Annotated in this window: 105 protein-coding genes, 2 pseudogenes and 1 riboswitch (1 of these 108 only partly in view); of the genes and pseudogenes, 64 read left to right on the plus strand and 43 right to left on the minus strand. The window is 68.1% G+C overall.

The window, feature by feature from the left end:
* Positions 1-138: 138 nt before the first annotated feature.
* A complete protein-coding gene (gene ileS / locus ACWF4Z_RS10820; protein ID WP_452242770.1) occupies positions 139-3,291 on the minus strand; it encodes an isoleucine--tRNA ligase in 3,153 nt (1,050 codons plus the stop codon).
* A gap of 684 nt (positions 3,292-3,975) precedes the next feature.
* Between ileS and ACWF4Z_RS10825 the strand changes: the two genes are divergently transcribed.
* The 8 genes from ACWF4Z_RS10825 (at position 3,976) to ACWF4Z_RS10860 (ending at position 14,263) form a co-directional block, all read left to right on the plus strand.
* Positions 3,976-4,431, plus strand: coding sequence for a TraR/DksA family transcriptional regulator (locus ACWF4Z_RS10825; RefSeq protein ID WP_452242771.1), 456 nt, complete (start codon positions 3,976-3,978; stop codon positions 4,429-4,431).
* Positions 4,404-5,219 (plus strand): signal peptidase II, encoded by an 816-nt coding sequence (gene lspA / locus ACWF4Z_RS10830; protein WP_452242772.1) that lies wholly within the window; start codon positions 4,404-4,406, stop codon positions 5,217-5,219. The genes ACWF4Z_RS10825 and lspA overlap by 28 nt, the downstream gene beginning before the upstream one ends.
* 14 nt (positions 5,220-5,233) lie before the next feature.
* The gene (locus ACWF4Z_RS10835) at positions 5,234-6,142 is read left to right on the plus strand and encodes an RluA family pseudouridine synthase (RefSeq protein ID WP_452243009.1); all 909 of its coding nucleotides are present in this window, start codon (positions 5,234-5,236) and stop codon (positions 6,140-6,142) included.
* 123 nt (positions 6,143-6,265) lie between these two features.
* Positions 6,266-7,333 (plus strand): type IV toxin-antitoxin system AbiEi family antitoxin domain-containing protein, encoded by a 1,068-nt coding sequence (locus ACWF4Z_RS10840; protein WP_452242773.1) that lies wholly within the window; start codon positions 6,266-6,268, stop codon positions 7,331-7,333.
* Positions 7,334-7,437: 104 nt separating this feature from the next.
* Positions 7,438-10,983 carry a DNA polymerase III subunit alpha gene (dnaE, locus tag ACWF4Z_RS10845; protein ID WP_452242774.1) on the plus strand — a complete coding sequence of 1,182 codons (3,546 nt, stop codon included), beginning with the start codon at positions 7,438-7,440 and terminating at the stop codon, positions 10,981-10,983.
* 163 nt (positions 10,984-11,146) lie between these two features.
* Complete coding sequence (locus tag ACWF4Z_RS10850; protein WP_452242775.1) at positions 11,147-11,719, plus strand: hypothetical protein; 573 nt, start codon at positions 11,147-11,149, stop codon at positions 11,717-11,719.
* A 48-nt stretch (positions 11,720-11,767) separates the two neighbouring features.
* On the plus strand, positions 11,768-13,723 hold the full coding sequence (locus tag ACWF4Z_RS10855) for a DUF3352 domain-containing protein (protein WP_452242776.1): 1,956 nt from the start codon (positions 11,768-11,770) through the stop codon (positions 13,721-13,723).
* Between the two features lie 168 nt (positions 13,724-13,891).
* The gene (locus tag ACWF4Z_RS10860; protein ID WP_452242777.1) at positions 13,892-14,263 is read left to right on the plus strand and encodes a VOC family protein; all 372 of its coding nucleotides are present in this window, start codon (positions 13,892-13,894) and stop codon (positions 14,261-14,263) included.
* Here the strand turns inward: ACWF4Z_RS10860 and ACWF4Z_RS10865 are convergent.
* Positions 14,254-15,021, minus strand: coding sequence for an SDR family NAD(P)-dependent oxidoreductase (locus ACWF4Z_RS10865; protein ID WP_452242778.1), 768 nt, complete (start codon positions 15,019-15,021; stop codon positions 14,254-14,256). The two genes, ACWF4Z_RS10860 and ACWF4Z_RS10865, sit on opposite strands and share 10 nt — an antisense overlap.
* Positions 15,022-15,045: 24 nt before the next feature.
* The gene (locus tag ACWF4Z_RS10870; RefSeq protein ID WP_452242779.1) at positions 15,046-15,765 is read right to left on the minus strand and encodes an SDR family oxidoreductase; all 720 of its coding nucleotides are present in this window, start codon (positions 15,763-15,765) and stop codon (positions 15,046-15,048) included.
* 98 nt (positions 15,766-15,863) lie between these two features.
* Here ACWF4Z_RS10870 and ACWF4Z_RS10875 point away from each other — a divergent pair, with 98 nt between their 5' ends.
* On the plus strand, positions 15,864-16,739 hold the full coding sequence (locus ACWF4Z_RS10875) for a LysR family transcriptional regulator (protein ID WP_452242780.1): 876 nt from the start codon (positions 15,864-15,866) through the stop codon (positions 16,737-16,739).
* Between the two features lie 17 nt (positions 16,740-16,756).
* Positions 16,757-17,896 carry a serine hydrolase domain-containing protein gene (locus tag ACWF4Z_RS10880; protein ID WP_452242781.1) on the plus strand — a complete coding sequence of 380 codons (1,140 nt, stop codon included), beginning with the start codon at positions 16,757-16,759 and terminating at the stop codon, positions 17,894-17,896.
* On the opposite strand, the gene ACWF4Z_RS10885 is transcribed toward ACWF4Z_RS10880, so the two are convergent.
* From ACWF4Z_RS10885 to ACWF4Z_RS10910, 6 genes are all read right to left on the minus strand, one after another.
* Positions 17,889-18,950, minus strand: coding sequence for a hypothetical protein (locus ACWF4Z_RS10885; RefSeq protein ID WP_452242782.1), 1,062 nt, complete (start codon positions 18,948-18,950; stop codon positions 17,889-17,891). The two genes, ACWF4Z_RS10880 and ACWF4Z_RS10885, sit on opposite strands and share 8 nt — an antisense overlap.
* Positions 18,951-19,007: 57 nt before the next feature.
* Positions 19,008-19,577 (minus strand): dihydrofolate reductase family protein, encoded by a 570-nt coding sequence (locus tag ACWF4Z_RS10890; RefSeq protein ID WP_452242783.1) that lies wholly within the window; start codon positions 19,575-19,577, stop codon positions 19,008-19,010.
* An 81-nt stretch (positions 19,578-19,658) separates the two neighbouring features.
* On the minus strand, positions 19,659-21,500 hold the full coding sequence (gene recQ, locus ACWF4Z_RS10895; protein WP_452242784.1) for a DNA helicase RecQ: 1,842 nt from the start codon (positions 21,498-21,500) through the stop codon (positions 19,659-19,661).
* A gap of 71 nt (positions 21,501-21,571) precedes the next feature.
* Positions 21,572-21,988, minus strand: coding sequence for a VOC family protein (locus ACWF4Z_RS10900; RefSeq protein WP_452242785.1), 417 nt, complete (start codon positions 21,986-21,988; stop codon positions 21,572-21,574).
* Positions 21,985-22,827 (minus strand): helix-turn-helix domain-containing protein, encoded by an 843-nt coding sequence (locus ACWF4Z_RS10905; protein WP_452242786.1) that lies wholly within the window; start codon positions 22,825-22,827, stop codon positions 21,985-21,987. The genes ACWF4Z_RS10900 and ACWF4Z_RS10905 overlap by 4 nt, the downstream gene beginning before the upstream one ends.
* A 29-nt stretch (positions 22,828-22,856) precedes the next feature.
* Positions 22,857-23,879, minus strand: a complete 1,023-nt coding sequence (locus ACWF4Z_RS10910) for an SAM-dependent methyltransferase (RefSeq protein ID WP_452242787.1) — start codon at positions 23,877-23,879, stop codon at positions 22,857-22,859.
* A gap of 118 nt (positions 23,880-23,997) precedes the next feature.
* Here ACWF4Z_RS10910 and ilvD point away from each other — a divergent pair, with 118 nt between their 5' ends.
* The gene (ilvD, locus tag ACWF4Z_RS10915) at positions 23,998-25,848 is read left to right on the plus strand and encodes a dihydroxy-acid dehydratase (RefSeq protein ID WP_452242788.1); all 1,851 of its coding nucleotides are present in this window, start codon (positions 23,998-24,000) and stop codon (positions 25,846-25,848) included.
* 5 nt (positions 25,849-25,853) lie between these two features.
* Here the strand turns inward: ilvD and ACWF4Z_RS10920 are convergent, their stop codons facing one another.
* The 3 genes from ACWF4Z_RS10920 to ACWF4Z_RS10930 are packed head-to-tail and all read right to left on the minus strand — an operon-like array spanning position 25,854 to position 27,111.
* Positions 25,854-26,156 (minus strand): type II toxin-antitoxin system PemK/MazF family toxin, encoded by a 303-nt coding sequence (locus tag ACWF4Z_RS10920; protein WP_452242789.1) that lies wholly within the window; start codon positions 26,154-26,156, stop codon positions 25,854-25,856.
* 4 nt (positions 26,157-26,160) lie between these two features.
* Entirely contained in the window at positions 26,161-26,397 is a 237-nt protein-coding gene (locus tag ACWF4Z_RS10925) for a ribbon-helix-helix domain-containing protein (protein ID WP_452242790.1), read from the minus strand.
* A 42-nt stretch (positions 26,398-26,439) separates the two neighbouring features.
* Positions 26,440-27,111 carry an LON peptidase substrate-binding domain-containing protein gene (locus tag ACWF4Z_RS10930; RefSeq protein ID WP_452242791.1) on the minus strand — a complete coding sequence of 224 codons (672 nt, stop codon included), beginning with the start codon at positions 27,109-27,111 and terminating at the stop codon, positions 26,440-26,442.
* A 102-nt stretch (positions 27,112-27,213) separates the two neighbouring features.
* Between ACWF4Z_RS10930 and hisD the strand changes: the two genes are divergently transcribed.
* Genes hisD through hisH form a run of 4 tightly spaced genes read left to right on the plus strand, consistent with a single transcriptional unit; the run spans position 27,214 to position 30,948 of the window.
* Positions 27,214-28,551: a histidinol dehydrogenase gene (gene hisD, locus ACWF4Z_RS10935; protein ID WP_452242792.1), complete on the plus strand. Its 1,338-nt coding sequence runs from the start codon at positions 27,214-27,216 to the stop codon at positions 28,549-28,551.
* On the plus strand, positions 28,551-29,678 hold the full coding sequence (locus ACWF4Z_RS10940) for a histidinol-phosphate transaminase (RefSeq protein ID WP_452242793.1): 1,128 nt from the start codon (positions 28,551-28,553) through the stop codon (positions 29,676-29,678). Before hisD ends, ACWF4Z_RS10940 begins: the two co-directional genes overlap by 1 nt.
* Position 29,679: 1 nt before the next feature.
* Positions 29,680-30,279: an imidazoleglycerol-phosphate dehydratase HisB gene (gene hisB / locus ACWF4Z_RS10945; protein ID WP_452242794.1), complete on the plus strand. Its 600-nt coding sequence runs from the start codon at positions 29,680-29,682 to the stop codon at positions 30,277-30,279.
* A gap of 24 nt (positions 30,280-30,303) precedes the next feature.
* Positions 30,304-30,948, plus strand: a complete 645-nt coding sequence (gene hisH, locus ACWF4Z_RS10950; RefSeq protein ID WP_452242795.1) for an imidazole glycerol phosphate synthase subunit HisH — start codon at positions 30,304-30,306, stop codon at positions 30,946-30,948.
* On the opposite strand, the gene ACWF4Z_RS10955 is transcribed toward hisH, so the two are convergent.
* Genes ACWF4Z_RS10955 through ACWF4Z_RS10965 form a run of 3 tightly spaced genes read right to left on the minus strand, consistent with a single transcriptional unit; the run spans position 30,940 to position 32,278 of the window.
* The gene (locus ACWF4Z_RS10955) at positions 30,940-31,305 is read right to left on the minus strand and encodes a YchJ family protein (RefSeq protein ID WP_452242796.1); all 366 of its coding nucleotides are present in this window, start codon (positions 31,303-31,305) and stop codon (positions 30,940-30,942) included. The genes hisH and ACWF4Z_RS10955 overlap by 9 nt on opposite strands.
* Positions 31,305-31,715 (minus strand): ferritin-like domain-containing protein, encoded by a 411-nt coding sequence (locus ACWF4Z_RS10960; protein WP_452242797.1) that lies wholly within the window; start codon positions 31,713-31,715, stop codon positions 31,305-31,307. Before ACWF4Z_RS10960 ends, ACWF4Z_RS10955 begins: the two co-directional genes overlap by 1 nt.
* Positions 31,715-32,278, minus strand: a complete 564-nt coding sequence (locus ACWF4Z_RS10965; protein WP_452242798.1) for a cell division protein FtsK — start codon at positions 32,276-32,278, stop codon at positions 31,715-31,717. Before ACWF4Z_RS10965 ends, ACWF4Z_RS10960 begins: the two co-directional genes overlap by 1 nt.
* Before the next feature lie 153 nt (positions 32,279-32,431).
* Here ACWF4Z_RS10965 and rimP point away from each other — a divergent pair, with 153 nt between their 5' ends.
* The 11 genes from rimP (at position 32,432) to ACWF4Z_RS11020 (ending at position 43,205) form a co-directional block, all read left to right on the plus strand.
* Positions 32,432-32,953 (plus strand): ribosome maturation factor RimP, encoded by a 522-nt coding sequence (gene rimP / locus ACWF4Z_RS10970; RefSeq protein WP_452242799.1) that lies wholly within the window; start codon positions 32,432-32,434, stop codon positions 32,951-32,953.
* A 1-nt stretch (position 32,954) separates the two neighbouring features.
* On the plus strand, positions 32,955-33,947 hold the full coding sequence (gene nusA / locus ACWF4Z_RS10975; RefSeq protein WP_452242800.1) for a transcription termination factor NusA: 993 nt from the start codon (positions 32,955-32,957) through the stop codon (positions 33,945-33,947).
* 45 nt (positions 33,948-33,992) lie between these two features.
* Entirely contained in the window at positions 33,993-34,364 is a 372-nt protein-coding gene (locus ACWF4Z_RS10980) for a YlxR family protein (protein ID WP_452242801.1), read from the plus strand.
* An 80-nt stretch (positions 34,365-34,444) separates the two neighbouring features.
* Entirely contained in the window at positions 34,445-37,678 is a 3,234-nt protein-coding gene (gene infB, locus ACWF4Z_RS10985; protein WP_452242802.1) for a translation initiation factor IF-2, read from the plus strand.
* Positions 37,679-37,770: 92 nt separating this feature from the next.
* Positions 37,771-38,208: a 30S ribosome-binding factor RbfA gene (rbfA, locus tag ACWF4Z_RS10990; RefSeq protein WP_452242803.1), complete on the plus strand. Its 438-nt coding sequence runs from the start codon at positions 37,771-37,773 to the stop codon at positions 38,206-38,208.
* On the plus strand, positions 38,209-39,096 hold the full coding sequence (gene truB, locus ACWF4Z_RS10995; protein ID WP_452242804.1) for a tRNA pseudouridine(55) synthase TruB: 888 nt from the start codon (positions 38,209-38,211) through the stop codon (positions 39,094-39,096).
* A gap of 213 nt (positions 39,097-39,309) precedes the next feature.
* Positions 39,310-40,164, plus strand: coding sequence for an LLM class flavin-dependent oxidoreductase (locus ACWF4Z_RS11000; protein ID WP_452242805.1), 855 nt, complete (start codon positions 39,310-39,312; stop codon positions 40,162-40,164).
* Position 40,165: 1 nt separating this feature from the next.
* Positions 40,166-40,528 carry a hypothetical protein gene (locus tag ACWF4Z_RS11005; protein ID WP_452242806.1) on the plus strand — a complete coding sequence of 121 codons (363 nt, stop codon included), beginning with the start codon at positions 40,166-40,168 and terminating at the stop codon, positions 40,526-40,528.
* A 244-nt stretch (positions 40,529-40,772) separates the two neighbouring features.
* Positions 40,773-41,171, plus strand: coding sequence for a helix-turn-helix domain-containing protein (locus tag ACWF4Z_RS11010; RefSeq protein ID WP_452242807.1), 399 nt, complete (start codon positions 40,773-40,775; stop codon positions 41,169-41,171).
* A gap of 263 nt (positions 41,172-41,434) precedes the next feature.
* Positions 41,435-42,217, plus strand: coding sequence for a DUF3039 domain-containing protein (locus ACWF4Z_RS11015; RefSeq protein ID WP_452242808.1), 783 nt, complete (start codon positions 41,435-41,437; stop codon positions 42,215-42,217).
* 109 nt (positions 42,218-42,326) lie between these two features.
* Complete coding sequence (locus ACWF4Z_RS11020) at positions 42,327-43,205, plus strand: NAD-dependent protein deacetylase (RefSeq protein WP_452242809.1); 879 nt, start codon at positions 42,327-42,329, stop codon at positions 43,203-43,205.
* Positions 43,206-43,314: 109 nt separating this feature from the next.
* Here the strand turns inward: ACWF4Z_RS11020 and ACWF4Z_RS11025 are convergent, their stop codons facing one another.
* Entirely contained in the window at positions 43,315-44,331 is a 1,017-nt protein-coding gene (locus ACWF4Z_RS11025; RefSeq protein ID WP_452242810.1) for an SGNH/GDSL hydrolase family protein, read from the minus strand.
* A 118-nt stretch (positions 44,332-44,449) separates the two neighbouring features.
* Between ACWF4Z_RS11025 and ACWF4Z_RS11030 the strand changes: the two genes are divergently transcribed.
* The 5 genes from ACWF4Z_RS11030 to ACWF4Z_RS11050 all read left to right on the plus strand — a co-directional run bounded on the left by ACWF4Z_RS11030 (position 44,450) and on the right by ACWF4Z_RS11050 (position 51,452).
* A complete protein-coding gene (locus ACWF4Z_RS11030; protein WP_452242811.1) occupies positions 44,450-45,403 on the plus strand; it encodes a bifunctional riboflavin kinase/FAD synthetase in 954 nt (317 codons plus the stop codon).
* Between the two features lie 115 nt (positions 45,404-45,518).
* A complete protein-coding gene (rpsO, locus tag ACWF4Z_RS11035; protein ID WP_452242812.1) occupies positions 45,519-45,791 on the plus strand; it encodes a 30S ribosomal protein S15 in 273 nt (90 codons plus the stop codon).
* Between the two features lie 278 nt (positions 45,792-46,069).
* Positions 46,070-48,289, plus strand: coding sequence for a polyribonucleotide nucleotidyltransferase (locus ACWF4Z_RS11040; RefSeq protein WP_452242813.1), 2,220 nt, complete (start codon positions 46,070-46,072; stop codon positions 48,287-48,289).
* Positions 48,286-49,599: a M16 family metallopeptidase gene (locus tag ACWF4Z_RS11045; protein ID WP_452242814.1), complete on the plus strand. Its 1,314-nt coding sequence runs from the start codon at positions 48,286-48,288 to the stop codon at positions 49,597-49,599. The genes ACWF4Z_RS11040 and ACWF4Z_RS11045 overlap by 4 nt, the downstream gene beginning before the upstream one ends.
* Positions 49,600-49,754: 155 nt before the next feature.
* Entirely contained in the window at positions 49,755-51,452 is a 1,698-nt protein-coding gene (locus tag ACWF4Z_RS11050; RefSeq protein WP_452242815.1) for an ATP-binding cassette domain-containing protein, read from the plus strand.
* Here ACWF4Z_RS11050 and ACWF4Z_RS11055 read toward each other — a convergent pair.
* The gene (locus tag ACWF4Z_RS11055; RefSeq protein ID WP_452242816.1) at positions 51,352-52,344 is read right to left on the minus strand and encodes a LysR family transcriptional regulator; all 993 of its coding nucleotides are present in this window, start codon (positions 52,342-52,344) and stop codon (positions 51,352-51,354) included. The genes ACWF4Z_RS11050 and ACWF4Z_RS11055 overlap by 101 nt on opposite strands.
* A gap of 83 nt (positions 52,345-52,427) precedes the next feature.
* Between ACWF4Z_RS11055 and ACWF4Z_RS11060 the strand changes: the two genes are divergently transcribed.
* Positions 52,428-53,258: a TIGR03619 family F420-dependent LLM class oxidoreductase gene (locus ACWF4Z_RS11060; RefSeq protein ID WP_452242817.1), complete on the plus strand. Its 831-nt coding sequence runs from the start codon at positions 52,428-52,430 to the stop codon at positions 53,256-53,258.
* Here ACWF4Z_RS11060 and ACWF4Z_RS11065 read toward each other — a convergent pair.
* On the minus strand, positions 53,226-54,413 hold the full coding sequence (locus tag ACWF4Z_RS11065; RefSeq protein WP_452242818.1) for an MFS transporter: 1,188 nt from the start codon (positions 54,411-54,413) through the stop codon (positions 53,226-53,228). The genes ACWF4Z_RS11060 and ACWF4Z_RS11065 overlap by 33 nt on opposite strands.
* 66 nt (positions 54,414-54,479) lie before the next feature.
* On the opposite strand from ACWF4Z_RS11065, the gene pdxR reads away from it, so the two are divergent.
* The 9 genes from pdxR (at position 54,480) to ACWF4Z_RS11110 (ending at position 65,391) form a co-directional block, all read left to right on the plus strand.
* Positions 54,480-55,820 (plus strand): MocR-like pyridoxine biosynthesis transcription factor PdxR, encoded by a 1,341-nt coding sequence (pdxR, locus tag ACWF4Z_RS11070; protein ID WP_452242819.1) that lies wholly within the window; start codon positions 54,480-54,482, stop codon positions 55,818-55,820.
* 267 nt (positions 55,821-56,087) lie between these two features.
* Positions 56,088-57,671 (plus strand): peptide ABC transporter substrate-binding protein, encoded by a 1,584-nt coding sequence (locus ACWF4Z_RS11075; protein ID WP_452242820.1) that lies wholly within the window; start codon positions 56,088-56,090, stop codon positions 57,669-57,671.
* A gap of 11 nt (positions 57,672-57,682) precedes the next feature.
* Complete coding sequence (locus ACWF4Z_RS11080; protein ID WP_452242821.1) at positions 57,683-58,609, plus strand: ABC transporter permease; 927 nt, start codon at positions 57,683-57,685, stop codon at positions 58,607-58,609.
* Positions 58,602-59,495 carry an ABC transporter permease gene (locus ACWF4Z_RS11085; RefSeq protein WP_452242822.1) on the plus strand — a complete coding sequence of 298 codons (894 nt, stop codon included), beginning with the start codon at positions 58,602-58,604 and terminating at the stop codon, positions 59,493-59,495. The genes ACWF4Z_RS11080 and ACWF4Z_RS11085 overlap by 8 nt, the downstream gene beginning before the upstream one ends.
* Entirely contained in the window at positions 59,492-60,490 is a 999-nt protein-coding gene (locus ACWF4Z_RS11090) for an ABC transporter ATP-binding protein (protein ID WP_452242823.1), read from the plus strand. The genes ACWF4Z_RS11085 and ACWF4Z_RS11090 overlap by 4 nt, the downstream gene beginning before the upstream one ends.
* Positions 60,490-61,485, plus strand: coding sequence for an ABC transporter ATP-binding protein (locus ACWF4Z_RS11095; protein ID WP_452242824.1), 996 nt, complete (start codon positions 60,490-60,492; stop codon positions 61,483-61,485). Before ACWF4Z_RS11090 ends, ACWF4Z_RS11095 begins: the two co-directional genes overlap by 1 nt.
* 60 nt (positions 61,486-61,545) lie before the next feature.
* On the plus strand, positions 61,546-62,292 hold the full coding sequence (dapB, locus tag ACWF4Z_RS11100; RefSeq protein ID WP_452242825.1) for a 4-hydroxy-tetrahydrodipicolinate reductase: 747 nt from the start codon (positions 61,546-61,548) through the stop codon (positions 62,290-62,292).
* A gap of 1 nt (position 62,293) precedes the next feature.
* Positions 62,294-62,737 (plus strand): hypothetical protein, encoded by a 444-nt coding sequence (locus ACWF4Z_RS11105; RefSeq protein WP_452242826.1) that lies wholly within the window; start codon positions 62,294-62,296, stop codon positions 62,735-62,737.
* Positions 62,738-62,883: 146 nt separating this feature from the next.
* Complete coding sequence (locus tag ACWF4Z_RS11110; RefSeq protein WP_452242827.1) at positions 62,884-65,391, plus strand: ATP-binding protein; 2,508 nt, start codon at positions 62,884-62,886, stop codon at positions 65,389-65,391.
* A 547-nt stretch (positions 65,392-65,938) separates the two neighbouring features.
* Here ACWF4Z_RS11110 and ACWF4Z_RS11115 read toward each other — a convergent pair.
* From ACWF4Z_RS11115 to ACWF4Z_RS11130, 4 genes are all read right to left on the minus strand, one after another.
* Positions 65,939-67,639 (minus strand): alpha/beta hydrolase, encoded by a 1,701-nt coding sequence (locus ACWF4Z_RS11115; protein WP_452242828.1) that lies wholly within the window; start codon positions 67,637-67,639, stop codon positions 65,939-65,941.
* Positions 67,640-67,784: 145 nt separating this feature from the next.
* Positions 67,785-68,351: a winged helix-turn-helix domain-containing protein gene (locus ACWF4Z_RS11120; RefSeq protein WP_452242829.1), complete on the minus strand. Its 567-nt coding sequence runs from the start codon at positions 68,349-68,351 to the stop codon at positions 67,785-67,787.
* 13 nt (positions 68,352-68,364) lie between these two features.
* Positions 68,365-68,973, minus strand: a complete 609-nt coding sequence (locus ACWF4Z_RS11125) for a GNAT family N-acetyltransferase (protein WP_452242830.1) — start codon at positions 68,971-68,973, stop codon at positions 68,365-68,367.
* A 65-nt stretch (positions 68,974-69,038) separates the two neighbouring features.
* Positions 69,039-70,226, minus strand: a complete 1,188-nt coding sequence (locus ACWF4Z_RS11130) for a DUF418 domain-containing protein (protein ID WP_452242831.1) — start codon at positions 70,224-70,226, stop codon at positions 69,039-69,041.
* 174 nt (positions 70,227-70,400) lie between these two features.
* Here ACWF4Z_RS11130 and paaA point away from each other — a divergent pair, with 174 nt between their 5' ends.
* The 6 genes from paaA to ACWF4Z_RS11160 are packed head-to-tail and all read left to right on the plus strand — an operon-like array spanning position 70,401 to position 74,612.
* Positions 70,401-71,327: a 1,2-phenylacetyl-CoA epoxidase subunit PaaA gene (gene paaA, locus ACWF4Z_RS11135; protein WP_452242832.1), complete on the plus strand. Its 927-nt coding sequence runs from the start codon at positions 70,401-70,403 to the stop codon at positions 71,325-71,327.
* On the plus strand, positions 71,324-71,602 hold the full coding sequence (paaB, locus tag ACWF4Z_RS11140; RefSeq protein WP_452242833.1) for a 1,2-phenylacetyl-CoA epoxidase subunit PaaB: 279 nt from the start codon (positions 71,324-71,326) through the stop codon (positions 71,600-71,602). Before paaA ends, paaB begins: the two co-directional genes overlap by 4 nt.
* Positions 71,599-72,339: a 1,2-phenylacetyl-CoA epoxidase subunit PaaC gene (gene paaC / locus ACWF4Z_RS11145; protein ID WP_452242834.1), complete on the plus strand. Its 741-nt coding sequence runs from the start codon at positions 71,599-71,601 to the stop codon at positions 72,337-72,339. Before paaB ends, paaC begins: the two co-directional genes overlap by 4 nt.
* A complete protein-coding gene (paaD, locus tag ACWF4Z_RS11150; RefSeq protein ID WP_452242835.1) occupies positions 72,333-72,812 on the plus strand; it encodes a 1,2-phenylacetyl-CoA epoxidase subunit PaaD in 480 nt (159 codons plus the stop codon). The genes paaC and paaD overlap by 7 nt, the downstream gene beginning before the upstream one ends.
* Positions 72,812-73,909: a 1,2-phenylacetyl-CoA epoxidase subunit PaaE gene (gene paaE / locus ACWF4Z_RS11155; protein ID WP_452242836.1), complete on the plus strand. Its 1,098-nt coding sequence runs from the start codon at positions 72,812-72,814 to the stop codon at positions 73,907-73,909. Before paaD ends, paaE begins: the two co-directional genes overlap by 1 nt.
* A gap of 25 nt (positions 73,910-73,934) precedes the next feature.
* Positions 73,935-74,612 (plus strand): alpha/beta fold hydrolase, encoded by a 678-nt coding sequence (locus ACWF4Z_RS11160; RefSeq protein ID WP_452242837.1) that lies wholly within the window; start codon positions 73,935-73,937, stop codon positions 74,610-74,612.
* A gap of 163 nt (positions 74,613-74,775) precedes the next feature.
* Here ACWF4Z_RS11160 and ACWF4Z_RS11165 read toward each other — a convergent pair whose 3' ends face one another.
* Entirely contained in the window at positions 74,776-75,054 is a 279-nt protein-coding gene (locus tag ACWF4Z_RS11165; protein WP_452243010.1) for a hypothetical protein, read from the minus strand.
* On the opposite strand from ACWF4Z_RS11165, the gene ACWF4Z_RS11170 reads away from it, so the two are divergent.
* Complete coding sequence (locus tag ACWF4Z_RS11170; protein WP_452242838.1) at positions 74,992-75,132, plus strand: PaaD-like zinc ribbon domain-containing protein; 141 nt, start codon at positions 74,992-74,994, stop codon at positions 75,130-75,132. The genes ACWF4Z_RS11165 and ACWF4Z_RS11170 overlap by 63 nt on opposite strands.
* 91 nt (positions 75,133-75,223) lie before the next feature.
* Here ACWF4Z_RS11170 and ACWF4Z_RS11175 read toward each other — a convergent pair whose 3' ends face one another.
* Positions 75,224-76,120, minus strand: coding sequence for a zinc-binding dehydrogenase (locus ACWF4Z_RS11175; protein ID WP_452242839.1), 897 nt, complete (start codon positions 76,118-76,120; stop codon positions 75,224-75,226).
* Positions 76,121-76,232: 112 nt separating this feature from the next.
* Positions 76,233-77,681, minus strand: coding sequence for an argininosuccinate synthase (argG, locus tag ACWF4Z_RS11180; RefSeq protein ID WP_452242840.1), 1,449 nt, complete (start codon positions 77,679-77,681; stop codon positions 76,233-76,235).
* Positions 77,682-77,787: 106 nt separating this feature from the next.
* Here argG and ACWF4Z_RS11185 point away from each other — a divergent pair, with 106 nt between their 5' ends.
* From ACWF4Z_RS11185 to ACWF4Z_RS11200, 4 genes are all read left to right on the plus strand, one after another.
* Positions 77,788-78,582 (plus strand): metal-dependent hydrolase, encoded by a 795-nt coding sequence (locus ACWF4Z_RS11185; RefSeq protein WP_452242841.1) that lies wholly within the window; start codon positions 77,788-77,790, stop codon positions 78,580-78,582.
* A 196-nt stretch (positions 78,583-78,778) separates the two neighbouring features.
* Positions 78,779-79,717 carry a 4-hydroxy-tetrahydrodipicolinate synthase gene (gene dapA, locus ACWF4Z_RS11190; protein ID WP_452242842.1) on the plus strand — a complete coding sequence of 313 codons (939 nt, stop codon included), beginning with the start codon at positions 78,779-78,781 and terminating at the stop codon, positions 79,715-79,717.
* Positions 79,714-81,408 carry a ribonuclease J gene (locus ACWF4Z_RS11195; protein WP_452242843.1) on the plus strand — a complete coding sequence of 565 codons (1,695 nt, stop codon included), beginning with the start codon at positions 79,714-79,716 and terminating at the stop codon, positions 81,406-81,408. Before dapA ends, ACWF4Z_RS11195 begins: the two co-directional genes overlap by 4 nt.
* Before the next feature lie 33 nt (positions 81,409-81,441).
* Positions 81,442-82,473, plus strand: a complete 1,032-nt coding sequence (locus ACWF4Z_RS11200) for a LacI family DNA-binding transcriptional regulator (protein ID WP_452242844.1) — start codon at positions 81,442-81,444, stop codon at positions 82,471-82,473.
* 5 nt (positions 82,474-82,478) lie between these two features.
* Here ACWF4Z_RS11200 and ACWF4Z_RS11205 read toward each other — a convergent pair whose 3' ends face one another.
* A complete protein-coding gene (locus tag ACWF4Z_RS11205) occupies positions 82,479-83,543 on the minus strand; it encodes a fatty acid desaturase family protein (RefSeq protein WP_452242845.1) in 1,065 nt (354 codons plus the stop codon).
* An 81-nt stretch (positions 83,544-83,624) separates the two neighbouring features.
* Complete coding sequence (locus ACWF4Z_RS11210; protein WP_452242846.1) at positions 83,625-84,704, minus strand: fatty acid desaturase family protein; 1,080 nt, start codon at positions 84,702-84,704, stop codon at positions 83,625-83,627.
* Between the two features lie 252 nt (positions 84,705-84,956).
* Between ACWF4Z_RS11210 and ACWF4Z_RS11215 the strand changes: the two genes are divergently transcribed.
* Positions 84,957-85,847 carry a GntR family transcriptional regulator gene (locus tag ACWF4Z_RS11215; RefSeq protein WP_452242847.1) on the plus strand — a complete coding sequence of 297 codons (891 nt, stop codon included), beginning with the start codon at positions 84,957-84,959 and terminating at the stop codon, positions 85,845-85,847.
* Here ACWF4Z_RS11215 and ACWF4Z_RS11220 read toward each other — a convergent pair.
* The 11 genes from ACWF4Z_RS11220 to ACWF4Z_RS11270 all read right to left on the minus strand — a co-directional run bounded on the left by ACWF4Z_RS11220 (position 85,808) and on the right by ACWF4Z_RS11270 (position 97,572).
* Positions 85,808-87,235 (minus strand): amidase, encoded by a 1,428-nt coding sequence (locus ACWF4Z_RS11220; protein WP_452242848.1) that lies wholly within the window; start codon positions 87,233-87,235, stop codon positions 85,808-85,810. The genes ACWF4Z_RS11215 and ACWF4Z_RS11220 overlap by 40 nt on opposite strands.
* Complete coding sequence (locus ACWF4Z_RS11225) at positions 87,232-87,414, minus strand: hypothetical protein (RefSeq protein ID WP_452242849.1); 183 nt, start codon at positions 87,412-87,414, stop codon at positions 87,232-87,234. The genes ACWF4Z_RS11220 and ACWF4Z_RS11225 overlap by 4 nt, the downstream gene beginning before the upstream one ends.
* Before the next feature lie 9 nt (positions 87,415-87,423).
* Positions 87,424-88,818 carry an amidase gene (locus tag ACWF4Z_RS11230; protein ID WP_452242850.1) on the minus strand — a complete coding sequence of 465 codons (1,395 nt, stop codon included), beginning with the start codon at positions 88,816-88,818 and terminating at the stop codon, positions 87,424-87,426.
* Positions 88,815-89,021 (minus strand): hypothetical protein, encoded by a 207-nt coding sequence (locus ACWF4Z_RS11235; protein ID WP_452242851.1) that lies wholly within the window; start codon positions 89,019-89,021, stop codon positions 88,815-88,817. Before ACWF4Z_RS11235 ends, ACWF4Z_RS11230 begins: the two co-directional genes overlap by 4 nt.
* A gap of 1 nt (position 89,022) precedes the next feature.
* Positions 89,023-90,012: an ABC transporter ATP-binding protein gene (locus tag ACWF4Z_RS11240; RefSeq protein ID WP_452242852.1), complete on the minus strand. Its 990-nt coding sequence runs from the start codon at positions 90,010-90,012 to the stop codon at positions 89,023-89,025.
* A 36-nt stretch (positions 90,013-90,048) separates the two neighbouring features.
* On the minus strand, positions 90,049-91,011 hold the full coding sequence (locus ACWF4Z_RS11245; protein WP_452242853.1) for an ABC transporter permease: 963 nt from the start codon (positions 91,009-91,011) through the stop codon (positions 90,049-90,051).
* Positions 91,008-91,952, minus strand: a complete 945-nt coding sequence (locus ACWF4Z_RS11250; RefSeq protein ID WP_452242854.1) for an ABC transporter permease — start codon at positions 91,950-91,952, stop codon at positions 91,008-91,010. Before ACWF4Z_RS11250 ends, ACWF4Z_RS11245 begins: the two co-directional genes overlap by 4 nt.
* A gap of 3 nt (positions 91,953-91,955) precedes the next feature.
* Complete coding sequence (locus tag ACWF4Z_RS11255) at positions 91,956-93,578, minus strand: ABC transporter substrate-binding protein (protein ID WP_452242855.1); 1,623 nt, start codon at positions 93,576-93,578, stop codon at positions 91,956-91,958.
* Between the two features lies 1 nt (position 93,579).
* Positions 93,580-94,599, minus strand: a complete 1,020-nt coding sequence (locus ACWF4Z_RS11260; protein ID WP_452242856.1) for an ABC transporter ATP-binding protein — start codon at positions 94,597-94,599, stop codon at positions 93,580-93,582.
* A gap of 130 nt (positions 94,600-94,729) precedes the next feature.
* Positions 94,730-96,013, minus strand: a complete 1,284-nt coding sequence (locus tag ACWF4Z_RS11265; protein WP_452242857.1) for an MFS transporter — start codon at positions 96,011-96,013, stop codon at positions 94,730-94,732.
* The gene (locus ACWF4Z_RS11270) at positions 96,010-97,572 is read right to left on the minus strand and encodes an amidase family protein (RefSeq protein WP_452242858.1); all 1,563 of its coding nucleotides are present in this window, start codon (positions 97,570-97,572) and stop codon (positions 96,010-96,012) included. Before ACWF4Z_RS11270 ends, ACWF4Z_RS11265 begins: the two co-directional genes overlap by 4 nt.
* Before the next feature lie 234 nt (positions 97,573-97,806).
* Here ACWF4Z_RS11270 and ACWF4Z_RS11275 point away from each other — a divergent pair, with 234 nt between their 5' ends.
* Entirely contained in the window at positions 97,807-99,333 is a 1,527-nt protein-coding gene (locus tag ACWF4Z_RS11275; RefSeq protein WP_452242859.1) for an alkaline phosphatase D family protein, read from the plus strand.
* 75 nt (positions 99,334-99,408) lie between these two features.
* Here the strand turns inward: ACWF4Z_RS11275 and ACWF4Z_RS11280 are convergent, their stop codons facing one another.
* Positions 99,409-100,221, minus strand: coding sequence for an alpha/beta fold hydrolase (locus ACWF4Z_RS11280; RefSeq protein ID WP_452242860.1), 813 nt, complete (start codon positions 100,219-100,221; stop codon positions 99,409-99,411).
* A gap of 53 nt (positions 100,222-100,274) precedes the next feature.
* Here ACWF4Z_RS11280 and ACWF4Z_RS11285 point away from each other — a divergent pair, with 53 nt between their 5' ends.
* Together ACWF4Z_RS11285 and ACWF4Z_RS11290 are read left to right on the plus strand one after the other, a co-directional pair.
* The gene (locus tag ACWF4Z_RS11285) at positions 100,275-100,820 is read left to right on the plus strand and encodes a TetR/AcrR family transcriptional regulator (protein WP_452242861.1); all 546 of its coding nucleotides are present in this window, start codon (positions 100,275-100,277) and stop codon (positions 100,818-100,820) included.
* 9 nt (positions 100,821-100,829) lie between these two features.
* The gene (locus ACWF4Z_RS11290; RefSeq protein WP_452242862.1) at positions 100,830-102,887 is read left to right on the plus strand and encodes a prolyl oligopeptidase family serine peptidase; all 2,058 of its coding nucleotides are present in this window, start codon (positions 100,830-100,832) and stop codon (positions 102,885-102,887) included.
* A gap of 18 nt (positions 102,888-102,905) precedes the next feature.
* Here ACWF4Z_RS11290 and ACWF4Z_RS11295 read toward each other — a convergent pair whose 3' ends face one another.
* Positions 102,906-104,270 carry an aminotransferase class V-fold PLP-dependent enzyme gene (locus ACWF4Z_RS11295; protein WP_452242863.1) on the minus strand — a complete coding sequence of 455 codons (1,365 nt, stop codon included), beginning with the start codon at positions 104,268-104,270 and terminating at the stop codon, positions 102,906-102,908.
* A gap of 16 nt (positions 104,271-104,286) precedes the next feature.
* Positions 104,287-104,400: riboswitch (SAM riboswitch) on the minus strand.
* Between the two features lie 116 nt (positions 104,401-104,516).
* Between ACWF4Z_RS11295 and ACWF4Z_RS11300 the strand changes: the two genes are divergently transcribed.
* On the plus strand, positions 104,517-105,236 hold the full coding sequence (locus ACWF4Z_RS11300) for a hypothetical protein (RefSeq protein ID WP_452242864.1): 720 nt from the start codon (positions 104,517-104,519) through the stop codon (positions 105,234-105,236).
* Here the strand turns inward: ACWF4Z_RS11300 and ACWF4Z_RS11305 are convergent.
* The 3 genes from ACWF4Z_RS11305 to ACWF4Z_RS11315 are packed head-to-tail and all read right to left on the minus strand — an operon-like array spanning position 105,169 to position 107,166.
* Entirely contained in the window at positions 105,169-105,996 is an 828-nt protein-coding gene (locus tag ACWF4Z_RS11305) for a DUF4184 family protein (RefSeq protein WP_452242865.1), read from the minus strand. The two genes, ACWF4Z_RS11300 and ACWF4Z_RS11305, sit on opposite strands and share 68 nt — an antisense overlap.
* Positions 105,997-106,045: 49 nt before the next feature.
* Positions 106,046-106,834 (minus strand): hypothetical protein, encoded by a 789-nt coding sequence (locus ACWF4Z_RS11310; RefSeq protein WP_452242866.1) that lies wholly within the window; start codon positions 106,832-106,834, stop codon positions 106,046-106,048.
* A complete protein-coding gene (locus ACWF4Z_RS11315) occupies positions 106,831-107,166 on the minus strand; it encodes a PadR family transcriptional regulator (protein WP_452242867.1) in 336 nt (111 codons plus the stop codon). Before ACWF4Z_RS11315 ends, ACWF4Z_RS11310 begins: the two co-directional genes overlap by 4 nt.
* Before the next feature lie 143 nt (positions 107,167-107,309).
* On the opposite strand from ACWF4Z_RS11315, the gene ACWF4Z_RS11320 reads away from it, so the two are divergent.
* From ACWF4Z_RS11320 to ACWF4Z_RS11350, 7 genes and pseudogenes are all read left to right on the plus strand, one after another.
* On the plus strand, positions 107,310-109,946 hold the full coding sequence (locus ACWF4Z_RS11320) for a DNA translocase FtsK 4TM domain-containing protein (RefSeq protein WP_452242868.1): 2,637 nt from the start codon (positions 107,310-107,312) through the stop codon (positions 109,944-109,946).
* A 3-nt stretch (positions 109,947-109,949) separates the two neighbouring features.
* Positions 109,950-110,516 carry a hypothetical protein gene (locus ACWF4Z_RS11325; protein ID WP_452242869.1) on the plus strand — a complete coding sequence of 189 codons (567 nt, stop codon included), beginning with the start codon at positions 109,950-109,952 and terminating at the stop codon, positions 110,514-110,516.
* A gap of 139 nt (positions 110,517-110,655) precedes the next feature.
* A complete protein-coding gene (locus ACWF4Z_RS11330; RefSeq protein ID WP_452242870.1) occupies positions 110,656-111,414 on the plus strand; it encodes a RodZ domain-containing protein in 759 nt (252 codons plus the stop codon).
* Between the two features lie 491 nt (positions 111,415-111,905).
* Positions 111,906-112,451, plus strand: a pseudogene (locus ACWF4Z_RS11335) (MiaB/RimO family radical SAM methylthiotransferase); the annotation flags it as partial.
* 381 nt (positions 112,452-112,832) lie between these two features.
* Positions 112,833-113,765, plus strand: a pseudogene (locus tag ACWF4Z_RS11340) (radical SAM protein); the annotation flags it as partial.
* Positions 113,762-114,388, plus strand: coding sequence for a CDP-diacylglycerol--glycerol-3-phosphate 3-phosphatidyltransferase (gene pgsA, locus ACWF4Z_RS11345; protein WP_452242871.1), 627 nt, complete (start codon positions 113,762-113,764; stop codon positions 114,386-114,388). The pseudogene ACWF4Z_RS11340 and the gene pgsA, both read left to right, overlap by 4 nt.
* A 13-nt stretch (positions 114,389-114,401) precedes the next feature.
* Positions 114,402-114,542: the start of a CinA family protein gene (locus ACWF4Z_RS11350; RefSeq protein ID WP_452242872.1), read on the plus strand. 363 nt of this gene lie beyond the right edge of the window; the window shows 141 of its 504 coding nt (coding positions 1-141); the start codon lies at positions 114,402-114,404; its stop codon lies off the right edge, out of view.

Below are 114,542 nucleotides of genomic sequence, written 5' to 3' on the forward strand. Positions count from 1 at the left end.
TGCTTTCCGGCAGCACCGCATTTGCGTAATGTCCGCACCATTTTCACACAGGCACCAAATCGGGTTAGGGGGTTACTGGTCCAGACTGAGCGCGGGCGCGCGCCCGGTGTTCCGGGCTCGCGCCGTACAGCCGGCTGGTCAGGCCTTTTCGAGCCAGTAGGTGAGTTGAAGGTCCGCTTCGGTGCCGGTGGCAACAGTCGCCGTGGCTGCCGGGGCCGCCTGGGTCAGCTCGACGGCGAGGACCTCGCGGGCCACCTCGTCGGCATGCTTGCCGAGGGCATCGGTCAGGTCGGCGTCGGTCGAGGTGAGCCAGACCCGGATCCGGTCCGACACCTCGAGGCCGGCGTTCTTCCGGGCCTCCTGCAACGTCCGGACCACCTCGCGGGCCAGGCCGGCCTGCCGCAGCTCCGGCGTGACTTCGAGGTCGAGGGCAACGGTCTCGCCCTGCTCGTTCACCACCGACCAGCCTTCCTTGGGCCGCTCGGACAGCAGCACCTCGGACTCGCTGACCTCGACGTCCGCACCGTCGACCACGACTGTCGCCGTACCCGAGGCTCGCAACGACGACGCCAACGCGGCGGCATCGGCCGCGGCGATCGCGGCGGCGACCACTGGCGTCTGCTTGGCGAACCGCTTACCGAGCTCGCGGAAGTTGCCCTTCGCGGAGAACTCGACCAGGTCCGCACCCGCCGAGGAAAGCGGCGCGACCGAACCCACGTTGAGCTCGTCCGCGATCTCCTGCAGCAACTCGGGGGACAGATCCGCGATCGCGGCCGATCCGACCAGCGCCCGGGACAGCGGCTGGCGCGTGCGCACCTTGGCCTCGGACCGGGCCGACCGGCCCAGCTCGACGACCCGGCGGGCCATCGACACGTGCTGCGCGGCCACATCGTCGATCAGGGCTTCGTCGTACGTCGGGAACTCGGCCAGATGCACCGACTCCGGCAGACCGGGCGTGACCGGCCGGAACACGTCCTGCCAGACCCGCTCGGTCACGAACGGCGTCAGCGGCGCCATCACCCGGGTGAGCACGTCGAGCGTCTCGTGCAGCGTCGCGAGCGCGCTGGCGTCACCGGCCCAGAACCTGCGGCGGGAACGACGGACGTACCAGTTCGACAGCACGTCGACGAACGAGCTGATCAGCATCCCGAGCCGCTGCGTGTCGAACTCGGCGTACGCCGCGTCAGTGTCCCGGACCAGCCGGTGCGTCTCGCTCACGAGCCAGCGGTCCAGCACCGAACGGTCGGCCACGGCCGGCGCGTCGGTGGGTGACCAGTCGGCCAGCCGCGCGTACAGGGCGTGGAAGGCGACCGTGTTCCAGTAGGTGAGCAGCACCTTCCGGACGATCTCGTTCAGCACGTTCGGGCCGATCCCGCGCGCCTTCCACGGCGACCCGGAGGCGGCCATGAACCAGCGCACCGCGTCGGCGCTGTGGTCGTCCATCAGCGGCAGCGGCTCGAGGATGTTGCCCAGGTGCTTGGACATCTTCCGGCCGTCCTCGGCCAGGATGTGCCCGAGGCAGACCACGTTCTGGTACGACGACTCGTCGAAGACCAGCGTGCCGATCGCCATCAACGTGTAGAACCAGCCACGCGTCTGGTCGATCGCCTCGGAGATGAAGTCGGCCGGGTAGGCCTGCTCGAACTTCTCCTTGGACCCCTCGGCCCACGGGTAGCCCCACTGCGCGAACGGCATCGAGCCCGAGTCGTACCAGGCGTCGATCACCTCGGGCACGCGGCGCGACTCGGCACCACAGGTCGGGCAGTCGAACGTGATGTCGTCGACGTACGGGCGGTGCGGGTCGGAGCCGCTCAGGTCACGACCGGCCAGTTCGCCGAGCTCGGCGAGCGAGCCGACGCAGACCTGGTGGTCCTCACCACAGCGCCAGATCGGCAACGGCGTACCCCAGAAGCGGGAGCGGGACACGGCCCAGTCGATGTTGTTGCGCAACCAGTCGCCGTACCGGCCCCACTTGACCGACTCCGGGAACCAGTTGGTCTTCTCGTTCTCCCGGAGCAGGGCATCCTTCACCTGCGTGGTGCGGATGTACCAGGACGGGAGGGCGTAGTACATGACGGGGGTGTGGCAGCGCCAGCAGTGCGGGTACGGGTGCTCGTACGGGACGTGCTTGAAGAGGACGCCGCGGTCCTTCAGGTCCTTGACCAGCGTCTCGTCGGCCTTCTTGAAGAACTGGCCGCCGACCAGCGGGAGGTCCGCGGTGAAGTGTCCGTCCAACTCCACCGGGATCACGACGGGCAGGTTGTACTCCCGGCTAACCGCGAGGTCCTCGGCGCCGAACGCGGGGGACTGGTGGACCAGACCGGTGCCGTCCTCGGTCGTGACGTAGTCGGCTAGCACGACGTAGTGCGCCGGCTCGTCGAACTGGACCAGCTCGAACGGCCGCTGGTACGTCCAGAGCTCCATCTCGCGGCCGACGTACTCGTTGGTGACCGTCCAGCCCTCGCCGAGCGTGCCCAGCAGCGGCTTGGCCACGATCAGTGACTCGGTCCCGTCGGTGGCGACGACGTACTCGACGTCCGGGTGCACTGCGACCGCGGTGTTGGAGACGAGGGTCCAAGGGGTCGTGGTCCAAACGAGCATGGACGCCTTGCCGGCCAGCGGCCCTGAGGTGAGCGGGAAGCGGACGTAGACCGAGGGGTCCACGACCGTCTCGTAGCCCTGGGCGAGCTCGTGGTCGGACAGGCCGGTGCCACAGCGCGGGCAGTACGGCGTGATCCGGTAGTCCTCGACCAGGAGGCCCTTCTCGTGGATCTGCTTGAGCGACCACCAGACCGACTGGACGTACTCCGGGTCCATCGTCTTGTAGGGGTGCTCCAGGTCGACCCAGTAGCCCATCCGGATCGTCAGTTCGTTGAACGCGTCGACGTTGCGCAGGACGGACTCGCGGCACTTGGCGTTGAACTCGGCGATGCCGTAGGCCTCGATGTCGGACTTGCCGCTGAAGCCGAGCTCCTTCTCGACCGCGACCTCCACCGGCAGGCCGTGGCAGTCCCAGCCGGCCTTGCGCTCGACCGAGAAGCCCTTCATCGTCCGGTAGCGCGGGAACACGTCCTTGAAGACGCGCGCCTCGATGTGGTGGGTGCCGGGCATCCCGTTCGCGGTCGGCGGGCCTTCGAAGAACGTCCACGGCGTGCCGCCGGCGGACTGCTCGAGGCTCTTGGCGAACGTGTCGTGCTCGTCCCAGAGGGTCAGCACCTCCCGCTCGAGCGCTGGGAGGTCGACCTGGGCGGGCACCTGCCGCCAGGAAGTATCCGGTGTCTCTGCCGCCATCGTCTGTCGTCCTTCGTCGAGCCTGCTGCCTGCTGGACGAGGGACGAAGCGCCGGGCGTGTCACCCGGGCACCGCGCGGTACCACCCTCCTTGGCGGCCAGAGTGTGGCCACCCACTTCCTTGACGCGTCGCTGCCGGTTCTAATAGGTCGCTACGACTGTTCTTCCGGCGGCTCCGGGGTGATGGCCCCATCACAGCCTTGCGGTGCGCAGTTGTCAGTGTACGGCGTCGTACCAGGCAACTACGAATCGTTAATCGGTGGTCAGTCGCGGGGTCGAGGGCCGAGAATCCTCCGGGGCGCCATGGGATTCGGCGGGGTTCGGCTGAAACGTTTGGTTGACGGAGTGTAGTCGCCGCAATGAGGCTGTGACGCGCGGAACATCGAGTGAGCTTGAAGAACCGACTACCGTATGTCCACGGTCTGCGCGTCGGACTGGCACGTGGTGAACACGTGGCCTAGTGTCTTGCGACCAGTCCGCTTCAGTCTCCGACGAAGGCAGGGGGTAGCTGACCATGGCTACATCGGTGCCCAAGAAGTCCGCCCCCAGACGAACCGCCGCGGCCAAGAAAAGTGCCGCGAAAACGACCGAATCCACGAAGCGCACGACGGCCGAGCCGGCGACCACCGCGGCGAAGACAGCGGCGAAGACCCCTGCCAAGCGAGCTCCGACGAAGAGGGTGGCCATGAAGACGAACGAGAACAGGGCCCCGGCAACGGCGCCGGCGAAGTCCCCCGTACACAAGGCAGAGACCCTCCCGGTGAAGCCCGGCGAGACCCCGTGGACGTCGGCCGAGCTGGCCGAGCTCCGCGGTGAGCTCGAGGGTGACGTGGTGCACCTGCAGGAAGAGATCCGGTCGGCCGAGCAGGAGATCGTCGGGCTGCTGCGCGACGGCGGCGACGGCGCCGGCAACGACCAGGCCGACGTCGGGTCGACCACGCTGGAGCGCGACCACGAGATGTCGCTGGCCAACAACGCCCGCGACATGCTCGACCAGAGCCAGCGCGCCCTCGCCAAGATCGACGACGGCACCTACGGCGTCTGCGAGAGCTGCGGCAACGCCATCGGCAAGGGTCGGCTCCAAGCATTCCCCCGTGCAACACTGTGCGTGTCATGCAAAGAACGCGAAGAACGCCGCTGAACAACACCACCCCGCCCTCCCCGCCAGAGGACGAGATCGTCCCAGAACCGGCCGGCAGTCAGCCGGCCGGTTCTGATCCGTCCCCACCCACCCCAGCCGCTGGAACCCCCACCCCAGCGGAGCTGGGCTCCTCGGCCCCTTCTGCTCTTTCTGCGGCCGAGGTCGCAGAAGGCGGCGAGGCCGGGTCACCGGCCACCGAGCCAGTTGGCGGCGAAGCCGCCACTTCGGCAGAGTCGGGCTCCTCGACTCCTGCAGTTCTTTCTGCGGCCGATGTCGCCGGAGGCGGCGAGGCGGGGCGGTCGTGGAAGTGGACGGTGATTTTTGCTGCCGTTGGGGTGTTGGTGCTTGGGCTGGATCAGGTGACCAAAGCGCTGGCTTTGGCTCACCTGACGCCCGGGGAACCGGTGAATGTGATCGGGAGCTTGCTGAAGTTCAACCTGATTCGGAACTCGGGAGCGGCGTTCAGTCTCGGATCGGGGTATACGCCGTACATCAGCGCCGTACAGATCATCGTGGCGCTCGGCGTGATCTACCTGTCGCGCCGGCTGGGGTCGGCGGGGTGGGCGGTCGCGTTCGGGCTGCTGTTCGGCGGCGCGGTCGGGAACATCATCGACCGCATCGTCCGTGACCCGTCGCCGTTCCACGGGCATGTGGTCGACTTCCTGCAGACCCCACACTGGGCGATCTTCAACGTCGCCGACATGGCGGTGACCTCGGCAGCGATCCTGCTCGTGATTCAGACGCTGCGGGGGATCAGGCTCGACGGCACCCGGGACACCCACCAGTGAGCTCACGGACCGTGATGGTGCCCGACGGCCTCGCGGGCGAACGGCTGGACGCGGCGCTGTCCCGCCTCTTCGGCGTGTCCCGCACCAAGGCCGCCGAGATGATCGAGTCCGGCCTGGTCCAGGTCGACGGCGTCCCGGCCCCCAAATCGTCCCGCGTGTCGCCCGGCGTGATGCTCGACGTCGAGCTCCCACCGCCTCCCGCCGAGGTCACCGTCGTACCGGAGACTGTGGACAACCTCCGGATCGTGTACGACGACGACGAGATCATCGTGGTCGACAAGCCGGTCGGCGTCGCCGCGCACCCGTCACCGGGCTGGACCGGCCCGACCGTGATCGGCCACCTCGCCGGAGCGGGTTTCACCATCTCGACCAGCGGAGCCGCCGAGCGCAAGGGCATCGTGCACCGGCTCGATGTCGGCACCTCCGGACTGATGGTCGTCGCGAAGACCGAGTACGCGTACACCGCGCTCAAACGCGCGTTCAAGGACCGGACGGTCAAGAAGATCTACCACGCGCTGGTCCAGGGTCACCCCGACCCGTTCACCGGCACCGTGGACGCACCGATCGACCGCCATCCGAACCACGACTACAAGTTCGGCATCGTCGCCGGCGGCAAGCCGAGTGTCACGCACTACGAGACCCTCGAGGCCTTCCGGTACGCGACCCTGCTCGAGATCACCCTCGAAACCGGCCGCACCCACCAGATCCGCGTCCACATGTCCGCGATCGGCCACCCCTGCTGCGGTGACCTCACGTACGGCGCCGACCCCGTCCTGGCCGAACGCCTCCACCTCACCCGCCAGTGGCTGCACGCCATGCGCCTGGGCTTCACCCACCCCGGCACCGGCGAGTACGTCGAGTTCACCTCCGAATACCCCGACGACCTCGACCACGCCCTGAACCTCCTCGCTGACGCCCAGTAAATCGGCGGGTTCGGGGAGCAGGACGCACCCGGAACGATCCGTCGAATTCCCCGATTGCGCTGGATGTCCACAGGGGCAGGGAAATGGCCGCGGTGGAGGGGTGGGGACGGGCATGTTGGGGGTATGGGATGGAACGGGTGTGGATCGGGATTTGAGGAACTGCGGCGGCGGCAGGGCGGCGCGTTCAGCCGTGCCCAGGCCAATGCCTACGGGGTGTCCGACCGGACGCTGGCGGTGCGCAGCCGCAACGGGCGGATCCAGCGCCTCTACGTCGGGGCGTACGTCGACTTCAGCGGGCCGGTGCCGTGGGAAACCCGGGTGTGGGCCGCGTGGCTGGCATGTGGGCCGGATGCGGCCGTTGCCGGCGAGACGGCCTTGCGTCGGTACGGACTCGAAGGAATCTCGGACGAGGACGTGATCCGGTTGGAGATTCCGCACGAACGCCGGCTACGTCGACAGCCCGGCATCGCGGTATCCCGACACAGGGACCTCGACAGCCGGGTGCTCGGATCGCGGGAGCCGCCGATGGTACGGCTCGAGGTTGCAGTGTTGACGGTTGCGAGCCGACGGCATAGGTCCGAGGACGCGGTTGCGCTCGTGCTCGATGCGTGCCGCCAGCGGCGTACGACACCGCAGCGACTGCTGTCCGAGTTGGATCGGCTGCGACGGCTTCGGCGGCGAGCCCTTCTCCTCGACGTACTACGAGATGCCGCCGAGGGGACCGAGTCGATCCTGGAGCTGGCCTACCTGCGCAAAGTCGAACGCGCTCACGCTCTCCCGGCTGCGGCGCGGCAGGTTCGTGCCGGCGGTGGCGGCGGATTCGTGTACCGCGACCTGGAGTACGAGCCGTACGGCGTGATCGTCGAGCTCGATGGCCGCGCCGGGCATGAGGCAACTGGTGCTCGCTGGCGGGACATGAGTCGCGACAACGCCGCATTGATGGCGGCGAAGCCGACCCTGCGATTCGGGTACCAGTTGCTCGGCGATCCCTGTACGGCCGCGGCCCAGGTTGCCCAGGTCCTGCGATCCCGCGGCTGGCCCGGCCGCCCCACCCCCTGCACCCCCACCTGCCCCGTCCTCGTCTTCGCTCCTCAGATTTGGGGAGCGCCGCGCACGCAAACTGACCAGTCAGAGTCCCCAGTCGCCGGGGGATGGGAGAGCGGGGAGAAGGGGGTGGGGGTGACCGGATAGCGGGCGATGCGGAGGGCGTCAGCGAGCCGATTCAAAACTGTCCGTGGGCCCTGCATAAGCTGTCGCAGTCTCGCTCATCCACGCCCTGGGAGGTCCGCGCCGATATGGGGTCCAGCGACAGTTTCGTGCATCTTCATGTGCACACCGAGTACTCGATGCTGGACGGCGCCGCGCGGATCGACGAGTTGTTCAAAACCGCCCAGGAGATGGGCCAGCCGGCGATCGCAACGACCGACCACGGCTACGTGTTCGGTGCGTACGAGTTCTGGAAGACGGCGAAGAAGTACGACGTCAAGCCGATCATCGGCGTCGAGGCATACCTGACGCCGCACACCCACCGCAGCGAGCGCAAGCGGGTCAAATGGGGCGATGCGAACTCGGGCCGCGACGACGTCTCGGGTTCGGGTGCGTACACCCACATGACGCTGCTGGCGAAGAACACCTCCGGCATGCACAACCTGTTCAAGATGAGCTCGCTGGCCAGCCTCGAGGGCTACTACTTCAAGCCCCGGATGGACCGCGAGCTGCTGAACACCTACGGCCAGGGCCTGATCGCCACCACCGGCTGCCCGTCCGGCGAGGTCCAGACCCGGCTCCGGCTCGGGCAGTACAAGGAGGCCGTCGAGGCCGCCGCGGAGTTCCGCGACATCTTCGGCAAGGAGAACTTCTACTGCGAGCTGATGGACCACGGCCTCGGCATCGAGCTGGACATCCAGAAGGACCTGCTCAAACTGGCCCACGAGCTCGACCTGCCGCTGGTCGCGACCAACGACCTGCACTACACCAAGCCCGAGGACTCGACGGCGCACGCCGCGCTGCTCTGCGTCCAGTCCGGCTCGACGCTCTCGGATCCGAACCGGTTCAAGTTCGACGCCAACGAGTTCTACGTCAAGACCGCGGCCGAGATGCGCGAGGTGTGGAAGGAACTGCCGGAGGCGTGTGACAACACGCTGCTGATCGCCGAGCAGTGCGACGTCGGCTTCACCGAGGGCGAGGGCCGGTTCATGCCGCGCTTCCCCTGCCCCGAGGGCCACAACGAGGAGTCCTGGTTCATCGCCGAGGTCGAGACCGGCCTGCACCACCGCTACCCGGCCGGTATTCCCGACGACGTCCGCAAGCGCACCGACTACGAGATCGAGATCATCGTCTCGAAGGGGTATGCCGGCTACTTCCTCGTCGTCGCCGACTTCATCAACTGGGCCAAGAAGAACGGCATCCGGGTCGGTCCCGGCCGTGGTTCCGGTGCCGGTTCGATGTGCGCGTACGCGATGAAGATCACCGACCTCGACCCGCTGCTGCACGGTCTGTTCTTCGAGCGCTTCCTGAATCCGGAGCGCATGTCGATGCCCGACTTCGACATCGACTTCGACGACCGTCGCCGCCCCGAGGTGATCCGCTACGTCACCGAGAAGTACGGCGACGACCGCGTCGCGATGATCGTCACGTACGGCACGATCAAGGCCAAGCAGGCGATCAAGGACGCGGGCCGGGTGCTGGACTACCCGTTCGCGATGGGGGACCGGATCACCAAGGCGATGCCGCCCGCGGTGATGGGCAAGGACGTGCCGCTGTCCGGCATCTTCGACTCCTCCCACAAGCGGTACTCCGAGGCCGGCGAGTTCCGCCAGCTGTACGAGTCCGACCAGGACGTCCGCAAGATCGTCGACACCGCCCGCGGCCTGGAGAACCTGAAGCGCCAGTGGGGTGTGCACGCGGCCGGCGTGATCATGTCCAGCGAGCCGCTGATCGAGCTGATCCCGATCATGCGCCGCGACCAGGACGGCCAGATCATCACCCAGTTCGACTACCCGAGCTGCGAGACGCTCGGCCTGGTCAAGATGGACTTCCTCGGCCTGCGCAACCTGACGATCATGGACGACGCGGTCAAGAACATCGAGGCCGCGCACGGCATCGTGGTCGACCTGGACCAGCTCAGCAAGGATCTCGACGACAAACCGACGTACGACCTGCTCGCGCGCGGCGACACGCTCGGCGTCTTCCAGTTCGACGGCGGTCCGATGAGGGCCTTGCTGCGGCTGATGAAACCGGACAACTTCGAGGACATCTCCGCGAGTACGGCGCTGTACCGGCCGGGCCCGATGGGTGCGAACAGCCACACCAACTACGCGCTCCGCAAGAACGGCGCGCAGGAGGTCAGCTACCCGCACGACGAGCTGGCCGTGGCGCTCGAGCCGGTCCTCGGCATCACCTACGGCCTGATCGTGTACCAGGAGCAGGTGATGGAGATCGCCCAGCGCCTGGCCGGCTACACGCTCGGCAAGGCGGACCTGCTCCGCCGGGCGATGGGTAAGAAGAAGCGCGAGGTGCTGGATGCCGAGTACGTCGGCTTCTCCGAGGGGATGAAGTCGAACGGCTTCTCGGACCAGTCGATCAAGGCGCTCTGGGACGTCCTGCTCCCGTTCTCCGACTACGCGTTCAACAAGGCCCACTCCGCCGCGTACGGGCTGGTCTCGTACTGGACGGCGTACCTGAAGGCGAACTACCCGGCCGAGTACATGGCGGCGGTCCTGACGTCCGTGAAGGACGACAAGGACAAGATGGCGATCTACCTGAACGAGTGCCGCCGGATGGGCATCAAGGTGCTCCCGCCGGACGTGAACGAGTCGGACTCGAACTTCACCCCGGTCGGCACCGACATCCGCTTCGGCCTGTCCGCGATCCGCAACGTCGGTGTGAACGTCGTCGCCGAGATCGTCGCGGCCCGTGAGGACAAGGGCCGGTTCACCGACTTCGTCGACTTCATCGACAAGGTCTCGCTGCCGGTCTGCAACAAGCGCGTCATCGAGTCACTGGCCAAGGCCGGCTCGTTCGACTCGATGAACCACGCCCGGCGCGCGGTCGTCGCCGTGCACGAGCAGGCGGTCGACGAAGCGATCGACCTCAAGCGGAACGAGGCGCACGGCCAGTTCGACCTGTTCTCGATGGGCGACGACGCGGAGGAGGGCGAGGGCAACAGCCGCCTGACCGTGACGGTCCCCGAGATCGAGGAGTGGGACAAGGCGACCAAGCTCGCGCACGAGCGGGACATGCTCGGGCTGTATGTCTCCGACCACCCGCTGTTCGGCGTCGAGCACGTGCTCACCAACGGCACCGACTGCACGATCGGCCAGCTGCTCGCCGACGAGGACCGCCCCGACGGCACCCGGGTGACGATCGGTGGTCTGGTCACCGCGGTCCAGCGCAAGGTGAACAAGCGCGGCGACATCTACGCGATCGTCACCATCGAGGACCTCGAGGGTTCGATCGAGGTGATGATGTTCTCCTCGGCGTACCAGCTGCACGCGCACCTGCTCAGCAACGACGCGATCATCTTGATGAAGGGCCGGATCCGCCGCCGCGAGGACCGCGTCGAGCTCAGCGGCGACGAGGTCGTCGTCCCCGACCTGACCGAAGGCCCGAGCGGCCCGGTAGTCCTGACGATGCCGGTCAACCGCTGTACCCCACCGGTCGTCGATCAGCTCCGGGACATCCTGACCTCCCACCCCGGGATGACAGAGGTCCACCTACGACTCCAGGCCCGCCAGAAGACCACCGTGATGCGCATCGGCGACCGCTTCCGAGTAACCCCCACCTCATCCCTGATGGCAGACCTCAAAGCCCTCCTAGGCCCCTCCTGCCTAGCCAGCTGATCCCCGACCGCGGCTCTCGGCGGTTTGTCGGAGGGGTGGTGGGGGTGGGTAACCGGGGGTGCGGGACACTGGCGGGGTGAGTCAGTTTGTGGAGCCTTCGGGGTCTCAGTCGTCGTCTGTGTATTCGCCTCCGGTGGCTGGGGGGAGTTTTGGGGACCCCGTGGTGGCGGAGCCGGGGTTGCCGTGGGCGAAGGCGATTGTGGTGACGGTTGTTGCGTTCCTGGTGGCCGGCGTGGTGGCTGGGTGGGCTTGGCAGCAGTTCTCGCCGTTGGCTCAGTACACGGTGGACGAGAACGGCGGCTCGCTGGGTGAAGAGCAGATGACCCGGATCTTCGGGCCGGATGGGACCTTCACCGCGATCGGGTTCCTGGTCGCGCTTGTGCTCGGTGGTGCGCTGTTCTGGTGGCTGCGGAACTACGGTCCGTGGTCAGTCTCGGTCGTGACGCTCGGCGCGTGCCTCGGGTCCGGTGTGTGCTGGGGTGTCGGCATGTTGCTCGGTCATGACCCGATCCAGCCGCGCTTGCAGGCAGCCAAGCCGGGTGACCTGGTCTCAGCCCCACTCGAGCTGCACACCTGGACGCCCGCGGCCGCGTGGCTGATCGGCGCGGCTTTGGCCTGCGCGATCCTCGCCGCGGCCACCTGGCGTAGTGAGCCGGTGACGCCCGCATCTACGACCGCCGGACCTGCAACCACTTCGCAACCTGCTGCGTCAGAGACGTCGCCCCCGGTGCAGTAGCGTTTGGCAGTCCGGTGGGTGAGGCCACCGGAGCCAGCGAGGGAGCTTATGTCCGACCAGAACACCCCGCCCACCCCGCGCCACCCTGGCGCGCCCGGCGGACCGCAGCAGCCCCAGAACCCCTACGGCCAGAACCCCCAGGGCCAGAGCCCGTACGGCGGACCCCCGCAGGGTCAGCCCCCGCACGGCCAGCCCCAGGCCCAGCCGCCCGCCGGCCGCCCGCAAGGTCAGCCCCCGCAGGGCCAGCCGCCGCAGGGTCAGAACCTCTGGCCGCAGCCCGGACAGCAGCACCCCAACCAGCCCCACCCCGGCCAACCGCATCCCGGCCAGCCGCAGCCTGGTCAGCAGTACGGCGGCCAGCAAGCTGGTCAGCACGGCGGAGCCCAGCCTGGGCAGCAGCAGTACGGCGGGCAGCAGGCTGGTCCGCAGTACGGCGGAGCTCCGCAGTCTGGCCCGTACTACGCGCAGGGCGGGCCGCAGTACGGTCAGCCGGGTCAGTCGGCGTACGGTCCGGCCGGCGGGCAAGCGTCGTACGAGCAGTTGCAGGTCGGTCAGCCGCAGGAGTGGCAGCCGGAGCCGAAGAAGAAGCGTGGCAAGCTGATCCCGCTGGTCGCGGCGCTCGCGATGGTGATCGTCGTCGCCGGCGGCGGAATCTTTGCCTACGGCAAGCTCAAGGGTGGTGACCAGCCGGCCTCGGTGCTGCCCGGCACCGCCGTCGCGTACGCCCGCATCGACCTGAACCCGTCGGCCGGCCAGAAGGTCGCGGCGATCCGGTTCATGCTGAAGTTCCCGTCGGTCAAGGACAATTTCGGCCTGACCGGTGAGAAGGACGATCTGCGGCAGAAGCTGTTCGAGCAGATCAAGAAGTACGCCGGTGACGATCTCGCTGACGTGGACTACGACAAGGACATCAAGCCGTGGCTCGGCGAGCGCGCCGGCATCGCCGCGCTCCCGCCCGCCGAGGGCAAGTCCGAGCCGGACGTCGTGCTCGCGGTCCAGGTGAAGGACCAGGACGCCGCCACCAAGGGCCTGGACAAGCTGCTGGCCAAGGCGGACGAGAAGCCGGGCCGTGCGTTCAGCAACGGGTACGTCCTGCTGAGCGACAAGCAGGCCATCGTCGACGCGGCCGTCGCCGCCGCCAAGGACAACCCGCTGGACAAGAACGCGAAGTTCAGCGCGGACATGGACAAGCTCGGCGAGCAAGGCTTCATGTCCGCCTGGGCCGACATGAAGGGCATCGCGTCGATCTCCGGCAAGGTCGACTCCCAGGCGCTGTCCGGCGTCGGTGACGCGAGTGTCGCGGCCGCGCTGCGGTTCGACTCGTCGTACGTCGAGCTGAAGGGCATCGCCCACGGCGACCAGAGCGTCAAGGTGAACAACGCCGACGCCGGCGACATCGTCACGAAGCTCCCGGACAGCACGGCCGGTGCGCTCGCGGTGTCCGGCGGTGACACGCTGGTCGACACGATGTGGCAGCAACTCCAGAAGTCCGGCAACCTCCAGCCGATGATCGACGAGGTCACCGGCGAGACCGGCCTCACCCTGCCGGACGACCTGAAGAGCCTGCTGGGCAAGAACTTCGCGGTCACGGTCGACAAGGAGATGTCGAACGGCCCGAAGATCGCGGCCCGGATGGAGACCGACCCGGCCAAGGCCGAGCCGGTGGTCGAGAAGCTGACCACGCTGCTGCGCAGCCGCACTCCGGTGAACGTCCCGATCCAGCAGGCCAAGGACAACGACACGCTCGTGATTTCCACCGATCAGAGCTACGCCGAGCAGGTGCTGAAGGGCGGCAACCTCGGCCAGTCCGACACGTTCAAGCAGGCCCTGCCCGACACCAAGGGCGCGGCGATGATCGGGTACGTCGACTTCCAGTCGCTCAGCGCGATCAGTCAACGGTCCAGCTCCGACAAGGACCTGGCCGCCCTCAAGTCGGCCGGCATCGTCGCCCGCTCCACCGGCGACGGCCAGGCCGAGTTCGACCTCCGCGTCGTCGCCAAGTAGTCAAAGCAGTCACAGCAGTCGACGTAGTCACAGCAGTCAAAGCAGTCAAAGCAGTCACAGGGAAACCCCGGACGAGATCGTCCGGGGTTTCTTGTCCGCCGATGTCGAAAACACCGGACCTGTCTCTACCTCCTGAGTGAAAGCGCCAATCACAGAAGGAGAACCACCATGAATCACGTCAGCGAGATCCGGACCGTCGGTGTGCCGGTGACGGATCAGGACCGGGCCGTCACGTTCTACACCGAAACCCTGGGGTTCGAGCTGCTGATGGACGCGCCGCTGCCGCAGTTCGGTGGCCGGTGGATCACGGTCGCGCCGGCTGGCGCCGCGGCGAGTATCGCGCTGGTGCCGGCCAAGGACGACGTACCGGCTGGTGTCGACACCGGCATCCGGATGGCCAGTCCGGATGCCAAAGCGGCGCACCAGCATTTCCTGGACGCGGGCGTGGACACGGGCGACCTCCTCGAGTGGCCGGGCGTCCCGCCGATGTTCAGCCTCCGCGACCCCGACGGGAATCGGCTGTACGTGTCTCAGGCATAACCCGGGAACGCCACCCCGGTGAGCGAGGCGCAGGCGTCGAGGAACGAGGCCTGCAACTCGGGATCCGATGCGGCGGGGTGCGTCCGGTGTGGGCGCAGGTGGTAGTAGTACTCGCCGCTGGGCGTGCTCGGCGCCGTCGCGAGCCAGACCTGCGTCAGGTGCGCCTGGCTCAGGTCGCCCGGCGCGCCCCGGCCGCCCATCTTGGTCGGGACCCAGCCCGGGTCGACGGCGTTCGAGAGTACGTCGGGCCACAGCCGGGCGACCGCGAACGCAAGGACCACGTCGTACAGCTTCGAGTCCGAATACGCCTGCGCACCCCGCCACCGCCGCCGTACCCACTGAAGATCGTCGAGTACGACGTCCGCACCCTCGTGCATGCCTGAGCTCAGATAGATCAGACGGTCGGGCCGGTCGATCAAGGCGGTCAGCAGGTACGGCGCCAGCGTGTTGATGGCGAACACGTGCTCCAGTCCGTCGATCGTCTCGATCCGCGGCTCCTGGTAGCCGACGGCCGCGTTGTGGATGACCACGTCGAACCGCCCCGACTCGTTGGCCTGCCGGGCCAGGTCGCGGGTCTCCGCGATACTCGCGAGCTCACCGGTCAGGACGGCCTCGGCCCTGGGCAGCGCTCGGGCCGCCTCGCCGGCCCGGGCCTCGTTGCGGGCGTGCAGAACGACGCTGTGCCCTTGTTTGATCAGCTCCGCTGCGGCCGCCTGTCCAAGGCCGTCGGCCGATCCGGTGATCAGAATGCGTGCCATGTGTTCACCTTGCCAGCTTCTGGATCAGACGAGGGCGTGGCCGCCGTCGGCGGTGACGATCGTGCCGGTGGCGTAGCCCTGGTTCATGAGGTAGAGGTAGGCCTCGGCGATGTCGGTGACCTCGCCGACGCGGCCGACGGGGAGCAGGCGGGAGGTCTCGTCGTACAGGCTCTGCTGGTCCTCGATCGACAGGTCCGACCAGAGCGGCGAACGGACGACACCCGGCTTGACCGCGTTGACGCGCAGGGGAGCGAGCTCGACCGCGAGTGCCCGGACCAGCGAGTCCATCGCGCCACAGATGCTCGCTGCCACCGACCAGCCGGCGCTCGGTCGGTCACCCGCGGCGCCGGAGGTGAGTACGACGGAGCCGCCGGGCCGGATCTTCGCCGCGGCCGCGCTGACAGCACCGACGGCGCCGAAGTACCGCAGTTGGAACGCCTGCCGGGCGCGAGCCAGGTCCATCGACGCGACCGGGAGCAACGTCAACGACTCGCCGGCGGTGTAGACGAGGTGGTCGAACGGGTCGAGCCGGTCGAAGAACGCCGCGACCGCGGCGGCATCGGTGAGGTCGACGGCCTCGCCGGATGCGTTCGGGGGAAGGGTTTCCAGCGCACGCTTCACCGAATCAGGGTTGCTGGAGGCAACGATCACGGTGGCGCCCTGGCCGGCCGCGAGCTGAGCGGTCGCGAGACCGATCCCCGACGTACCGCCGAGAACGACGACGCGCTGATCCTGCACACTCATGGGACTGCCTTTCGTGGTTGGGTTCGCTTCCACGATGCGGCGTCGCGGCGGGCCGCGTCCAAGACCTGTTCGGTCGGCTGTAATACCCTGAAGGTATTATGGACGTCGATCTCCGCAAGCTCAGATACTTCGTCGCCGTCGCCGAGGAACTGCACTTCGGCCGGGCGGCGGAGCGACTGCACATCGCCCAGCCGGTGCTGTCGCGGCAGATCCGGGCGTTCGAGGACGAGCTCCGGGTCCAGCTCTTCGTCCGAAACAAGCGTGCCACCGAGCTGACCCCGGCCGGTCGTCAACTGCTCGACGACGCCGGCCCGCTGCTGGCCGCGGCCGAGGCCACTCGCCGCCGCGTTGCCCAGGTCGCCCGGGGTTCGAAGGCGTTCACCGTCGGCTTCATGCCGGGGCTCACCGTGACGCCGGCCGTACGGGCGTTCACGGCGACGCATCCCGAGGTCGAAGTGAAGCTGATCCGGACGACCTGGGACGACCAGGTCGATGTCCTGCACGACGGCCGCGTCGACGTCAGCATCGTGCGCCTACCGATCGATCAGGAGGGGCTGGCCGTTCGCCCACTGTTCGAGGAGCCCCGGGTCGCAATGCTCGCGTCGGATCACCGGCTGGCCGGCAAGCCGGTCATCGACATCGCCGATCTCGCCGACGAACACCTCCTGCAGGACCCGGACGCCGTCCCCGAATGGCGTGACATCGCGGTCGAGCTGCGGGCCGGCCACCCGAAGCCGCCGCCCGTGCTCCACAGCGTCGAGGAGAAACTCGAACACGTCGCAGCCGGCAGCGGTGTCTCGATCATTCCGTTGTCGGTGGCCACCTTCTACCACCGACCGGACGTCGTCGCCGTACCGCTGAACGATCTGGCCAGCAACAAGGTCTGCCTCGCCTGGATCGCCTCCCGCCGCTCCCGCCTCATCTACGACTTCGCCGACCTGGCAACCACAATCGAGTGGCTCCCACCACGCTGAAGTGCCACCATCGGAAAATGATCAAGACTGGGATGGCGGCGCTGCTGGTGCTGGCATTGGTCGGATGCTCAGGCGGTAGCCAAGCTCCGAGTACGTCGCCAGCGACCGCGACCTTCCCGGATCCGGCGACATCCCCGCTGGATCCAGCAAAGGCCAAGCCTCTGCAGGACGTACTCGCGAAGATTGTCGCGATGCCGGACATCGAGTCGGGTTCGCGGGGTGCGACCGCCACTGTGATCACCGACCAGTGGACCTGGTCCGGCGCGGCCGGCAAGGACGCCCGGGGTACGGCGTTGACGCCGGATACGAGCATGTCCGTTGCGAGCATCACCAAGACGTTCGTCGCCGCGGAGGTGCTGCTGCTGGCGAAGGCGAACAAGGTCGATCTCGATGCCCCGCTCTCGACGTACGTGCAGAACAAGCTGACCGCGAACAATGCGACCGTCCGGCAGCACCTGTCGATGACGTCCGGCGTACAGAACTACCTGCCCAACGACTACGCGCGGATGGACGTGGCGATCAAGGCCGCACCGGGCAAGCACTGGACCCCGGAGCAGGCGCTGTCCTATGCCACCGCGGCCGTCAGAGCGCCCGGAAGCCCTTACAGCTATAGCAATCCGAGTTATGTGCTCCTCGGCATGCTGATCGAGAAGGTGACCGGCCAGCCGTTCGCGGCCGTCATTCGCCACGACCTGGCGACGCCGGCCGGGCTGACCCACGCCGCGCTCCAGGATGCCGAGAAGCCTCAACCGCCGGTCGTGACCGATGCCAATCCGGGCTGCGGTGCACCCGATGGCTACCTCCCGTGCCGCTCGATCGCCAGTCTCTCGGCGGCGAACGCGGGACTCGCCGCCGATGCTCCGACGGTCGCCCGTTGGGGCTACCAGCTGTACGGCGGACGCGTCTTGCCGTCCGACCTGGTCGACCAGATGACCAAGGGTGACGGAGAGTACGGCCTGGGGACGATGCGCTTCTCGGAGCAGTTCGGCATCGGTACGGCGTTCGGACACCGTGGCGAGATGGCCGACCACATGAGCCTGCTCGTCGTCATTCCGTCCAAGCACCTCTCCGTCGCCCTCTTGCTTGCAGACGGCAACAAAAACGTCGACAGCGCGATGAGTCAACTGCTCACCGCAGTGCGTCCCCTGGTCAGTTGAGGCACTTCGGCGAATTGGTTTGGGCGTCGGCGACGTTCGCTACGCCGATGTATGGCGTGATGTCCTCGGTGGTCGGGCCGGTTCCGCTGACCCAGAGGCAGCCGCCGCTGCTGGTGCTGCCGTGCAGGTACGTCGCGTTCGGTGGGACGTCGACCTTCACGAATTGCTTGCCGTCGAACCGGACGACCAGCGGCGTGTCACCGCTCGGGTCGCCGCCGACCGCGTAGAGCGTGCCGTTGACGTCCGAGATGTCGTGCAACTGGTCGGTGTGGACCGGAGTGGGGACCTCGGTCCATTGCATGCCGTCGTAGTGCAGCGCCATCGGGATCCGCCACAGCTCGTCGTCGTGCTTCATGCCAACTGCCCAAATGTCCTTGGGACTGCGGACCAGCAACTGGGAGACCTCCAGAGCCCCGGCGGGCAGCTTCTCCTGGTGCCACGCCGCGCCGTCGAAGCGCTGCAGTCCACCGATGCCGGCGGCCAGCAGTTCCTTGCCGCCCAACGACTTGACGTCGTCGATCCACAGGCCGTCCTCGGCCGGCGGCAGGCTCTGCCAGGTGTGGCCGTCGTACCGGTGGATCACCGAGTTGTCCTCGGCAACCAGCAGATTGCCCTCACTGTCCTGCGAGAGCGCCGTGAATCCTTGCCAGGTGTCGTCCGTCGCCGGTGTGGACACCTCCTGCCAGGCGCGTCCGGTCCAATGCTGCAGGAACGGCCGCGGCGGTGCGTCGTCGCCCGCGTACTCGGTCGCTCCGGCGGACCAGACGTCGTTCCCGCCACGAATCAGGACGTCGTCGAGTCGCCCGTCAGGGAAGGCCGAGGTCGTCTGCTGCCAGGCCGATCCGGTCCAGCGCACCGCGGCCGGGTGGAAGGCGGTCGCTCCCTCCTTGCCGGTGGTGATCCTGATGCCGACCGCCCACTGCTCACCGGCGGCCTTCTCGGTCGTGTAGAAGACGCCGAGTGGTACACCGGTCGGCGTGTCTTGCCAAGCGATCGAGACCGGCGAGGTGGTCAGCGTTGCCGCCAGCAGACCGGCAGAAATCGTCGTCAGCACTGTGTCTCCGTTCAAGTTGGGGGATCACAGTGCTGACGCAGTCGGAGCGGCGTTCGATCACACGATTCGGTAGCGGATATGGGTCGCGGCCGGGGTGTCGATCACGCGGACGACCTCGAGCTCGATCTGCTGGGGGAGTACGTCGAACAGCCGGAGCCCGCGGCCGAACAGGACCGGGACCTGGTCGAGCTGTAATTGGTCCAGGACACCGGCCTCCAACGCCTTCTGGGCCGTGTAGGCGCCGTGGACCAGTACGTCGCGATCACCCGCGGCGGCCTTCGCCTCGGTGATCGCCGTCTCGATGTCGCTGACGAACTTCACGTTCGGGTACGGCGATTCGGCCGGCGGCTCGTGGGTCAGGACGAAGATCGGCACACCGTGGTGATCACCGCCGTAGAAGTCGACCTGCTCGGCGGTCCGCCGACCGACCACCACCGCGCCGGTCGCCTGGATCTCGTCCCACAGGACGGCCGCGGCACCCTCAGGTCGGCCGAACTCGCCGTCGCTGTTCTCGTACCACTTGTGCAACCGCATGAACCCGTCGCCGCCCGGATTCCCCGGCTGGTCGTTCGGACCCGCGACGAACCCGTCGACGGACATCGACATCAACAACACCGATGAAGACATGATCCTGCTCCTCGAACTCCGGCGAGTGCGGCCGATCCGCGCTCCTGCCAACGCGTCGAAGACACCCGCCCGATCTCGACATCATTCCGCGGCGAGTGCCTCCAGCACGCCCTCGCCGTACTTGGCCAGCTTGTTCTCGCCGATCCCGCTGATCGAGCCGAGCGCGGCCAGCGTGTCCGGCAGGTCGGTGGCGATCTCCCGCAGCGTCGCGTCGTGGAAGATCACGTACGCCGGAACGCCCTGCTCCTTGGCGACACCGGCGCGCCACGCCCGCAGCCGCTCGAAGACCGGCGCGGCCTCGGGGGAGAGGTCGGCGGCCGCCTTCTTCCCGCCGGACGAGCGCGATCCCGACTTCGACCGGGTCCGCTCGGGCTCGCGGCGCATCATCACCTCGCGGCGACGGCCGAGCACCTCGGCGCTCTCCTCGGTGAGCACGAGCGTGCCGTAATCACCTTCCACCGTGAGCAGTCGCAGCGCGAGCAACTGCCGGATCACACCGCGCCACTGTGTGTCGTTCAGCTCGGTCCCGATCCCGAACACGGTCAGCTCCTCGTGCCGGAACTGCTTGACCTTCTCCGTCTCCTTGCCGAGCAGGATGTCGACCAACTGCCCCGCGCCGAACTTCTGGTTCCGCTCGTGCTGCAGCCGGTACACGGTCGAGAGCAGCTTCTGTGCGGCGATCGTGCCGTCCCACGACTCCGGCGGCGTCAGGCAAGTGTCGCAGTTCCCGCAGGTGTCGCCGTGCTGACCGAAGTACGCGAGCAGCTGCGACCGGCGGCATTGCACGGTCTCGCACAACGCGAGCATCGAGTCGAGGTGCGCGCTCAGCCGGCGCCGATGCGCGAGGTCGCCCTCGGACGTGTCGATCATCTTCCGTTGCTGTACGACGTCCTGCAGCCCGTACGCCAGCCACGCCGTCGACGGCAGCCCGTCGCGGCCGGCCCGGCCCGTCTCCTGGTAATAGCCCTCCACCGACTTCGGCAGATCGAGATGGGCGACGAACCGTACGTCCGGCTTGTCGATGCCCATGCCGAACGCGATCGTCGCCACGACCACCAGCCCGTCCTCGCGCAGGAACCTGGACTGGTTCTTCGCGCGGGTCCGGCTGTCCAGGCCGGCGTGGTACGGCACGGCCTCGATCCCGTTCTGGGTCAGGAAGGCGGCGGTCTTCTCGACACTGTTGCGTGACAGGCAGTAGACGATGCCCGCGTCGCCCGCGTGCTCGGTCCGCAGCAGCTCGAGCAACTGCTTCTGCGGGTTGTCCTTCGCGACGATCCGGTACTGGATGTTCGGCCGGTCGAAGCTCGCGACGAAGTGCTTGGCGTCGGTCAGCTTGAGCCGGGTCGCGATCTCCTGGTGTGTCGCCTCGGTCGCCGTGGCGGTCAGCGCGATCCGTGGAACGTCGGGCCACCGCTCATGCAGCTCCGACAGCATCAGGTAGTCCGGCCGGAAGTCGTGGCCCCACTGCGAGACACAGTGCGCCTCGTCGATCGCGAACAGCGAGATCTTGCCCTGGTCGAGCAACCGCGTGGTCGCCTCGACCCGGAGCCGCTCGGGTGCGAGGTAGAGCAGGTCCAGCTCGCCGGACAGGAACGCCTGCTCGACCTCACGCCGCTGCTCGTAGTCCTGGGTGGAGTTGAGGAACCCGGCCCGGACGCCGAGAGCCGTCAGCGCATCGACCTGGTCCTGCATCAACGCGATCAGCGGCGAGATCACCACGCCGACCCCGGATCTGACCAGGGCCGGGATCTGGTAGCACAACGACTTCCCACCACCGGTCGGCATCAGCACCAGCGCGTCACCACCGGCCACGACCGTGTCGATGATCTCAGCCTGCTCGCCGCGGAAGGCGTCGTACCCGAAGACGCGCCGCAAAACCTCGGCAGCCTCAGAATCGGATGTGGAGTCGGTTGTCTCGCTCACCCCGCGAGTCTAGTGAGATCCCACCGACACTGCCGGGCACCAACGCCAACCTGTGGATAAATCGCCCGGACCTACGCGCCGCCGTAGGTGCCGACGCTCCAGATGTTGCCCTCCGGATCCCGGACCGAGAAGTCGCGCGAGCCGTAGTGCGTGTCCTGCAGACCGCGGAACACGACCGCGCCGGCGCCGATCGCGCGGCCGATCAGTGCGTCCGGATCGTTGTGGACCAGGTAGACCGCCTGCGTCCGGTCGGCCAGCGCCGAGAACTCGTCGGGCTGCGCCTTCGCATCCGTCGAGCTCACCATCACGCCACCACCCGCCGGCCACGACAGCTGAGCGTGCGCGATCGAGCCCTCGGCCGCACCGGGGTACGACGCCACGAGCTCGAAGCCGAGCCCTTCGGTCAGGAACTTGAGTGCAGCCTGCCCGTCGCGATAGACCAGCGTCGGCCAGACGCCAGTGACCTGCTTGTCCGTTTGCGTGTTCATACCCCCGACTCTGCGGGCCAGGACCGGCTCGTGTCTTGAAGGTTTGGGAGCTCCTCGGCGATCCATTGCCGGGGTGAGCAACCGGCGATTGCTTGCCACTCACGGGTCAGGTGCGCTTGATCGGCGTACCCGAAGGTGGCGGAGAGGTCGGCCAACCGGATGGTGGGCTGCTGTCGCAACCGCCCGACCGCCTGCTCGAACCGCAGCACGCGCGCTGCCACCTTGGGCGCAAGCCCGAACTCCGTGGTGAATCGATCGGTCAGGTGCCGCCGGCTCCACCCGACCTCGGCCGCAAGCTCTTGTACGGCGATGGCCCCGCCGGTGTCGCGTAGTCGGCGCCACGCCCAGCCCACCTCGGGCCGCACTTCGTGAGCGGAGGTGTCGGCCAGCCGCCGCAGGAACAGCGACTCGAGCAGATCGAACCTCTCGGTCCAGGTCGGGGTCTCACGCAACTGCTCGGTCAGCACCCGAGCGCGCCGACCCAGCAAGTCGTCGAGGCCGATGACCGTGGACGCCAGCTCACCCGGCGGCAGACCGAGCAGGACGCGTGCCGCGGCCGGGGTCAGGGAGACCTGCACACCGGCCCGGCTCGGCGTCTGGCCGACGTGCACCGCGGTCGCGTGCAATCCGCCGACGGCCGCGTCGAACGTCTCCAACGGACAGCCTGGCCATGCGATCCCGAGTGGGTCGTCCAGCGTGATGACGAGCGTCAGGTAGCGCGATGGCAGGCCGCGATGCAGGTCGGGCGCGTCACCGTGATACGCGTACCCGCTGAGGCCACCGACGTACGGCCGCAGTGCTGGATGCACTGGCCGCGTGTGGTGCTCCATCCCGCTCATCTGCCCAGATTAGATCCGGGTCCGGACAGTTAGCTCGGTCGTTGCACGATGACCATGCGAGCCAGGTCGGTCTTCGCCAGCCGGACCAGGGCGAAGCCCGCGGCTTCGGCTTCGGCGGTGAGCGCTTCGGCGGTTCGGCCGAAGGGGATCCCGCGGCCTTGGGCGACCAGTTTGCGCAGGGTGTAGGCGGGTCGGGCGGACTCGGCCGGTTCGGGCTCCATCTCCTGGAGGAAGAGCAGTCCGCCGGGTTTCAGCGACCGCAGAATCATCGCGAGCGTCGCCGCCCGGGTCGGCTCCGGGAAGAACGGCTGGGCCCAGAACGCGCCGCCGAAGGCGTCCGGCTCGTCGAAGTCGCGGGCGTCCATGCACCGGATGTCCACCCGGTCGGCCACGCCGAGCTCCTTCGCCCGGCGAAGCGTCTCGGCGGCCACGGCCGGGACCAACTCGATCGCGACCGTGCGCAGTTCCGGGAACATCGTTGCGAGGGTCAGCGACGCGCCCGCAACCCCGCAGCCGACGTCGAGGAATCGGTCGCGGCGGATCGCGTCCGTCAGCTCGGGCAGGCCCGGCAGGAAGCCGGTCTCGAACAAGGCCCGGGTGACCGGAGTCGCCTTGCCGCCGTTCGAACGGGCGATCACCAGGGCGTCGGGTTCGGTCAACGACAGCGGTCCCGGGTCGTCGGCCGCCGTACGGGCCAGCCCGATCGTCAGCTCGGCCTGGTCGAGCAGATCGTCGAGGCCGATGTACGAGTCGCCGGAGTTCAGCGCCGCGAACTCCGGCGTCAGCTGCGCGAGGCCGTCTTCGGACCGGACGACGCCGTACGCCGAGAGCACGTCGAGGATGTCGGTCACCCGCGTGGCCGGGAGGCCGGAGAATCCGGTCAGCGCGTCGAGGTCGCGGGGTTCGGCCAGGAACGTCGTCCAGCCGCGATCCCGCAGCGTGGTGATCAGGCCCAGGACCTGTGCGCCGGTGATCCAGCCGGACAAGGTCGCGCGGGCCGCGGAGGCCAGGGCGAATCGCTTCAACGGATCGGTGTCGTCAAGAGTGCTCACCGAGCCAGGATGCCTGGGACGAGGTTCTCCCCATCCGTCATCCGGGACCGGCGTTTCGGCATCTGGACCTGGAGTGGCACCATCGGATGCGTCGTTCTACTCGCGAGGAGATGTCGTCGTGCCTGATCTGAGGTCCCGCACTGTCACCCACGGCCGGAACATGGCCGGCGCCCGCGCGCTCATGCAGGCGTCCGGAGTCGCCCGGGAGGACTTCGGCAAACCGATCATCGCGGTGGCGAACAGCTTCACCGAGTTCGTGCCCGGTCACACCCACCTCGCGCCGGTCGGCCGGATCGTCTCCGCGGCGATCCACGCGGCCGGCGGGATCGCCCGCGAGTTCAACACGATCGCGGTCGACGACGGGATCGCGATGGGACACGGCGGCATGCTCTACAGCCTGCCGTCGCGGGACCTGATCGCGGACTCCGTCGAGTACATGGTCGAGGCGCACTGCGCGGACGCGCTGGTCTGCATCTCGAACTGCGACAAGATCACCCCGGGCATGCTGATGGCCGCGCTCCGGCTGAACATCCCGACCGTGTTCGTCTCCGGCGGGCCGATGGAGGCCGGGCGGGCGACGCTGGTCGACGGGACGGTCCGCAAGCTCGACCTGATCGACGCGATGTCCGAGGCGGTCAACGAGAACGTCTCCGACGCCGACATCCTGCGGATCGAGGAGAACGCCTGCCCGACCTGCGGGTCGTGTTCGGGCATGTTCACCGCGAACTCGATGAACTGCCTGACCGAGGCGATCGGGCTGTCGCTGCCGGGCAACGGTTCGGTGCTCGCGACGCACACCGCGCGGAAGGCGCTGTACGAGAAGGCAGGCGAGACCGTCGTACAGATCACCAAGCGGTACTACGACAACGACGACGCGACCGTGTTGCCGCGCAACATCGCGTCGCGGGAGGCGTTCGAGAACGCGATGGCCCTGGACATCGCCATGGGCGGCTCGACGAACACGATCCTGCACCTGCTCGCGGCCGCGCAGGAGGCCGAGGTCGGCTTCGACCTGGACGACATCAACGCGGTCTCGCGGCGGGTGCCGTGCCTGGCCAAGGTCGCGCCGAACGTCGCGCCGGGCGGGACGTACTACATGGAGGACGTGCACCGGGCCGGCGGTATCCCGGCGATCCTCGGCGAGCTGCACCGGGCCGGACTGCTGAACGAGAACATTCACACCGTGCACAGCGACTCGATCGACGAGTGGCTGAAGACCTGGGATCTGCGCGGCGGTTCGCCGTCGCCGGAGGCCGTCGAGCTGTGGCATGCGGCGCCGGGATGCAAGCGGTCGGCGACGGCGTTCTCGCAGTCGGAGCGGTGGGAGACGCTGGACGACGACGCGGCCGGTGGGTGCATCCGCTCGCTCGAGCACGCCTACTCCGTCGACGGCGGGCTCGCGGTGCTGAAGGGCAACCTGGCGGTGGACGGATGCGTTGTGAAGACGGCTGGGGTGGACGAGTCGATCTGGACGTTCCAGGGTCCTGCGGTGGTGTGTGAGTCGCAGGAGGAGGCCGTCGAGAAGATCCTCGCCAAGCAGGTCACGCCGGGCGACGTCGTGGTGATCCGGTACGAAGGCCCGAAGGGCGGACCGGGGATGCAGGAGATGCTCTACCCGACGTCGTTCCTGAAGGGCCGCGGGCTCGGCAAGGTCTGCGCTCTGGTCACCGACGGACGCTTCTCCGGCGGTACGTCGGGATTGTCCATCGGGCACGCCTCACCCGAGGCCGCCTCCGGTGGCACGATCGCGCTCGTCGAGGACGGCGACCAGATTCGCATCGACATCCCCGGCCGCTCGATCGAGCTCCTGGTCGACGACGACGTCCTGGAAGCGCGCCGGGCTGCACTTGGCGGGGTCTACGCCCCGAAGGCCCGCGAGCGCAAGGTCTCCCAGGCGCTCCGCGCGTACGCCGCGATGGCGACCAGCGCCGACAAGGGCGCAGTCCGAGACGTCACCAAACTCGGCTGAGTTGCTCAGATCTCCAGGTCGAACGCGAGGCTGATGGCTTCGGCGAGGGCTGGTTCCTGATCGGGGTGGAGGTAGCCGATCAGGCGGCCCAGCTGGAGCTTGGGGATGGTCTGGATGTTGTCGCACGAGATCGCGCTGGCGTGGTCGAGGCCGTTGTCGAGGCCGACCAGGACCTCGGTGGACAAGCCGCGGATCGTGCTGGTGATCGGCGCAACCGTGACGTTGGTGAGGCGCGGGCGGATGAGCTCTCTGGTCAGGACGACGACCGGGCGCGGCTTGTCCAGCCGGGCGATGTGGAGTGGACGCACCGGCTCAGTCGAGGTCGCTGAGCACGGTGCCGGCGGCCGAGGACGACAGACCCTCGAGGTCGGGGTAGTCGCCGTACTTGGTCAGGATGGCGAGGTCGCGGGCGGCGAATTCGCGCCGTCGTTCGCGCTCCATCGCCCGGGCGACCACGGACGCCCTGCTGGTTGCTTTGTCGGTTGCCACGAGTTGGTCCATGAAATCGACCAGCTCGTCCGGCAACCGCACGGTGATCTGCTTACTCATCCCGATACCATACCGCAGTGGGATTCATTTCGGTAGCGCTTGTCAGTTGGGGGACATGGCGGACCAGGTGATGAGGTCTGTGGCGGGGAGCGAGGGGAGGGCTTGGATGGCGGAGAGCTCGGCGTCGAGGAGGCCCACCAGGTGGGTCAGGCGGGCGGTGGTGTCGGTGGCTTCCAGGAGTTTTTGGCGGTCGGGGGTCAGTAGCGTCATCGCGGCCGACATCAGGTACGACAGCGTGCTCGGGTCGTCGGGGAGTTCGCCGATGTGGAGGCCGGGGCGGCTGATCTCGCTGACCGCGGCGGCGTAGCGGCGGAAGCGTTCGACCGCGATGGTTGCCGATCCCAACGGGTCGTCGCCGAGCTCCTCGTCGAGCCACTCCACGTCCGCGACCAGGTAGTCGCCACCGCCGTCCAGCTCGGCCACCTTGAACCGCCGGTTGCCGGTCAGCGTGATCTCGACCGGCCCGTCGTCGTCCGGATCCAGCGTGATCTCGGAGATGGTGGCCGCGCAGCCTGTCCCGTACAGCGACCGGAACACCCGCTCACCCAGCTCGTACCCGTCCCGTACGGCGAGTGCCCCGCAGACCAGCTCGCCACCGTTCTCGACCAGGTCGCGCACCACCGCACGCCCCTGGACATCGGTCACCGGAATGGGAAGCACCAGCCCAGGAAAGATCACCGTGTCGACAGTGAGCAGCGGCAGGCGGGAGTCCATGCTGTCGAGCGTAGTGGACAACCGCCCCGATCACGCCCGGTGATTGCATCAGCAGGTGGATAGCGCGCGAAGTCCGCGACCCCTCACCACTAGACTGAGCCCATGATTCGCCGCGTCGACCTGCGGGGCCGAGTGGCGGCCGGAGGAGTGGTTGACCTCCAAGCCGAAGTGAACGCCCTGGTCCCCCGAGCCGTGTTCGATGTCGAGAAGGCTCTCGACGTCGTCCGACCGATCTGCCTGGACGTCCGCCATCGCGGGCTCGCGGCGGTCAGGGAGTACGGCGAGAAGTTCGACCATGTGGCCGTCGAGGACATCCGGGTCCCGGCCGAGGCGTTGAAGACCGCGCTGGAGGAGCTCGACCCCGAGGTGCGTACAGCGGTCGAGGAGTCCATCCGGCGCGTCCGTGAGGTCAGCCAGGACGAGCTCACCGCCGACATCGAGTCTGAGCCTGCGCCGGGTGGCCGAGTCACCCAGCGGTTCGTCCCGGTCCAACGCGTGGGCCTCTACGTCCCCGGTGGACGTGCGCCACTCGCGTCCAGCGTCGTGATGAACGTCGTACCCGCACAGGTTGCCGGCGTACCTTCCCTTGCCGTTGCATCCCCGCCGCAGAAGGAGTTTGGTGGATTACCGCACCCGACGATTCTCGCGGTCTGCGCGCTGCTCGGGGTCGACGAGGTCTACGCGATGGGCGGCGCGCAGGCGATCGCCGGGTTCGCGTACGGCTTCGACGGCTGCCGCAAGGTCAACCTGATCACGGGTCCGGGCAATATCTACGTGGTCGCGGCCAAGCGCTTCGTCCAGTCGGAGGTCGGTATCGACTCCGAGGCCGGCCCGACCGAGATCGCGATCCTCGCCGACGACACCGCGAACCCACAGCACGTCGCCGCCGACCTGATCAGCCAGGCCGAGCACGACCCGATGGCAGCCGGCGTTCTGGTGACCCCGAGCGAGACGCTCGCCGCCGCGGTCGAGGCCGAGCTGGAGCTGCAGATCGTCACGACCTGGCACCAGGACCGCGTCACCGAGGCGCTCGGCGGCCGGCAGTCGGCCGTTGTCCTCGTGGACGACCTCGAGCACGGCACCGGCGTCGTCAACGCGTATGCCGCCGAGCACCTCGAGATCCAGACCGTCGACGCCGAGGAGCGAGCAGACCTGATCACCAACGCCGGCGCGATCTTCGTCGGCGGCTGGTCGCCGGTCTCCCTGGGCGATTACTGCGCGGGCTCCAACCACGTGCTCCCGACCGCCGGATGTGCCTGTCACTCGTCCGGCCTGTCCGTCCGCAGCTTCCTCAAGGCGATGCACGTCGTGAACTACTCGCGCGCCGCGCTGCAGGAGGTCGCCGACCACGTGGTCGCGCTCGCGCACGCCGAGGACCTGCCCGCCCACGGTGCCGCGGTGTCGATCCGTTTCTCCGGCCGCTCCCCGGGCGACAACTGATGGCCCGCTTCGACGGGCTGCCGATCCGCGAGGAGCTCAAGAGCTTCGAGCCGTACGGCGCTCCGCAGCTCGTCGTCCCGATCTTGCTCAACGTCAACGAGAACCCGTACCCCCCGAGCGAGGAGACGGTCGCGGACATCGCCGCGTCGGTCACCGAGGCGGCCCGCGGCCTGAACCGCTACCCGGACCGCGACTTCCTTGCCCTTCGCGCCGACCTCGCCGCCTACCTGGGCCGTGAGTCCGGCGCGCAGTTGTCGGCCGAGCAGGTCTGGGCGGCGAACGGCTCCAACGAGGTCATGCTGCATATCCTGCAGGCCTTCGGTGGTCCCGGACGGACGGCGCTCTCGTTCGCTCCGACCTACTCGATGTATCCGGAGTACGCGCGAGACACGAACACCGACTGGGTCACCGGCCGCCGTGCCGAGGACTTCACCCTCGACAAGAGCAAGGCCCTGGCCGCGATCTCCCGGCACCGCCCGACCGTCGTGCTGCTCGCCTCACCGAACAACCCGACCGGCACGGCCCTGCCGATCGACGTGGTCGAGGCGATCGCGGGCCGGACGGCGGCGATGGGTTCGGTCCTGGTCGTCGATGAGGCGTACGCCGAGTTCCGTCGGACCGGGACTCCGAGTGCGGTGACGTTGTTGCCGTCGTACCCGAATCTGGCGGTTGCGCGGACGATGTCGAAGGCGTTCGCGCTGGCCGGTGGGCGGGTCGGATACCTTGCCGCGAGCAAGCAGTTGGTGGACGCCCTGCGGATCGTCCGGCTGCCCTACCATCTGTCCGCGGTGACGCAGGCGGTCGCGCGGGCGGCGCTGCGGCACTCCGACGAGCTGCTCGGCCGGGTCGAGCAGTTGCGGGTCGAGCGCGACGAGACCGTGGACTACCTGCGTTCGTTGGGTTTGCGCGCCGTCGACTCCGATGCGAACTTCGTGCTGTTCGGCACGTTCGCCGATCGGCATGCGGTCTGGCAGTCGTTGCTGGACGACGGCGTACTGATCCGAGAGACCGGGCCGGACGGCTGGCTGCGGGTCTCGATCGGCACCGGCGAGGAGATGGCCGCCTTCCGCGCTTCACTCGAGCGCGTACTCAAGACACACAGCGGACGATTCACAGGGGAAGGCTGACATGACTCGGACAGCGCGGATCGACCGCGAGACGAGCGAGTCCAAGGTCCTGGTCGAGCTCGACCTGGACGGGACCGGTCGCGCCGATATCTCAACCGGCGTCGGGTTCTACGACCACATGCTCAACGCGCTGGCCAAGCACGCGCTGCTCGACCTGCACGTGAACACGGTCGGCGACCTCGAGATCGATGCGCACCACACGGTCGAGGACACGGCGATCGGCATCGGCCAGGCCCTGCGGGAAGCGTTGGGCGACAAGCGCGGCATCCGGCGCTTCGGCGACGCGACCGTGCCGCTCGACGAGGCGCTCGTGCACTGCACGGTCGACCTGTCCGGCCGGCCGTACTGCGTCCACACCGGCGAGCCGGACGGTCAGGTGTACGCGATCATCGGCGGCGACTACGCGGGTTCGCTGACCCAGCACGTCTTCGAGACGCTCGCGTTCAACGCCGCGATCTGCATCCACGTCCGGGTGCTGTCCGGTCGCGACCCGCACCACATCGTCGAGGCACAGTTCAAGGCGTTCGCCCGGGCGCTGCGGGCCGCCGCCGAGCTCGATCCGCGCCAGCCGGGCATCCCGTCGACCAAGGGCGCCCTGTGAGGACCGCACTGTGAGGACTGCACTATGACCGCTAAGAAGGTGGTCCTGCTCGACTATGGCTCGGGCAACATCCGGTCGGGGGAGCGGGCGCTGCAACGCGTCGGCGCCGACGTCACCGTCACGTCCGACTTCGACGAGTCCCTGACCGCGGACGGTCTCCTGGTTCCCGGCGTGGGCGCGTTCGAGGCCGTCATGACCGGCCTTCGCAAGGTCCGAGGCGACGTACTCATCGATCGTCGACTGGCCGGCCACCGCCCGGTGCTCGGTATCTGCGTCGGCATGCAGGTCTTGTTTGCCCGCGGCATCGAACACGGCGTCGAGACCGACGGCTGCGACCAATGGCCGGGCACGGTCGAGCGCCTGCAGCCCCGAGCCGATGAGCCGGTCCCACACATGGGCTGGAACACCGTCGACGTCCCCAGCGGGACCGGCCTGTTCGACGGCATCGAGAAGGAACGTTTCTACTTCGTCCACTCGTACGGCGTTCGCACCTGGCACCTCACCGACACCCGCGACTCGGTGGCCCCGCTCGTCACCTGGACGACGTACGGCGGCGACCGCTTCGTGGCCGCGGTCGAGAACGGACCCCTCACCGCCACCCAGTTCCACCCAGAAAAGTCCAGCGACGCCGGCGCCACCCTGCTGGAGAACTGGGTCCGCTCACTCTGACGGACCGACGTACACCCACTCGCCGTTCTCGCGGGTGAAATGGCTGTTCTCGTGTTGGTTGCCGCCGGCGTAGCTGGCGCGGAACTCGACGGTTCCCTCGGTGTGGAAGGGAGTTCCGTTGCTGGTAGCAAGGATCTCGAGGCCCGTCCAGCGGATGTCGTCGCTCAGGCGGAGTTGCGGTGGGCGGGTCGTCGAGTGCCAGGTGCGGAGCAGGTACGACTCGTCCCGGACCACGAAGGCGGAGTAGCGCGAGCGCATCAGTTGCTCGGCGGTGGCGGCCGTCGTACGGCCCTGATGCAGGCTGCCGCAGCACTCGTCGTACGTCGGGCCCAGACCGCACGGGCAGCGTGCCGCCATCAGACGTCGCCGGGGAACGCGACCGGTGCGCCACCCCAGGAGATCTGGGCGGCTGAGGCAGCCAGCAGCTTTTCGATGCCGACGGCCCGGATCGGTGCGTCCTCGGCCGCCTCGACCAGATCGCCGTACACCGCCGCGATCCGACGCTCGATCACGAGGATGAGTGAGGTGGCCGTGGCGGCGGTCGTGACCGGTTGGGGCAGGTCGTACGCCGGTTCCGCCGCGACCGGGGTCTCACCGGCGGCGACGACGAGGGCGCTCAGCTGGTCCCGGTTGCGGCGGTGCTGGTTGTACGTGTCGGTGGCGGCCTCGAAACGGTCGCCGGTGAGCTTGCCGCCGGCCACGCCCACGCCGTACATGGCTGCGTGTTCGCCGGCGAGCGCGGCCTGCAGGGCCTCGAGCTGAGTCATCAGCGGCTCCCCTTCTTCGGGGCGAGCGTCATCCCGAGCTGCGTCTCGGCGGCCGCGATCATCGCCAGCAGGCGGGCAGGCTCGCCGGACACCTTGCCGGCCGCGGCCGTGTGAGCGATCGCCGCCGCCTTCTCCTGCGCGGCCAGGCCGGCGAGCGCGGCGACCGCCGTGGCCGGGACGGCCGACGCCTTGCCCGCCGCCGCGGTGACGCCTTGGGTCTCCTTGAGCTTGGCCAGATGGGCCGCGTGATACTTTGCGCCGGCCGCGAGCTGAGCGCGCAGCGCGGGGTACCGCCGGCTCACTCCGGCGTACGCGGTGGAGAGCGCGGTCACCTGGGTCGCCGCCGTACTGAGGGCCGCAACGATCGCGGGGTCGACCGTCGGCGTCGCCTCCTTGGCCGGCTGCCCCGACGAGGTCCGATTGACGGCGCCCGGCGTCGTACTGGCCGCCTGATCGTCCTTGCACCCGGCCAGCGCGACCGCGCCGGGAACCAGGGCGGCGGTCACGATGACGGCGCGTCGGGTGATGGCCTGTCGGGTGATGGCGCGGCGTTGGTCAGGCACGGCGGAACGATACCTGGTGACGGGTCGGTGACCGGTCTGGGACGAGCCGGTGACGCGGACACTACGACCGGCCGGATATGGTGGGCTACTGCCCTCGGCCGGACCGCCGTGGGTGGAACGGGTGCACAACTGGAGAGAGAGGCAGGTCTACCTGTGAGCCGAAGGACTGACCACACGGACACCACGAGCCTCGAGAACTTTCTGCGGCCGATCGTCGAGCAGTTCGGCTGCGACCTGGAGGCCGTCGACCTCGCGCCGGCCGGCCGCCGCCGGTTGCTGCGCGTGCTGGTCGACCGCGACGGCGGCATCAGCCTCGACGACGTCGCCGACGTCACCAGGGCCATCTCCAAGGGACTGGACGCGGACGACGTGATGGGCGACGGCGCCTACACGCTGGAGGTCTCCAGCCCGGGCGTCGACCGGCCACTCACCCTGCCCCGGCACTGGCGCCGCAACACCAAGCGCCTGGTCGCGGTCACGCTCAACGACGGTGACAAGGTCACCGGCCGGATCAAGGCGGCCTCCGAGGAGGCAGCCGAACTGGACGTCGACGGTACGACGCGCACGGTCGCGTACGCCGACGTGGCCAAGGCCAAGGTCCAGATCGAATTCAACCGGGCTGCCGGCAACGACGACGAAGAAACACCTGCCGACGGCACGGTGGAGGAGAACTGACATGGACATCGACATGGCCGTCCTGCGGTCACTGGAGCGGGAGAAAGACATCTCCACGGAGGTCGTCGCCGAGGCGATCGAGGCGGCCCTGCTGGTCGCGTACCACCGGACCGAGGGAGCCCAGCAGCACGCCCGCGTCGAGCTGGACCGCAAGACCGGACACGTCACCGTGCTCGCCCGCGAGCTCGGCGAGGACGGCGAGGTGGCCCGCGAGTACGACGACACCCCGGCCGACTTCGGCCGGATCGCGGCAACCACGGCCAAGCAGATCATCCTGCAGCGGCTGCGCGACGCCGAGGACGAGGTCCGGTACGGCGAGTTCTCCGGCAAGGAGGGCGACATCGTCTCCGGCGTGGTCCAGCAGGGCCGCGACCCGCGGTCGGTGATGGTCGACCTCGGCAAGATCGAGGCGGTGCTGCCGGCGCCGGAGCAGGTGCCGGGGGAGAAGTACGAGCACGGCTCCCGCCTGCGGGTGTACGTCGTCGGCGTCCGCAAGGGATTCAAGGGCCCGCAGATCACGGTCAGCCGGACCCACCCGAACCTGGTCAAGAAGCTGTTCGCGCTGGAGGTCCCGGAGATCGCCGACGGAACGGTCGAGATCACCGCGATCGCGCGGGAGGCCGGTCACCGGACCAAGATCGCGGTCCGGACGCTGAACCCGTCGGTGAACGGGAAGGGCGCCTGCATCGGGCCGATGGGCCAGCGGGTGCGCAACATCATGCACGAGCTGCACGGCGAGAAGATCGACATCATCGACCACAGCGACGATCCGGCCACCTTCGTCGGGAATGCGCTGTCCCCGGCGCAGGTTACGTCTGTCGAGGTAGTCGACGCGGCCGCTCGCGCGGCGCGGGTCGTCGTACCCGACTATCAGCTCTCGCTCGCGATCGGTAAGGAAGGGCAAAATGCCCGCCTCGCCGCCCGGCTCACCGGCTGGCGAATCGACATCCGGCCGGATACGGATGTGACGCCTGAGCCGGAGAAGGTAGACTGACCTCTCGGTCGGCCGGCTGAGTCGCAACCACACCCCGAGGAACATGTGACAAAGACTGCAGACGCGCGCCCTGAGAAGGTTCGGGAGCGTACCTGCATCGGGTGTCGGAAGCGGTCCAGTCCGGAAGATCTGCTGCGGATGACGGTGTCCGGAGGACTTGTTGTGCCGGACCCCGATCGTCGGGCGCCCGGCCGCGGGGCGCATCTGCACCCGGTGGCCGAGTGTTTCGATCTCGCCGTGCGGCGCAAGGCGTTCCCGCGGGCCTTCAAGGTCCCGGGTCCGCTCGACGTGACCGGGCTGCAGGAGTACCTCGCGCAGCGTGATAGGCAAAGTAGTGCACCAGGCAGTCACCCGACTGCCCGCGACACCAGTCGCGACGACATGAAGGCGGGTCATCGACTCATGACCACTCGATGAGTGTCTACCGATGAGTGCAATGCGATGAGCATGTACGTCAACTAAAGGTCCTTGCCCAGGCTCGGACCAGAGGGAGAGTAGTGGCAAAGGTCCGGGTCTACGAGCTCGCGAAGGAGCTCGGAGTTACCAGCAAGGTCGTTCTGACCAGATTGAACGACATGGGCGAGTTCGTCCGGTCGGCATCCTCGACCATCGAGGCACCTGTCGTCCGGCGGTTGGCGGAGGAGTTCGAGAAGAACCCGCCGAAGAAGCGTGCGGCCAAGAAGGCCGCCGCGAGTACGTCTGCCGCGCCGCAGGCGACCGCACCGGTCGCGCCTGCCGAGGCGGCTCCGACAGCACCACCGAAGGCTGCTCCTAAGGCTCCGGCCGAGCGGCCCGCTGCGGCATCCCCGGCTCCGGTCGAGGCGCCCGCGGCGAAGGCCGAGGCGCCGGCTGCGGCCGTCCAGGTCGAGGCACCGGTGACCGAGAAGGCGGAGTCCGCTCCGGCTCCGGTCAAGGCAGTCCCCAGCCCCGGCGTGAAGCCGGGTCCGCGACCGGGCCCGAAGCCCGCGCCGCGACAGGAGACCGCTGCGGCTGAGACCGCTTCCACCGAGACCGCTCCGGCGGCCAAGGTCGAGGCTCCGGCCGCTCCGGCGTTCGAGGCACCGGCAGCCAAGGCTGCGCCGGCTGCTCCGGCCCAGAGTGCGGCACCGGCCCAGCCGGCCGCGCGGGCCCCGCAGCGTTCCGGTTCCGAGCCCTCGGCCCGGCCTGGTCCGCGTCCGGGTGGTTCGGGTTCGAGCCCGCGTCCGGGTGGTTCCAGCTCCGCGCCGCGTCCGGGTGGCGCTCCGCGTCCCGGTGGGGCACCCCGTCCGGGTGGCGCGCCGCGTTCGGGTGGTCAAGGTGGCGGCCCGCGTCCGGGTGCGCCGCGTCCGGGCAACAACCCGTTCAGCTCGACCCAAGGCATGCAGACCCGCGGTGGCGCTCGCCCCGGTCCGGGTGGACAGGGCGAGCGCTCCGGCCAGGGCGCGAGCCCGGCCGGGATGTCGCCGCGTCCGCCGCAGTCCCGTGGTGACAGCCGCGACAACCGTGACAACCGCGGTGGCAGCGACCGGCCGCGTCCGGGCGGCGTGCCCGGCGCGCCGCGTCCCAACCCGGCGATGATGCCGAAGTCCTCGGCCGGCACGTTCACCGGTCGTCCGTCCGGTCCCGGTGGTGGCGGTCCTGGTGGCGGCGGCGGTGGCCGTGGTCGCCCCAGCGGCGGTCCCGGCGGCGGCGGTGCGGGTGCCGGCGCTCGCCCGGGTGGCGGCGGTGGCGGTGGCGGCTTCCGCCCAGGCGGCGGTGGCGGCCCGAGCGGCCCTCCCGGTGGCGGCGGTGGTCGTCCGGGTCCGGGCAACCGCGGTCGTGGCGGAACACAGGGTGCCTTCGGGCGTCCGGGTGGTCCGGCGCGTCGTGGTCGCAAGTCGAAGCGGGCCAAGCGCCAGGAATTCGACAACATGCAGGCCCCGGCGGTCGGCGGCGTTCGCGTCAAGCACGGTGACGGCGAGATCGTTCGCCTCGCCCGTGGCGCGTCGCTGACGGACTTCGCCGAGAAGGTCGGCGTCGATCCGGCGTCGCTGGTGCAGGTGCTGTTCCACCTCGGTGAGATGGTGACCGCGACCCAGTCGGTCAACGAGGAGACGCTGCAACTGCTCGCCACCGAGCTGAACTACGACGTGCAGATCGTGTCCCCGGAGGACGAGGACCGCGAGCTGCTGCAGTCGTTCGACATCGACTTCGGTTCCGACGAGGGCGACGAGAGCGATCTGGTCAAGCGGCCGCCGGTGGTGACCGTGATGGGTCACGTCGACCACGGTAAGACCAAGCTGCTGGACGCGATCCGGATGGCGAACGTCGTTGCCAAGGAAGCCGGCGGGATCACCCAGCACATCGGTGCGTACCAGGTCACGACCGAGGTCGACGGCGAGCAGCGGGCCATCACCTTCGTCGACACCCCGGGTCACGAGGCGTTCACCGCCATGCGTGCCCGTGGTGCGCAGGCCACCGACATCGTCATCCTGGTGGTCGCGGCCGACGACGGCGTGATGCCGCAGACGATCGAGGCACTGAACCACGCCCGGGCGGCGAACGTCCCGATCGTGGTCGCGGTGAACAAGATCGACGTACCCAGCGCGGATCCGGCCAAGGTGCGCGGTCAGCTGACCGAGTACGGCCTGGTTCCCGAGGAGTACGGCGGCGACACGATGTTCGTCGACGTGTCGGCGAAGTCCCGGATCAACATCGACGGGCTGCTCGAGGGCGTCGTACTGACCGCGGACGCGGCACTCGACCTGCGGGCCAACCCGAACATGCACGCCGAGGGCATCGCGATCGAGGCCAACCTCGACAAGGGCCGTGGTCCGGTGGCGACCGTGCTGGTTCAGCGCGGCACGCTGCGGGTCGGCGACTCGATGGTGGCGGGACCGGCGTACGGCCGGGTCCGGGCCATGCTCGACGAGCACGGTGACCCGGTCGAGGAGGCGACGCCGTCGCGGCCGGTGCTGGTGCTCGGTCTGACCGCCGTACCAGGTGCCGGTGACAAGTTCCTGGTCGTCGACGACGACCGCAGGGCACGGCAGATCGCCGAGAAGCGGGAAGCCCGCGCTCGTGCGGCCGCCAACGCCAAGCGTCGCGCCCGTCGTACCCTCGAGGACTTCATGGCCTCGATGGAGAAGGGCGAGGCTCAGGAGCTGCTGCTGATCCTCAAGGGCGACGTGTCCGGTTCGGTCGAGGCGTTGGAAGACGCCCTGGTCCGGATCGAGGTCGGCGACGAGGTCAACCTGCGCGTCATCGACCGCGGCGTCGGTGCGATCAACGAGAACGACGTCAACCTGGCCATCGCGTCGAACGCCGTCATCATCGGCTTCAACGTGCGGCCGGCGGGCAAGGCCGGTGACCTGGCCGAGCGCGAGGGCGTGGATGTCCGGTACTACTCGGTCATCTACTCGGCGATCGACGACATCGAGGCGGCCCTGAAGGGCATGCTGAAGCCGATCTACGAGGAGTTCACGCTGGGCCAGGCGGAGATCCGCGAGATCTTCCGCTCCTCGAAGGTGGGCAACATCGCCGGTTGCTGGGTGACCAGCGGCCTGCTGAAGCGCAACGCGAAGGTCCGGCTGATCCGGGACGGTGCGGTCGTCGTCGACAACACCGAGCTGTCGTCGCTGAAGAGGTTCAAGGACGACGCGTCCGAGGTCCGCGAGGGCTTCGAGTGTGGTCTGACCATCAACGGCTACAACGACATCAAGATCGGTGACGTCGTCGAGGCCTTCGAGCTTCGCGAGAAGCCGCGCAACTGATCCGCTGACGGTGACCGTCGGGTCGCCGGAGTAACGTCCGGAGAGGCACTGTCCTCTCCGGACGTTACTTGTGAATGAGGGAGTGAGCCCTGATGGGTGAAGCAAGGGCGAAGCAGTTGGCCGACCGGATCCAGGTGCTCGTCGCCGAGCTGCTCGAGCGCCGGGTCAAGGACCCGCGGCTGGGCTTCGTCACGGTGACGGACGCCAAGCTGACCGGCGATCTGCGCGAGGCCAGCGTGTTCTACACCGTGTACGGCGACGAGCAGGCGCGCGCCTCGACCGCGGCCGCACTCGAATCGGCCCGCGGCCTGATCCGCAGCGAGGTCGGCAAGTCCCTCGGCCTGCGGCACGCGCCGAGCGTCGCGTTCTTCCTGGACGCGGTGCCGGAGACGGCCGGACAGATCGAGGAGCTGCTGGCCAAGGCCCGCGAGGCCGACGCCGAGGTGGCCAAGTCCGCCGCCGGTGCCAAGCCGGCCGGCGAAGCGGATCCGTACAAGCGCAAGGACGACGACGAGGAAGACCAGGACTGAGTGGCTGACTTCACCCCGGCGTCGGACGGGATCGTCGTCGTCGACAAGCCGGGCGGGATGACGTCGCACACTGTCGTCGCCCGCATCCGGCGGCTCGCCGGCACCCGCAAGGTCGGCCACGCCGGGACACTCGACCCGATGGCGACGGGCGTCCTGGTCGTCGGCCTCAATCGGGCCACTCGGTTGCTGGGTCATCTCCAGTTGGCGGACAAGTCGTACGACGCGACCATTCGGCTCGGCTCGACCACGACGACGGACGACGCCGAGGGTTCGGTGCTGACGACGGCCTCCGTCGACGGGGTGAGCGCTGACGCGATCGCTGCTGCGGTCGTCGGGTTCCGCGGGGAGATCTCGCAGGTTCCGTCCAAGGTCTCGGCGATCAAGGTCGACGGGCGACGGGCGTACGAACGCGTCCGGGCCGGGGAAGAGGTCGCGCTCAAGGCTCGTACGGTGACGGTGTCGCGCTACGACATCCTCGACGTACGCCCGTCTGCGTCGTGGATCGATGTGGACATCTCGGTCGACTGCTCGAGTGGCACCTACATCCGCGCCCTGGCCCGCGACCTCGGCGCCGAGCTGGGTGTCGGCGGTCACCTGACCGCACTTCGCCGTACGCGCGTCGGCACCTTCGACCTGGGTGCGGCCCACTCGCTCGAGGCCCTGGCCGAGTCCTTCGATTGGCTCCCCATTGCCGACGTCGCCGCCGACACCTTCCCCCGCTACGACGCCGACCCCGACCAAGCCGCCGCCATCCGCACCGGCCGCCCCCTCCCAGGCCTCAACCTGGATCCCGGCCAAACCGCGATGTTCGACCCCACCGGCACCTTCCTAGCCCTCTACGAACCCCACGGCCCCCTGGCCAAACCCACCGCCGTCTTCGTGAGCTAGCTTCTCTTCCCCTCGCCTCCGGCACGCGGACTGCGGCCACGATCCGTTGGTGTTGGGTGAGCGACCGCCAGGCCATCACAATCTGCCGGGCGGGTGGGGTTCAGGCGGGGAGCATGTGCTCGGTGGCGATTGTGATGGCCTGGGGATCGCCCTGACGTCAGTCACTGGGCAATCGGTGTGCCGTTTGTCGGTCGGGGGTTCTACCTTCGGGGGATGAGATATGGGTTTGTGATGGCGGCTGGGGATGCGCGGGCGGCTAGTGAGTTGGCTGCTTTGGCTGAGGAGTGTGGGTGGGATGGGTTCTTTGTGTGGGAGTCCATTTGGGGGATCGACGCCTGGGTGATGTTGGGGGCGGCGGCGATGACGACCGAGCGGATTCGGCTGGGGACGATGTTGACGCCGTTGCCGCGGCGGAAGCCTTGGGATGTGGCGGGGCAGACGTCGACGGTGGACAACCTGAGCAACGGGCGGGTGATTCTGGCCGTTGGGCTTGGGGTGGCGGGGGAGGACCGGTTCTGGTTGTTCGAGGACGATCCTGGGCGGAAGGTGCGGGCCGAGCTCATGGACGAGTCGCTGGAGATGCTGCAGTACTTGTGGCGGGATGAGTCGTTCGAGTTCGCCGGCAAGCACTACCGGTCCAAGAAGATCGGCGAACTGGCGCCGCCCGCACCGCCGCCACCTGTGCAGCAGCCGCGGATCCCGACGTGGGTGGTCGGTGGGTGGCCGCGGCCCAAGTCGATGCGCCGGGCAGCTCTCCAGGACGGCTGGCTGCCGAACTACGCCCCGGTCGACGGGCAGGCCGGTGAGATCACGCCGGAGCGCCTGGCCGAGGGCGTCGCCTGGATCCGCGCTGAGCGTGAGGCGCACGGCCTGACCATGGACGGGTACGACGTCGTCGCCGAAGGCACCACCAGCGCCGATGACACCAAGGCCGCCGACACCGTCCGCCCGTGGGCCGAAGCCGGCGCGACCTGGTGGATCGACGCCGACTGGTCGGCATCAGACCCAGCCGAAGCCCGAGCCACCGCCGAACGCCGCCTCAAAGCCGGCCCACCTCGTATCAGCTGAGGTGTTCGAACGGGCGGTCCGAGCCGCCGCCATCACCGTCTTTGCCTACGGGACCGTCGTCCATGCCTACGACTTCCTCACCCGGGGCATCGACGCGTACGCCGACTTCCCCGGCTGGTTGGCCGGGTTCTACACCGTGTTGATCGGACTGGACGCGACCAGTGCGCTACTGATCTGGGCTCGTCGGCGGGTGGGGCTCGCGTTGGGGAGCGCGGTCCTGATCGCTGACGCCCTGGCCAACGGGTACGCGATCTACGTGCTGGACTTCGATTCCGGGTTGGCCCGATTCGGCCAGGCCGTGGTGACGGCGTTAGCAGTCGGGCTGGTGCTGGCCAGCCACCGACTGTGGCGCACGTACCGGTAACTGTCAGCACGCACGCATGAAGCCGCGTCGCAAACGCATCACGGCAGCCGCTGCGATCTGCGGGCTACCGCCCGCAGGCCGAGTACTCCGGGGAATCGCGGTTGGCGGTTTAGGTGTGGTGCTGGCCTCCTGAACATGGCTGGTCCACTGAGCCATTCGCCCCGGGTTGATGGTTATGCCGATCCCCGATAAAGTCATCTGTGACATCTGAGTCATCTATGACTATTATGATCAGGTGGCAGCCATGAAGACCTTCGAGACCGCCAAGATTCCCGCTGAGCAGTTGGATGCACTCGAACACTTCGCCGAGTCCGAGGTCGGCCCTGAGCTTCGTGCTGTCCTGCTGAGTCTGAGCCGTTGTGCTCGTGAAGCCGACGAGTTGATCGTCAGCGGTGATTCCGGCGCGCTAACGCCGAATCAGGCCGCCGAGCGTCTCGGAATGAGCCGTACGCACCTCTACAAGCTCCTGGATCGCGGCGAGATCGCATTCCACCGCGTCGGCCGTGACCGTCGTATCCGCCCGCGCGACCTGCTCGCATTCGAGGCGCAGCGCGACCACGATCGCCGCGAACTCGCCGAGCGGTTCGCGCATCAGCGTGAGACAGCTGTCGCGGCGACAGACGAGATCGCCGACCTCTTGTAACGGATTGTGCTGATGCGCGCACCCTTAGGCAGAATTGGTGCGTGCACAGCCGCCGCGCCCGACCTACCCTTCGCGTACTCACCGAAGACCTGACAAGTGACTGGACGTCGCCATATCCCCAACGGAATCTCGCCAGAGGTGCGTACCAGGAGCTCCATCCCCTGAGCGAACTGCCCCACCCGATCATCACCAAGGCAGCCGAGTCGTTCGGCGCTGACCCGCGTGACGACAACTGCGTCGGGCCAATCTCCAGTTCGACTCAGATGCGCCTTCTGGAGATCAAGAACTCGCAGTGGCGGGGCGGCGTCTGGGAGGACGCTGCTCTTGGAGTGTGCTGGCTGTTGGTGGGCGGCCTCGCCAAGGGCGGTCACGAGGATCGCGACGACTTCTATCAGCGAATCAAGCGAGAGAACGACTCGGGGAGTTCGAGCCGCTGGCTGCCGTCGGACGAGGATCGGCGGCTCCTCAAGCATGAAACCGCATCGAGGCTTCGGACAGAATGGGAGCTTCGGGTTCAACGGCAGGTCTTCGATGCCCTACGCGTCGTACACGCAGGTGGGAGCCATCGAATCGAGGTGGTCCATCCAGTTCCTACGAAGGGAACGCTCGCAGTGGCAGACCTCTCCGTCACCCCAGTACGCGACGATGGATACCAGGCTGACGAAATCGACCTCAAGATTATTCCTTTCCCGGGGTATGCGGGAAGCAGCCTCCTGTGGCAGCTCACAGTGAGGGTCCTCATCAGCATCAGTCCACCAGAGCAAAGCTGGGACCGCTTCAAGGACACCTACTCGAACATCGGCGACCCGGGGGCCTGGACCGGACGGATCGCCGAGCTCAAGAACATCGTCGAGACGAATGACCTGGCAGTGTCCAAACCAGGAACAACCAGCCACTACACGCATCGCGCGCACCTCGCCGGCAGCACAATCCACGGCCACGCCGTCCGGGGACTCTGTGGTGTGTACTTCGTGCCCACACAGGATCACGAGGCAATCCCGCAGTGCGAGATCTGCACAACGCGACTCTCGGAGTTGCCCGACTAGCGACTCGCGTACGACGCCGACGCGCTGGGTGGGCGGCGTAGCACGTGACGGAGGAGGGCGCGTGTCGGAGGCGGGGGGATGAATTCCTGTGAGCACGTACGCTTGTGGTGTGCGTTCTCGTCCGACTTTGCAGTGGGCTCCTGGGCCTGAGGTTTTGGCGTTGGGGCCGGGGGCTGCCGATGTTGGGGCGGTTGCCGAGGTGGTGGCTGGTGGGGGTGTTGTCGTACTGAGTGGGGCTGGGATTTCGACCGAGTCGGGGATTCCGGACTACCGGGGTGAGACGGGGACTTTGCGGACGCATACGCCGATGACGTTCGGCGACTTTGCGACGAGTGAGACGGGACGGCAGCGGTACTGGGCGCGTAGTCACCTCGGCTGGCGGACGATTGCTCGGGCCGATCCGAACGACGGGCACCGGGCGGTTGCGGCGCTGCAAGCGCGTGGCTACCTCGACGGGCTGATCACGCAGAACGTCGACGGCCTGCACCAAGCTGCTGGCGCCCGCGACGTCATCGAGCTGCACGGGAATCTCGATCGGATCATCTGCCTCGACTGCGGTACGACGTCCGCCCGCGAAGCTCACGATCGTCGTCTACGCGCGGCCAACCCCGACTTCGAAGGCGAAGCGACGCGGATCAACCCGGACGGCGACGTCGAGCTGCCCGAGGACATCGTCCGCAGCTTCACTGTCGTCGACTGCACCAACTGTGGCGGCCGGCTCAAGCCCGATGTGGTGTTCTTCGGTGAGAACGTGCCGAAGCCGCGCGTCGAGCGCTGCTACAACCTGATCGACCACGCGAACGCCGTGCTCGTCCTGGGCTCATCTCTCACGGTGATGTCCGGCTTCCGCTTCGTCCGTCACGCGGCCAAGTCCGGTACGCCGGTCCTGATCATCAACCAGGGCATCACCCGCGGCGACCCGTACGCCACCTACCGGGTCAACCTCCCGCTCGGCGAAGCGCTCACAACCCTCGCCAACCAGCTGTAAAAGCCGAACCAGCTGTCAAAGCCGAACCACAACCAGCCGTAAAACACCGCCGGGCCGAACCACGCGTGAGGTGGTTCGGCCCGGGGTCCGTCGTACGGACTGGAAAGGGTCAGCGTTGCGCGCTGGTCCGTAGACGGTCCACGGAGGCCTTGACGGCCTGGGGTGACGCGGCGGCTTGCCGCGACAAGGTGCGAGCCTGAGCGGCCCACGAGGATTGTTCGGCCGCGGTGACCACGGCAGGTGCGCCGGCCAGCGTCTTGACGGTCAGGGACGCGACGCCGGCCTGACCTTCGAAGCGTGGGTGATAGCTGAGCGCCCGGAGCAGATTGATGTCCTTGCCCTGGATCCACGCCTGACCGTCCGGTGCGCACGCGTCGTGTCCGGTGGACGGGCCGAAGGTGTCGACGTACGTCGCTCCGTTCGCCGCCGCGGCCGTGGCGACGGCCGAGTTCAGCGCCTGCTCGATCGAGTAGAGGTAGCTGTAGTCGCCGTCCGCGAACGGAAGGATCGACGGGCAGGTGCCGTGCTCCGGCGCGATCTTCGGGTATCCGATCAGCAGGATCGTTGCCTTCGGCGACCGTTGTTTGATGCCTTGGACAACAGTCGCGATCCGCGCCTGCGTCTGGGTGATCCGCGCGGCCAATGTGTCCACACCGCCGACCGTGAAGTGCGCCCGGCACGGTGACCCGGTCGGATCCGAGGCCCGCAGCCCCGGACAGGTGCCGACGATGTCGCCGAACACGCCGAAGTCGTTCCCGCCGATCCCGAGCGTGACCAGATCCGTGTCCGGTGTCAGCGCGTCGAACTGCGGCGCGGCCGTCCCGAGCGGCGTGGTCTGCGGTTGCGTCATGTTCGTGGTGTCGGCGCCGCCGCAGCTGACGTCGGTGAAGCGCCAGATGTGCAGCGCCGCCGCGACCATCTTCGGATAGTTGCTGTACGAGCGCACGCACCCGAGCGACAGCAGATCCGGCAAGGGCACCAGCGGCGCGGACGTGTAGGAGTCCCCGAGCGCCACATAATGCCTGAAACTGTGCTCGATACCAGGCGAAGCCGACGCCTGAGCCACCGGCAGCGAACCGACCAGAACGAACGACGCACAGGTGGCGATCAGCCGACGTACCTTCACAAGACCTCCCCAAGGCTTGGCATGCGGGCCCCACCCTAGGTTGAGTTACCGCTCGATCACAAGGGGTGATCGTGGACCTGGTGCAGGGAAATTCGGACGGACATGGAATCCTGCTGTCATGCGTGTCTGGCACGGTTTGGACCAGGTCAGCCCGGAATTCGGGCCGACGGTCGTCACCATCGGCAACTTCGACGGCGTACACCGGGGGCACCAGGAGGTGCTCGCGCACGCCAAGGCGCTGGCAGCCGAGCTGGGTGGCCTCCCGGTGGTCGCGCTCACCTTCGACCCGCACCCGATGCGGGTGCTGCGGCCGGATCACGCGCCGCAGATGCTCAGTGAGCCCGAGGAGCGGGCCGAGCTGCTGACCAGGTACGGCGCCGACGCCGTGCTGATTCTCCCGTTCACCAAAGAGGTGTCCAGCTGGCCGCCGGACGAGTTCATCGACCGCGTGCTGGTACGAACGTTGCACGCCAAAGCGATCGTGGTCGGCGAGAACTTCCGCTTCGGCCACAAGGCGGCCGGGCACGTGGACACGCTCATCGCGGCCGGGGCCGAGGCCGGGTTCCAGGTCGAGGGGCTGAGCCTGGCGGGAGACGAGCAGCCGTGGTCGTCGACGTACATCCGGGAGCGGATCGCCGAGGGTGACGTCGAGGCCGCCGCCGCGGCGCTCGGCCGGCCGCTGCGGGTCACGGGCGTCGTCGTGGAGGGCGACAAGCGCGGTCGTGAGCTCGGCTATCCGACCGCGAACATCCCCGCCGACCCGACGGCCGCGATCCCGCTCGACGGCGTGTACGCGGGCTGGTTGACGGTCCTCGAGGGTGCGCCGTCGTACGACGAACCGCTCCCGGCAGCGATCAGCGTCGGCAGCAACCCCACCTTCGACGGCATGGACCGGCGGGTGGAGTCGTACGTGCTCGACCGGGACGACCTCGAGCTGTACGGCGCCCGCGTCGCGGTCGATTTCGTCGCCCGCCTGCGCGGTACCCAGATCCGCTTCGACACCATCGACGAGCTCCTCGTCCAGATGAAAGCCGATGTCGACCAAGCCCGCCGAGTCCTTACCCAGAATTAGGGTGACGCGTCCACGGACTGATACTCTGGCTGCTGCCGTCTGAACGGCCGCGGACAGAGAGTGCTCGGGTGAAGAAGCCCCGGTGCGCCGCGCAACGGAAATCGAGAGGATCCCTGTGTCATCTGTTGATGCCGCAACGAAGAAGCAAATCATGGGTGAGTACGCCCTGACCGAGGGCGACACCGGGTCTCCCGAGGTCCAGGTCGCGCTGCTGACGCACCGCATCACGCACCTCACCGAGCACCTGAAGGAGCACAAGCACGACCACCACAGCCGTCGTGGTCTGCTGCTGCTCGTCGGCCAGCGCCGCCGGCTGCTGAACTACCTGGCGAAGAAGGACATCAACCGCTACCGGTCCTTGATCGAGCGGCTCGGCCTTCGCCGATGACGTCGTGAGGAGCGGCCCCCGAGCTCGGGTGGCCGCTCCTCGCGTATCCGCGTCCAATACCAAGCACGGATGCGGATTCACAACTGAATACAGTAAGACGTACGAGGCGACGCGAAGCGCGTGGCGGGAGGACGACCGGTCCTCGGTAGTGGCTTTCGGGTGCAGCAGCACAGACACCCGCGGGCCTCGATCGAAGACCGGCACCCCGGAAGCTCGCGCCTCGCAGTCGTCACACTGTGAGAGAGGGGTATCCCGTGTCGGGATCCACAAACGCGCCCATGGAGGGCGCAGAGTTCGCTGAAGCCGTGATCGACAACGGCAGTTTCGGTACCCGCACCATTCGCTTCGAGTCGGGCCGTCTGGCCCAGCAGGCCGCCGGTTCGGCCGCCGCCTACCTCGACGGCGACACGATGGTGCTCTCGGCCACCACGGCCAGCAAGAAGCCCAAGGACCAGTTCGACTTCTTCCCGTTGACGGTGGACGTCGAGGAGCGGATGTACGCCGCGGGCCGCATCCCGGGCTCGTTCTTCCGCCGGGAGGGCCGTCCTTCCGAGGAGGCCATCCTGACCTGCCGGCTGATCGACCGCCCGCTGCGGCCGTCGTTCGTCTCCGGCCTGCGCAACGAGATCCAGGTCGTCATCACCGTCCTGGCCCTCAACCCGGACACCCTGTACGACGTGCTCGCGATCAACGCGGCGTCGATGTCCACCCAGATCGCCGGGCTGCCGTTCTCGGGCCCGATCGGCGCCACCCGCGTCGCCCTGATCGGCACCCAGTGGGTCGCGTTCCCGACCCACACCGAGCTCGAGGACGCGGTCTTCGACATGGTGGTCGCCGGTCGCGTGACCGAGACCGGTGACGTCGCGATCATGATGGTCGAGGCCGAGTCCACCCCGGGCACGTTCGAGGCCGTTGCCGCCGGCAAGCAGGCGCCGACCGAGGAGATCGTGGCCGAGGGCCTCGAGGCCTCCAAGGCGTTCATCAAGACGCTGGTCGACGCGCAGTCCGAGCTGGCCGCCAAGGTTTCCAAGCCGACCGGCGAGTTCCCGGTCTTCCCGGACTACCAGGACGACGCGTTCGCCGCGGTCGAGGCCGCTGCGACCGACGAGCTCAGCCAGGCGCTGACGATCGCCGGCAAGCACGAGCGCGAGGACGCCACCGACGCCGTCAAGGCGGCCGTGGTGGACAAGCTCGCCGCCGACTTCGAGGGCCGCGAGAAGGAGCTGTCCGCAGCCTTCCGCTCGCTGACCAAGAAGCTCGTCCGCCAGCGCGTGCTCACCGAGAAGGTCCGCATCGACGGCCGCGGGCTGGCCGACATCCGGCCGCTCAAGGCGCAGGTGCGGGTGCTCCCGCGCGTGCACGGTTCGGCGCTGTTCGAGCGCGGCGAGACCCAGATCCTGGGTGTCACCACGCTGAACATGCTCCGGATGGAGCAGCAGCTGGACACGCTCTCCCCGGAGACGCGCAAGCGCTACATGCACAACTACAACTTCCCGCCGTACTCGACCGGTGAGACCGGCCGGGTGGGTTCGCCGAAGCGTCGCGAGATCGGTCACGGCGCGCTGGCCGAGCGAGCCCTGGTGCCCGTGTTGCCGTCCCGCGAGGACTTCCCGTACGCGCTGCGTCAGGTGTCCGAGGCGCTCGGCTCGAACGGTTCGACCTCGATGGGTTCGGTCTGCGCCTCGACGCTGTCGCTGCTGTCGGCCGGTGTGCCGCTGAAGGCGCCGGTCGCCGGGATCGCGATGGGCCTGATCTCCGGTGAGATCGACGGCGAGACGCAGTACGTCGCGCTGACCGACATCCTCGGCGCCGAGGACGCGTTCGGCGACATGGACTTCAAGGTCGCCGGTACGAAGGACTTCGTCACCGCGCTGCAGCTGGACACCAAGCTGGACGGTATCCCCGCCAGCGTCCTCGGCAGTGCGCTGAAGCAGGCCAAGGACGCTCGCCTGACGATCCTGGACGTGATGGCCAAGGCCATCGACGCGCCGGGTGAGATGAGCGAGTTCGCACCGCGGGTCATCTCGGTGAAGGTCCCGGTCGACAAGATCGGCGAGGTCATCGGCCCGAAGGGCAAGATGATCAACCAGATCACCGAGGACACCGGCGCCGACATCTCGATCGAGGACGACGGCACCGTCTACATCGGCGCGACCGACGGTCCGTCGGCCGAGGCGGCGCGGGCCGCGATCAACGCGATCGCGAACCCGACCATGCCGGAGAAGGGTGAGCGCTACCTGGGTACGGTCGTGAAGACGACCAACTTCGGTGCGTTCATCAGCCTGCTGCCGGGCAAGGACGGCCTGCTGCACATCAGCAAGCTGCGTCCGCTGGCCGGTGGCAAGCGGGTCGAGGCCGTCGAGGACGTGCTCTCGGTCGGCCAGAAGCTCCAGGTCGAGATCGCCGAGATCGACGACCGCGGCAAGCTGTCGCTCATCCCGGTGATCGAGGGTGAGGACAACAAGTCCGACGAGAAGGCGGCTGACTCCGCCGAGTGAGCAGAGCAATCACCAGCACTCTCCTGAGCCCGGAGGCGGGCGGTCCAGTCAAACGGACCGTTCTGCCCTCCGGGCTCCGGATTGTGTCCCAGTCCGTGCCGGGCTTCCGCTCGGTCACCTTCGGCGTGTGGGTCGGCGTCGGTTCCCGCGACGAGCCGGAGCAGTTGGCCGGTGCGACGCATTTCCTCGAACACCTGCTGTTCAAGGGCACCGAACGCCGTGACGCGCTGGAGATCTCCGCCGAGATCGACGCCGTCGGTGGCGAGATGAACGCGTTCACCGGCAAGGAGTACACCTGCTACTACGCGCGGGTGCTCGACTCCGACCTGCCGCTCGCGGTCGACGTCATCTGCGACATGATCACCTCGGCCACGCTGACGAGCGCCGACGTCGAGAGTGAGCGCGACGTCATCGACGAAGAGATCGCGATGCACGCCGACGAGACGTCGGACCACATCCACGACCTGTTCGCCGAGCAGTTGTGGGGCAAGTCCCCGCTCGGCCGCTCCATCACCGGTACGCCGGAAACCCTCGCCGGACTGTCCCGCCAGCAGGTCGTGGGGTGGTACCGGCGGCGCTACAAGCCGTCCAACATCGTCGTCTCGGTCGCCGGTAACGTCGACCACGCCGACGTGGTCCGCCTGGTCCGCAAGGCGTTCGAGCGCCACTGGGTGACCGCCGAGGCCGAGCCTGCGCCAGTACGACGGGGAGCCGGCAAGCCGATCCCGACGTACGGCGGAGTGCGCGTCCACCACCGTGATGTCGAGCAGGCGCACCTCGTCCTGGGGTTGCCCGGCCTGATCCGCAGCGACCCGAGGCGGTACGCGGCCGGCGTCCTCAACGGCATCGTCGGCGGCGGCATGTCGTCGCGCCTGTTCCAAGAGGTCCGGGAGAAGCGCGGCCTGGCCTACTCGGTCTTCACCTTCGGTTCCGCGTACGCCGACGCCGGCATGGTCGGCGTGTACGCCGGGTGCCTGCCGAAGAAGGCCACCGAGGTCCTCGGCGTGGTCCGCGCCGAGCTGGAATCAATTGCCTCCGGCACCATCACCCCCGACGAACTCCTCCGCGGCAAGGGCCAGATGCGCGGCTCGCTCGTGATGGGCCTGGAAGACACCGGCACCAAGATGACCCGGATCGCCAAGGCCGAGCTCGTCTACGGCGAGCTGCCCACGGTCGACGACATCCTCCACCACATCGACTCCGTCACCCTCGACGACGTCACCAGCCTGGCCGCCGACCTGTACGCCGGCACCCCCGCGCTGACCGTGATGGGCCCGTACGACGAGGACACGACCGCCTTCAATCTGTAGAATCCCGATCAACGTCACCACGTGATCTGCCCCTGGATCCCTTGCTGAGTGGACAGTGGAGTCCACTCGAGGGATGGCACGCATTTGACGGCCGACGGATACCGCGCTGACTTCGCAGCGCGGCTCCGGCCTGTCTTGTGCGAAAGAGGATCACTGTGTTCGTTCCCCTTCGGGATGCGCTGTCCACTGCCCGCGAATCCTTGACCGATGCGGCTCGGGTCACTCCGGGCCGGCTCACGCTGTGCTCGGTGCTTGTCCTGCTGCAGGCCGTCCTGCCTGGCCTGCAGGTCGTGCTGCTTCAGCAGTTGATCGACAGTTTCGCCTGGGGTCCCTTGCTCGGGCTGACCGTGGTGGTCGGGGCGATGTATCCGCTCACCCAGGTCTCGAATGCCGGCGGCCAGCGGATGATGCTGCGGCTTCGGCTGCACTATCGTGTCGAGCTCGCCGAGGCCGCGGCCCGCCTGAGTCCGAGCCGGCTCGCGGATCCCGAGGTGGTCACCGAACTGGAGGCCAGCCAGGCGGCGACCGATCCGCTCAGCAACGTGGCCTCACGGCCGGTGCAGGTGCTGGGCGCAGGTGTGACCTCGGCCGTCTTGTGCGCTGCGATCTGGTCGATCAACCCGTTCTCCGGAGTATTGGTACTGGCGGCACTCGTGCCAACAGTCGGCGTGTTCACGCTGATCTCCCGGATGGAGGCGACGGGCTGGCCCCAGGTCGCGACGCACGAACGGCGTGCGTCGTACGCGACCGAGCAGTTGATCCAGCAACGCTCGGGCACCGAGCTTGCCGTCCTCGGCTCCGGCGCCAAGGTGGCCACGGTGGTCGCGGATCGCCGCGCGGAAGCGACCCGCGTCCTGGACGGGATGATCGGTACGGCGATGACCCTCGAGCTGGCCGCGGCACTCGCGACCGCCGTGCTCTTGGGCGGTGCCTTGATCGCGCTCGTCACCGGCGGGGCAAGCGGGGGAGCGGCGGCCGCTGCAGTCGCCGGCACGATCTCCGGGCTGAACGCGATCCGGCACTGCGGGTACGCGTTCGGCACCATCGTCATGGCGGCTCCGCAGAGTGCGATCTATCGCCGGTTCATCCGGAGTGTGCCACGGACGGTGCCGCAGACCGTCGTACCGGTGGTCGAGTCTGTTGCCTTGGACAACGTTCGCTTCAGCTATCCGGGAGCGGGCGAGCCGGCGTTGCGGGACGCGTGTCTCACGGCTCGGCGAGGTGAGCTGGTCGCCCTCGTCGGCGTGAACGGCGCCGGGAAGTCGACCGCGGTCAATCTGCTCGTCGGTGGGCTGAGCCCCGATTGCGGCCGCGTGCTCATCGACGGGCGCGATGCGGCCGAGCTGAGTGAGGCCGAGCGGCTCGGCCACTTCGGCCTGCTGGTACAGGAGTTCGGCCGGTTCGAGTTCACTCTCCGCGAGGCCGTCGCACTCGGCTCGCCGGCCGCGATCTCGGATGCCGCGGTCCGGGCGGCGTTGGCGGGCAGCTTTGCCGCGGACCTGCCGCTGGACACCCAGCTCGGTCAGCAGTGGGGCGGTCGCGGCATCTCTGGTGGCCAATGGCAACGACTCGCCCTGGCCAGGATCCGGCTGCGCGACGCCGGCGTCTGGATCCTCGACGAACCCACCTCGGCCATCGACGCCGAGGCGGAACGGGAGATCTTCGCCGAGCTCCGGCGGACGAAAGCCGAACGGATCACCATCGTGGTCTCGCACCGGGCCTGGACCCTGCGCGAGATGGACCGCATCTACGTCATCGACGCCGGCTCGGTCGTCCAGACCGGGACGTACTCGGAGTTGATGGCTCGACCGGACGGGCGGTTCGCCCGGCTTTTCGCCGTACAGCAGGAGTGAGCAGGGTTTTCGCGACCTGGTCGAGGCAGGGCAGGAAGGCTTCGACCGCGGCCGTTCTCGTGCCTCCTCGCCAGGTTGCGGCGTGGACGGTCCGGACTGGAGTGTCGGCGGCGCGGAGTGGTACCAGCGTGATGCCTGCGCGGGTGGCCGTCGCGGTCAGTTGCGGGACGAGCGCGATCCCCAGCCCGGCCGCCACGAACCCGAGCTTGGCGGTCCACTCCCGGACCGCGAAGTCGATCCGCGGCCGGAAGCCGGCTCGTAGTCCCGTCTCTTGCAGCGTCGCGGCGCTGTCCGGGAACCCCTCGACCCAGGTCTCCTCGGCCAGCTCCACCAGCCGCAACGTCCGGCGGTCAGCGAGCCGGTGACCGCTCGGCAGCGCGACGAGCAGGGCGTCGTTCATCAGGTGGTGCAGCTCGAGTTGGCTGGTGTCGAGCGGCTGCTCCGGATAGGCGCTCACCACCGCGACGTCGATCTCGCCGGCCCGCAGCCGGTCGACGTGTGTGCTGCTGTTGCCCTCGACCAGCGACAGCTCCACCTGCGGGTGAGCGGTCCGGAAGGCGGCGACCGCCTGCGGGACGAGAGTCGCGTCCGCGCTCTCGAACGCACCGATCCGGAGCCGCCCGGCGTCGAGCGTCCGCAGCGCATCGAGCGATCGGCGGGCCAGCTCGACCCGCTCCAGCACCGCCTCGGCGTGCACGAGCAGATTCCGACCCGCCTCGGTCGGACGGACCCCACGAGGCAGCCGGTCGAACAACCGCGCACCCATCTCCTTCTCCAACGCGGTGAGCTGTCGCGACAGCGTCGGCTGGGTGTAGCCGAGTGCCTCGGCCGCCGCGGTCAGCGAGCCGCGGAGCGCGACCTCACGGAAGACCCTCAGCCACTCCAGGTGCACTGCGCCTCCTATGCAGATACCGTATGTCAGAGCACCGATCTTTTCATTGGTCGTATGGCGTGGCCACTCCTACGGTTGATCCCGTGCCTCTCACCTTTGGTCTGTACGGTCTGTTCCGCGGCCGCGGCGTCGAGCCGGAAACCCTGGTCCGGCGAGCTCTCCTGGCCGAGGCGGCCGGGTTCGAATCGCTCTGGGTCGGCGACCATCTCGCCCTGCCTGCCGACGAGGGCGGCGATCAGCCGCGCCTCGAGGTCATCGTTGCCCTCAGCCACCTGGCCGCGGTGACGCGACGCATCCGGCTCGGCCTCGGCGTGATCGTCCTGCCGCAACGTCAACCCGTCCTGCTCGCCAAGCAACTGACCACGCTCGATGTCCTGTCCAAGGGCCGTCTCACCGTCGGCCTCGGGGTCGGGTACGTCGAGGGCGAGCTGCGCGCCCTGGGTGCGACGTTGGCCGATCGCGGCGCCCGCACCGATGAGTACCTGGCCGCCCTGCGGACCCTCTGGACCGAACCCGTCGCCTCCTTCAGCGGACGCCAAGTCTCGTTCGACCGCGTCTCCCAACTGCCGCTGCCGGTCCAGCGCCCACACCCGCCGATCGTCATCGGCGGGCACTCCGATGCTGCCCTTCGTCGTACCGTCGCGACCGCACAGGGCTGGTACGGCGTCTACCTCGACGTCCCCGGGACCGCCAAGCTCCTGGCCCGACTCCGCACGCTCGAAGCCGGCCGGCCGGACGGCCTCGGCCCGCTGGAGATCACCATCACCCCGCCGGGCGCGGTCGACGCTCAGACCGCCAAGGAGTACGTCGCTCTCGGCGTCGACCGGCTGGTGCTTCAGCCAACAACCTCGGACGGCTCCGACCTCGAGGAGGTCGTCCGGTCAGCGGCGCGCGAGCTGATCGGCAAGGTCTGACCCTGCCTGGCCCAGCACGGCGGGAATGAGCATGCCGGCCGCAGCGAAGATGATTGCTACTAGCAACCAACCCGCCGGACCCAGGGGGATGGCGACCGTGGTCAGGAGGACGGGGCCGATCAGGTCGCCGATGCCTCGGCCCATGGCGTGCGCGCCTTGGTATTGGCCGACCAGGCCTGGTGGGGCGAGGGCGTAGCTGGCGCCCCAGCCGCTGGCGGACTCCAGGATCTCGCCGCCGACGTGGGCCAGGGCAGCAAGGACCAGCAGGGTGATGGTGACGGCGGTTGAGGTCAGCGACGTAATGGACAGGACGGCGCAGGACAGACAGAGCAGGAGCCCGGCGCGTCGACCGGCTCTCGCAGCGCCGCCGAGGGAGTCGGTGCCGCGGGTGAGCCGGAGCTGGAAGAGGATGACGGCCGACGTGTTCACGATGATCAGCACGGAGACCATCCAGTGCGGTACGTTGGTACGAGTCGCGATCCACACCGGCACGGCGAGGTTCAGCATCATGTTGTGGATGTTCAGGACGCCGTTCAGGCCCATGAACAGCACAAATGGCCGATCCCGCAGGACTGCCCACGACACGGTCTCGCCGGCTTTTACCGCTGGGACCCGGGGCAGCCGGAAGACCAGGGTGCCGGTGATCAGCAGCATGGCCGCGGTCGTCAGCAACGCGACCCGGTAGGCGGTCGGCGAGCCGATGGCCAGCGCGATCCCGCCCAGACCTGCGCCGGCTGCGACGCCGATGTTGGCTGCCACCCGGACCTTCGCTCGCAACTCCAGCCGCTCCTCCGGTGGGACAACGGCGTGAATCAGCGCACCTTGTGAGCTTCGCCCGCCGAGATCCGCGATCGCCAGTCCGAGCACGGCGACGACGTACGTCGGAATGCCGGAGACGAACACCAACCCCACGACCGACAGCGTCTCCAGCAGGAACATCGCGGCGAACATCTCGCGCGCCCCGAGCCGGTCGGCGAGGTGACCGAGCCAGATGCTGCCGGCCACGGCGACCGCCGTCGTCGCAGTCAACGCCAGGCCGACGGACCGCAGGTTCAACCCGACGACCTGGGTGACGAACAGGGCGGAAACGGTGGTGGCCAGTCCGGACCCGATCCGGCTCACGACGGCGATCAGCAGCAAGGTCAGATGTCTCACGTGCTCCGACGCTACGGCGATCTTGTCCCACGATCATGGTCCAAACCGCAGCTAGAATCCTGGTCCATGACGGACCTGCACCTGATCGTCGACCGGTCTCGCGGCGTCCGGGCCGGGCTGGAGCGCGCGCTGCGGGACGCGATCCGCGAGCTGCCGCCGGGCACGCGGCTGCCCTCCTCGCGCGCCCTCGCGACCGACCTCGGCGTCGCTCGCAACACCGTTGCCGAGGCCTACAGCCAGCTGGTCCAGGAGGGCTACCTGACCGGTGACCGCGGCGCGGGCACCCGGACGGCCGAGACCACCCAACTGGCCGTCGGGCGCGCGCACGCGACGCCAGTGGCGCCGATCCGGCACGACCTGCGGCCCGGTCGCCCCGATGTCTCCACCTTCCCGGTCGCCGCCTTGAGCGCCGCCGCGCGGCAGGTCCTGAACACCCGTCCGCACGAGGCGCTTCAGTACGACGACGCCCGCGGCCCGGCGTACGCACGAGAAGTGCTGGCCGGCTACCTCCAACGCGTTCGCGGTGTACAGGCGGAGCCGGATCAAATCATTCTGTGCACCGGCGTCCGGCAGGCCATCGGATTGTTCACCCAGACGATCGCCCGCCTCGGGATGAAGTCCTTCGCGTACGAGCGTCCCGGTCAACCGGCGATCCCCGAGCAGGTGGCGCGCGCCGGTCTCGAGCTGCGCCCGATCCCGGTGGACGCGTACGGCGCCGTGGTCAGCGAGCTCGGGGACGCCGGTGGAGTGCTGCTCTACCCGGCCAGTCAGTTCCCGATGGGCGTTCCGCTGGCGCCGAAGCGCCGTACCGAGGTGCTCGCCTGGGCGCGAGCGCGGGGTGCGGTCGTTCTCGACGACGACTACGACGGCGAGTTCCGGTACGACGGGCAGCCGATCGGCGCGCTGCAGGGTCTCGCGCCGGACGTGGTCGCCTACGCCGGGTCAGCGAGCAAGACGCTCGCGCCGGGTCTGCGTCTCGGGTGGTTGGTGCTCCCGCCGCACCTGGTTGACGCCGTGATCGACGAGAAGACCTGGAGCGACCGGCACAGCGACTCACTCAGCCAGATGACGCTGGCGGCGCTGATCGAGTCCGGTGCGTATGACCGGTATGTGCGGGCGTCGCGGTTGCGGTACCGGCGCCGACGGGACGAGCTGATTCATGCCCTCGGCAACTATCGGGTCCAGGGCACCGCAGCCGGGCTGCAGTTGGTGGTCGACCTGCCCGGCCAGGACGAGAACGTCGTACTCGACCGCCTTGCCGCGCAGGGCGTGACGACGTTCGGCCTGTCCCATTTCGGCGCCGGGCTGCCACCGGCGCTGGTCATCGGCTACGGCGCGCCGCCACAGCACGCATGGGCCCGAACACTCAGCGCATTCATTGAAGCGTTGCAGTCGGCAACCTATTGAGCACTTGTGCGCACAGGCCAAATTGCCATGACATCTGATGACTCTGCCACCTGGACCCTTTACAGCCACCGAGTACCGCGAGTCAACGCGTCGGTCATCTGAGGTCTTGGCAAAGTAACGCTCACGTTACACGCCGCTGCTTTGTGGCTGACAACGTTGACATGCGCAGTTTCGACCAGCCAACATGGCACCCAGATCCGCCCGCCTAGCGGCCCTCCCGCCGAGGAAGTTGGTTCGACCGTGCGACGTCTGTCTGGGGTAGTGGGGGTGGCACTCGGTCTTGCGCTGGTGCTCGCCTCGTGTGGCGACGGGAAGTCCAGTGGTGGCTCCGGAGGTGGTGGTGCGAAGAGCGAGGTCATCGCGATCGCCGCGGACCCGCTGGAGTACATCAACCCGCTGAACGACAACGGGACCGTCGGGATCGGGATCGCGATGGCGGTCTTCGCCCCACTCGTCACCACCGACCCGAACACCGGCAAGCTGCAGAACGTGCTGGCCGACTCGGTCACCCCGGACAAGACCAGCCAGACCTGGACGATCAAGCTCAAGCCCGGCAACACGTTCCAGAACGGCCAGCCGCTGACCGCGAAGGACTACGTGGACAGCTGGAACATGACCGCCGAGGGCTCGAACGCCTGGAAGAACAACGGCTTCTTCTCCAAGGTCAAGGGATACGACGAACTCAACCCGCCGACCGCGGAGGGCGCCACCCCGAAGCCGACCGCGGTGAAGACCCTGAGCGGCCTGAAGCTGATCGACAACCTGACCTTCTCGGTCACCTTGAAGGTCCCGTTCTCGCAGTTCGGTCTGACCCTGCAGTACCTCGGTCTGGCCCCGCTGCCGGAGGAGGTCCGGAAGAACCCGGACGCCTACAAGCGCAAGCCGATCGGCAACGGCCCCTACAAGCTGGCCGCCGACTGGAACGCCGGTGACGACCTCAAGCTGGCCAAGTGGGACGGCTACAAGGCGGGCCCGGCGCCGGAGGCCGACTCGATCACCTACCGGTTCATTCCGAACGCGGACACCGCGTACAACGAGTTCCTGGCCGGCAACGTCGACTTCACCGAGGTCCCGGCGACCAAGGTGAAGAACTTCAAGACCGACGCCCCGGACGGCTGGGTGACCAGCGTCCCGTCCGGCGCCAACTACCTGACCATCCCGGACTGGGACCCGCGCTTCAAGAACCCGAAGCTGCGGCACGCGTTCTCGATGGCGATCGACCGGAAGGCCTTCTCCGCCCTGGTCGGCCTGTCCGAGCCGGAGACGGCGCTCGTCTCGCCGGACATGGACGGCTACCGCGCGGACGCCTGCAAGTACTGCACGTTCGACGCGGACAAGGCCAAGCAGTTGCTGCAGGAGGCAGGCGGCTTCCCCGGCACGCTAAACATCAACTACAACACCACCTCGGCGACCGGGCAGATCTTCGCCGAGGCGATCGGCAACATGCTCCGGCAGAACCTGGGCCTGACCGTCAAGTACACCGGTAAGCAGGGCTCGGAGATCACCGACCTGGCCGACAGCCACAAGCTCGACGGCCTGCGGTTCAGCGGCTGGGGCCACGACTACCCCTCGATCGAGGACTACCTGACGCCGATGTTCAAGTCCAACGGTGACGCGAACTTCTCCGGCTACGCCAACCCCACGCTGGACGCCATCCTGGCCAAGGGTGACGCCGAGCCGGACCCGGAGAAGGCGATCGCGCTCTACCAGCAGGCCGAGGACATCGCGCTCGAGGACATGCCGCTGATCCCGCTGTACACCAAGTCGACCGCCTACCTGCACTCGGCCAAGATCGAGCCGAGGGTGTCCAAGTACGTCGGCGTCTCGGCGCTCTGGGCCACCTTCAAGTAAGGCACCGGCAAGTGATTCGGTTCGTCCTGCGCCGCATCCTGGCGGCCGTCCCGATCGGCCTGATCGTCACGCTGGGGGTCTTCGCGCTCGTCTTCGCGATGCCCGGAGACCCCATCCGTGAGCTGGCCGGTGACAAGCCGATCTCGGCGGCGGTGCTGGCGGCCAAGCGCGCCCAGTTCCACCTCGACGATCCCTTCATCGTCCAGTACCTGCTGAGTATGAAGGACATCATCACGGGCAACTTCGGTACAACGTTCGCCGGTGCCGACATCGCCGACCAGCTCCGCCTGCGGATCCCGGTCACCCTGAAGCTGGCGACGATGAGCCTGGTCTTCCAGTGGATCGCCGGCCTCCTGTTCGGGCTGTACGCCGGGTTCCGCCGCAACGGGGTCGTGGACAGGATGTTGCTGCTGGCAACGTTGGTCGTCCTCGCGGTTCCCGGCCTGGTGCTGTACTTCACCGGTCAGTACCTCTTCGGTGTCGAGCTGAAGTGGCTGCCGGTCTCCGGAGTCCGCGACGGCTGGCCGCTGGCGTATCTGCTGCCTGCGCTCTGCATCGGCATCACCGGGTTCGCCGGCCTGGCCCGGTTGACGCGGACGTCGATCGTCGACACCGCCGGCGCGGACTTCGTCAAGACGGCCCGGGCCAAAGGGCTGGGGGAGCAGCGCATCCTCTGGCGGCACATCCTGCCGAACGCATTGCTGCCGGTGGTGACGTTGATGGGGATCGACTTCGCCGGCATCTTCGCCGGTGCGGTGCTGGCGGAGAGCATCTTCAACCTGCCGGGGCTCGGCCAGTTCATGTTCCAGGCGATCAAGCTGAAGGAGGGTGGCGTCGTGGTGCTGCTGTCCACGCTGGCGTTCCTGATGTTCATCCTGATCAACCTGATCGTCGACGTCGTGTACGGCGCGATCGATCCGAGGGTGCGCAATGTCTGATACCCAGCAGGTCTTCGGGGTCGAGGCACAGGACCTCGAAGGCGGGACGCTCTCCAATCGCGAACTGTTGCGGGCGTTGCTGCGCAAGCCGCAGTTCGACATCTGCCTGCTGCTGGTCCTGGTCTTCTTTTTGATGGCCGCGGTGCCGCGACTGTTCACGTCGACCGATCCACGGTTCTGCGAGCTGGCCAAGAGCCAGCAGGGGAGTGCACCCGGGCATCCGTTCGGCTTCGACATCCAGGGCTGCGACTACCTTGCGAACGTCATCTACGGCGCCCGCCCGTCGGTGCTGGTCAGCCTGGTCGCGGGCTTCGGCGGCTTCCTCGTCGCCGGTCTCCTCGGCCTGCTGGCCGGGTACTTCCCCGGCATGGTCGACACCGTGATCTCGCGCGTCGCCGACGTCCTGTTCGCTTTGCCCGGCCTGATCGCGCTGATCGTGATCCTGAACTCGGTGCCGAACCGGAGCATCTGGATCATCGTCGCGATCATCCTGGTCACCGGATGGCCGCAGGGGATGCGGATCATGCGGTCCACGGTCTTCTCGGTCCGCAACCGCGAGTACGTGCTGGCCGCACGGTCGATCGGCGTACCGCCGCTGCGGATCCTGCGCAAACACGTCTTCCCGAACGCGATGGCGCCGCTGCTCGCGATGACGACGCTGGGCATCGGTGGCCTGATCGGTCTGGAGGCCGCGCTGACGTTCCTCGGGGTCGGTCTGCAACCGCCGTCGATCTCCTGGGGTTCGCAGTTCGGCGTGGCCGCGTCGTTGCGGGACACCCCTCACCTGTTCGTCTGGCCGGCGCTGTTCATCTCGACGATGACGATCTCGTTCATGATCATCGGCGACTCGATCCGCGACGCCCTCGACCCAAAGTTGCTCCGATGAGTAGTGGCGAAGTACTGCTGAAGGTAAACGACCTGACGGTCGAGTTCGACACGCCGCGGGGGTCGGTGCGGGCGGTCGACAGCGTGTCCTGGCAGGTGCATGCGGGCGAGACGCTCGCGATCCTGGGGGAGTCCGGCTCCGGGAAGAGCGTGTCGACGCAGGCGCTGACCGGGATCCTCGAGATGCCGCCGGGCCGGATCGTCTCGGGTACGGCGGAGTACCGCGGCGCGGACCTGATCGGGATGACCGTGAACGAACGCCGCAAGATCGTCGGCGACCGGATCACGATGGTCTTCCAGGACTCGTTGTCCGCGCTCAACCCGGTCCAGTCGGTCGGTACGCAGATCGCCGAGTGCTATCGCGTGCATCGCGGTCTGTCCAAGAAGGACGCGCTCAAGCGAGCCGCCGAGATGCTGGACCAGGTCCGGATTCCGGCTGCGGCGAAGCGGGTCGGCGACTATCCGCACGAGTTCTCCGGCGGCATGCGGCAGCGCGTGATGCTGGCGATGGCGCTCGCGCTCGATCCCGACGTACTGATCGCCGACGAGCCGACCACCGCCCTGGACGTCACTGTGCAGGCGCAGATCCTCGAGCTGATCGCGGACCTGCAGGCCGAGCGGGACATGGGCGTCGTCCTGATCACCCACGACCTCGGCGTGGTCTCGGACGTCGCGGACAACGTCGTCGTGATGTACGCCGGCCACGTGGTCGAGCGCGCGTCCACCGCGGAAGCCCTGGAGCACCCCGTTCACCCTTATACCGAAGGGCTGCTGGGCTCGATGCCGTCGGCGGACCTCAAGGGTCAGGAGCTCCCGACGATCCCCGGTACACCGCCGTCCTTGCGAGCGATCCCGTCGGGGTGCGCGTTCCGGACCCGGTGCCCGATCGCGATCGACGACTGTGCGAGCGAGGTGCCGCCGTTGCTGACCGTCGCGCCAGGGCGGGATGCCGCGTGCATCCGGCGTACGACACTGGCGACAAGAGAGGCGGTGTGATGGCCGACGAGTTGCTGGTGGCAACGAATCTGGTGAAGCACTACGACATCAGTCCGGCGCTGAACTTCGGCTCGAAGACACTCGTCCGCGCGGTCGACGGCGTCGATCTGACGCTGCGCAAGGGCGAATCGCTCGGCATCGTCGGCGAGTCCGGCTGCGGGAAGTCCACACTGGTCCGGCTGCTCGCCGCCCTGGAGAAGCCGACGTCGGGAGAGGTCCGGTACGACGGTGTGGACGTCGCCAAGCTCAAGGGACGTGCGCTCCGGCAATGGCGGCGGAATGTGCAGGTCGTGTTCCAGGACCCGTACTCCAGCCTGAATCCGCGGATGCGCGTCGGCGAGATTGTCGCCGAACCACTCGAGGTCCACCCGGATGTCTCGAAGGGGATGGACATCCGGGCGAGAGTCCGCGAGCTGCTCGAGCTGGTCGGGTTGCGCGCCGAGGACGAGACGAAGTTCCCGCACCAGTTTTCCGGCGGGCAGCGGCAGCGGATCGGGATCGCGCGGGCGATCGCGCTGAACCCCGACGTCCTGCTCTGCGACGAGCCGGTCTCCGCGCTCGACCTCTCGGTCCAGGCGCAGGTCGTGAACCTGCTGATGCGGCTGCAGCGCGAGCTCGGCCTGAGCATCATCTTCGTCGCCCACGACCTGTCCGTGGTCCGGCACGTCTCCGACCGGGTGGCGGTGATGTACCTCGGTCGAGTCGCCGAGCTGGGCGAGCACCAGCATGTGTACGACGTCCCCGCGCACCCGTACACACAGGCTCTCCTGTCCGCCGAGCCCGGTCTGTCCCGGCAGGGCCGGAAGCGGATCGTACTGGCCGGCGACCCGCCATCACCGGTGATGCCGCCCTCCGGCTGCCGATTCCACACCCGGTGCCTCCGGGCGGAATCCCGGTGCAGCAAAGAGGAACCGCAACTGCGGGAGATCCCGTCCGGGCAGACGGTCTCCTGCCACTTCGCCGAGGACGCGCAGACGGCGTACACACCGGCCTGAGGTAGCTCCTCGACCGGATGAGATCCTGGACCCTCGAAGTCCGAACCGGAGAGGGTGCGCATGATCAAGGTCGGTGTGCTGGGGGCCAAAGGCAAGATGGGCGCTCAGACGTGCCTCGCAGTCGAGGAGGCTGACGACCTCGAGCTGGTCGCGCGCCTCGACCAGGGCGACGAGCTGGACCAGCTGACCGATGCCGGTGCCCAGGTGGTCGTGGACTTCACCCGCCCAGAGGTCGTGATGGACAACCTGGCCTGGTGCATCGGGCACGGCATCCACGCGGTGGTCGGCACCACGGGCTTCGACGAGTCGCGCCTCGCCACGCTGCGTTCACAGCTGGATGCCAGCCCGGGGACAGGGGTACTGATCGCGCCGAACTTCTCGATCGGCGCCGTCCTGATGATGCAGTTCGCGGCCAAGGCAGCGCCGTACTACGAGTCCGTCGAGATCGTCGAGCTGCATCACCCGGACAAGGTCGACGCTCCGTCCGGGACAGCACGTCGTACGGCGGAACTGATCGCGGCCGCTCGCCGTGAGGCCAACGCCGGGCCGATCCCGGACGCGACCACCACGGCGCTCGACGGCGCGCGGGGAGCGGATGTGGACGGGATCCGGGTGCACGGGGTCCGGTTGCGCGGACTGGTCGCGCACCAGGAGGTCCTGCTCGGTGACGAGGGCGAGACGCTCACGATCCGGCATGACTCGATGGCGCGGACGTCGTTCATGGCAGGCGTCCTGCTCGGCGTCCGGCGCATCGTCGACACGCCCGGACTGACCGTCGGCCTAGAGCACTTCCTGGACCTCGACTGACATGAGGGCCAAGAGTGCGGCGATCCTGATCGCGGTGGTCTTCGTCGCGTACGCCGTACTCCTCGGCTGGCGCGGGGTCCTGCTGATCGGCACCGGCGATCCGGTCGCGATCGGGCTCGGGATCGCGGTGCTGGTGATCCCCTTCCTCGGCGCGTACCTGGTCTGGCGCGAGCTGCAGTTCGGCCGGCAGACGGAGGTCCTGGCCCGCGAACTGGAGGCTGCGGGCGGCCTGCCGGTCGATGATCTGCCGCGCCGCCCGTCCGGCCGGATCGATCGGGCCGCGGCAGATGCTGCCTTTGTTAAGTATCAGGAGGAGGCCGAAGCTGCTCCGGATGATTGGCGGGTGTGGTTCCGGCTGTCCACGGCGTACGACGCGGCGGGCGACCGCAAGCGCGCGCGTGCGTCGATGCGGACCGCGATCGCACACCACCAGAGGGTGAGCTGATTCGCTGTGAGTTTCCTGGCAGTTGCCTGTGAGTGTGGGGGAACCACACCGCGGTAACTGACAACCTGGTGCGGAAGGGGATAGTTTCTCAGCAAGGCTATGTGGCAGCCGCCACATAGAGGTCGGAGACTGGGTGGAGCCGTCCTGTGCCATCAGACGGGTCTCGCCGCGGCTCGGACGACGTGCAGGGGGTTGGGTTCGGCGGCTTGTTGCGTCAGCACCGGCGAGAAGCCGGGTTGTCGCAAGAGGGGCTCGCGGAACTGGCCGGCTTGAGTGTCGACGCGATCGCGGCGTTGGAGCGGGGACGTCGGCGTGCGCCTCGCGCACACACCGTGCGCTTGCTGGCGGACGCCCTCCGGCTGACCGATCCGGACCGATCGCAGCTCACCGTGGCCGCGCGCCGCGAGTCCGAGAGCAGCCGCCCGCCGATGCGGCAGCCACCCGCCCCGCCGAACCAGCTCATCGGCCGAACGACCGAGCTCACCGCCGCGAAACGCCTGCTTGGGCAACGCATTACCCGGCTGTTGACGCTGACCGGACCGGGTGGTGTCGGTAAGACCCGCCTGACCATGGCTGCGGCCAGTGAACTCGCGGAGAGCTTCCAGGACGGCGTTTGCTGGGTGCCACTGGCGTCGTTGAACGATTCCGCGGCTGTGCTTCCGGCCGTGGCGGCCTCTACCGGCCTGCATTTGCTCGAAAGCACCAGGCTGGTCGAGGAGATCGCCGAACAGATCGGCCGCAGCCACATGCTGCTCGTCGTCGACAACTGCTCGCATCTGGTCACGACCGTCGGGCAGATCTGCACTGCCCTGCTGGAGTATTGCCCGAACCTTTCGATCCTGGCGTCCAGCCGCGAGTTGCTGCGAGTGCCGGGGGAGAGCGTGTACGTCGTACCCGCGTTGGCGCTGCCGCATGACGAGGACCAGCTGGAGTCCTCGGCGGCGGTCCGGTTGTTCGTCGAACGGGCGACCGCGCGCGGCTACGACCCGACCGGGCAGATCGACCAGGTGGCCCGAGTGGTCCGGCGGCTGGAGGGCATGCCGCTGGCGATCGAGCTGGCGGCGGCCCGGACGAACGTGATGACCATCGAGGAGTTGGCGTCCGAGCTGGAGACGTCGTTCGGCATTCTGACCGGTGGCTCGCGGACAGTGTCGCCACGACAGCAATCCATGTACGGCGCTATCGAGTGGAGCCATGACCTGCTCACACCCGCCGAGCGGGATGTGTTCGCGCGGTTGTCGGTGTTCGTGGGTGGCTGGACGCTGAATGCGGCCGCGACGGTCATGTCGGGCCACGCTTCACCCGGACCGATGGATCGGGCCGAGGCACTCGACCTCACTGGGCGACTGGTGGACAAGTCGCTGATCCGGGTGATCCGGCGGCGCGGAGTGGCTCGGTACTACATGCTCGCGGTGATCGGTGAGTTTGCGGCGGACCGTCTGTTGGCTGCGGGCAAGACCGAAGAGGCGGCCAACCGGCACGCGCAGTACTACACCAGCCTGGTGGAGGAGGCCGAACGCGAGCTACGCGGGCCGAATCAGGCCGAGTGGCTCGAGCGGCTGGACGGCGAGCTGGACAACCTGCGGGCCGCGATGGCGTGGGCGCTGCAGACCGGATCGGTCACGGATGCACTGCGGTTGTCCGGCGGGCTGTGGCTGTTCTGCTATCTGCGCGGGCACTACGCCGAGGGCAGCAAGTGGCTGGAGCGCTCATTGGCTCTGGCAGACACCGGACCGGAGCTTTCGGACCTCGAGCCCTACTGCGCAAAGGCGAATCTGGGCGCCGGGATGCTGGCCTTCCTGCAATGCGAGTACGACGCCGCGACTATCCGGCTCGAGCTCGCACTGACGCAGTACAAGGACCTTGGCGACACCGCCGGTACGGCGATGGTCCTGCAGCGACTCGGGGGAGTCGCACGGGAGCGCGGAGATTACGAGGCCGCGGAAGACCTGCACTGCGAGAGCTACGACCTGTACGAGAGCCTGGGCGACCGCGGGGGGATGGCGTGGGCGCACAACCACCTCGGGTTCGTGGCCTGGCTGCGCGGTGATCTGGAGGTGGGTGCGCGGCGGTGCCGGCGTGCCCGGGACAGCTTCCGGATCGTCGGCGACGGCGAAGGGCTGGCCTGGTCGCTGATCAGCCTGGGCGCGATCGCGCAGTACGACGGTGAGCTGGTCGAAGCCGAGGACCTTCTGCAGGAGAGTCTCGCGTTGTCTCAGCGGCTCGGATACCGCGAAGGTGTCGCCTGGTCGCTGAACCAGTTGGGCATCGTCGAACGACGTCGCGGGCTGACGGAACGCGCCGTACACCTGCTGGACGAGAGCCTGGCCGAGCATCGCGATCTGGGCGACCGGTGGCGGTCTGCCAGTGTGCTCGAGGAGTTGGCAGCGGTTGCCCAGCAACGCGAGCGGAGCGAGTACGCCGCGTTCCTGCTCGGTGCCGCGGACGGTGTCCGGGAGGTCATCGGCGCGCCGGTGCCGGTGATCGAGCAGCCGGACTATCAAGCCACGCGGACCGCGGTCGAGGCCTCGCTCGAGCGGCGCGCCTTCCGGACGGCGTGGTCGGCCGGACGGGCCGCACCACTCGCCGCAGTCGCCGACGGCTACCCACCCCCGGCCCGCAACAACTCCAACCACACCCCCGACCGCCTCTGACCCATTTGCCTGGCTGACCCACCAATTTCCCTGGTTGACCCATCAAATCGGGGGTTCCGGACCCAGGTCCCGGGTCACAAACCCCTGACTTGCCGGGTGGACCAGGCAAATTGATGGGTGGACCAGGCAAATGCCGACAGGGATTGGTGCCTCGCGGAGCACCACGACCTGGGGGATCGACGGTACCCCGCGAGGGATCTGAGGGCGCGTGCGCCGGATTGTGGACCCGGCCGGCTGTGTCTCTGTCTGACCCCCCAGGCAGTCCCCCCACCCCACAGCCGGCCGAAGCCACTCGGCGATGGCCACCGTCGTCGAGCCCTCCCAGTCGACGCCCGGTTCCTCCGCGCTGACTCAAGGTTGTCGAAATCACGCTCTGTCGCACAGGGACGCTACCCTGACATCGCCCTGACAAATTTGTCCTGACAACGAAAGCCTCGGCAGAAATTCGCCGTCGGTGACCGGAATCTTCCCGTCGGTAAGGGAAAACCGCTGTAATTCACCCAGAAAACCCGGTCCGGGCACCGCGATTCAAACGTTTGTGCGTAGCTCAGTGCAGATAACCGGAGACGGCTTTGGTGAATCCCGCAATCCGGTGCAGCGGTGCGGCGTCCTCGAGCGCGGGCGCCGACGCGGTCGGGGCGGGGATCCCCTCGCCGACGCAACTGATGTCCTGCGCGGGCGCTACTCCGGTGGTGAGGAAGGTGTTGATGATCTTGTCCGCGCACTTGTTCACGCCGCCGTACACCCCGTGGTCGCCTTCGCGGGTGATGGTGAGGAGGCGGGATCCGGCGTACCGGCTGTGCGCGGACACGGCGAGCGCGTAGTTGGTCGCGGGGTCGTGCACCGACTGCACCATCAGCGTTGTGGGTAAGCCCTTGCCGGTCGGCGTGGGCATCGTGAGGTTCGGGCGGCTCCAGGCGTAGCAGGGGTTTTCGGTCATGCCCCAACCGAGCAGCGGGTACTTCGGGCCGAGCCGGCCGGCCATCATCTCGCCGTACTCGCGCCCTTGTGGCCACGGGGTGTCGTTGCAGGTCACCGCGGTGAAGGTCGCGTCCTCGGCGTCGTCGCCCGATGGTTGCCCGATCGGCCCGAGACCGGGCGTACGGCCGGTCGCGCGCTGGACGAGTTCGCGCTGCCGGGCCGGCGACAATGCATCCACGCGGCGCTGGGCGGCTTGCGGTCCGTCCTTTGTCTGGGTCGCGGAAAGGTCCCGGAGGAATTCCAGGTCGAGCGCCAGCGAATAGAACGCCAATTTTGTATACATATCCCCGGCGACGATGTTGTCCAGGGTGTTCTGGTCGTAGGTGACCTTGACCGTGCTGTCCATGAACTCCTCGACCGCCGGCTGCTTTTTGAGCGCCGCGCGCAGGCGTTCGTAGGTCCGGATCACCAGTCGGGGTGAGGTGCCCAGATGCAGCTCGTCGTCGTTCTTGGCGGCCCAGGTGGCGAAGTCCTCGCGGAACCGGCGTTCGAAGGACTGCGGCTGGGAGACGAACGTGTTCAGCCAGGGCTGCGTGAAATCGGTGTTGGAGTCGAGCACGAACCGGCCGACGTGGTCGGGGAAGTAGGTCTGGTAGTACGCGCCGAGCCAGGTGCCACCGGAGTACCCGACGTAGTCGATCGTGGCGAAGCCGAGCAGTTGCCGGATCAGATCCATGTCCTGCACGGTCTGCGCGGTGTTCACGTACGGCAGCAGGCCGAGCGACATCCGGTCGCAGTACTGGTAGGTGAGCGCGGACGCCTCGGCGATCAGAGTGAGGTTCGAGGGTTGGCGATCGCGTGCGTCCATCGTGTAACCGGGCGAGCCCTGGCAGCTGACGTTGGTGCTGTCACCAGTGCCGCGTGGGTCGAATCCGACCGCGAGGTGGTCTTTCGCCAGTGGCGCCTGGCTCGCGAGGTACGGCGCCATCCCGAGACCGGCACCACCCGGCCCGCCCGGATTGCCGAACACGACCCGGCTCGGCTTGCCCTTGGCCGGCGCCACCTTGCTGACCGCGATCTGGATGTCGTTGCCGGCGTAAGGGTTGGCCCAGTCGCGGGGGACGGTGATCTTCGCGCAGTACGTGCGCATCTCCTCCTCGCCGCATCGCGTCCATGCCGGTTTCTGCTTCAGGTACTTGGTGGCCACCGGATGCGCCTTGTCGACGACGGTGGGCGACTGCATCGACGCGGTCGCACCGGACCCCGGGACGACGACGACGGCGGCAGCGGACAGGCCCAGGCCGACGGCCAGGGTGAGGTACTTCATGACAGAACTCCAGCGGATGGCCTTGCGTGATCGGACCGTTGCAATCTGTCATGTCTGCCCGGAACGTTCGAGCACCGGCCCCGGCCTGTTGCGGATCAGACCCAGATCAGGCCCAGGGATCAGGCCCAGGGATCAGCCCCAGAGATCAGGCCTGGCCGTTCGAGGGGAGGAAGTAGGCGAGCATGCGAACCCGCCGGGCGTCGGCCGGGGGCTCGGTGCGGTTGAGGTAGGGCTTCAGCAGGATCTCGAGGTCCGCCTGGATGGTGTTGAGCTCGTCCGCGGTGATCGTCATGCCGGCGTTGAAAAGGCCGGCGGCGCGGGCCCAGTTGATGTCCAACTGCGACTCGGTGTTCTCGACCCAGTCGCGCGGGGTGTGCTCGTAGCTGAGCAGCATCGCACCGGCCAACTGCCGGGCGGCGACCTGGACCTCCTCGGGCCCGGACTCCGGGACCTCGAAGTAGAGGCCGCGTCCGACCGCCCGCCAGCCGTCACCATCCGGTACGACGAGACCGGCCTCGGTGAGCTGGTCGACATGGCCGTGAACGGTCTCGGCATCGAGGTGGACGTGCTCCGCGAGTTCGGCGATGGTCGCCGTACCGTGTCTGGTCAGTCGATCGACCAACGCCAGCCGGACCGGATCGGCCAGCGTGCGCATCGCGGCGGCCTCGGTGAGCACCATGTCTCCGACGTCGTTGACCTCTACCTGACTCATGCGGGCAAGACTGTCACGCGTCGGCGGGTCCTGGGTCGGTGTGGAGGCGGATCTGCTTGATGCGGACGGATTCGTCGCCGTACAGGTCGAGCTCGCGGTGGGCGCCGTCGGGGGCCCAGCCGGCTTCGGTGTAGAAGGCGCGCAGGACGTCGTCGGTGGAGTTCACCCAGACCGTCACGCGGCTGAAGCCGTCGGCGCGGATGGTGTCGACGACGGCGTTCAACAGCCGGGAGCCGTGGCCGGCCCGGGTCGCCTCCGGCTGCACTGCGAGCTCGGCGATCATCGCGTCGCGCTGCGGATCCGCATCCGGGTCGTCCGATGCCGTGATGGCCGCGAAGCCGACCGGAGTCCGGCCGGCCAACGCGACCATCACCCGGTTCCGCGCCTCGCCCGGCGCCAGGAGGGCCGCGCGCCACTGTGCCGAGAACTGCGCCGGGTTCAGGTCGAGGAGCACATCGGCCGGCAGCAAACCGGCGTACGACGAACGCCACGCCGCCACCTGGATCTCGCCGATCGCATTGGCCTCCGCCGGAAGTGCGAGCCGCACACTCGTCTCGGCGATCGCATCCTCGCCAGACAGGTCCGACAGGTTCGCGGGTTCCGGCACCCCGAAGTCACTCATACCGCCATCCTCCCAAAAGCAGTGTTGCCGGCCGGACACCAGGTCCGGCCGGCAACGGGGGAAGTTCAGTACACGAGACGGCGGAGGACGGTTTCGGCTGGGCCTCGGTAGGAGCGCTTGCTCATTGCGTAGGTGCCGAGGACCGAGACGATCCAGACGCCGATTGCGACCAGGGCTGCGGTGTACGCCGTACTGCCGAAGCGCAGGTCGAGGGTGAAGGGTGCGAGCAGGATCATCCACGACACCGACTGGAACAGGTAGCCCGACAGGGACCGCTGACCGAGTGCGGAGATCGCGCGAACCGGGAACGACAGCTTGTTGATCCGGGTGACGAGCAGACCGAACAGAGCGACGTACCCGGGTCCGCCGAACATCCCGCCGGCCTGGGCGAGGTAGCTGATCGCGCCGACGGCCGACTCGTCGACGTGCAGCCAGCCGGCTCCGATCAGCGCGAGCGGCAGGCCGGTGAGGACCGTGATGCCGAGTCCGACTCCGGCGACCCAGGACAGCAGCTTGGTGTGCGCGCTCGGGTTTTCCAGGATCTGCTTGCGGGCGGCCCAGATACCGAGCCACACGATGACGATGAAGCCCAGCACGCTGGCGGCGTGCAGCGGGTACTCGTGCAGCCGGTCGACCATGCTCGCGAAGTACGACGACGCCCCCAGCGACGGGTTCGGCTTGTTGGTCAGCGGATGCGCGGGACCGGAGCTGTTGACGACGGCGAGCGCGGCCCGGACGGCGACGACCAGGACCTCCACCGTCATGAACGCCCAGAGGCCGAGGACGATCCGGTGGAACTTGTCCCCGCGGTTGAGCAAGAACAGCGTGCAGATGATTCCGACGATGCCGTAGGCGCCGAGGAAGTCACCGAAGTACAGCAAGGTCGCGTGCGCCAGGCCGAACGCGATCAGCCAGGCGTTGCGCTTGAGCAGGATCCGCCGGGCCGCGCCCGGGGTCGCGCCGGAGCTGCGCTGCCGCCGGGCCAGCTGCACCAGGCCGTAGCCGAACATGATCGCGAAGACCGGGTAGGCCCGGGCGTCCACGAACGTGAGCTTGAGGAAGTTGAGGATCCGCTCGAAGCCGTGCGGCGCGCTCTCCACGCCGGGCTGGCCGGCGAAGGCGAAGTTGGCGCTGTTGGCCAGGCCGATCAGGAGCAGCATCGCGCCACGGATCAGGTCCGGGGCGAGCGCTCGTTCGTTGCCGGTGACCGGTCCGCGATGGTCGGCGGCGGCCGGAAGAGTCTGCGTGGTCACGGGACACCCTCTCGAGAATCTGTTCAATCTATGAACTGTTACTCGAAATACTCCCGGCCCACCGCGGTCGCTCCCAGCGCGTTGCCACCACTCCTGCGGGTGGACCTAGCACCACTTTGTGACACTTCTTGTTGATCTGGAGAAAAAGTGTCACATCTCGGCTATGCTGCAGCTATGGACAGCTTCCAGGCGACCATCGACGCAGACGGCCGGATCGAGCCGCGGGACGCGATGCCGGAGGGGTATCGCAAGACCCTGATCCGGCAGATCGCGCAGCACGCGCACTCCGAGATCATCGGCATGCAGCCCGAGGGCAACTGGATCAGTCGCGCTCCGTCGCTGCGCCGCAAGGCGATCCTGATGGCCAAGGTGCAGGACGAGGCCGGCCACGGTCTTTATCTGTACGCCGCCACCGAGACGCTCGGCGTGGATCGGGCCGACATGCTCGACCTGCTGCACAGCGGCAAGCAGAAGTACTCCAGCATCTTCAACTACCCGACCCTGACCTGGGCCGACATCGGCGCGATCGGCTGGCTGGTCGACGGCGCCGCGATCGTCAACCAGGTCCCGCTCTGCCGCTGCTCCTACGGGCCGTATGCGCGCGCGATGGTCCGGGTCTGCAAGGAGGAGTCGTTCCACCAGCGGCAAGGGTTCGAGATCCTCTACACGCTGTGCAACGGCACGCCCGCGCAGAAGGCGATGGCCCAGGACGCGCTCGACCGCTGGTGGTGGCCGTCGCTGATGATGTTCGGCCCGCCCGACTCCGCGTCGACGCACTCCGAGCAGTCGATGGCGTGGGGGATCAAGCGGCACAGCAACGACGAGCTGCGCCAGCGGTTCGTCGACATGACCGTCCCGCAGGCCGACGTGCTGGGGATCCGCGTGCCCGACGACGGTCTTTCGTACGACGAGGAGACCGGCCACTACACCTTCACCGAGCCGGACTACACCGAGCTGTACGAGGTGGTGAAGGGCAACGGCCCGTGCAACGAGGAGCGGCTCGCGCACCGCGTGAAGGCGCACGAGGACGGCGCCTGGGTGCGCGAGGCGGCTTCGGCGTACGCCGAGAAGCAGGCTCGCCGGCAGGAGAGTGCCGCATGATCGAGCCGCTGTGGGAGGTCTTCGTCCGGTCCCGTCGTGGGCTGTCGCACACGCACGTCGGGAGTCTGCACGCCCCCGACGCCACCATGGCGTTGCGGAACGCGCGCGACGTCTACACCCGTCGGCAGGAGGGTGTCTCGATCTGGGTGGTGCGGGCCGCGGACATCACCGCGTCGAGCCCGGACGAGAAGGACGAGTTCTTCGACCCGGCCGGCGACAAGGTGTACCGGCATCCGACCTTCTACGAGGTCCCGGAAGGCGTCGATCACCTGTGAACGACCTGTTCGTCTACGCACTCCGTCTCGGCGACGATGCGCTGATCTCCGCGCAGCGCACCGCCGAGTGGATCGCGGCCGCCCCGCAGCTCGAGGAAGACGTTGCCCTTGGCAACATCGGGCTGGACCAGTTGGGGCAGGCGCGGTCGCTGCTGCAGTACGCCGGTTCCGTGGAAGGCGCGGGCCGGTCGGAGGACGACCTTGCGTACTTCCGCGACGAGCGCGAGTTTGTGAATCTGCAGCTGTGTGAGTTGCCGAACGGCGACTTCGGACACGCTATGGCTCGGTTGCTGTACTTCGCGACGTACCAGGAGCTCTTGTACTCCAAGCTGTTGTCGTGTGGCGACGAGACGCTGGCCGGTGTTGCGGGTAAGGCGGTCAAAGAGGTTGCGTACCACGTCGACCACGCGACCCAGTGGGTGCTGCGCCTCGGTGATGGCACGGAGGAGAGCCACCGCCGGATGCAGGCCGGTCTGGACGCGCTGTGGCCTTATACAGCAGAGATTTTCGAGTCGGACGAGCTTGTACGACGTCTCGACGTCGCAGTGGACCCGTCGACGCTCGAGGAGGAGTGGCTGACCCGGGTGGACGCGGTGATCGACGAATCCACGTGCAGCCGGCCGGAGTCGTCGTACCAGCACGTTGGTGGTCGTTCTGGCCGGCACACCGAGCACATGGGGTATCTGCTCGCTGAGCTGCAGCATGTGGCCCGTTCGCACCCGGGGGCGACATGGTGACGGACACTGCGATCCTCGAAGCCGTTGGTGAGGTCGCTGACCCAGAGGTGCCGGTGCTGACGATCGCTGACCTCGGTGTGCTGCGTGGAGTTCGGCATGAGGGTGATGAGGTCGTCGTGACGATCACACCGACGTACTCCGGTTGTCCTGCGATGGACGTGATCCGGGAGGAGGTTGAGCTGACGCTCCAGGCCCTGCACGTGGACGGTCGGGTCGAGACGGTGTTATCGCCTGCCTGGACGACGGACTGGATGAGTGACGCGGGTAAGGCGAAGCTGACCGAGTACGGGATCGCACCGCCGACCGGGCGGCGTGCTGTCGGCGGACCGGTGATGCTGTCGTTGACGATCCGGTGTCCGTTGTGTGGTTCGCCGGACACTACGGAGCTCAGTCGCTTCGGTTCCACGTCCTGTAAGTCGCTCTGGCGGTGCAACAGCTGCCGCGAACCCTTCGATCACTTCAAGGCTCTCTGATGACTGCGACTGTTGCTGCTGTAGCCCCCCGGCGGCGGGCGAGTTTTCATGCGCTGAAGGTTGCTGCGATCGATGCGGTCACCGATGACTCGGTGGCGATCACGTTCGCAGTGCCGGAGGAGCTCGCGGGGGAGTATGAGTTCACCGCGGGCCAGCACCTGACGGTCCGTCGTACCGGTGACGACGTACGGCGGAGTTACTCGATCTGCTCGCCCGCTGGGTCCGGAGTGTTGCGGATCGGGGTGAAGCGGCTTCCCGGCGGCGAGTTCTCGGCGTACGCGGCGGACGAGCTCAAGGTCGGTGACTCGCTCGAGGTGATGACGCCGCTGGGGCGGTTCGGTACGACGCTCTCGGCGGACAACGCGAAGCACTACGCGTTCGTCGCCGCGGGGAGTGGGATCACGCCGGTGCTCTCGCTGGTCGCGACGATCCTGTCCGTCGAGCCGTCCAGCCGGGTCACGTTGCTGTACGGGAACCGCACTGCGGGATCGGTGATGTTCGCCGATGATCTGGCCGACCTCAAGGATGTGTACGCCGAGCGCTTCCACCTCGTGCACGTGTTGTCGCGGGAGTCGACCGAGGTCGAGCTGTTCAGTGGACGCATCGATGCCGAGCGGTTGCAGCGGATGTTCGCGACGATCCTGCCGCTGGACAGCGTGGACGAGTGGTTCCTGTGCGGGCCGTACGCGATGGTCGTCGGCGCGCAGGAGCTGTTGCTGACCGAGGGCGTCGAGCGTGCGCATGTGCACGCCGAGCTGTTCCATGTCGGTGATGAGGCTCCGGCCGCTCCGGTCGAGCAGAAGACCGCCGATGAGGACGCGGCCGAGGTGACCGTGATCCTTGACGGCCGCCGGTCGACGTTCCCCCTGGGTGAGCACTCCAAGGCTGTCCTGGACGCGACCCTGGCCGTCCGCAGCGACGCTCCCTTTGCCTGTAAGGGCGGTGTGTGCGGCACGTGCCGAGCCAAGGTCCTCGAAGGGTCCGTCCGGATGGACACCAACTGGGCCCTGGAACCCGAGGAACTGAAAGCCGGCTACGTCCTCACCTGCCAATCCCACCCGACCACCCCCAAGGTCACCCTGGACTACGACGCCTGACCCTCGGCCGGTCTTCAATGCATGCATGCGCATTGACCTGTCCGCCGGGGAGTTCGAGTACGCCGAGACCGGTGACCCTCAAGCCCCGCCGGTCGTCCTGCTCCACGGCCTGCGTTCCAACGCGTCCAGTTGGGATCTGGTGGCTCCGGAGCTAGCCAAGAGCCGTCGCGTACTCGCCCTGGACCAACGCGGCCACGGCGCCAGCGTGCGCCCCTCGCATTACTCCTTCGAGGCGATGCGCGACGACGTACTCGAGTTCACGAATGCACTGGGTCTCAACGAGTTCCTGCTGGTAGGTCACTCGATGGGCGGCACCGTAGCCACGCTCTTCGCCGAACACCACAGCGACCGCCTCACCGGCCTGGTCCTGGTCGACTCACCCCCACCGGACGGCTCCGGTGACTGGACGGAACCGCCGTACCCAGGCACCGAGCCGCCCTTCGACTGGTCCTGCCTACAAGCGATCTTCCATCAGCTGTCCCACCCAGACCCAGCCTGGTGGACCGACCTCCCGAAGATCACCACCCGGACCCTCGTCCTAGGCGGCGGCTCCACCAGCCCAGCCCCCCAACACCTCCTGGCCAAAGCCGCCACCCAGATCCCGCACGCCACCCACCAAACCCTCGAAGGCGCCGGCCACAATCTGCACCAAACCCAACCCACCCAGTTCCTAACCGCCCTAACCGAGCATTTCCCACTCTGAACCCACACCCCGCAGGCCTCACCCCAAAGCCCAGAAGGTCCGCTGGTGCCCACCTGCCGCTCTTCCGGCCGCAGCGGCGGGAAGAGCAGTGTGCCGTCCCGGCCGCAGGCCAGCGGCGGGGTGGGGAGCGCCTCCTGCTCTTCGGGCCGCAGGAGGACGAGGGCTAGTCGGTGCCGGATTCCATGGCGGCTCGGTCCAGGAGTTCGTCGGATTCTGAGGTTTCGCCTCGGGAGGCGATGGCGTCGGCGCCGCCGGTGGGCATGGGGCCGATGAGGTCGGTGGAGGAGGCGAGGGCCGGGTTCGAGCTGCCGAACATGCCGAGCTGACCGAGTACGGGATCGCACCGCCGACCGGGCGGCGTGCCGTCGGCGGACCGGTGATGCTGTCGCTGACGATCCGGTGTCCGTTGTGTGGTTCGCCGGACACTACGGAGCTCAGTCACTTCGGTTCCACGTCCTGTAAGTCGCTCTGGCGGTGCAACAGTTGCCGCGAACCCTTCGATCACTTCAAGGCTCTCTGATGACTGCGACTGTTGCTGCTGTTGTGCCCCGGCGGCGGGCGAGTTGACCCCTGGTTGGCTTTCGCGCGTTGGGCTTCTCGAGCTGAGCGGTTCAGTCGACGTGCAGGACTGCCTTTCCGGTGATTCGGCGGTTCAGTAAGGCCTCGATCGCGGTCGGGGTCTCTCGCCAGGAGGACTCGAGTTCGATCTGGCCGTCAAGGCGGCGGGTGGCCACCAGCGTGCACAGGCGGGCGAGGTCGGTGGCGACGCTTGATGGTTCGTCGAAGTTGTTGAGGGTGTAGATCGTGGCTCCCTGCGAGCGGGAGTACCAGCCGGCCCGGAAGGTGATCGGGCCCTCCTCGTCCTGGGTGGCGAGGCTGACCACCACGCCGCGCGGTGCCAGGTGCTCGATGGCCTGGCCGAAGACCTCGCCTCCGACGGCTTCCACGATCAGGTCGAAGTCGCCCTCGATCCGCTCGGTGACCACATCGGCGCCAAGCAGCGCGGGCGTCGGAGTACGGCGTACCAGAGCTGTGACATGAGCCCCGGCCAACTGCGCAAGCTGTACTGCGTACCGCCCGACCCCACCAGTTGCGCCCGTCACCAGCACCCGCTTGGCCAGCAGGAGCCCGCCGTGCTCGAGCGACCGCAGCGCCGTCAGCGCGGCCGTGGGCAACGCCGCGGCCTGTGCGTCGGACACGCCCTCCGGTATGACGGCCATCCATTGCGTCGAGATCGCAGCCACTTCCGCCCAGGCACCCCGCCGCCGGACCAGCCCCACAACCCGGGTGCCGGCCGCCGGCCCGCTCCCGTCGGCCGCAGCTTGCTCGACGACGCCCGCCACGTCCCACCCTGTCGGCGTCCCGTCGGGGAGCTTCGCGAGATCGAGTACCTCGCCCTGGTTCAACGAGAACGCCCTGACCCGGACCACGGCCTGGTCTGGAAGAGGTATGGGTTCGGCGACCGTGGTGAGGCTGACGGACCGGTCGTTCTTGGTGAGAGCGAGCACCCCCTGACGATATGCCGACGGTCTCATAACCATCCAAGGCGCCGGCCACCAAACCCGCCCCACCCAATTCCTGGCTGCCGCCAGTGAGCGGTTCGCGGTCTGACTTGATGGGTCAGTCGGTGCCGGATTCCATGGCGGCTCGGTCCAGGAGTTCGTCGGATTCTGAGGTTTCGCCTCGGGAGGCGATGGCGTCGGCGCCGCCGGTGGGCATGGGGCCGATGAGGTCGGTGGAGGAGGCGAGGGCCGGGTTCGAGCTGCCGAACATGCCGAGACCGGCGTACTGCTCGAGCTTGGCGCGGGAGTCGGCGATGTCCAGGTTCCGCATGGTGAGCTGGCCGATCCGGTCGACCGGGCCGAACGCCGAGTCCTCGATCCGCTCCATCGACAGCTTGTCCGGGTGGTAGCTGAGCGCCGGCCCGGTCGTGTCGAGGACCGAGTAGTCCTCACCCCGCCGCAGCCGCAGCGTGACTTCACCGGTCACCGCCGTACCGACCCACCGCTGCAGAGACTCCCGCAGCATCAACGACTGCGGGTCGAGCCAACGACCTTCGTACATCAGCCGCCCGAGCCGCCGCCCGTCGTTGTGGTACGCCGCCACCGTGTCCTCGTTGTGGATCGCGTTGACCAGCCGCTCGTACGCCGCGTGCAGCAGCGCCATCCCGGGTGCCTCGTAGATGCCCCGCGACTTCGCCTCGATCACCCGGTTCTCGATCTGGTCCGACATCCCCAGACCGTGCCGCCCACCGATCGCGTTCGCCTCGAGGACGAGGTCGACCGCGGAGCCGAACTCCTTGCCGTTGATCGTCACCGGCCGGCCCTGCTCGAACCCGATCGTGACGTCCTCGGGCTGGATGTCCACGGACGGATCCCAGTGCTTCACGCCCATGATCGGATCGACGGTCTCGATCCCGGTGTCGAGGTGCTCCAGCGTCTTCGCCTCGTGGGTCGCGCCCCAGATGTTCGCGTCGGTGGAGTAGGCCTTCTCAGTGCTGTCCCGATACGGCAGCTTGTGCGTGACCAGCCACTCGGACATCTCCTTGCGCCCACCGAGCTCGTGCACGAACTGCGCGTCCAGCCACGGCTTGTAGATCCGCAGCTGCGGATTCGCCAGCAGCCCGTACCGGTAGAACCGCTCGATGTCGTTGCCCTTGAACGTCGACCCGTCGCCCCAGATCTGCACGTCGTCGTCGAGCATCGCCCGGACCAGTAGCGTGCCGGTCACGGCCCGCCCGATCGGCGTGGTGTTGAAGTACGTCCGCCCACCCGACCGGATGTGGAACGCGCCGCACGCCAGCGCGGCCAGTCCTTCCTCGACCAGCGCCGCGCGGCAGTCCACGAGCCGGGTCAGCTCGGCGCCGTACGCCGTGGCCCGGCCGGGGACCGAGGCGATGTCGGGCTCGTCGGCCTGACCCAGGTCGGCGGTGTACGTGCAGGGCACCGCTCCCTTGTCGCGCATCCACGCGACCGCGACGGACGTGTCGAGACCTCCTGAGAAAGCGATCCCGACCCGCTCACCAACCGGCAATGACGTAAGCACCTTGGACACAGGAAAAGTATGCATCACTCTGCATGATTATGCAAAGCGCTTCGTAACCAGTGTGTCTCCCGTGACTTGTGGGGCTGGATTGAGAGGATGGACGCTGCTCGGGAGGGGAGTGAGGCGCACGATGATGGGGCGGTCGCATGCGTTGTCGGGATGGTGTGCCGGTCTGGCGGTGGCACCGCTGATCGGACTGACGTCGGTGGCGGAGGTGATTCCGTTCGCCGCGGCCACGGCCGGGTATGCGCTCGTACCCGATCTTGATCACCCCGGCGCCAGTGCGTCCCGGCTGCTCGGTCCGGTGACGCGGCTCGTCTCGGGCGCCGTGCGTACCTTCTCCGGGATCCTCTACAACGTCACCAAGGGTCCGCGCGACGAGGACAGCACCGGGAAGCATCGCCACGCGACCCACACGCTGGCCGCCGCGATCCTGCTCGGCGTGCTCGCGGCAAGCCTCGGCGACCGAGGAAAATGGGCGGTCCTGGCGGTCGCGGTCACCGGCCTGCTGTTGGCCGCGGACGCATTGGGCGACTGGATCATCCTCGTCGCCCTCGGCGCCGCAGGCTGGTCCGTCGTCGGTACGGCGCTCCCCGGTACGACGGCCGCCGACGCCGTCCAGGGTGGTCTGAGCGAGATCGGCAGCTGGATCGGAATGGCGGTCGGCCTCGGCATGTTCGTGCACTGTCTCGGCGACAGCCTGACCCGATCCGGCTGTCCGTGGTTGTGGCCGCTGCCGATCCGCGGCGAGACCTGGTACGAACTGCGCTTGCCGCGACTTCTTCGCTTCACCACGAACGGCTTGGTCGAGCGCGCGCTCATCGCTCCGGTGTTGCTCGTGGCCGGCGTACTCCTGCTCCCCGGCGCCCTCCCGGCGATCGAGCACCTCTTCAACGCCACCTCGATCTGGCTCGCCGGCCGCTGAGACGATCGACAATGAGCAGTCGAATGGTTACAGAAAGTATTCGCAGAAGTTTTTCCGGATTTTTTGACCAAAGCTGTAACGACTTGGGGGTTGTCCCCGATAGGACGAGTGAGCCTGGTGGCTGCCCGGACCCCCGAGCGGACAGCCACCAGGCCTACTCATTTCTCCGAGGCCGTGGAGCGGTAATCTGAGCCCCATGCCCTTGGGATCGAATTCAGCGGGATCGAGCACTTCCTCTCCCGCGTCCGGTGAACTGCCGTTCGGCCGTCTGACGACCGCGATGATCACCCCGTTCCGGCCCGACGGCGCTCTGGATCTCGACGCAGCGCAGAAGGTTGCGACCTATCTGGTCGACAGCGGGAACGACGCGCTGATCATCAACGGGACCACGGGTGAGGCGCCGACGACGTCGGACCAGGAGAAGGTCCAGCTGATCAAGGCTGTGCTCGAGGCAGTCGGCGACCGCGCCAAGGTGGTCAGCGGCGTCGGGACCAACGACACCGCCCACACGATCGAGTGCGCGAAGCAGGCCGAAGCCGCCGGAGCAGATGGGCTCCTGGTCGTCACGCCGTACTACAACAAGCCTCCGCAGGAGGGGCTGCGCGCGCACTTCACCGCCGTCGCCGACGCCACCGCCCTGCCGAACCTGGTCTACGACATCCCGGCCCGCTCGGGCGTGGAGATCAAGACCGAGACTCTGATCGCGCTCGCCGAACACCCGCGGATCGTCGCGGTGAAGGACGCGAAGGGCGACGTGGCCGGGGCCACCAAGGTGCTCGCGAACACCGATCTGTTCTACTACTGCGGTGCCGACGAGCTGAACCTCGCCTGGCTCGCGATCGGCGCGGTCGGTATCGCCAGCGTCGTCGCGCACGTGGCCAGCCCGCAGTACCGGCAGCTGATCGACGCCGTGGTGGCCGGCGACCTCGCCACCGCACAGGAGATCGATCGACGGATGGTGCCCGCCGTCGAAGCGATCATGACCAGGACCCAGGGTGCCATCATGGTGAAGGCCGCGCTCAAGCTGGCCGGCGTCATCGAGCACGCGACACTCCGGTTGCCGCTGGTTGAGGCGACCGACGAACAAGTGGACCGGCTCACCACCGACTTGACGACGGCAGGACTGATTGCATGAGCCATCCCCATCCAGATCTCGACGCGCCCGGACCGCTGGCTCCGGGCGCTTTGCGGGTCATCCCGCTCGGCGGCCTCGGCGAGGTCGGCCGCAATATGACCGTCTTCGAGTACGACGGCAAGCTGCTGATCGTGGACTGCGGCGTACTCTTCCCGGACGAGAACCAGCCCGGCGTGGATCTGATCCTGCCGGACTTCCAGCCGATCCGGGACCGGTTGAACGACGTCGTCGCGGTCGTCCTGACGCACGGCCACGAAGACCACATCGGCGGGTTGCCCTACCTGCTGCGTGAGCGGGGTGACATTCCGGTCATCGGTTCGCAGCTCACGCTCGCGCTGCTGGAGGGCAAGCTGAAGGAGCACCGGCACCGCAACGTGCCGCAGCAGACCGTGGTCGAGGGCGAGAAGCTCCAGATCGGCCCGTTCGTCTGCGAGTTCATCGCGGTGAACCACTCGATCCCGGACGCGCTGGCGGTGGCGATCAAGACGCCGGCCGGCGTCGTGCTGCACACCGGTGACTTCAAGATGGACCAGTTGCCGCTGGACAACCGGATCACCGACCTGCGTGCGTTCGCGCGGCTCGGCGAAGAGGGCGTGGACCTGTTCTGCGTCGACTCGACGAACTCCGAGGTCCCCGGCTTCACCACCCACGAGCGCGACATCGCTCCGGTGCTGGACCGGGTCTTCACCAACGCCAAGAACCAGCGCATCATCGTGGCCTGCTTCGCCTCGCACGTGCACCGGGTCCAGCAGATCATGGACGCCGCGGTGAAGCATCGCCGCAAGGTCGCGTACGTCGGGCGCTCGATGGTCCGCAACATGGGTGTGGCCCGTGATCTCGGCTTCCTGCACGTCCCCGGCGACACGCTGATCGACATGCGCGAGCTGGAGAACTACCCGCCCGAGCAGGTCGTGCTGATCTCGACCGGTTCGCAGGGCGAGCCGATGTCGGCGCTGTCGCGGATCGCGGCCAACGACCATCACGTCGTCCAGATCCAGCCCGGCGACACCGTCGTCCTGGCGTCGTCGTTGATCCCGGGCAACGAGAACTCGGTGTACCGGGTGATCAACGGGCTGACCCGGCACGGCGCCAACGTGATCCACAAGGGCAACGCGCTCGTTCACGTCTCCGGTCACGCGAGCGCCGGCGAGCTCCTGTACTGCTACAACATCGTCAAGCCGCGCAACGTGATGCCCGTGCACGGCGAGATCCGGCACCTGCATGCGAACGCCGACCTCGCGATCCAGACCGGCGTACCGCGCGAGAACGTCGTGGTCGTCGAGGACGGCGTGGTGGTCGACCTGATCGACCGCAAGGCCGTCGTGGCCGGCAAGGTCGACTGCGGGTACGTGTTCGTGGACGGCTCGACCGTCGGCGACATCACCGAGACCTCGCTGAAGGATCGCCGGATTCTCGGCGACGAGGGTTTCATCTCGGTCATCGCCGTGATGGACTCGGTCACCGGCAAACTGACTGCCGGGCCGGAGATTCAGGCACGCGGGTTCGCCGAGGACGACACCGTCTTCGACGACCTCAAGCCGAAGATCGAGGCAGAGATCGAGAAGGCGATCGGCGGCGGCGTGGACGACATGTACCAGCTGCAGCAGGTGATCCGCCGGGTGGTCGGCAAGTGGGTCTCGGACACCCACCGGCGCCGCCCGATGATCATCCCGGTCGTCGTCGAGAGCTGATTGCGCGAGCTGAGAGAAGAGGACGGGCCGGCGATGAGTTTCAGCGGGGTGAACGGCACGGGTCAGCGCCGGCCCACCATGAAGGAGGTCGCGGCCCGGGCGGGCGTCGCGCTGAAGACCGTCTCCCGGGTGGTGAACGAGGAGCCGAACGTCAGCCCGGAGCTCACCGCCAAGGTGCAGGCCGCGATCAAGGACCTCAACTACACCCCGAACGAGTCGGCCCGGATGCTGCGCCGCGGCAAGACCGGGACGATCGCTGTCGTGATCCGCGACATCGGCGACCCGTTCTTCGCGTCGCTGGGCCGGGCGGTCGAGCTGTGGGCGCGATCGTCGGGCTCGGTGGTGATGATCGGCCTGACCGACGAGGACCCGGAGCGGGAGCGGGACGTCTGCCTGGAGTTCGTCGCCCGCCGGCCGGACGCGCTGATCATGGCGCCGATCGGGGAGACCCAGGAGTACCTCGCGCCGCACGTCGACGCGGGGATGGCCGTCGTCACGATCGACCGACCGGCGCACGGTATCGAGGCCGATGCCGTGCTCGCGGACAACGCGGGCGGCATCGATCAGGCCATCGACCACCTGGTCCGGCAGGGGCACCGCCGGATCGCGTACCTCGGTGACGACGAGCGGATCTTCACGGCCCGCGAGCGCGTGGTCGCCTATCGAGCCGCGATGTCGCGGCACCGCATCGACGTCGACGAGGACCTGGTCCACCTGTCGGAGCCGACGACGGAAGGCATCGGTATCACGCTGTCCGCCGTGCTGGATCGTCCTGAGCCGGCCACGGCGTTGCTGTCGGCCAACAACATGACCACTGCCGAGGTTCTCCGTGGCCTGGCCGGCCGACGGGACCGCGTCGCGCTCGTCTCGTTCGACGACCTGGCGCTCGGCGACCTGCTCAGCCCTGGCCTGACGGCCGTGGCACAGTCAGCCGACGTGATGGCCCGTACGGCGATCCAGCTGATGACCGAGCGGCTCCCCGAGCCCCACCGCCCCGGCCGCACGGTCCGCGTCCCGGTAAAACTCACCATCCGCGGCTCAGGCGAGATCCCTCCGCACAGCTGAGCGGCTCAGGCGAGCTCGCGTCCGGGGGCGCGCAGTTGCGCGGCCAGCGGGCAGTCGAACGGGTCGCGTGCCTTGAGGCCAACGTTGTTCAGGTAGTCGACGACGATCTTGTACGACGTGAACAGGCCGACCTCGGTGTACGCGATGCCGTGGGTGGCGCAGTACTCGCGCACGATCGGCTGGACCTGACGCAGGGTCGGCCGGGGCATGCTCGGGAACAAGTGGTGCTCGATCTGGTAGTTCAGCCCGCCGAGCGCGAAGTCGGTGAAAATGCCGCCACGGATGTTGCGCGACATCAGCACCTGGCGCCGGACGAAGTCGAGCTTCATCCCGGCCGGAACCAGCGGCATGCCCTTGTGGTTCGGTGCGAACGCGGCGCCGAGGCAGACGCCGAAGATGGCGAGCTGCAGGGCGAGAAACGCGCTCGCCTTGCCCGCCGGGAGCAGCACGTACAACGCAGCCACGTAGAGCCCGAGGCGCGAGATCACCACCGCGGACTCGATCCGCTCGAGCCGGCTCGCGTCGCGGCGCAGCAGGTACCGCAGGCTCGACGCGTGCAGGCCGACGCCTTCGAGAGTCAGCAGCGGGAAGAAGAGCCAGCCCTGTCGCGCGGCGATCCACCGGCCGAGCGCGCCGCGGCCGGCGACCGCGTCCGGGGTGAAGGCGACGGCCTTCAGCTGTACGTCGGGATCCCGGTCGACCTGGTTCGGCGCCGCGTGGTGCCGGGAATGCTTGTTCCGCCACCAGGTCACGCTCATGCCGGCTACACAGCCGGCCAGGATGCGCGCGGTCCAGTCGTTCCGCGCGGCCGAGTGGAAGATCTGCCGGTGCGCACCGTCGTGGCTGAGGAAAGCGACCTGGACCAGAATCAGCGCCAGCGCGACGGCCAGGAACAGCTGGTACCAAGAATCGCCGATCAGGATCATGCCGGTGGCGACGGCCAGCAGCGCGGCGACGACGATGCTGATCCGGGTGTAGTAGTAGCCCTGACGGCGTCGCATCAAACCGAGTTCGCGAACCGTCTGGAGGAGATCCGTGTAGAGGCTGACGTACCGCTGTTGGGCACCCACCACCTCATCATCGCGATCTAGCATGAAGGCCGGCGTGCAGTCAGGTGGACCTCCGAGGTCAGCCTGGCAAAGTGCCAGGGGTCATTTCCGGTACTGGACGACAAGCGGACAGTCGAACGGGTCGCGGGCCCGGAGGCCGACGTTGTTCAAATAGTCCACGACGATCTTGTACGACGCGAGGAATCCGACCTCGGTGTATTTCACGCCGTGCAGTGCACAGTACTCGCGCACGATCGGCCGGACCCTGCGCAGCGTCGGCCGGGGCATGCTCGGGAACAGGTGGTGCTCGATCTGGTAGTTCAGGCCGCCCATCGCGAAGTCGACCATCACCCCGCCGCGGATGTTGCGCGACGTCAGCACCTGCCGGCGGAGGAAGTCCAGCTTCATCGTCCGCGGGACGAGCGGCATGCCCTTGTGGTTCGGCGCGAACGAGCCACCGAGACACACTCCGAAGACGGCCAGCTGCAGCCCGAGGAACGCGCCGGCCTTGCCGATCGGCAGGAGCAGGAACAGGACGGCGAGGTACGCACCGATCCGGCTCACCACGATCGCGGCCTCGATGCGCTCGACCCGGGTGGCGCCGCGGCGGAACAGGTGGATCAGGCTGGAGACGTAGAGGCTGAGACCTTCCAGCGTCAGCAGCGGGAAGAAGAGCCAGCCTTGGCGGGCGGTCAGCCAGGCCTGGAAGCCCTTGCGTTGGGCCGCATGCTCAGGCGTGAACGCGACCACGCCGATCGCGATGTCCGGGTCCTTACCCAACTGGTTCGGCGCGCCGTGGTGGCGGCTGTGCTTCGAGCGCCACCACGCGGCACTGATCCCGACCAGTCCACCGGCCAGCAGCCGAGCGGTCCAGTCGTTCCAGGCGGCGGAGTCGAAGATCTGCCGGTGCGCACTGTCATGGCTGAGGAACGCGACCTGCGTCAGTACCAGAGCCAGCGCGCCGGCCATCAGGAGCTGGAACCAGGAGTTGCCGAGCAGACCGAAGCCGACCCAGACCCCGATGAAGGCGGCCAGTACCAGCCCGATCCGGGTGAAGTAGTAGCCACGCCGCCGCTTCAGCAGGCCGAGCTCACGGACCGTGCGAAGCAGGTCGGTGTAGAGGTTCGTATGTCGGTGTTGTACGCGCAGCGGGTCATGATCTTCAGCAAGAAGCTGTGACAAGAGAAGCGCCCCATTCTGATAGTGCATCGGTCGATGCGCTACCAGGTCCGGGGCAGCGAAACGAAAGTGGGCTTACGCCCTTAACGGAACCACGCGGACTCGCCACAAGCAAGACGCCGTCCGACGCGGAAGGTGAGCGTCGCGTGAACGCCGTGTGATCCGGGCCACTGACCGAGTTATCGCTTGGTCCGGGTTCGCCGGCGGCAGTAGCGTGATCGACATCTCACGCTCCGCCAGTTCGGAGGAGATCCTGTGCCCCATCCCTCCGCTCAGGGACATCGCAGTCAGCGGCTCCCTAACCACCCCGGTTCCCGGCGTGGTCCGGGACGCTCCCGCACGGTCCAGTGGGTCTGCGACCTGCTGCGCACGGAGCTGCTCAGTGGAGACTGGGCCGAGGCACCGCTGCCGGGCGAGGACGCACTGATCTCCAAGTACGGCGTCAGCCGCGGCATCATCCGGGACGTCCTCGCGATCCTCGCCGAGCAGGGCATGGTCGAGCGGGTCCGTGGCGCCGGCACGTTCGCCCTGGCTCCGAGCGCGCTGCAGCACGGGATCGAGGTCTCCCGCGATCTCGCCCAGGACATGAACGCCGATGGGACCCGGGTCGCGATCCGGACGACGTACGCCAGTCTGCATCCGGCGCCGGCGTTCATCGCCGAGCGGCTGGAGATCGCGCCCGGCACCGAGGTGGTGATCTTGGAGTCCGTCACCTCGCTGGACGGGTTCCCGCTGAGTCTCCGGTCGGCGTTCATGCCGTCGGATCCGTTCGCCGTGCTGCTCAGTGGTTCGCTGCAGAGCCTCAACCGGTCGCCGTACGAGCTGATCGCGGACGTCCTGCACGAGCCGGTCGGTGATACCGAACTGCAGATCGGCTGCTCGATCGCGGATCCGATCAGCGCCGAGTCGTTGCAGGTGGACGTCGGGTTCGCGCTGCTCGACACCAGCCGAGTGGTTCGGGCGCTCGATGGCCGGCCGCTGGAGTACAGCGTGTCGCACGCGCGCTCCGACCGTCTGGTCTTCGCCACCGTGATGCGCGGGCCGGGCGCATCGAGGACGGCACCTGAGCCGCCCCCGATACGTCCGGTTCCGCAGATGTCGTTGCCTCAGACAACGACCGCCGACCGGCCGGCTGCCGAGGTCTGAACCATGGCCGCCTGGCGAAGGTGCCAGTCGGTCTCCTGCTGGTAGGCGTCACCGGCACGGAGCACGTTCGCCTCGTCGAACGGCCGCCCGATCAGCTGCAGTCCGAGCGGAAGGTCCCGCACACCGAAGCCCATCGGCACGGACAGCGCCGGATTCCCGACGGCATTCCAGTACGACGTGTGCATCGCCCGGAACCGCTCGGTCGCCAGCTCCCCGAGCCCGTCGATCGCGAACGGTTCCACACTCGCAGTCGGCGTCACCACCAGGTCGACGGTCTCGAACAAGGCAGCCACCTCGCGCTGACCGACACGTCGTACCCGCTGGGCCTGCACATAGTCGGCACCCGAGTACGCCGAGGCGATGCCGACCCCCTGCCGGGTCGCGGCGAAGTAGTCGGACCACCGGCTGCGCAGATCGGGCGCGTGGTACGCGAACGCCTCGCTCCGCGACGTGATCCCGGTCGCCGCCGTCAGCTCGCGGTAGTACGGCAGCCGCACCGGTACGACGTTCGCACCGCGCGCGGTCAGGACGGCCAGAGCCGCGTCGAGGAGCTCGCCGAGGCGTGGATCCTGGTCCGCCCGGCGGTACTCCGCGAGGGTGTCGACGCCGATCCGCAGCCCGCTCAGGTCACCCGTCAACGCGTTCTCGTAGTCGGGGACCGGCTCGTCGACCGAGCACGGATCGCCGGCGTCGTACCCGGCCAGGACGGTCAGCATGATCGCGCAGTCACGGGCCGACCGGGCCATCGGGCCGATGTTGTCGAGGCTGTACCCGAGTGGGACACACCCCGACTTCGGTACGCGCCCGAAGGTTGCCTTGAGCCCGGAGATCCCGCAGAACGCGGCCGGGATCCGGATACTGCCACCGGTATCGGTACCCAGCCCGCCGAGGAACGCTCCGGCCGCGACGCCGTTGCCGGTGCCGGAGCTGGACCCACCGGTCCAGTGTCCGGGATTCCATGGGTTGCGGGGGATCGGGAACGGCTTGGTCGGATCGGGGACGCCGGTGGCGAACTCCATCGTGGTCGTCTTGCCGGTGATGACTCCGCCCGCGGCCCGGAGCCGGCTCATCACCGGCGCGTCGAGCTGGTCTCCCCACGCCGGATCGTGAACGAGGCTCTGGGCCGTGGTCGGCCCCTCGATGGTGGTGATGATGTCCTTGATGCCCAGCGGGATGCCGAGCAGCGGACCGGCCGGATCGCCGGACGCGTAAATCTCGTCGGCCGTGGCGGCGGCTGCCCGGGCCGACTCGTCGAACCGGGCCAGGTAGATACCGAGCTCGCCGTCATGGGCATCGGCTGACGCGATCGCCTCGTCCAGCAGACCCGACGCGGTCACGTCGCCGGACCGTAGCGACGCGAGGGCGCCGGAAATCGTTCGCGCGGTCATGGTCGCGCGGAGAAGATCAGGCCCGGTTCCTCGTACCGGGCGGCGGTGACGGAGTACACCAGCGCGGCGTTCTCCCGGGCGGTGCCGAAGGCCGTTGCCATCGGCACCAGTTCGGCCTCGGCCGGCTCGACCCCGGCGAGTGCGAGCAGGGTGACGAGAGGTTCTGATTCGTTGCTCATGGTGTCCTTTCAGGCGGCGAGGGCGTCGACCGGCGGTACGGCGAGGTGCCAGTCGCTGACGCGTTGCAGTGCGTCGGCGACCTTCAGCACAGTGGCCTCGGCGAACGGCTTGCCGACGATCTGCATCGACAGCGGCAGACCGCTGCTGGAGAACCCGGCCGGTACGGCGACCGCGGGCAGGCCGGTCAGGTTCCACTGGCCGGTATAGCTCGGGGTGTGCAGTCGCTTGCTCGGTGACAAGGTGTCGGCGGGCTCGGCCGGTACCGGTGCGGACGGCGTGATGATCACGTCGTAGTTCGTGAACAGCTCTGCGACCTGACGGGAGAAGAACCGACGGAACCGCTGGGCCTGGGCCACGTCGCCCGCGGTGTAGAAGGCGCCACGGGCGAGCATCGGCCGGGTGTGGACGCCGTAGTCGGTCCAACGGTTGACGAGATCGTTGCGGTGATAGGCGTACGCCTCCGCGACCATGATGATCGAGTTCGCGTCCTTGGCCTCGCCCGCATACGGCAGGTCCACTTCGGTCGAGGACGCACCGAGCCCGACCAGCTGCTTCACCGCCGACACGACGGCGTCGTGCATCTCCGGATCCAGCTGGTCGTGGTCGAAGAAGTACGGCATCGGCAGTGCGATCCGCAGCCCGTCGACCGAACCGTCCAGCAGTTCCGTGTACGCCGGAACCGGCTGCTGCGCGGAGTTGGGATCCGTCGGGTCGTAGCCCGCCATCACCTCGAGCAAAGCCGCACAGTCCCACGCACTGCGCGCCATCGGGCCGATGCTGTCCAGACTGAAGCCCAGCGGGACCACCCCGCTCTTCGGCACTCGACCGAACGTCACTTTCAGTCCGGTATGGCCGTTCACGGCGGCTGGGCTGCGGACCGAGCCACCGGTGTCCGTGCCGAGACCGCCGAGCGCGAGACCGGCCGCGACCGCGATGCCGGTGCCGGAGCTGGAGCCGGCCGGCGTGTGGTCGACGTTCCACGGGTTGTGCGGGACGAGGAATCGTTTCGTTGCGTCGGGCAACCCACACGCGAACTCGCTGGTGGTCGCCTTGCCGACGAAGACCGCGCCGACGTCACGCAGGCGGGCCACGACCGGTGCGTCCGTCCCGGCGCCCCAGTCCTCGGCGAGCACGTGGCTGTTCGCGGTGGTCGGGGCACCCTTCATCGCGATGATGTCCTTGATCGCGAGCGGGATCCCCTGCAGCGGGCCGCGGTCGTCCCCGGCCGCCAGGTCCGCGTCGGCCTGGCCGGCCTGCTCGAGAGCCGCTTCCGCGGTGATCTCGACGTACGCACCGAGGGCAGGGTTGAGAGCGATCGCGCGGTCCAGGATCTGCTGAGTCAGCGCGGTGGAAGTGAGGCCGCCGTCGCGTAATGCGGCCGCGGCGTCCTTGATGGTCGTCATCGGGCGTCCTTTCCAGCGGGATAGAAGTCGAGCGGGTCGAAGCGGATCGCCGGCTCGTCGGGGTCGAACTCGGGCCGGTACAGCGCGTCGGCCGCCTGGCGCATCAGCGGGTAGTCCCGGACGAACGTGGCCAGCTCGTCCTCGGAGACGGTCAACTGAGCGGTGGCCAGAATCGCGGGCACGACCTCGGCGGGTGTGGGCATGTCAAACCTCCTGCGGGGTGGGGATCGGGGCCTCGGCGTACAGGTGGCAGGCGACCGTGCGGCCTTCGGACACGGTGACCCGCGGCGGTGCGACCTGTGCGCAGATGTCCATCGCGAACGGGCAGCGGGTCCGGAACCGGCAGCCGCTCGGTGGATCGATCGGGCTGGGGATCTCGGTGCTGTCGGCGCTGTCGACCGGTTCGTCGCGGGTGCTCAGGGCCGGGTCGAGCGTCGGTACCGAGGACAGCAGCAGTTGGGTGTAGGGGTGTTTGGGGTCGTCGTAGAGCTCTTGTGCACTACCGCTCTCGACCACCTGGCCGAGGTACATCACCGCGACGTCGTCGCTGATGTAGCGCACGACGTTGAGGTCGTGGCTGATGAACACGTAGGTCAGTCCGTACTCGTCCTGCAGATCGCTGAGCAGGTTGAGCACCTGCGCCTGGATCGACTTGTCCAGCGCTGAGACAGCCTCGTCCAGGACCACCAGCTTCGGCTGCAAGGCAAGTGCCCGCGCGATGTTGACTCGTTGCCGCTGGCCACCACTGAGCTGGTGCGGGTAGTGCGACGCGTACGCCGCCGGCAGGCCGACATCACGCATCACCGTCGCGACCCGCTCGGCGATCACGGCCTTCGGCTCGCCCTGCACCTGCAGCGGGAACCCGATCGACTCGCTGATCGTGGCCCGTGGGTTGAGCGCCGACGACGGGTCCTGGAACACCATTTGCATCCGTTGCAGCTCCGACGGCGTACGACGCTTGCCGGTGAGCACCTGTTTGCCGTCGAAGATCATCTCGCCGTCGTCGGCCAGGTGCAGCCCGACGATCACCCGGGCCAGCGTGGACTTCCCGCAGCCCGACTCGCCGACGATGCCGAGCGTCGTCCCCGGCCGGACCGTGAGCGATACGTGGTCGACCGCGGACAGTTTGGCGCGGCGCCCACCGGCGCGGACATGGAACTGTTTCGACACGTCGATCAGTTCGAGCAACTCCATCGTGGTCCTCCTTACCTGTCGAAAGGGGGTTCGGGCTCAGAGCCGGCTGTCCATGGCTTCCCGCAACGCATCGCTGGCCAGGTTGAAGGCCACCGAGGTGAGGAAGATGAAGAAGCCGGGCACGATCGCGACCAGCGGGGCGACGCTGACCATGCCGCGCAGGCTGTTGAGCATGTAGCCCCATTCGGGAGCCGGCGGTGCCGAGCCGAGCCCGAGGAAGCTGAGGCTGGCGGCGATGATCATCGCGACTCCGACCAGGCCGGAGCAGTAGACGATCACGTCGTTCAGCACGTTCGGCAGGACCTGGGTCCGCGCGACCCGCAGGCCGCTCGCGCCGCTCAACCGCGCCGCCTCGACGAACTCCTGGACGACGACCCGACGGGTCGCGGACTGGGCGACCCGGGCGACCGGGGGGATGAACACGATCGTGACCGCGATGATCGTGTTGGTCAGGCCTGGACCGAGTGAGGCGCCGACCGCGATCGCCAGCAGGATCGCGGGGAACGCGTACAGCATGTCCATCGCCCGCATCAGGACCGTCCCGACCGCGCCGCGCATGATGCCGGCGGTGACCCCGATCGCCGTCCCGATCAGCGCCGCGCCGAGGGTCGGGACGAATCCCGCGAGCAGCGACAACCGGCCGCCGTACAGGACTCGGGCGAGCATGTCGCGGCCCTGCTCGTCGGTGCCGAGGAGGTGACCTGGCGAGCCGAGGTTCTGCAGCCGGTCGAGTGGCTTGCCGAGCAGGGGATCCGCGCTGGTGAGCAGTGGGGCGAAGATTGCCCCGAGCACCAACAGGACAACGATGATCGCGGCCACCAGGCCGACCTTGTTCGCCGCGAACCGTTTGAGGGTCGCCCGCCAGAACGAGGTCGGTCGTTCGCTGGTCCGGGCCGCGTTCCACTCGTCCCGGCGGCGGAGCGCGTCGGCCCGGTCGGCGTCCGTCGTACCGGCGCCGAAGCTCTTGTCGAGCAGGGTCGGCACCATTGCTTGCGTCATGACACCGCTCCTCGCACGCGGGGGTCGATCCAGGCCTGGAGCAGGTCGACGACCAGGTTGACCAGCACGAAGGTGACCGCGATGACCAAGGTCGCGCCCTGGACCACCAGCAGGTCCCGGGCCGAGATCGCGGTGAACACCAGCAGGCCCATCCCCGGCCAGCGGAAGATCGTCTCCACCAGCACCGAGCCCCCGAGCAGGGCGCCGATCTGGACGCCCGAGGTGGTCAGCACCGGCGAGATCGCGTTCCGCAGGATGTGCCGACGGACCTCCCACTCGCTCAATCCCTTGGCCCGCAGGGTTTCGACGAAGTCCGCGCCGGCCACGTCGACGATGCTCGCCCGGGTCACCCGGGCCGTGATCGCCATCGTGATCAGCGATCCGGACAGCACCGGTAGCACCAGACTTCGCAGCGCCATCAGCAGACCCGAGTCGAGGTTCGCGCCGCCTGACGGCAGCAGCCGGAGCCAGCCGGCGAACACCGCGAGCAGGATGATCGCCAGGAAGAACGACGGGATGCTCAACCCGGACAGGCTGAGGACGCCGGTGAACCGGTCGATCAGGGAGCCTCGGCGGGTGCCGGCGACGTACCCGAGCCACAGGCCCAGGCTGATCCCGAACACGGCCGACACGATCGCCAGGACGGCGGTGTTGCCCCACGCCTGCAGGAGCAGGTCGGAGACGTCCCGGCGACGCTGGGCCGAGTACCCGAGGTTGCCCTGGAGGGCGTCGCCCAGCCAGTGCAGGTACCGCAGCGGCAGCGGGTCGTTCAGCCCGAGCTCGTCGCGGATCGCTTGCCGTTCGGCTGCGGACATGTCGTCGCTGACCAGCGAGGCCTCGGCCGACCCGGGCAGGACATTCATCAACAGGAACACGATGACGGAGACGCCGAACAGGATCGGCACGGCCATCGCTATACGGAGTACCGCGACTCGCAGCATGGGTCAGTCCTCCTCGACCGAGATCTGGGTGAAGTCCACCCACCACGACTGCGCCTGGACGTAGCCGTGCACTTTCGGGCTCAGCACCCGCAGGTTGAGGTCGTGCATCCAGAAGAGGAAGTAGGCGTTCTTCAGGGCGACGTCCATCATTTGCTGGAGATACCGGTACTGCGAGGCGACGTCGGGCTGCTGACTGGCAGCGGTGAGCGCGGCGTCGATCTGCGGGTCGCAGAGTCCGGTGGCGTTGGGCAGTCCGCCGGGGCGGTTGCAGAAGTAGGTCGCGCTGTAACCGGTCGGCATCATCCCGGCCGCGGGGGAGGCCCAGAGGATGTCGATATCGCTCCACTGCTTGGCGTTCAGGCCGTCCAGACCGATCGAGATGATCGTGTTCCACTCCAGCGGCCGCAGATTGGTGCGGACCCCGATGGCCGCGAAGTCGGCCTGCAGCTTCTGCATCATCGTGTCCGGGTACATGTTCCCGGAACCACCGGTCGGATAGGCCATCGTGATCGTCAACTGACCGGGTTGATACCCCGCCTCGGCGAGCAGTTGCTTCGCCTTCGCCACGTCGTAGCCGTAGCCCTGCGTCGCCTTCGTGTACGACGGGTTGCCGTCGTACACGTACTCACTGGCCGGATAGCCGACGTTGTTCAGCAACGCGGCGGTGCCTTGCCGGTCCAGGGCGTAGTTGAGTGCCTGGCGCAACTTCAGGTTGTCCTTGAAGGGCGCACGGAACAGGTTGAACCGCGGCATGATCCCGTGCGGGTACTTGCCCATCTCGATCTGGTAGTGCTCGTTGCGCAACTGCTGGACCGAGTCGGGTGACGGGACCTCGGCCCAGTCGACCTCACCGGACTGCAGCATCGACAGTCGCGAGGCGGGTTCGGGTTGCGGATAGAGCACGATCCGGCCGAGCTTGACCGGACCACGCCAGTAGTCGTCGTTGCGGGTGAGCTCCATCTCCTCGCCGTCGACGTACTTCGTCATCCGGAACGGACCGGTGCCGGAGGCATGCTTGTTGTAGTCGTTGTTCCCGTACTTCTTCACCACCGTCGGGCTGGGGAAGAAGATGCCGGCGAGGTCCCACGGCAGCCACGCATACGGCTTGGTGGTGGTGATCTGGACGGTCCGAGCGTCCACCTTGCGCCACGACTTGAAGTACCGGAACGCCGCGGCCGCGCTGGCCGCCGACTTCGAGTCGTAGTACTGGAACGTCTTGGTGCGCAGGCGGTCGAACTGGAAGATCACCGCGTCCGCGTCGAACGTGGTGCCGTCCTGGAAGTGCACGCCCTGGCGGAGCTTGAACGTCCAGGTGGTCAGGTCCTTCGACGTCGTCCAGGACTCGGCCAGTGACGGCTGCGGTGTCGGCAGAGTGGCGGACTGGTCCAGGTTCAACCGCGTCAGACCGTCGTAGATGTTGTTGCCGACGAAGCGGTAGCCCTCGTAACCCTCGTTCGGCGGAGTGGACGGGAACGGGATGTTGCCGGCCGACATGGCGATCCGGAGCTCGCCACCCGAAGGCGGCGGACCACTCGCGGCCGCCGACGTACACCCGGTCAGTACGACGAGGAGCAGCGCGAGGAGCGCGTGTTTGAGGCGTGGGCTGGATTGTGGGCGGGGTTGCATGTCAGGAGGCCAGTGCGGTCTCACCGTGGGCGAGCAGGCAGCTGCTCCAGTGCCCGTCGTGCACAGTCGTGGCGGTGGGCCGGCTCTCCCAGCAGGCGCCGACGGCGTAACCGCAGCGCGGCGCGAAGGCGCAGCCCGGCGGGAGCTGGTCGAGGCTCGGCGGTGCACCCGGGATCGCGTTCGGCCGACGGTCCTGGCCGGCCCGGACATTCGCCTCGATCAGGCCCTCGGTGTACGGATGCGATGGTGCGGTGAGCACCTGCACGGCTGATCCGTACTCGACGAACCGTCCGGCGTACATCACCGCCACCTCGTCGGCGAGCTCGGCGGCGACGCCGAGGTCGTGCGTGACGATCACCAGACCCATGTCGATCTCGCGCTGGATCTGCCGGAACAACCGCATCATCCGGGCCTGCACGGTGACGTCGAGCGCGGTGGTCGGCTCGTCGGCGAGCAGCACCGTCGGCCGGCCGGCGATCGCCATCGCGATCACGACTCGTTGCCTCATGCCACCACTCAGCTCCGACGGATACGCCTTCAGCCGGGCGGCGGCCGAAGGGATCTGGACGAGCTCGAGCAGTTCTAGCGCCCGCTTCCTGGCGTGGGACCTGTCCAGGCCCTCGTGGTGCTTGCGGATCGCCTCGACCAGTTGCTGCTCGATCGTGTACACCGGGTCCAGCGCGGTCAGGGGATCCTGGAACACCATCGACACGTCGCTGCCGCGGGCCTTGCGCCGATCCCGCGGCGACATCGTCTGCAGGTCGCGGCCACCGACGGAGATCTCACCGGTGATCAGGGTGGTCGGCGGGTTGATCCCGATGATCGAGCGCAGCATCGCGCTCTTGCCGCTGCCGGACTCGCCGATCACCGCCAGCACACCGCCACGCGGCACCGTGAACGACACCCCGTCGACCGCGCGGACCGCGCCGTACCGGCTGCGGAACTCGGTCACCAACTGGCCCACCTGTAACGCGGGCGTGATCGCCGGCGTTGTTTTCCCGACCTGTCGGGTCTCGGTCATCATCGACATTGTCGTGTTCCTTCCAGGGGATTTCTCGAGCGACTCCGGTGCATATTCGGCGGAGGGGGGACAGGGGACTGAAGCCCTGTCGTACAAGGAGTTCTGGCTTCGAGATTATGGCCGCGATGTTTCAGTGGTCGACCGCTTCGGTATCTCGCTCGTAAACGATGACCGGAATCCCGCGGGTGGAATTCGCCGGTATTACCGGATGATGCCGGACGACGGCCAGAGCGGTCGCGCCGGCCCCGGCCGCGAGCAGCCCGAGCGTGCCGGCCAGACCGATCGCCCGCATCGGGCCGACACGCTCGGCCAGCATCCCGAGCACCGGAGCACCGAGCGCACCGCCGCCGAGGAAGAAGGTGAGGTAGACCGCCATCACCCGGCCGCGCAGCGCCGGCTCCGCGGCCAGTTGGACGGACGTGTTCGCGAGTACGGCGAAGGACATGAACATCGCGCCGCAGCAGACCAGCGCGATGCCGAAGGCAACCAGTACCGGCATCAAGGAGGCGACCACCAGGCTGCCTCCCAGCGCCGTCGCGGCCCCGATGACCCAGCGATCCTTCGGCATCCCGCTGGTTGACGCGGCCAACAACGCACCGCTGAGACCGCCGATCGCGAGGCATGACGTGACGAGGCCGAAGCCCACGGCGCCGATGCCGAACACCTCGGTCGCGACCAGCGGAAGCACCACCTGCAGGCTGTTGGCGCCGACGATGCCGATCACGCCGGCCAGCACGATCAGGGTCGCCAGCACCGGATCGCCGGCTACTTGCCGCAGGCCCGCGACCAGTTGCCCTCGGCCAGCAGTTGCCCGCGGCACCTTCCGCAGCTCGGACCGGTTGATGCGTGCCAGCGCGATCAGGATGCCGGCCGAACTGATCGCGTGTAACGCGAAGATCAACGGCGTACCGGCGACGCCGATCAGGAGGCCCGCGAGGGCCGGCCCGATCAGCCGCGCGACATTGAACGACGCCGAGTTGAGTCCGATCGCATTGACCACCCGATCCGGTCCGACCAGCTCGGACACGACCGCCTGCCGGGCCGGGACGTCGAACGCGGTGACGATGCCCATCGCACCGGCCAGCACCCAGACCTGAACCAGCGTGAGGATTCCGAGCCCGTCGAGCACAGCCATCACCACACTTCCCAGCCCGACCAGAGCCTGGGTCACGATCAGCACCCGGACCTTGTCCACCCGGTCGACCAGGGCCCCGGTCGCCAGGCCGAGTAGCACGGTCGGGAAGAACTGCAGGAAGGTCGCGATACCGAGGGCCAGGCCGTCGCCGTGACTGAGCACGACGACGGCCCACGCCTGCGCGGTCCGCTGCATCCAGAGCCCGATGTTGCTGACCGTGCCACCCCAGAAGAAGCTCCGGTAGTTGCGCACGTCCAGCGAACGGAACATCGCCGTCATGCGGCGTCGACCGCGAGCCACTCCGTGAACGGGACGGCCTGGGTGAACGCCTGCGCGGCCCGCAGCAGCAACGCATCGTCGAACATCCGGCCGACCAGCTGGATGCTGACCGGCAGTCCGTCGCGTTTCTCGCAGGGGACCGCCAGCGCCGGGTGGCCGGTGAAGTTGAACGGCCGAGTGTTCGCGACCGCGCTCTGCGAGACCGGGCTCTGCAACGCGAAGTCCAGCGCGGTGGCCGGGTCGTCGACCGGCTCGAACCGCGGTGCCTGGGTGATCGTCGTCGGCATCACCAGTACGTCGACCTCGGACAGCACCCGGTCGTACGCCGCGATGAACGTCGGGCGCACGTTCTGCGCCTTCGCATACAGCCGACCGGCCCAGTAGCGCCGGCTGAACTCGCCGGCCATCAACGTGAGCAGACCGCGCGGGTCGAGCAGCTCCTGGTTGTGTTGCCAGGCCTTGGTGATCGCGGCGATCGTGTCCTCGGGGTAATAGGTCCGCGTGAACGCGCCGTAGAAGCCGGAACCGCGGACCGCCAGTGCTGCCTCGGCCGACAACGCCATCTGTGCCGCGCCGATCGTCAGGTGCTCGGGAACAGATACCTCGGTGACAACCGCACCGAGCTTCTCGTACACCTCGATCGCTTGCTGGACCGAGTCGGTCACCGCCTCGGTCGCGCCGTCGAACCCTTCCCGCAGTACGCCGATCCGCAGTCCCTCGATGTCGTCGGTCAACCCGCTCGTGGCGTCGTACCGCTCGGGTACGTCGCGAGTCTGGCGCGGGTCGAGTCCGTCGTACCCGCCGACGGCCTCGAGGGCGAGGGCGGCATCGCGGACCGACATCGTCATCGGGCCGGTGTAGTCGATGCTCTGGTCCGAGCCGAAGCCGATGCCGAAGTGCGAGATCAGGCCGAAGGTGGGCTTGTGCCCGACCGTCCCGGTCCACGCGGCCGGGATCCGGATCGACCCGCCCTGGTCGCCACCGAACGAGATGTCCACCTCGCCGTCCACCAGTGCGGCGGCGGATCCGGACGACGACCCACCGGTGAGGTGCAGTGGGTTGTGCGGGTTCAGCGGGCGGCCGTAGTCCCCGACGCCTCCGCCGAAGCCGTAGCCGCCGGCCAGGCCGTTCATGACGTTCTTGCCGACCACGGTTGCGCCGGCTTCCAGTGCGCGCTGGACGACGGTCGCGTCGAAGTCGGGTACGTGACCGGCCAAGACGTGAGCGCCGAACGCCATCGGCATCCCGGCCACCGCGGTGTGGTCCTTGTAGCTGACGGTCTTGCCGGTGAGGATGCCCTCGCCGGAGCCCTCGACAGAACACTTCCAGGTCCAGGCGTTGTGCGGGTCCTCGTCCGCGCCGGGACGGTACCCGGGCTCGCGGGCGCCGGGGAACCGCGGCGGCCGGACGTCGGCGGTGCGGGCCTGGACGAACTCGTCGAACTCGGCGAGCATCCGGGTCAGGTGACGGCGGTAGACCTCCGCCTCCTCGGTGCTGAGACCGACGCCGAGCCGCTCGGCGGTGGCCTGCAGTTCGGGCAGATCGGGAACTCGGTGCATGAGGGCCTCCTCGATCGTTGGTGGATCGACGGTCGCGAGCGCCGGTTACGGTGCAGGCGCAATCGCGTTCGTACCGTGTTAAGCGGGTTCGGCAGGCCCGCAAACCGCGTCTGACCTGCGCAAACACGGCGGTCTCTCAGCCGCAACGCGGGTACTCCGCCAGGGTTGCGCCGGACCGCCAGGTGATCACCCGAGGTTCACCCGGCCGTCACCGGTGCGGAGCAAGCTGACGCCATGAACTTGAGCCGCCGCCAGCTTCTGGCCGCATCCACGGTCGCCGGCGCGACCCTCGCCGTACCTGCAGTCGCCAACGCCAACGCCAACGTCGTTCGGCGGGACCGGCCCGCGCTGCCCTCCGGGATCATGTCCGGCGACGTCAGCACGAACTCCGCAGTGGTCTGGTCCAGGACCGACCGTCGCGCCCGGATGGTCGTCGACCTGACCAGCAACGGCCGCTCCGACCGGGCCGTCCGTCTGCGCGGTCCGGTCACCGGACCGGACCAGGACTACACCGCACAGCTGCCGCTGCGAGGTCTGCGCCCCGGACAGCGCTACGACTACCGGATCGCGTTCGAGGACGCCTACGGCCGCCGCGGCGAGTCCCTCGAGGGTTCGTTCGGTACGCCGGGACGCAATCGTGGACTGTCGTTCGTCTGGACGGGTGACACGGCCGGCCAGGGCTACGGGATCAACCCCGAGCTCGGCGGGATGGCGGCGTACAAGGCGATGCACGAGACCCGGCCGGACTTCTTCCTGCACTCGGGAGACAACATCTACGCCGACGGCCCGATCGAGGCCGAGGTGAAGATCCCGGACGGCACGGTCTGGAAGAACGTCGTGACCGAGGAGGTCTCGAAGGTCGCCGAGACGCTGGCCGAGTTCCGCGGCCGGTACAAGTACAACCTGCTCGACGGCAACGTCCGGGACCTGTACGCCGACGTGCCGATCGTCAGCCAGTGGGACGACCACGAGACGCTGAACAACTGGTACCCGGGCGAGATCCTCACCGACGCCCGGTACACCGAGAAGCGTGTCGACGTGCTGGCGCAGCGGTCCCGGCAGGCGTTCCTGGAGTACCTGCCGATGGTCCACTCGGCCGGGCGGAACCGGATCTACCGCAAGGTGAGCTACGGCTCGCTGCTGGACGTGTTCTGCCTGGACATGCGGACCTACCGCGGTGCCAACCCGGTGCCGTCAACGGTCGGGCCGGTCGCGATGCTCGGCGCCGAGCAGGCCGAGTGGCTGGTCCGTGAGGCCGCCGCGTCGAAGGCGACCTGGAAGGTGATCGCCAGCGACATGCCGCTCGGCATCCTGGTCCCGGACGGCGACCTGATCGAGGCGGTCGCGAACGGTCTGCCCGGTGCGCCCGGCGGTCGCGAGCACGAGATCGCCTGGGTGCTCAGCCAGTTCAAGAAGCGCAAGGTGCGCAACACGGTCTGGCTGACCGCGGACGTGCACTACACCTCGGCGAACTACTACGACCCGTCGCGGGCGACCTTCACCGACTTCGACCCGTTCTGGGAGTTCGTCGCCGGACCGGTCAACGCCGGCACGTTCGGGCCGAACGCACTCGACGCGACGTTCGGCCCGGAGGCCGTGTTCGTCAAGGCCGCCGACTTCCCGAACCAGCCGCCGAGCGGTGGCAACCAGTTCTTCGGGTACGTCGACATCGACCCGCGCACCGGGGTGTTCACCGTCTCGCTGCGCAACCTGTTCGGCACCGTTCTCTGGACCAAGGACCTCACCCCGGCCCACCACTAGGGCCCACGTCGTACTCAACCGGCTCCGGCGCCTGTGCGGGATGCCGCCCACCGGAGTCGGTGAGTACGACGCCGTTCACCGCTTGAAGAACTCGAGGGCGTGCTGGGCCACCTCGTCCGGCCGGTCGTCGACGAGGAAGTGTCCGGCCCCGGCAATCTCGATGGCGCCCTCGAAGTCGGCCTTGACCACATGGTCGTCCGCACCGATCAAGACCCGGGTCGGCGTGGTTGGTTCGAGCTGCTTTCCGCGCATCGCCTTCAGGCCTTCGGGCTGGATGAACTTGCGGTACAACGCCGAGCCCGCCCGAGCCCTGGCGGGTTCGCGGAGTTGACCCGTGAAGAGCTCGGTCGTTTCGTCGGAGAGCGACGTCGAGTTCGCCCGCATCATGTGTCGCGGCAGGCCGGTCGCCCGCAGACTCCACGGTCCGAGACCTGGCCACGGGAGCACGAGGTTGAACCAGCCATGGCGCAGCGCGCGGACCATCATGCCCCGATCCAGCGTCGCGCCCGGCGGCGGGACCGACATCGCCAGATGATCCAGGACTCGATCGGGATGGCTCCGGCAGAGCAGGAAGCCGAGGATGGACGACCAGTCATGCGTGAGCAGATGGACCCGGCCGAGCTCGAGCGTGTCCAGCAGCGCCAGTACATCGGCTTGGAGTTGGTCGGCCGTGTAGCCGTCGTGCGGTGCGTCGGTTTGGCCGGCGCCGCGCAGGTCCGGGCAGATCACACGGTAGTGCTGAGCGACGGTGGGGATGACGTCACGCCACTCCCACCAGTGCTGCGGAAAACCGTGGAGCATCAGAACAGGTTCGCCACTGCCGGCCTCGGCCACCTGCATCCGCAGTCCGGGCAGCTCAACGAAGCGGTGCGTCACCCCATCTGTCATGGTTTGACGCTACTACGAACGTAGTGAGCTGTCACTACGATTATAGTGATCGGGTGATTCCTACCCGCACTCGTGCCCTGGACGCGGCGATCGAACTGCTCGGGACGGAGGGTTTGCGTGCGCTCACCCACGCCCGCGTCGACGAACGCGCCGGCCTGCCGAAGGGCTCGACCTCCAATTACTTCCGGACGCGACAGGCGCTGCTGACCGGGGTGGTCGACTGGCTGGCCGAGGCCGACGCACAGTCCGTCGGTACGACGTTCAAGCCGGCCACGGCAGCGGAGTTCGTCGACATGATGTGCGGAGCATTCGACTACCTCACTCGGGTCAACCGGGTCCGGACGACCGCGCGGCTGGTCTTGTTCCTCGAGGGCAGTCACGATCCCGTCCTGCGGGAGGCGTTGTCGCGCGGTCGCGAGGTGCTGGAGACGTTGGCAACCGCGGCCTTGGCCGACCTGGGTGCTCCGCAGCCGCGGGAGGCGGCGCGGGCTCTCGCGGCGGCGTCGGAAGGGTTGATCCTGCATCGGATCGCTCGCCACGACGAGGTTGACCCGCGTCCGACGTACGCCCTTCTGCTGAAGGCCGCACTGTCCGGTTAAGTTACCTGCATGACCTATCCGGAGAGCCGCCGCGACGATGTGGTCGAGACCCTGCACGGGCACGAGATCGCCGATCCCTACCGCTGGCTGGAAGACCCTGACGCGCCCGACACCCAGGACTGGGTCCGCCGGCAGAACGAGTTCACCCAGGCAGAGCTCTCGGGCTATCCGGAGCGTCCGTGGTTCCAGGCGACGATGTCCGCGATCCTCGCGCGTCCTCGGGCCGGCGTCCCCGCGCGCAAGTCGGGCTGGTACTTCGTCGGCCGGAACGACGGCACACAGGCGCAGGACGTGGTCTACGTCGCAGAGTCCCTCGACGACTTGCTCGACGGCGGCCGGATCCTGATCGACCCGAACGCGCTCTCCGCGGACGGCACTGACTCGCTTGGCTCGTTCACGGTGAGCCCGGACGGCAAGTACTTCGCGTACGGCGTCAACGAGAGCGGGAGCGACTGGACGACGTTCCGGCTGCTCGACATCGCCACCGGGACACCTGCGGACGACGTCGTCACCGGTGCGAAGTTCTGTGAGGCTGTGTGGATGCCGGACAGCTCGGCGTACCTCTATCTGCATTTTCCGGCTGGTGGGCGCAGCGAGGGCACCGAGACGCAGGCCCAGGCCGGTGGCCGGCTGATGCTGCACAAGGTCGGTGCACCGCAGTCCGACGACGAGCTTGTGCTCAGCTTCCCGGACAACGACCAATACTTCATCGCTCCTGAGGTTTCGGACGATGATCGGTACCTCGTCGTTCAGATCACCGAGGGCACCGACCCTGGCACGCGGCTCTGGGTCTATCCGATCACGTCGGACGGGTTCGGCGAGCCGGTGAAGCTGGTGGACACCTTTGCGGACGAGATCGCGTTCGTGCGGATGTCCGGCGACCAGCTGGTGCTGCGGACCGACCGTGACGCCGCGCGTGGTCGAGTGGTGCTTGCGTCGTTCGACGGTTCTTTTGAGGACCTGATCCCCGAAGGCTCGGGGACTCTGCAGGCGGTCCGCGGTACTTCGGCCGGCCTGGCCACTCTGGCTCTGGCCGACGCGCAGCCGGTGCTGACGCTCTATGCCCTCGACGGCTCCAACGCACGCGTCATCGACGTACCAGGCGGGGGAGTGGTGGGTCTCAACGCCAGCCCTGAGTACGACGAACTCTTCATCGGCCTGTCGACGACGACGGACCCCACGGTGTCGTACGTCGTCGCGACCGAGTCCGGCGCCGTCCGTGCCCTGCCCGAGCTCGTCCGCGGCTCGGGTGGCTTCACCTCGCCGTCGGTCACAGTGACGCGCGGCCTCGACCCGGTCCGCGAAGTGCCGTACTTCCTCGTCACTCGCTCCGATCTGGACTTCTCCACACCACGACCCACCCTGCTCTACGGGTACGGCGGCTTCCGTATCCCAACGCTGGCCGAGTACCGGCCGGGCTGGCCGGCCTGGCTCGCGGCCGGCGGAGTGCTGGTGATCGCGAACCTCCGTGGCGGTGGCGAGTACGGCAGCGAGTGGCACGACGCGGGACGCCTGAAGAACAAGCAGAACGTCTTCGACGACCTCATCGCGATCGCTGAGCACCTCCGCGACACCGGAATCACCACGCCCGCGCAGCTCGCGATCCACGGCCGCAGCAACGGCGGTCTGCTCGTGGGTGCGGCCATGACTCAGCGGCCGGACCTCTTCGCGGTCGCACTGCCCGGTGTGGGTGTCTTGGACATGCTGCGGTTCCACCTGTTCACAGTGGGCGCGGCATGGGCGTCGGACTTCGGGCATCCCGACGATGCGTCGCAGTTCGAGGATTTGCTGGCGTATTCGCCATTGCATCGAGTCAAGGACGGGACGGCGTACCCGGCGACGCTCGTGGTCACAGGTGATCACGACGACCGGGTGGTGCCGTTGCACAGTCACAAATTCATCGCTGCTCTGCAGCACGCCCAGTCCGCGTCCGCACCTGTCTTGACCCGAGTGGAGGTCAACACCGGGCACGGCTTCGGGAAACCCGCCGCGATGATCGCGTCGGAGTGGGCAGACCTACTGGCGTTCGCTGCTCACCATGTAGGTCTCGTACCTCCTGAGCAGTAGGAGGGCTGCTGGCGGCGACTACCAGATCTGTGGGGCCTGGAGGTCCCGCGGGTCTTCGGTCGGCTGACAGCCGCGGTCGGTGTCCTCGTACTCCGACCGCGGTCCGCTGGTGGACAGCGTCCGTACGGCGTTCACGAGGCGGTCCACGTGCTCACGCGTCGTCCCGAGGCCGAGGCTCGCGCGCACCGCGGTGCCGTGCTCGGGGGAGTCGGCGAGCAGGTGTCCGACCAGCGGGTGCGCACAGAACTTGCCGTCCCTGACGCCGATGCCGTACTCGGCGCTCAGCGCCGCGGACACGAGCGTCGAGCTCAGACCCTTGATGGTGAAGCACACCGTGCCGACTCGGTCGGCTTCCTCGCCGAAGATCGAGTACGTCGTGACGCCGGGAAGCTGAGCGAGTCCGGTGCGCAGGCGCGCCAGCAGGCTGCGTTCGTGCTGCTCGATCGCGTCGCGGTACTTGCTGATCGTGGCACACGCACTCGCCAGCGCAATGGCTCCGATGACATTGGGGGAACCGCCTTCGTGCCGCGCCGGGCCGGTGGCCCAGACCACGCCGTCGCTGGTGACCGCAGTGGTCGCGCCACCGCCGTACAGGTACGGGTCGGCGGCGTCGAGCCAGTCCGCCCGGCCGATCAGCGCACCGGCGCCGTAGGGCGCGTAGAGCTTGTGGCCGGACAGAGCGACCCAGTCGATGTCCAGCGCGGCGATGTCGACCAGGCGGTGCGGCGCGAGCTGTGCAGCGTCGAGGCAGACCCGCGCACCGTGCGCCTTGGCGACTGCGGCGATCTCTGCGATCGGGAAGATCTCTCCGGTCACGTTGGACGCGCCGGTGACGACGACCAGCCGCGGACCTTCCGGTGCGGCGCGCAGTGCGTCGGCGACGTTCGTCACGGCCTCGCTTGCCGAGCTCGGCGCGGCCAGCCGCACCGTCTGGTCGGCAGGCCAGGGGAGGAGCGCGGCGTGGTGCTCGGACTCGAAGACGATGACGGTCGCGTCGGCCGGCACGGCGTGGGCGAGCAGGTTGAGTGCGTCCGTGGTCTGCCGGGTGAAGATCACCTGGTCGTCAGCACGCGCTCCGACGAACGTGTGCACCTCGGCGCGGGCACGCTCGTACCACTGCGTGGTGATGCGGGAGGCATAGCCGTTGCCGCGGTGCACCGACGCGTACGACGGCAGTGCGGCCTCGACGCTGGCCCGCACCGACTCCAGACATGGCGCACTGGCGCCGTGGTCGAAGTTCGCGTAGTCCGTGACCCGGCCGTCGGCCAGCGGGACCAGCAGGTCCGAACCGACCGTGCTGGGGATGGTGCCGGTGACGAGCCGGGTGACCGTCGGCCGCGGCGTCGTCGTACTGGCCGGCTCGAGGATGGAGAGAATCGACATGCTGGTGCTCCCAGGAAATCCGCGCTTGCCGAGCGGCGTATCCGCACGGCCTGGTCTTCATCCGGGGCACCCCACCGCGGAGGAGGGTTGCCGGCCAGCGAGCCGGGGCTTGACGCTGGCACTCATGACCTGCCGAGAACGGTAACGAACGGGCCACGGTCAACGCCAGTCCGATCTCATTTACTGAGATATGCAGACGCATGATGAGATCGCAACCAATCGGGGGAGTGCCGCGTCCGATCGGGCATGTGGTGGAAGAAGGCTGACTGCCCGGTCGGTGAGACCGAGCGGCTGTGGATCGACGAGTCGCTCGACTGGTTCGTCACGGAGTTCGGGGACAAGGCTCTGCGGCGGCCGGTCGTCGTACCCGAGGCGTCGTGGTTCCCGGCCGGCTACAGCGGCTCGGAGGACGACGTACGGGCCGTGTTTCTGAAGCTGTGCGACGACCTGGAGGTTCCTGCGGGCCGTGTGCGGCTGGAGCTCGAGCCGGTGGAGCTCCTCGACAACCTGCCGATGGTCAACCGTGCGTCCAGCGGCGCGATCGCGCATTGGCGGCAGCGCGACGGCGTGACCGTGGTGGCGGTCGACATGAAACAGGCCTTGCGGCCGGTCGCGCTCGTTGCCACATTGGCGCACGAACTGGGCCACGAACGCCTGCTGGGGGAGGGCCGGATCGACAAGGACCGCCGCGACGGCGAACCCTTGACCGACCTCTTCACGGTCTTCTTCGGATACGGCATCTTCAGTGCGAACGCCGCCTTCGACGTCTATCGCAACGAGACTCACTACGGGACCAGCCGCCTCGGCTACCTGACCGAGGCGATCTACGGCTACGCCCTGGGTCGGTATGCCTGGCTGCGAGGCGAGAAGGACCCGTCCTGGGCGGGTCGCCTGGACGTCAATCCGCGGGAGTGGGCGAAACAGAGCCTTCGCTACTTGGCCGCAGTCGGCGCCAACCAGTGGTGAGGTGCCATCCGGCCGCGTAGAGCAGCAGGGCGATCGCGAACGAGGCGCCTGCCCGTTTCGCTGCTCCGGTGAGTACTCCTTCGGCGACGGCACCCCACGAGGCTTTGAGCGTCGTCTCGGGGTACGTCGTACTGGTGACTCCGTTGCCCTCGTCAACCGTGGTCGGGTGGCTGTAGTCAACGACGGTCGTGGTCCGGTAGGCGTTGTAGTCGTGGTGGACCAGGGCGAGTCCTCCTAGCACCGGCACCGCAAGCAGCAGTGTGACCACGACACGCTGCAGCCCTCTCGAAGGTTTGCGGTGCTTCCAGAGGTACCAGCCGACAACGACGAGACCGAACGCCGTACTCGCGTACTGCAGCAACCGGCTCGGCAGGAAGTCGAGGTCGGTCAGCGCATCCCAGAGCAGATGCGTGGCGATGCCGATCAGAGCGGACACGATCAGCCAGCCGACGTACTGGATGTTCTTCGGGCGGTCCGGCGTTTGGGGGCTGATGCCCACCGCTTTGGCGACTGGCGCCTGGACGAACCACCATGCGGACGCCAGCAGGACGGCGTACAGCAGGTCGATCGGCACGCCGCTGAGTGAGTGGGTGTGGGTGGCGTTGACGAACGGTTCGTACCAATCACCCGCGCTGGTGGCGGAGACGCCGGCGAAGTACGGCACATCCGGCGCCATTGCGCCCGCGACCAGGGCTGCCGGGACGAACGGCCGACGCATGAGCGGCAGCACTGCGGCCGGGTGGGCCAGGGTGAAGGGCATCTGAGGATCTTCTCTGCGCGCGGATAGTACGTAGCAGAGAATACTCACTTCAACGGACTATTGCGAACCAGCCATTCGTCAGGGCGTGCGCCAGCAACAACGGCGATGCCACAGCCACAGCCACCGCTACCAGCGCCGCCCGCTCGCGCAGTGCAAGAACGCAGCCGGTGACGGCAGCGACCAGCAGGGGCCAGGTGCCGTAGTCCGTGCTCACCACGAAACCCCTGGTCAGCACCAGCGCGGCGGGGAACCAGGCGATGGCCGCCATGGCTCCGGCGACCACCTTCCGGTCGCCACGGCGATCGGGAGGGCCGGCAACGAGCACGGCCGCGGTCAGGACGGCCGCGATCGCCTGGAACGGGCCGTCGTCGTACAACGCCGGCTTTGCTGTCCACTCGACGGCGAAGCCCAGCAATCCGATCACAGCCACGACCATGCCCTGCCGCCACCACCTGATCAGCGCCATCGATGCGCCCACGGCCGCCATCGCCAGGAACAGCACGTTGAGCGCCTGCGGAGCGTCAATCGTGATCAGTTGGCTCCAGGTCGGTCCCGGTGAGATCGCGACTCCGGCGTACCAGCGCATCAGGTGGATTCCGCCGTACGACGCCGTTGCGGCCAGCGCGAACGGCGCTGCGAGTGCGAAGAACCGCCCTGCGGTTGAGGCGGAATCCAGTCCGAGCCGGACGCGCAGAGCGTGGGCGATCAGGTCCACGTCCGCCAGCAGCCTCCCGATGCGTGGCAGATCCGTCGTGAGCTCGCGGTGGACGTCGAGGATCTCGCGGCCGTGCGCGGCTCGGTAGCCGGCCGGATACAGCCGGAGAAGGGGATCGGTCACGTGGCAGGCGCCGTCCCGGTGGCCAGCCGCCGCCGGACCTCGCGGGCGGTCGCGGCCAGCCGCTCGGCCTCCGCCTCGAGACGCACTCGCCCGGTAGCGGTCAGTGCGAAGATCCGGCGCGCCCGGCCGTCCACGATCTCCTCACGCTCCACCTCGATCAGGCCGTCGGCCATCAGCCGGTCCAACGCGCCGTACAGCGCGCCGGTCCGCGGCGTCACCCGGCCGTCCGTGATCGACTTGACCTCCTGGGCGATCGCATAGCCGTGCCGCGACTCGTTCGCGAGTGCCGTCAGCAACAGCAACGCCAGCTCCTGCATCCCTCGGTCAGTCATGCGAACAGAATATTCCGTCCAACGGACAGTGGGGAGTTCGCGCTCCGGTTGAGGCGGTTGGGGCCTGTGATGCTACGGATGGGGCAGCGTGATCGGCGTGTGACACGTGGGACTCGAGTGGTAGTCGGGGTAGCCTGGTGGATATGGCGACCCGCACGTCTTCCCCGGCGCGGGCGCAGAAGTCGGCAGCCAAACGGCCGAGCACGGCCCGTTCGGCGGCTGGTGGACGCTCCCGGCCGTCCGGCGCCCAGAAGCGTGGGCAGAGCTCGAAGCGCTCCGGAGGTTCCTCCGCCGCGCGGACCAGCACGCCCAAATCCACCGGGGCGGGCCCGTTCGCGGCCGCCATGATCGCTGTCGGCCGCGGCGTGGTGAAGGTCTGGATAGGCATCGCGCACCTGATCGGCAGCATGGTCCGCGGCATCGGCAACGGCGCGCGTGACCTCGACCCGGAGCACCGCCGCGACGGTGGCGGCCTGTTCCTGATCGGTCTGGCCGTCGTGGTGGCCGCCGCGATCTGGTGGCACCTCCCCGGCGCCGTCGGTAACGGCATCCGCACCGTCGTCGGTGGCAGCGTCGGCATGCTCGGCTGGGCCGTCCCACTGATGCTGCTGTTCGTCGCGATCCGCACCCTGCGCCACCCGGACCGCAACGGCCCGGCCGGACGCCAGGTGATCGGCTGGACCGCAGTCTCCCTCGGCGTGCTCGGCCTGGTGCACATCGCCAACGGCCTGCCCCGACCGAGCAACCCGGCCGACGCCCCACTGCAGGACGCCGGCGGCGCGATCGGGTACGTCGTCTCGTCCCTGCTGTCGGACCTGCTCACGCAGTACGTCGCCGCCCCGCTGCTGGTGCTGCTCTCGATCTTCGGTGCGCTCGTCATCACGGGCACCCCGGTGTACGCGATCCCGCTGCGGTTCCGCGCGGCGTTCGACGTACTGATGGGACGTACGGCGCTGCCGGAGGACGCACCGTCGGTCGTGGCAGCACCGACCGATGACACCGTTCGCCTGACCCGCAAGGAGCGTCGGGCCAAGGCGGCCGCGGGCGGCTCTGCTTCCGACGAGGAGGACGGCGAGCCGACCGTCAAGCCGTACGACTCGCCAGTGCTCGAGGGACGCGAGATCTCCAAGCGCGGGCGCAAGACCAAGGCTGCAGTAGCTCCAGACGAGGACGCCTACGACGTCGACGCGGACGCGGACGCCGGTGCGGCTGCCGCGTCTGTTGTAGCCCTGCCGGCGAAGCAGGACTCGCCGCCTGAGCCACCGCCGCACACGCCGCTGCCACAGCGGGTGGAGCAGCTCAGCCTCTCCGGCGACATCACCTACACACTTCCGGACGGGCAGATCCTCAAGCCCGGTTCGGTGCACAAGGCACGGACCAAGGCGTCCGACCAGGTCGTCGACCGGCTGACCGAGGTGTTCGACCAGTTCGGGATCGACGCGCAGGTCACCGGCTACACGCGTGGCCCGACAGTCACCCGGTACGAGGTCGAGCTCGGCTCGGCGGTGAAGGTCGAGAAGGTCACCGCGCTCTCGAAGAACATCGCCTACGCGGTCGCGTCGGCCGACGTGCGGATCCTGTCGCCGATCCCGGGGAAGTCCGCGATCGGTATCGAGATCCCCAACACCGACAAGGAGATCGTCAGCCTCGGCGACGTGATCCGCTCGGCCACCGCGCGCAACGATCACCACCCGATGGTGGCCGGACTCGGCAAGGACGTCGAGGGCGGCTTCGTGGTCGCGAACATGGCGAAGATGCCGCACCTGCTGGTCGCGGGCGCGACCGGCTCGGGTAAGTCGTCGTTCGTCAACTCGCTCATCACCTCGGTGCTGATGCGGTCGACGCCGGACGAGGTGCGGATGATCCTGGTCGACCCCAAGCGGGTCGAGCTGAACAACTACGAGGGCATCCCGCACCTGATCACGCCGATCATCACCAACGCGAAGAAGGCGGCCGAGGCGCTGCAGTGGGTCGTCCGCGAGATGGACATGCGGTACGACGACCTCGCTGCCTTCGGGTTCCGGCACGTCGACGACTTCAACAAGGCGGTCCGAACCGGCAAGGTGAAGCCGCCACCAGGGTCCGAGCGCGTGCTCACGCCGTACCCGTATCTGCTGGTGATCGTCGACGAGCTCGCCGACCTGATGATGGTCGCACCGCGCGACGTCGAGGACTCGATCGTCCGCATCACGCAGCTCGCCCGCGCCGCCGGTATCCACCTGGTCCTTGCGACTCAGCGGCCGTCGGTGGACGTCGTGACCGGTCTGATCAAGGCGAACGTGCCGTCGCGGCTGGCCTTCGCGACCTCGTCGCTGGCCGACAGCCGCGTCATCCTCGACCAGCCCGGCGCGGAGAAACTGGTCGGCCAGGGTGACGGTCTGTTCCTGCCGATGGGCGCGAGCAAGCCGATGCGTATCCAGGGCGCCTGGGTGACGGAGTCCGAGATCCGGGGCGTCGTCGAGCACTGCAAGACGCAGCTCGAGCCGACGTACCGCGAGGACGTCACCGTCGTGGCCGGACCGAGCAAGGACCTCGACGACGAGATCGGCGACGACCTCGACCTGGTCGTACAGGCCGCCGAGCTGATCGTCTCCACCCAGTTCGGCTCGACGTCGATGCTGCAGCGCAAGCTCCGCGTCGGCTTCGCGAAGGCCGGCCGGCTGATGGACATCCTGGAGAGCCGTGGCGTCGTCGGTCCCAGCGAAGGTTCGAAGGCCCGCGACGTGCTGGTGAAACCGGATGATCTAGAGGACTTCATCTCCACCCTCCGAGGAGAGTGACCCGTGACCGCGGCGAGCGCACTGCCCAGGCAGGACCATTTCGACCTCGACCCCAAGCCCGTGCCCTTCACCGTGCGCGCCTCCCAGCGGGTGCATGGTGGACTGGCCGTCGGCGCGGCCCTGGTTGCGATCGGGTTCGCCGCTTCGGCATCCACCAGTCCGACCGGCGTACTGCGATGGATCGTGGCGGCGGCGTTCGCCGTACTGGCCGTGATTTGTGCCCGGGCACTGACGGTCGGGGACATGCTGGTCGCCGACGACGTGGGCATCCGGTTGCGAATCGGCAACGAATGGGTCGGTACTCGGTGGGAAGACATCGAGGAGGTGACGGTGCTGCAACGCCGTCATCCGCTGGACGACGGCCGGATTGCCGTTCATTTGGTGGATCCCGGGCCGGTTCTGAGTGCGATGCCGAGTTCTACCCGCAAGACGACCGATGCCAACCGTCGACTGACCGGGTCCTCGCTCGCGGTACCGTTCGGGTTGACGGCTCGGCCGTCGAACGGGGAAGTGGTACAGGCGCTGCACATGCTGGCGGATGCCAGATGTCCAGTCAGGGAACAAATCTGACCTTTCCGTGACCCCGTCGCACCTGAGACGTTGAATTGCCGTTGACGTGATGTCGGCGGTCCCGCTTGTCGGCTCGACGATGTCGACGCCGCCGGCGGTTCGGGGAGTTCGGTCGGGCGATGGAGAGGACGGTGGGGACGTGAGCATCGGCAGCGAGCTCACGACGGCCCGTGAACGGGCCGACATGACGATCGAGCAGCTGAGCGCGGCGACGCGGATCAGAACCGGGCTGCTCGTCGCCATGGAGGCCGACGACTTCTCCCGCTGTGGCGGCAACTTCTACGCGCGTGGTCACATCCGCGCGATCGCCCGGGTGATCAAGGCCGACCCCGCTCCACTGATCGCGAGCTTCGACGCCGAGCAGGCCGTCGAGGAGGAGAAGTCGCGCCGCGAGGAGCGCGCCGCCGCCAAGGGCCCGAACCTGCGCCCGGCCCGTCCGCGCTGGGCCGTCGTGGTCGGCGCGATCCTGGTCATCCTGATGGGCTGGGGGGTGGTTCGCCTCTTCACACTGCCCAGCGACATCGAGGCCAACGCCTCGAAGTCCGCGACCACCACCGCGACCGTCACCACACCGGCGCCCAAGCCGACCCCCAAACCCACGGTCAAGCCGACCACCAAACCGTCGAAGAAGCCGCCGGTCCTGAAGACGGTGCTCACGCTGACGGCCAAGGGCAACGGCACCTACCTGACCGTCCGCGACAAGAAGGGCAACCGCCTCTTCCAGGGCCACCTCGGCTCCGGAATCGCCCAGTCCGTGACGAGCGCGAGCGACATCCGCATCACCGTCGGCAACCCCGCCAACCTCATCGTCACCCTCAACGGCCAACGCCGCACCACAACCTTCTACCGCTTCACCGCCCACCCCAACGGCACCCTAACCAAAAACCCCACCACCTAACCCACCCCACCAGCCACCCGCAAATCACCTGCGCGAGGCTGCAAAGACCACCTCCCCGAGGCCGCACAGATCACCTCCGGAGGCTCGCAGAAGTCACCTCCCGAGTTTGGTGCCCGACGAACTTCCACCGCCTCACCGCTCACCTCCCAGGACCCTGACCTGGAACCTCAGCGCGTGAATCACCTTCACCGGGCTAACCGACCGGCGACCTTCTGCGCTTTGACCGCCCACCCGAACAGGACCCGACCAAGACCTCAGCGTGGAAGTTCGCCCGGGCTAGCCGCGGGCGAACTTCTGCCGCTCGCCCACACACCCCACCTGGGCCTGACCAAGGACCTCAGCGTGGGGATTCACCTTCACCGGGTTAGCCGGCCGGCTAACTTGTGCTGCTTGACGGCCTGGCCCGGAAGGATGCCGTCGAAGGACCTCAGCGGGTGGATCACGGTTGTCGGGTTAGGTGGGGGGCTGGGCGGCGCGTCATACTCGGAGGGATGACTACGCCACCCACCACCGTCGCCCTGGTCACGCTGGGCTGTGCCCGCAACGATGTCGACTCCGAGGAACTGGCCGGCCGGCTCGAGGCCGGCGGGTTCAAGCTCGTCGAGGATGCCGCCGAGGCGGACACCGTGGTGGTGAACACCTGCGGATTCGTCGAGGCCGCGAAGAAGGACTCCGTCGACACACTGCTCGCCGCAGCCGACTACAAGGAATCCGGCCGCACCCAGGCCGTTGTAGCGGTGGGCTGCCTGGCCGAGCGCTACGGCAACCAACTCGCCGACGCACTCCCGGAGACCGACGCCGTCCTGAGCTTCGACGACTACGCGGACATCTCCGACCGCCTCCGCTCGATCCTCGCCGGCACCAAGCACCAACCCCACGTCCCGCGCGACCGCCGCAAACTCCTTCCCCTGGCCCCCGCCGACCGAGCCACCACCCAAGGCGTCTCCCTCCCCGGCCACGGCGACCAAACCCCCGCCCCCACACACCCCGACCACAGCGCGGGCCAGAGCGCCCCGGCTCTCAGCCGCAGCGAGCGCATCTCCGCCCACGGCGACAACAACTCAAACGCCGGCAACCCTGCGCTGACCGGAGCCGACCCCGGCGCCAGCTCAACTCGCGGCAAGTACAGCTCCGGCGACGGCATCGTTGGTGATTACATCCCGTCGCAGTTGCGGCACGTGGCCGAGGGTGCTCTCGCAGTCGACGGTGCTCTCGCGGCAGACGGATCAGGGGCAGTTGCAGGCTCGGCCGCGGCCGATGCGCCTCGGGGGTTGAAGGGTCGGTTCGTCACGGGCAAGCCGGAGGAGCTGACCATCGACGCTCCAGACCTCGCGGCCGCGCCTGCGAGTGGGCCGCGGGTCGTGCGTCGCCGGCTCGACGGTGGCCCGATGGCTCCGCTGAAGCTCGCGTCCGGTTGTGACCGCCGCTGTGCGTTCTGCGCGATCCCGATGTTCCGCGGTGCCTTCGTCTCCCGCCGCCCCGCCGAGGTGCTGCGTGAGGCCGAGTGGCTCGCCGAGAACGGCGTACGCGAACTGTTCCTCGTCTCCGAGAACTCCACCTCCTACGGCAAGGACCTTGGCGACCTGCGTCTGCTGGAAACCCTGGCCGGCGAGATCGCCGCCGTCCCCGGCATCATCCGCACCCGCATCTCCTACCTCCAGCCCGCAGAGATGCGTCCCACGCTCGTTACCGCGATGACCTCGACCCCCGGCGTCGTCCCGTACTTCGACCTCTCGTTCCAGCACGCCTCCGGTCCGCTGCTCCGCCGGATGCGCCGCTTCGGTGACGCCGAACGGTTCCTCGAGCTCATCGCCCAGGTCCGCGCCCAGGCCCCGACGGCAGGCATCCGCAGCAACGTCATCGTCGGCTTCCCCGGCGAGACCGAGGACGACGTCGACATCCTCTGCGACTTCCTGTCCCGCGCCGGCCTCGACGCGATCGGTGTCTTCGGCTACTCCGACGAGGACGGCACCGAAGCCGAGACGTACGACGCGAAACTCGACGAAGACACCATCGCCGAACGCCTCGACCGCGTCACCCGCCTCGCCGAAGATGTCACCTCCGCCCGCGCCGAATCGCGCATCGGTGAACTCCTCGAGGTGCTGATCGAATCCCTGGACACCGACGACGACGCATCTCACGTGGACGCCCGCGTCGCGGAAGGTCGCGCCGCACACCAAGGCCCCGAGGTCGACGGCTCGACGACAGTGACGGGGCTCCCCGAAGGCACCCGGGTCGGTGATCTGGTGTCGGCGAAGGTGGTCGGGAGCGACGGCGTCGACCTGATCGCCGAGTTCGCGGCACTCGTGAGCCCCCAGGGCAGCCGTCCGGCGGCTAATCTGACCGCGTGACCAACCCTCCGACGAATCCGGCCCGGAATGTTCCAGGCGCCGGGCACCTCCACGCGCCCAGCGCCTGGAACGTGCCGAACGCGCTGACCGTCCTCCGGCTCGTCCTGGTCCCGCTGTTCGTCTGGCTGCTGCTGCGCGATGCCGGCGCCGGTGACGGCAACCGACTCCTCGCCACCGCAGCATTCGTGGTCGCGATCGTGACCGACCGCTTCGACGGAGACATCGCGCGCCGCTGGAACCTGGTCACCAACTTCGGCAAGATCGCCGACCCGATCGCCGACAAGGCACTCACCGGCGCCGCCTTCATCGGCCTGTCGTATCTCGGTGAACTCCCGTGGTGGGTCACCGTGGTCGTGCTGGTCCGCGAGTGGGGTGTGACCGCCCTCCGCTTCTGGGTGATCCGGCACGGTGTGATGCCGGCCAGCCGCGGTGGCAAGCTGAAGACGGTCCTCCAAGCGATCGCGCTCGGCCTGTACCTCCTCCCGTGGCAATCGGTCGCGATCCTGCACTGGACAGCCGTCGCGATCATGGCCGCCGCCGTCATCGTCACCATCGTCACCGGCCTCGACTACGTCGGGAGAGCCGTCCGCCTCCGCGCCGCGGCCAAACGGCCGCTGCCGTAGAGGTGCGACTCTGATGGCGGACGCGGTCGACGGGGATCTCAAGGCGGTATTAGAGCGACTCGTCGCGGTTTTGAAGCAGCGTGGCGAGACGGTCGCCACTGCTGAGTCTCTGACCGGTGGAATGGTCGGAGGCGCTCTGACTGACGTGCCGGGC

The sequence above is a fragment of the Kribbella sp. NPDC055071 genome (assembly GCF_053608045.1).

Excerpts from the sequence above, each read along its gene's own strand:
- ACWF4Z_RS10855 (WP_452242776.1), top strand. The coding sequence starts at position 11,768 with ATGTCCGACCAGAACACCCCGCCCACCCCGCGCCACCCTGGCGCGCCC.
- ACWF4Z_RS11220 (WP_452242848.1), bottom strand. The coding sequence starts at position 87,235 with ATGACCGCGCGAACGATTTCCGGCGCCCTCGCGTCGCTACGGTCCGGC.
- ACWF4Z_RS11280 (WP_452242860.1), bottom strand. The coding sequence starts at position 100,221 with ATGACAGATGGGGTGACGCACCGCTTCGTTGAGCTGCCCGGACTGCGG.
- ACWF4Z_RS11245 (WP_452242853.1), bottom strand. The coding sequence starts at position 91,011 with ATGACGCAAGCAATGGTGCCGACCCTGCTCGACAAGAGCTTCGGCGCC.
- ACWF4Z_RS10925 (WP_452242790.1), bottom strand. The coding sequence starts at position 26,397 with ATGAGTAAGCAGATCACCGTGCGGTTGCCGGACGAGCTGGTCGATTTC.
- ACWF4Z_RS10930 (WP_452242791.1), bottom strand. The coding sequence starts at position 27,111 with ATGGACTCCCGCCTGCCGCTGCTCACTGTCGACACGGTGATCTTTCCT.
- ACWF4Z_RS11230 (WP_452242850.1), bottom strand. The coding sequence starts at position 88,818 with ATGACGACCATCAAGGACGCCGCGGCCGCATTACGCGACGGCGGCCTC.
- hisH (WP_452242795.1), top strand. The coding sequence starts at position 30,304 with ATGACCGCTAAGAAGGTGGTCCTGCTCGACTATGGCTCGGGCAACATC.
- ACWF4Z_RS11170 (WP_452242838.1), top strand. The coding sequence starts at position 74,992 with ATGCTGTCGCTGACGATCCGGTGTCCGTTGTGTGGTTCGCCGGACACT.
- ACWF4Z_RS11240 (WP_452242852.1), bottom strand. The coding sequence starts at position 90,012 with ATGGAGTTGCTCGAACTGATCGACGTGTCGAAACAGTTCCATGTCCGC.
- ACWF4Z_RS11085 (WP_452242822.1), top strand. The coding sequence starts at position 58,602 with ATGTCTGATACCCAGCAGGTCTTCGGGGTCGAGGCACAGGACCTCGAA.
- ACWF4Z_RS11250 (WP_452242854.1), bottom strand. The coding sequence starts at position 91,952 with ATGCTGCGAGTCGCGGTACTCCGTATAGCGATGGCCGTGCCGATCCTG.
- pdxR (WP_452242819.1), top strand. The coding sequence starts at position 54,480 with ATGACGGACCTGCACCTGATCGTCGACCGGTCTCGCGGCGTCCGGGCC.
- ACWF4Z_RS11090 (WP_452242823.1), top strand. The coding sequence starts at position 59,492 with ATGAGTAGTGGCGAAGTACTGCTGAAGGTAAACGACCTGACGGTCGAG.
- ACWF4Z_RS11030 (WP_452242811.1), top strand. The coding sequence starts at position 44,450 with ATGCGTGTCTGGCACGGTTTGGACCAGGTCAGCCCGGAATTCGGGCCG.
- argG (WP_452242840.1), bottom strand. The coding sequence starts at position 77,681 with ATGCATACTTTTCCTGTGTCCAAGGTGCTTACGTCATTGCCGGTTGGT.
- ileS (WP_452242770.1), bottom strand. The coding sequence starts at position 3,291 with ATGGCGGCAGAGACACCGGATACTTCCTGGCGGCAGGTGCCCGCCCAG.
- ACWF4Z_RS11200 (WP_452242844.1), top strand. The coding sequence starts at position 81,442 with ATGAGTTTCAGCGGGGTGAACGGCACGGGTCAGCGCCGGCCCACCATG.
- ACWF4Z_RS11320 (WP_452242868.1), top strand. The coding sequence starts at position 107,310 with ATGGCGACCCGCACGTCTTCCCCGGCGCGGGCGCAGAAGTCGGCAGCC.
- ACWF4Z_RS11235 (WP_452242851.1), bottom strand. The coding sequence starts at position 89,021 with ATGCCCACACCCGCCGAGGTCGTGCCCGCGATTCTGGCCACCGCTCAG.
- paaD (WP_452242835.1), top strand. The coding sequence starts at position 72,333 with ATGGTGACGGACACTGCGATCCTCGAAGCCGTTGGTGAGGTCGCTGAC.
- ACWF4Z_RS10900 (WP_452242785.1), bottom strand. The coding sequence starts at position 21,988 with ATGAACACGCAAACGGACAAGCAGGTCACTGGCGTCTGGCCGACGCTG.
- ACWF4Z_RS11305 (WP_452242865.1), bottom strand. The coding sequence starts at position 105,996 with ATGCCCTTCACCCTGGCCCACCCGGCCGCAGTGCTGCCGCTCATGCGT.
- ACWF4Z_RS10940 (WP_452242793.1), top strand. The coding sequence starts at position 28,551 with ATGGCCCGCTTCGACGGGCTGCCGATCCGCGAGGAGCTCAAGAGCTTC.
- paaE (WP_452242836.1), top strand. The coding sequence starts at position 72,812 with ATGACTGCGACTGTTGCTGCTGTAGCCCCCCGGCGGCGGGCGAGTTTT.
- dnaE (WP_452242774.1), top strand. The coding sequence starts at position 7,438 with ATGGGGTCCAGCGACAGTTTCGTGCATCTTCATGTGCACACCGAGTAC.
- ACWF4Z_RS11000 (WP_452242805.1), top strand. The coding sequence starts at position 39,310 with ATGAGATATGGGTTTGTGATGGCGGCTGGGGATGCGCGGGCGGCTAGT.
- ACWF4Z_RS11105 (WP_452242826.1), top strand. The coding sequence starts at position 62,294 with ATGAGGGCCAAGAGTGCGGCGATCCTGATCGCGGTGGTCTTCGTCGCG.
- ACWF4Z_RS11010 (WP_452242807.1), top strand. The coding sequence starts at position 40,773 with ATGAAGACCTTCGAGACCGCCAAGATTCCCGCTGAGCAGTTGGATGCA.
- ACWF4Z_RS10870 (WP_452242779.1), bottom strand. The coding sequence starts at position 15,765 with ATGAGTGTGCAGGATCAGCGCGTCGTCGTTCTCGGCGGTACGTCGGGG.
- paaB (WP_452242833.1), top strand. The coding sequence starts at position 71,324 with ATGATCGAGCCGCTGTGGGAGGTCTTCGTCCGGTCCCGTCGTGGGCTG.
- ACWF4Z_RS11270 (WP_452242858.1), bottom strand. The coding sequence starts at position 97,572 with ATGCACCGAGTTCCCGATCTGCCCGAACTGCAGGCCACCGCCGAGCGG.
- ACWF4Z_RS11275 (WP_452242859.1), top strand. The coding sequence starts at position 97,807 with ATGAACTTGAGCCGCCGCCAGCTTCTGGCCGCATCCACGGTCGCCGGC.
- ACWF4Z_RS10955 (WP_452242796.1), bottom strand. The coding sequence starts at position 31,305 with ATGGCGGCACGCTGCCCGTGCGGTCTGGGCCCGACGTACGACGAGTGC.
- ACWF4Z_RS11120 (WP_452242829.1), bottom strand. The coding sequence starts at position 68,351 with ATGAGTCAGGTAGAGGTCAACGACGTCGGAGACATGGTGCTCACCGAG.
- ACWF4Z_RS11295 (WP_452242863.1), bottom strand. The coding sequence starts at position 104,270 with ATGTCGATTCTCTCCATCCTCGAGCCGGCCAGTACGACGACGCCGCGG.
- paaA (WP_452242832.1), top strand. The coding sequence starts at position 70,401 with ATGGACAGCTTCCAGGCGACCATCGACGCAGACGGCCGGATCGAGCCG.
- ACWF4Z_RS10905 (WP_452242786.1), bottom strand. The coding sequence starts at position 22,827 with ATGAGCGGGATGGAGCACCACACGCGGCCAGTGCATCCAGCACTGCGG.
- ACWF4Z_RS11315 (WP_452242867.1), bottom strand. The coding sequence starts at position 107,166 with ATGACTGACCGAGGGATGCAGGAGCTGGCGTTGCTGTTGCTGACGGCA.
- nusA (WP_452242800.1), top strand. The coding sequence starts at position 32,955 with ATGGACATCGACATGGCCGTCCTGCGGTCACTGGAGCGGGAGAAAGAC.
- ACWF4Z_RS10880 (WP_452242781.1), top strand. The coding sequence starts at position 16,757 with ATGATCAAGACTGGGATGGCGGCGCTGCTGGTGCTGGCATTGGTCGGA.
- ACWF4Z_RS11225 (WP_452242849.1), bottom strand. The coding sequence starts at position 87,414 with ATGAGCAACGAATCAGAACCTCTCGTCACCCTGCTCGCACTCGCCGGG.
- ACWF4Z_RS11015 (WP_452242808.1), top strand. The coding sequence starts at position 41,435 with ATGCGCCTTCTGGAGATCAAGAACTCGCAGTGGCGGGGCGGCGTCTGG.
- ACWF4Z_RS11040 (WP_452242813.1), top strand. The coding sequence starts at position 46,070 with ATGGAGGGCGCAGAGTTCGCTGAAGCCGTGATCGACAACGGCAGTTTC.
- lspA (WP_452242772.1), top strand. The coding sequence starts at position 4,404 with ATGCAAAGAACGCGAAGAACGCCGCTGAACAACACCACCCCGCCCTCC.
- dapB (WP_452242825.1), top strand. The coding sequence starts at position 61,546 with ATGATCAAGGTCGGTGTGCTGGGGGCCAAAGGCAAGATGGGCGCTCAG.
- ACWF4Z_RS10890 (WP_452242783.1), bottom strand. The coding sequence starts at position 19,577 with ATGTCTTCATCGGTGTTGTTGATGTCGATGTCCGTCGACGGGTTCGTC.
- ACWF4Z_RS10825 (WP_452242771.1), top strand. The coding sequence starts at position 3,976 with ATGAAGACGAACGAGAACAGGGCCCCGGCAACGGCGCCGGCGAAGTCC.
- ACWF4Z_RS11300 (WP_452242864.1), top strand. The coding sequence starts at position 104,517 with ATGTGGTGGAAGAAGGCTGACTGCCCGGTCGGTGAGACCGAGCGGCTG.
- ACWF4Z_RS11160 (WP_452242837.1), top strand. The coding sequence starts at position 73,935 with ATGCGCATTGACCTGTCCGCCGGGGAGTTCGAGTACGCCGAGACCGGT.
- rbfA (WP_452242803.1), top strand. The coding sequence starts at position 37,771 with ATGGGTGAAGCAAGGGCGAAGCAGTTGGCCGACCGGATCCAGGTGCTC.
- hisD (WP_452242792.1), top strand. The coding sequence starts at position 27,214 with ATGATTCGCCGCGTCGACCTGCGGGGCCGAGTGGCGGCCGGAGGAGTG.
- hisB (WP_452242794.1), top strand. The coding sequence starts at position 29,680 with ATGACTCGGACAGCGCGGATCGACCGCGAGACGAGCGAGTCCAAGGTC.
- ACWF4Z_RS11260 (WP_452242856.1), bottom strand. The coding sequence starts at position 94,599 with ATGACCGAGACCCGACAGGTCGGGAAAACAACGCCGGCGATCACGCCC.
- ACWF4Z_RS11185 (WP_452242841.1), top strand. The coding sequence starts at position 77,788 with ATGATGGGGCGGTCGCATGCGTTGTCGGGATGGTGTGCCGGTCTGGCG.
- ACWF4Z_RS11290 (WP_452242862.1), top strand. The coding sequence starts at position 100,830 with ATGACCTATCCGGAGAGCCGCCGCGACGATGTGGTCGAGACCCTGCAC.
- ACWF4Z_RS10875 (WP_452242780.1), top strand. The coding sequence starts at position 15,864 with ATGGACGTCGATCTCCGCAAGCTCAGATACTTCGTCGCCGTCGCCGAG.
- ACWF4Z_RS10860 (WP_452242777.1), top strand. The coding sequence starts at position 13,892 with ATGAATCACGTCAGCGAGATCCGGACCGTCGGTGTGCCGGTGACGGAT.
- ACWF4Z_RS10835 (WP_452243009.1), top strand. The coding sequence starts at position 5,234 with ATGGTGCCCGACGGCCTCGCGGGCGAACGGCTGGACGCGGCGCTGTCC.
- ACWF4Z_RS10865 (WP_452242778.1), bottom strand. The coding sequence starts at position 15,021 with ATGGCACGCATTCTGATCACCGGATCGGCCGACGGCCTTGGACAGGCG.
- ACWF4Z_RS11095 (WP_452242824.1), top strand. The coding sequence starts at position 60,490 with ATGGCCGACGAGTTGCTGGTGGCAACGAATCTGGTGAAGCACTACGAC.
- ACWF4Z_RS10960 (WP_452242797.1), bottom strand. The coding sequence starts at position 31,715 with ATGACTCAGCTCGAGGCCCTGCAGGCCGCGCTCGCCGGCGAACACGCA.
- ACWF4Z_RS11265 (WP_452242857.1), bottom strand. The coding sequence starts at position 96,013 with ATGACGGCGATGTTCCGTTCGCTGGACGTGCGCAACTACCGGAGCTTC.
- ACWF4Z_RS11125 (WP_452242830.1), bottom strand. The coding sequence starts at position 68,973 with ATGAGTGACTTCGGGGTGCCGGAACCCGCGAACCTGTCGGACCTGTCT.
- dapA (WP_452242842.1), top strand. The coding sequence starts at position 78,779 with ATGCCCTTGGGATCGAATTCAGCGGGATCGAGCACTTCCTCTCCCGCG.
- ACWF4Z_RS11255 (WP_452242855.1), bottom strand. The coding sequence starts at position 93,578 with ATGCAACCCCGCCCACAATCCAGCCCACGCCTCAAACACGCGCTCCTC.
- ACWF4Z_RS11195 (WP_452242843.1), top strand. The coding sequence starts at position 79,714 with ATGAGCCATCCCCATCCAGATCTCGACGCGCCCGGACCGCTGGCTCCG.
- ACWF4Z_RS11115 (WP_452242828.1), bottom strand. The coding sequence starts at position 67,639 with ATGAAGTACCTCACCCTGGCCGTCGGCCTGGGCCTGTCCGCTGCCGCC.
- ACWF4Z_RS10840 (WP_452242773.1), top strand. The coding sequence starts at position 6,266 with ATGGGATGGAACGGGTGTGGATCGGGATTTGAGGAACTGCGGCGGCGG.